The organism is Caldimonas brevitalea, from assembly GCF_001017435.1.
Lineage (GTDB): Bacteria > Pseudomonadota > Gammaproteobacteria > Burkholderiales > Burkholderiaceae_C > Caldimonas > Caldimonas brevitalea.
Genome location: NZ_CP011371.1, coordinates 5667806 through 5780625 on the forward strand (window position 1 = coordinate 5667806; position 112820 = coordinate 5780625).

Sequence of the window (112820 nt, forward strand, 5' to 3'; positions counted from 1 at the left end):
GCCCGGCACGACGATATGTAGTTGTATTACGTGCAAGAGAGCGAGAAGCTGTCGAGACGCCGGGTGCACGCGATTCTGGTGAGAGGTATGAGCGGGGTCAAGCTGGCGCAGAAGCCCCTGGATGTAGTCGATGTAGTACGACTACTTCACGACCTCGTAAAACTCGATCGGCAGCCCGTCCGGGTCGGCGCAGAAGAAGAAGCGCCGCCCGGTGTACTCGTCGACCCGCACTTCCTCGCAGGCCACACGATGCGCCTCCAGCCGCACCCGGCAGGCTTCGACATTGGGCGTCGCAAAGGCGAGATGCCGCAGGCCCTGGGCTTCGGGCCGGCTGGGCCGCGGCGGTGCGCCGGGAAAGGTGAACAGCTCCAGCTGCATCCCGCCCGGCCCCTGCAGGTCGACCTTCCAGGAGTCGCGCGCCGGCCGGTGGTGCTCGGCCACCACCCGGAAGCCGAGCACCTCGACATAGAAGTGCTTGGACCTCTCGAGGTCGGCGCCGATCAGCGCCACATGGTGGATGCCGAGCAGCTGCATCACGTCACACCACCAGTTCGCCGCTCCAGCGCAAACACTGTTGGCGCACCACCTCGGCCAGCAGGTGTTCCTGGGCCTGGGTCTGGCGCGCCCAGGTGGCGTCGTTGCCGAAACGCTGCAGCTCGCTGCGCAGGTAGCGCATCGCCGTATCGGCGTTCAGGTCGATAGCGTGCTGTTCGATCTCGCCCATGGTGAACAGGATGTCCTCGCGCAAGGTGCGGTGCTCGCCGGTCTTGGGGTCGACGAAGGTGCCGTCGGGCCCGAAGCGGCAGGCCTGGAACCGATTGAAGGTATAGACCAGGTAATCGTCCTCGGCCAGCTCGAACGGCTTCTGCTTGCTCAGCCAGCTCGCCACACACTGAATGTAGGCCGCCAGCGCTGCCGCCTTCTCGATCGTCAGCGGCGTGTCGAGCACCCGCACTTCGATGGTCCCGAACTCGGGCTTGGGGCGGATGTCCCAATAGAAGTCCTTCATGCTCTTGACCACGCCGGTGCGCGTCATCTTGGCGAAGAAGGTGCCGAAGTCGTCCCAGGTGGTCACGAAGGGCGCACGCCCCGACAGCGGAAAGGCGAACACCGAGTTCAAACGGGCCGAATGAAAGCCCGTGTCGGTGCCCTGCACATAGGGCGACGACGCCGACATCGCGATGAAGTGCGGAATGAAGCGCGACATGCCATGCAGCAGCACCAGCGCGTCGTCGGCGCTGGGGCAGCCGACGTGCACGTGCTGGCCGAAGATGGTGAACTGCTTCGACAGATAGCCGTACAGCTCCGACAGCATGTGAAAGCGCGGCGTGTTGAAGATGCGCCGCTCGCTCCAGTCCTGGAACGGATGGGTGCCGCCGCCGCACAGGCCGACGTTGAGCTTGCGGGCGCAATCGACCAGCGCGCCGCGGATCTCGGTCAGCTGGCTGAGGGCGTCGGCGTGGCTGTGGCACACGCCGGTCGACAGCTCGATCATGCTGTCCGTCATCTCGGGCTTCACGTCGCCCGGGATCTTGCGCTTGTTCATCAGCCGCAGCAGGTCGACCGCGCTGGGCGACAGGTCGTAGTCGTGCGTGTTCACGATGCCCAGCTCGAGTTCCACCCCGAGCGTCAGCGGCTTCGAAGCGGCAAAGGCTTCCAAGGTCATGTGTGTCGTCTCCGTCTCAAACCCGGCGGGCGGCGATTTCGTGCGCACTGCGCAGCGCGGCGAGCACCGCCAGCGCGCCCAGCAGTTCCATCACGGCGATCGAGCTCAGCGCGATGGGCGACAGCTGCGCCGCGAAGCCTGCGTGCGAGCCCTGCAAATCGGAATACATCACCAAGGCGGTGGCCGACAGCGGTGTCAAGGCCAGGCTGACGCCGATGCTCTGGCGCAGCGACTGCCCGCTGAACCAGCCGAGCGTCAGCACCGCGGCCGACTTGGCGGCGGCGCGGGCGGCCATCGCGGCCAGCGCGATCATGCCGCCGGTGGCCAGCGCCGAGAACGACCACGAGGTGCCGACGATCACGAACAGCATCAGCACCAGCACGCCCCCGGCCGTGCCGAAGTGGCGCGGCCAGACCCACGGACGTTCGGTCGAGTTGCGCAGCCACAGCCCGGCCATCAGCGGCATCATCAGCGTCGACAGGCCGAACGCCTTGGTCAGCGCCAGTGCCAGCGTCACCAGCCCCAGCAGCAGCAGCACCGAGTTTTCGTTGCGCAGGTCGAGCCGGCGGGCGACACGGGCGACCGCGATGCCGAGCAGGCCGGCGATGAAGAAGGAGCCGACGAACACATACAGCGGGTGGACGATCGCCTGCACCGGGTTCTGCCCCGTGTCCAGGTCGAGCCAGGCCTGCAACAGCCGGCTGGCGAAGACGCCGTACAGCGTGTTGAGCGCCGCCATCATCGTGACGCGCTCGGTCACCTGACCTTCAGCGCCGAATTCGGACGCCACGCGGGCGATCACCGCCGGGGAGGCCGGCACCGCCAGCACCGCGACGGCGGCCGAAGACGACATGTCGAGCCCCAGGTAGCGCATCACCAGGTAGACCACCACGAAGGTCAGGATGGCCTCGGCGAGGCTGGTGACGAGCAGAAAAGGATTGGTCCGCAGCCAGCGCAGCTGCACGCGTGCGCCCAACTCGAACAGCAGCAGCGCCAGCGCCAGGTCGACCACCAGCCGCACGGTGCCGGAGATGTCGCCGCTCGCGACACCATAGCCGGCCGCACCGACGAACATGCCGACCAGCGAGTAGCCGACGATCCGCGGCAGGCCCAGCCGGCGGAACACGACTTCACCGATCAGCGCGCCGGCAATCAGCACCAGCGACGTGCCGACCAGCGCGTCAGGACCAGCCCAGGAAAAGGCAGCACCGAGAAAGGACAGGGCTTGGTTCAGCTCGTCCACCATGTCGTTCACCTCCGTGTATAGGCTCAGCTCGGCCCCGCGGGCGCGGCGCCTTGTTGTGTGTATCGGAGACCACGGGCCGTTGGTCTTTCTGCAGGGCCGCCGGGGCGTTCCCGCACGGCTCGCCGGCGCCGGGCACCAGGCCCGGATCGGACAGCGATCCCTCCCTTGGCAATCCGGATGCCTTGCGCTGCAGCGGCGCCGCACCCTCGGGTCCACCTGCCAGCGGCGACGACCGGCCCATCCATCCGATGGCCCGCCAGCAGGCGCTCGCCTCTCCGAGGACCGGCGGCCTGCTGCCCGGTCGCCGCGGCATTCTGCCCTATCCGGGGGCCCTCCCCGCAGGCATGCAAACGTCGGCGCCGCCACCGCGGAGGCAAAAAAAAGCCCCCGCAACGCGGGGGCAATGCTTCTTGGCCGCTGCGCAACGCTCGATCGCCCCGAGCGCTACGTGGCGAGGCCATCCTAGCCTGAAACATTTGTATTGATCTATTAACCGCACCGCCGGGTCGGGATGCAAAAGCCCCTGCTGTCCAGTGCCCTAAGCCCCAAGGCGCGCTGGTGCTAGGTAGACGTACCGCCCCTGTGGTTTTCACCCCCGCAACTCGGTGGCGCGCGTCTCAGGCGGCAGGGGAGCGGGCACAATCGCTTCCTCACATCAGGGAAGGAATGCGCCTATGAGCGACAGAATGAGCCGCAACGAGTGGATCGAGCGCTGTGCCGCACGAATGCTCGCCCAGCAGGTGGCAATGCAGAGCCACGAAGCCTTGGACCTGGCCTTGCAGGTGTGGTCCGAGGTGCAAGGCGGGGTAGATCCCGAGCAAGCCGCCGACCGACAGTTGGCTCCGCGTGCCGCCGAGGCCTTCGCACCGGCCTGACGGCACGGACCAGCGCCTTACAACCGACACAAAGCAACACCCCTGCTGTCACGCGATTGACTTGCACCATCCGGCACGGCCGGAGGTCTCGTCTGCAAGCCCTCTTGCCGTACCGGCGAGCGCCTGCGCCGTGTGACGGCCCCCTGGCCACGTGACGACGCCGTGCGTCACGCCGGTGCCAGGGCCTCTCACCTCTGCCACCACCGTCTGAGCCCGCCCCGACCCGGGCAGCCACGCGACGCCGCTGTGCGACGCGCCCGTTTCACAGCCCTGCCATGCGGGGTGGCATCCTCGAACTTCGCAACTGCCAAGCCGCCCCGCCCAGCACCAGCGCTGCGACCGCGGCGGCGAGCCAGGCCTGTGCCAGTCGCTGCACCACCGCGTTGGCGCGCGGAGCAGGCATCACGGGCCGCAGCCGGATGCCGCGTGGCTCGGGAGCTGCCACCACAGGCGCGGGCGGCGAGACGTCCCTCCGAACACGGGGCACCGCCTCGGCCTCTCGTGCCGCGGCGGCCGCCGGCCTCGCAGGCGTTTGCAGCGCGGTCGCGGTCCATCGCTGCACCTCGACCGAGGCGTCCGGCCGCGGCGCCTGTCCCGACAGCGTCTGCAACAGTGCGGCCAACGTACGCCGTACCGTCGGATCGGGACGCCAGTACCCCTGGCGTTCGGCCTGCGCCAGCCGCTCCAGCGCCTGCGCATAGGCTTGCGGGTGGGCCCGCAGCCACTCGGGCACGCCGAGCCCGTGGCGGTCACGCACCAGGACGTCGTAAAACCCCTGCCAGTGGTCGTCGCGCACGCTGCCCGCATCGACCTGCTGCCAGCCCCAGGCGAACTGCACCGCCTTCACCACCTGCAAGCTGCCGGCATAACCTTCGGCGCGCTGGGCCGCCAGCCAGCCGGGGTGCAGGTAGCGGCTCTGCATCTCTAGCGCGATGCCGCGCGCTGCGCTCTGCGTGTGCGGCTCGCCGCTGTCCTCGATCTGGTTCACGTACAGCGCCAGGCCCTCGCGACGGCCGGCGCTGCGCGCGGCGGCGGCCAGGCCCCCGAGGTACTGGAACGGGTCGTCCGAGGTCAGCATGCCGTAGAGGTGGGAACTGCGCGACAGCAGCGCCGCATCAGTGCGACGCAGGTGGGCCGCCAACACGTCCGGACGGGCCACCGGGTCCGCCCCCGCCTCGCCCACCGGGTTGCCGTCGAGAAACGGCTGGCTCATCCGCTGTAGGAACAACCCGCCCAGGCGCGCGTCCTGGCGGGCCACACCGTCGGACTGCACCGCCTCGGCGATGCCGGTGCCGTAGTCGCCCGGCGTGTTGCCGAACACGCGCACCCGGCCCAGCCGTTCGGCCGCGTCAGCGGCGACGCCGTTGCGGGCCAGCTCGCGCGCCACCGCCCGGCTGGCCTCGGCCACCACACCCTCGGGCTCGGCCGTGCTGACCGCCGCCACCGCCTTGTCGACCAAGGCCATCAAGGCCGGGAACTGGTCGCGGTAGGAGCCGCTGATCGACAGCAGCACGTCCACCCGCGGGCGCTTCAACTCGGCCTGCGGAATCACCCGCAGCCCCGTGGGTCGGCCGCTGTGGTCCCACACGGGTTCGACGCCGAGGGCGGCGAGGGCCTGGGCCTCCTGCACGCCTTGGTGGCGCAAGGTCTCGCCGGCCCACAGCGACAGTGCGATGCGTTGCGGCACCACATCGCCGTGCTCGCGTCGCCAGGCCGCCAACCAGTCGTCGAACAAGCGCTGCGCCGTCTGCCAGGCATGGCGGGTGGGCAAGCGGCTCGGGTCCAGCCCGGTCAGGTTGCGGCCGGTGGGCAGGCTGTCGGGGTTGCGGATCGGGTCGCCGCCGTAGGCGGCCGGCAGAAAGCGCCCTTCCAGCGCGCGCAGCAGCCCCGGCAGCTCGTTTTCGGTCGCGAGCAGCCGTTCGAGGGCCTGGGCGCGCAGCGCGAGGTCGCGCAAGGCTGCTGTGTCGATCGGCCGGCGCGCGGCGCGGTTGGGCACCGGGCCCTGCGGTTCGGGCGGGCGCAGGTCGAGCTGAGCGGCGGCCTCCGCGTCTTGCAGGGCGACGTCGAGCCAGCGCGCGGGCCGTGAGTCGGCGACACCGCGGTGGTCGATCAGAAACGCCTCGTCGATGTCCTCGCCCAGCGCCTCGATCAACGGCTGGCGCAGCGCCTGCAAGATCGTCGTGCGGCGCGCAGACGGCTCGGGCACCCGGCCGAACACCGCCAGCCCCTGCGGCTGCGACGACTGCGCCAGCCGGTCCAGCCAGGGATGCAGCTGCTCGATGAAGCCGGCGAAGTCGTGGCCGATGCGCTCGGCGCTCCAGCCCAGGTCGCGGTGCAGCTGCTGCTCGACGAACTGGGCCAGCAGCGCGGCTTCGAGGGCGGCCTTGGTGGGGCCGTCGCCGGCCGTCTCCCACTCGTGCATCAGCTCGTGCAGGTGCGCCATGCGGGCGTTGAAGCCGGCCGGGGCGAACGAGGGCGTGCGGTGGCTGACCAGCGTGGCCCGGCCGCGACGCTTGGCGGTCAGCGCTTCGCCGAGGTTGTCGACGATGTAGGGGTAGACGACCGGCACATCGGCCAGCGGCAACAACGCATCGTCGTGCACGTCCAGGCCGCGCAGCTTGCCATCGGCCCACTCCTGCGTGCCGTGGGTGCCGAAGTGCACCAGGGCATGCGATTGGCGCGCCCACAGGTAGACGGCCAGGTAGTGGTGCGACAGGGCCACCCGGTTGCGGTGCGAGAACGGCTGCTGGCGGTACTTCAGCGTCTCCTCGCGCGGCGGCTGCGGCATCACGGTCAGGTGCCCGATCTGCAGGCGCGGGATCACGAACACTGGCTGCCCGCCCTGCTGCACCACATAGCGGCTGCGCTCGGGCGGGCCCCATTGCGCTTCGATGCGCTCGCGCACGCGCGGCGGCAGCCGGTCGAACCAGGCGCGGTAGTCGGCCAGCGGCAGCGCGGCGGCGGCATCCTGCGCCAGCAAGGCATGCAGGTCTGCACCCTCGTAGTAGGCCGCCAGCAAAGGTTTGAGTCGCTCGATCCAGACGGCCTCCGGCACCGCCTGCGTGCGATACCCGGCCTGCGCCAAGGCGCCGCTCACCACTTCCAGGCTGCGCGGCACGTTGAGGAAGGAGGCGCCGAAGTTGGTGGCGCCGGCCGGGTAGTTGTAGACCATCGCAACCAGCCGCTTGTCGGCATTGGGCGTGTCGCGCAGCGCCAGCCAGCGGGCCGCCTTGGCCACCACCGCGCGCGCCTGGGGCTCGATCAGCGACAGCCCCTCGCGCGGGTGGCCTTGCGCCGCGACCAGCAGCGGGTCAACGGCGCCGGCGGCCTCGGGCTGTGCCAGGTAGAACGGCACGTCGGTGGTGGCGAGCCCGCCGCTGTCGGCCTGCCAGGCGGCGATCGACCCGCTGCGGTAAGGCAGCGTCGCGAGCACCGGCACGTCCCAGCGCTGGAACAGCGGTTGCAGCGCGGCGCCGGGGGTCAGCAACTGGTGCGTCACCACCACACGCGCATGCAGCCGCCCGTCGACCTCCAGCAAAGCGCTCAAAGCCGGCGCGTCGAGCGACTGGCTGTAGGCCGCATAGGGCGCGAAGCCGGCTGCTTCGAACCACTGCAGCCAGCGGTCCAGCCAGCCGGTGCTGCCGTCGACGAAATGGTGCCGGTGCACCAGCAGCACGACCGGCGCGCCGCGTGCCCTGCCCTCGCCGGCCTGCCAGCGGGCCAGTGCGCCGGCATCCGAAAACAGCCCCGGCGCACGCGGGTGGTACAGCGCCCGTGCTGGCAAGGGTTGCGGCGGCGGCAACACCGGCAACGCCCCGCCCTGCAAGGCGGCCTTTGCCAGCGTGAAGGCGTGTGCCGACTGGCGGGCGCCACCGGCTCGCAAATAGGCCGCGATACGCCCGGCCGGCGTGTCGCCGTCGGCCGTGTCGGTGTACAGCAGGCGGTCGGGGCGCCGCGCCTCGAAGCGTGCCACCTGCTCGGGCCCCAGCAGCGCCTCGAGGCGCGCCCGCACCGTCGCATGCGGCACGTCGACCCACACCCACTCGGCCTCGTCGAGGCCCGCCTGCAGCGCCTGCCGGGCGGCCCGGTCGTCACCCGGGCGCAGGCCGAACTCGACATGCCGCCACTCGAAGCCCGCGTCGGCCGCGGCGCTGGCCAGCAAGGCGCTGCGGGTGGTCGGCGTCACGTCGCTCGTCACCCACAGCAGCAGCGGTCGCGCCAACAGGGCCGGGGCGACGCACAGCAGCAGCGCCGTCAGCAGCAGCAGCGCGCAAGCGCGCCGCCAGGCGCTCAAGGGGTGGACCCGGCAGGCGACGACGAGGCCGCCGGCTCGGGTACGTAGATGACACTGCCATCGTCGAGCTTGTAGGCCACGCCCGCGCGCACGCCATTGCCCGCGCCGGCCGTGCCATCACCGCGCAAGCGCACCTCGCGGCCGTTCTCGCGCGTGACGATCTCCATGTCGGGCCGGCCGGCGTTGCGGATCACCGTGACGGTCGAGCCGGCCTCACGCTCGGCGCGCAAGGTCAGGGCCACCAGCAGGGCCGCGACGACGATCAGGAACACGTCGACCAGGTTGACGGCCGACAGCATCGGGTCGTCGTCCTCGTCGGCGAGCGGATGCAGGCTGTGGCGTCGCATCGTCGCCCCCTCACTGCGCCAGGCCGCGGGCCAGCCGCACCGCGTGCAACTCGCTCAACAGCCAGCGGCGGCGCAGCGAATGCACCGCCAACGCGATGGCGGCGGCGGCCAGCGCCAGCACCACGCCCGAGAAGGCATTGCCGAAGCCGAGCAAGGTGCTGCCGCCGTCGCCCGAGGCCACGCCGGCGAGCGCCGGCCCGAGTGGGATCATCGTGGCGATCAGCCCCAGCAAGGGGGCCATGCGGGCCAGCAGCCGCATCGGCTCCAACTGCCGCATCGCGGCCAGCTCGAGCGCATCGAGCGAGACTTCGTCGCCTTGCGGCAAACAGCGCCAGCGCGGGTCGCGCCAGCGTTGCCACGCTTCGGCCAGCGTGCGGCCGAGTGCCCACAACGCCGCCGCGAAGCACGCCAGCACCCCCAGCGAGACCGGCCACAACAGCCATTGCGCCACTTGCGCCATGCCGGCTTCGAGCATCATCGCCACGCTCCGGTGAGATGGGACGGCAACCGGCAGGCAAGGCAGGCCCAGGCGGTCGGCAGCAGGCCGGCCTGGCAGCAGGAAGGTCGTTCGGACATGGCGGAACTCGTGATGGCAACCCGCCCGGCCGCTTCCCCGCAGCCCAGGCGCATGCAGCCACGCAGCAGCATCAGTCGCAGCGCGTGGCCCCCTGTTGGCCGGTCTCCGGGCTGGCGGACATGTGCCCGAGTCCTTCCCGGGCCACGCTCGGCCCAGTGGACGTCGTACAGGCACCGAGCGCGAGACCCTGAGGGTCGACCCGCTCGTCCGCATACCGTTGCGGGGGCAGCTCGGCTTGGAGGCTGCGCAGCATCGCGCGGCGCCCTGCCGATTCCCGTTTCACGGTGCCGGCAGAGCCGCCGGCACGCGCACCAACGACCGCGAATGTACCGCAGCCGCCCGGTCCGGCCGAGTGCCGACGGCCATGACAACCTGGCCCTCACCCCGTTACAGTGCGTGCGAGGCACCGGTGCCCCCAGGGCCAGGCGGCTCGCAGGGGCTCGCACCGGGGTGCCGAGCACGAAGGTTATCCAATGAGCGATCCCAAGATCGAGTTCTATCCCTACCCGGCCGGCGGCTGGGGCGCGCTGCGCAGTGCCGCGCGCCAGCTGGTGCAGCACCGCATCGCCGCCAAGGGCACGCGCACGCTGTTGTCGGCCAACCAGCCCGACGGCTTCGACTGCCCCGGCTGCGCCTGGCCCGACCGCCAGCACACCTCGACCTTCGAGTTTTGCGAAAACGGCGTCAAAGCCGTCGCCGCAGAGGCCACGTCGCGCCGCGCGACGCCCGAACTGATCGGGCAGCACCGCGTCGCCGAACTGGCCGCCTGGTCCGACCACGACCTCGAAGCGCTGGGCCGCCTGACCGAGCCGATGGCCTATGACGCCGCCACCGACCGCTACCACGCGGTCAGCTGGGACAGCGCCTTCGAGCGTATCGCCGCGCACCTGCGGGCGCTGCCGCACCCCGACCAGGCGATCTTCTACACCTCGGGGCGCACCAGCAACGAGGCGGCCTTCCTGTACCAGCTGTTGGTGCGCGAGTACGGCACCAACAACTTCCCCGACTGCTCCAACATGTGTCACGAGCCGAGCGGCACCGGCTTGAAGCAAAGCATCGGCGTCGGCAAGGGCAGCGTCACGCTGGCCGACTTCGAACAGGCCGATGCGATCCTGATCTTTGGCCAGAACCCCGGCACCAACCACCCCCGCATGCTCGGCGAGCTGCGCGCCGCGTCGCGCCGGGGCGCCCGCATCTTGAGCTTCAACCCGCTGCGTGAACGCGGGCTGGAGCGCTTCGCCGACCCGCAGAACGCCCTCGAGATGGCCACGCTCGGCTCAACGCCGATCAGCAGCGACTACTTCCAGCTGCGCATCGGCGGTGACCTCGCGGCCGTCAAGGGCCTGTGCAAGGCGCTGTTCGAACTCGACGACGCCGCGCGCGCCGCAGGGCGGCCCCGGTTGCTCGACGTCGACTTCATCGCCGAGCACACCCACGGCCTCGATGCCTTCGAAGCCGACGTGCGGGCCGAGTCGTGGGACGCACTGACCGAAGCCTCGGGCCTGAGCCTCGACCAACTGCGCGCCGCCGCGCTCACGTACGCACGGGCCGCGCGGGTCATCGCCTGCTGGGGCATGGGCATCACGCAGCACCGCCATGCGGTGGCGACGGTGCAGATGATCACCAATCTGTTGCTGCTGCGCGGCAACCTGGGCCGACCCGGCGCCGGCGTCTGCCCGGTGCGCGGCCACAGCAACGTGCAGGGCGACCGCACCATGGGCATCCACGAGAAGCCGTCGGCGCAGTTCCTCGACCGGTTGGGCGCCGTGTTCGGCTTCGAGCCGCCCCGCGCGCCCGGCCACGACACGATTGCGGCCATCGAGGCCATGCAGCGAGGCGACGCGCGCGTGTTTTTCGCGCTGGGCGGCAATTTCGCTGTGGCGACACCCGACACCACCCTCACCCAGGCCGCGCTGCGCCGCTGCGACCTGACGGTGCATGTGTCGACCAAGCTCAACCGCAGCCACCTGGTGCACGGCCGGGAAGCGCTGGTGCTGCCCTGCCTCGGCCGCACCGAACTCGACCTGCAGAACGGCACGCCGCAAGCCATCACGGTCGAAGACTCGATGAGCATGGTGCACCTGTCGAGCGGGCGCAATCCGCCGGCGTCGCCGCACCTGCTGTCCGAGCCGATGATCGTGGCCCGCCTGGCCAGCGCCGTGCTGCCACACAGCAAGACGCCGTGGCGCTGGCTGGTGGAAGACTACGACCGCATCCGCGACAAGATCGCCGAGGTCTTCGACGACTTCGCCGACTTCAACCGCCGGGTGCGCACGCCCGGCGGCTTCCGGCTGCGCAACACCGCGTCGGAGCGGGTCTGGCTGACCGGCTCGGGCAAGGCGCACTTCATGGCCCATGCCCTGCCGCGGCAGACCACGCCGGCTGAGGCCGCTGGCCAGCGCGTCTTCACGCTCGCCACCGTGCGGGCGCACGACCAGTACAACACCACGGTCTATGGCCTGGACGACCGCTACCGCGGCGTCTTCGGCCACCGGCGTGTCGTGTTCATCCACCGCGACGACCTGCAGGCACTGGGCCTGGCGCCCGGCGAATGGGTCGACCTGACCAGCGTGTTCGGCGATGGTGTCGAGCGGCGCGCCGAGCGTTTCCTGCTGGTCGAGTACGACATCCCGCGCGGCTGTTTGGCCAGCTACTACCCCGAAACCAACACGCTGGTGCCGCTGGCGAGCCACGCCGAAGGCGCGCGCACGCCGGCGTCCAAGTCGATCCCGGTGGTGCTGACCCGGCATGTCGGCCAGGCCGAACCGGGAGCGCCGGCGTCTTGAAGCCCGACGACATGCCCGAGACGCCCGACGCCTTGTGCACGGTGCCGGTGGTCCGCAGCCAGCGCGGCGACCGCTGCGCGGCCAGCGATACGGTGCTGGCGGAAGTGCCGGTCGCGCTGTCGTTCAACGGCGTCGCCCATGCGGTGATGATGGCGACCCCGACCGACCTCGAGGCCTTCGCGCTCGGCTTCGCGCTGTCCGAAGGTGTGATCGAAACGCCGGCGCAGTGTTATGGCATCGACGTCCAGGCGCACCCGCGCGGTGTCGACGTGCAGCTGCAGGTCGCCACCCGCGCCTTCGAGCGCCTGAAGCACCAGCGCCGCACGATGGAAGGCCGCAGCGGTTGTGGTGTGTGTGGTGTGGAAAGCCTGGCCGCACTCGACCTCGATCCCACCCCGGTGCCCGCCGAGCGCCGGCTCGATGGGCTGCAGGCCGAGCAGGTGCTGCAGGCCTTTGCGCAACTCGCCGAACGCCAACCGCTGAACGCCGCCACCGGCGCCTGCCATGCTGCCGGCTGGTCGCTTCCCGACGGCAGCCTGGTCGACGTGCTCGAAGACGTGGGCCGCCACAACGCCCTCGACAAATTGATCGGCCGGCTGGCGCACGGCCCGGCGCTGCAGAGGCCCGGCTTCGTCATCGTCAGCAGCCGCGCCAGCTACGAGCTGGTGCGCAAATGCGCGCGGTTGGGTCTGCCGGCGCTGGCGGCGATCTCGGCGCCGACCTCGCTGGCGGTCGACCTGGCAACGCGCTGCGGTCTGCGCCTGTTCGGTTTCTGTCGGGACGAGGGCGCGGTGGAGTACACCGGCACCGCCGCTGCCCTGCGTTAACCGGCCGGCGGCCCCGGCGTCGACGTGGGTGCCATGGCAACATACGCGCCTCGCGCGGCCACCGGGTGCGCATCCCGTCGCGGCGCCGCATGCCTCACCAGTCGATCCGCCCCCCACATCCGTTCCATGTCCCTCCCCGCTCCCAAAACAGACGCCCCTCCCGCAGCCGGGCTGTCGACGCTCTCGCTGTCGGTTCCCGTCGCGATGGGCTACGTTCCGCTCGGCGCCGTGTTCGGCTACCTGCTGGTGCAGGCCGGCGCCGTCTGGTGGATGGCGCCCCTGACCAGCCTGCTGGTGTTTGCCGGTGCAGCACAGTTCATGGCCATCCCGATGCTGGCCGCCGGCGCCCCGCTCGGCTCCATCGTGCTGGCCACGCTGATCGTGAACCTGCGGCATGTGTTCTACGGCCTGTCGCTGCTTGACAAGCTGCCGCAGCGCAAGCTGGCGCGCTGGTACCTGATCTGGGCGCTCACTGACGAGAACTACTCGGTCATCACCACGCTGCCGGCCGGCACCTCGTCGACCCGCATGGTCGCGGTGGCGATGCTCAACCACGGCTGGTGGGTGCTGGGCACCTTGCTGGGCGCAGCCATCGGCCTGCAAGCACCGACCGCGCTGACCGGCATCGATTTCAGCCTGGCCGCGCTGTTTGCCGTGCTCACGGCCGAACAGTGGCGCGCGACCCGCAGGCCCGCGCCCATCCTGCTGGCACTCGCGTCCTATGGTGTCGCACGGTGGGTCGCCCCGTCGCAGGCACTGGCCGTGGCGATCGGCCTTTGTGTCGTGCTCTCGGCCATCCTGTCCCGCAGCAGCAGCAGCAACAACAACAAGTCCATGGAGGCCAGCACATGATCGACAGCGAATACGCCGCCCTGGCGGTGTGCGGGATGGCCGGCGTGACCGTGCTGTTGCGCGCGGTGCCGTTCATCGGCGCGAACTTGCTCAAGCGGTTTCCGCTGGTCGAGCGCCTGGGCCGCTTCCTTCCGCCCGCCATCATGTCGCTGCTCCTGGTGCACACGCTCCATGGCAGCGCCAGTGCCAATCCGGCCGGCCCCTGGCCCGAACTGATCGCCGCGTCCGCCGTGATCGTGCTGCAGCTGTGGCTGCGCCAGGCACTCGCCAGCATCCTCTTCGGCACCGCCTTGTACGTGGTGCTCAGAAACGTTCCGGTGTTCGGCTGAAGGCTCGGCGCAAGCCACTAAACGTCGGCGGCCGGCCGCAAGCGCTCCGCAGGCGCCCGGCGCTCGGGGACCCATCGTTCCAACCAGCGCGCGGCCGTGCCGGTAAAGCCGATGAACAACAGCGCGCCGATCACGTTGAACGCGACGTGCGCGTTGGCGATCTGGTGCGCCACGTCGCTGGACGACCAGCGCGCCAGCTGCGTCAAGGGTGCCAGCAAGGCCACCCCGAGCGCCGCGGTGACGATGTTGAAGCCGACGTGGAACGCCGCCGCGCGCAAGGCCGCGGCCGAGCGCCCGATGGCCGCGACCAGGGTGTCGGCGCAGGTCCCGATTTCGGCGCCCAACATCAAGGCCAGCCCGGCGTCCAGGCCGATCAGCTGTTGGCTGGCCAACGCAATCACGATGGCCATCATGGCCGACGACGATTGGATCGCCACGGTGCCGGCGGCACCGGCCAGGATGCCGGTGGCCGGATGGGCGAAGCTGAGCAGCCAGGCCTTCACGCCGTCATGGTCGGCGAGCGGTGCCATCGCGTCGCCCAGGGTGCCGAGCGCGAACAGGATCAGGCCGATCAAAAACACCACTTCGCCCCAGCGTTTGGCCTTGTCGGCGCGGGCCAGCACCAGCGTCAGCAGGCCGGCGAGCAGCAGCGCGGGCGCGTAGAGGTCGTTGTTGACGGCGAACACCTGACTCGAGAACGTGGTGCCGATGTTGCTGCCGAGGATCACCGGCAGGCTGGCGCCAAAACCGATCAAGCGCGCATCGACCAAAGCGATCAACAAGATGATGGTGGCGGACGACGAATCGAGCACGACGGTCACCGCAGTGCCCGACAGCAAGCCTTTCAGCCGGTTGCCGGCGCTCTTGTGCAACACCGCCTTGACGCGCTCGCTCGCGACGTCCCGCAAGCACATCGCCAGGGCACGCACGCTCCACAGAAACACCGCGAGGCCGGCGGCGAAGGTGGCGCCCATGCCCAGCCAGTCGACCTCGGTGTCGCCGTTGCCCCCCGGCGCGGCCAGGGCCACGGGGCTCGAGAGCAAGACGAGGGCCTGCACGAACAGCGTGCGGGGGCTGGAAACAACGGCCCGTGTGGGTGTCGAGCTCATCCTCATGGTCCGGCCTCCTTGCCAAGCTTCGGGCCACCGTAGTGGCGCCAGATGACAGCTGGAAGACACCCGCGCATGCGGTGCGGTCGGCGCGACGGCGCATGACTGAGCAAGGTGTGGGGTCGTTCCCCCCGGGCGTCCAGCCTGTCATTACAACGTCATACCCCGTGCCGACAGTTCGATCTGGCGATAGCTTGACCGGCCTCTGGCCGCTGGGTGAGCCCGCCGAGGCCCGACGACAACTCGACAGGACCGCCAATGAACGCGATACCCCGATTGGACTGGGTGGAACGCGCGGCACGCCGCTACCAAACCCGATGCCCCGACGTCGACCGCCTCGATGCCGTGGAACTGGCCAACGAGTTGTGGCGCGACCGCCAGAACCGTGACGAACCCGAGGACGCGGTCGACGACGAGATCCAGAATTCCGGCCAGTTGTACGACTCTTCGCTCGACTGAGGTTGGGCCTCCTCCCGGATCGGAGGCCGTCGCCGGCCCATGACGGGCCCGGTTCCCGCCCCGTCATCTTCTTGACGCACGCCTGCGGCACGCTCCCCGCGGCACCGCGTGACCCCCGCCTCGACGACACGACTCGTGACGTCTGTGCAGCCTCGATGCACCGGGTGCCGGCCGCGCACCCCGCATCGCCAGGCATAGTGCGGCGGCAAGCAGCGCAACCAGATCCACAACCATCCCCTCGACGGGGAACACAGGGAGATGCAGATGCTCGAAGTCCGGCCGATGGCGGCCGCCCTCGCCCTCGCCTGCCTGGCCTTGCCAGCGGCACGCGCCGACGTGGTGATCAGCCAGGTCTACGGTGGTGGCGGCAATGCCGGCGCCACCCTCACCCACGATTTCGTCGAACTCTTCAACAGCGGCACCGCGCCGGCCTCGCTGCGCGGATGGTCGCTGCAGTACGCCTCGAGCACGGGCACCCAGTGGGGCAACAGCGTGGCCTTGCCGGACGTCAGCCTGCAGCCCGGGCAGTATTTCCTGGTGCAGCTGGCCCAGGGCAGCGGCGGCACACAGGCCTTGCCGGCGCCCGACCTCGAAGCCGGCCTCGCGCTGTCGGCCAGCGCCGGCAAGCTGGCGCTGGTGCGCAACACCACCGCGTTGAGTGGCGCCTGCCCGAACGGCGGCGCGAGCGTCGCCGACTTCGTCGGCTTCGGTAGCGCCGATTGCGCCGAAGGCCGCGCGACCGCCGCCTTGAGCAGCACCACCGCGGCGTTGCGCGGTGCCGACGGGTGCACCGACGCCGGCGACAACAGCGCGGACTTCAGCGTCGCGGTGCCCACGCCGCGCAACACCCGCGCTCCGGTCAAGACCTGCGGCAGCGCGGTCAACCAGCCCATCGCCGTGAACTGCCCCGCCCTCAGCGTGCGCACCGGCGCGGGCGGCTCGGTGTCGGTGTCGGCCTCCGACCCCGACAGCATCGTCAACGCCATCCGCCTCGAATCGGGCGCCCGTGCCGGCATCGCGCTGGTCGACGTGAGCCCGGCAACCGGCGACGGCGGCACCGCCGGCGCCGTGCTGGAGGTCGCGCGCAGCGTGCCGGCCGGCGCCTACGCGGTGCAGCTGCGGTTCGGCAACAACGAAGCCCAGACGGCCTCCTGCACCGTCAACGTGCAGATCGGCCGCTCGGCCGTGACGCCCATTCCGCAGATCCAGGGCACCGGCGACGCCAGCCCGCTGCTCGGGCAGCGCGTCACGACCGCGGGTGTCGTGACCGCCGTGTTCCCCGGCCTGAAGGGGTTTTACCTGCAGGACGAACGGGGTGACGGCGACGGACGCAGCTCCGACGGCGTGTTCGTCTACGTGCCCGCCGGCGCCAGCGTCTCGCCCGGTCAGCGGGTGCAGCTGAGTGCCGAGGTCGACGAGTTCCACACCGTCACCCAGCTCAAGAACGTGACCGACCTGACCGTGCTGGGCCGCGGCCGCACGCCAGTGCCGACCCCGGTGCAACTGCCGGAAAAGGTCGACGGCGAGCTGGAACAACATGAAGGCATGTTGGTCAGTCTGGCGGTGCCGATGACCGTGTCGCAGAACTACTTTCTCGGCCGCTATGGTCAGCTGACCCTGTCGGCCCAGGGCCGCCTCGAGAAGGCCACCAACCGCTTCCGGCCCGGCTCCGCGGCCGCGCGCCGCGTCGACGAGGCGAACGCACGGCGGCGCTTGCTGCTCGACGACGGCAGCGCGGCCCAGAACCCGACGCCGATGCCCTATCTGGGACGCGACCAGACCGTGCGCGCCGGCGACCGGCTGCACCGTCTGACCGGTGTGATCGACCACGGCCCGGCGACCGCCGATGCAGCCGGTCCGCGCGACTACAAGCTGCACCCGACGCAGCCGCCGGTGATCGAACGTGTCAACGACCGCACTGCCGCGCCGCCCGCGGTGGGCGGCAAGCTGAGGGTGGCCAGCTTCAACGTGCTCAACTACTTCGTGACCGTCGATCAGCCCGGCGCCGCCTGTTTGCCGAGCGGCACCCGCAGCGATTGCCGCGGCGCCGACAGCGCGCTGGAGTTCACCCGCCAGCGCGACAAAATCCTCGCCGCGCTGACCGCCCTCGACGCCGACGTGGTGGGCTTGATCGAGATGCAGCGCGACCAGGGCGCCGCGCTGCAAGACCTGGTCGACGGGCTGAACGCGCGCCTGGGCGCCGGCACCTATGCCGTGGTCCCCGACCCGGCCGAAGGTGTCGGCACCGATGCGATCCGCGTCGCGATGATCTACAAGCCGGTCAAGGTCTCGCGCGTGGGTGCAGCGCTGTCGGACCCGCACCCGGTGCACAACCGCCCGCCGCTGGCGCAGGCGTTCGTCACGCCGCAGGGCCAGACCTTCTCGGTGGTCGTCAACCATTTCAAGTCCAAGGGTTGCGGGGGCGCCAGCGGGCCCGACGCCGATGCCGGCGACGGCCAGGGCTGCTTCAACGCACGGCGTGTCGGGCAGGCGCAGCAACTGCTGCGCTTCATCGACAGCGTGAAGGCACAGGCACGCGACGAGGACGTGCTGGTGCTGGGCGACCTGAACGCCTACGGCCGCGAAGACCCGATCGAAACGCTGCGCCAGGGCGGCCTGGTCGACCAGATTGCCCGCTTCAACAGCCTGGGCTATTCCTATGTCTTCGACGGTGAGGCCGGCTATCTCGACCATGCCCTCGCGACGGCCTCGCTGTCGGCGCAGGTGAGCCGTGCGGTGGAGTGGCACATCAATGCCGACGAGCCGGTGGTGATCGACTACAACACCGAGTTCAAGCCGCAAGACCTGTACGCGCCGACGCCGTACCGCTCGTCGGACCACGACCCGGTGCTGTTGGGCCTGGAACTGGGCGGTCGCTGACCGCGCAGCGGTGCGGTCAGCGACCGCACCGCCTGTGGCCGGGCCGCCGCCTGCCTGCCGGCCGACCGGCAAGCCAAGCCCAGCTGGCAACAGCCGCCGCAGCGGCGCAACCGTCCGACTGCACCCGCCTCCGCCCAAGGGGGCGGCACAATCTCGGCCGCCGCCGCTTTCGCCATCCCCCCACGACCGCTGGACCGCCACTTGCTTGCCCGTGTCCGCAGCAGCCCGCGTCTGATGACCGGTGCCCATCCGAACGGGTCGGACGAAGACGGCTGTACAACGGGAGTGGACACCATGGATGAACTCGAACTGAAATTCGAGGTGCCGGCCGAGCGCCGGGACCGGGTGATCGCGGCGGTGCGCCGGGGCGAAGCCCCCCGCGTGCGCCTGCAGGCCACCTACTACGACACGCCGGACGCCCGGCTCGCCCGCCAGGGCCTGGCCCTGCGCCTGCGCAAGGAAGGCCGGGTCTGGAAACAAACCTTGAAAGGCACGGGCGACCACGCGCTGCACCGCCTGGAACACGAGGTGGACCTGCCGACACCGCCGCGCGCCGGCATCCCCGACATCGATATCGCACGCCATGACGGCACCCCGGCCGGAGAGCGGCTGCGGCTGGCGCTGCAAACGGCGCCCGACGAACCGCCGGTGGCCCTGCAACCGCTCTACACCACTGACGTGTGGCGCGAGACGCGGTTGTTGCGGGTGCCCGGCGGCACGCTGGTCGAGCTGGCCTTCGACGAAGGCCGCATCGTCGCCTCCGACCGCGAAGTGCCGATCCGCGAGCTGGAACTGGAGCTGAAGAAGGGCAGCCCGGCGGCGCTGATCAAGCTGGCGCGGCGCTGGGCGCTGCAGCACGGCCTGTGGCTCAGCACCATCAGCAAGGCGCAGCGCGGCGAGCAGCTGGCGCGGGGGGAGGCGCACGGCCCGGCGGTGAAAGCCCATCCGCCGCGCGAGCGGGCGCCGCGTTCACGTGTCGCCGAACTGCGCGCCGTGATCGGCGCCTGCCTCGAGCAGATCCTGCCGAATGCGAGCGAGGTGGCAGCGGGTGGCGCGTCCGACGAGCATGTGCACCAGTTGCGCGTCGGCATCCGTCGGCTGCGCACCGCGCTGCGCGAACTCGGCGGCTTGTCGCCGCAGGTCAACCCCGCCTGGGAAGGCCCGTTGGTGCAGGCCTTCCGCAACCTCGGCGCGGTGCGCGACCGCGAGACGGTGCTGCAGGCGGTGCGGCCGCAACTGCAGGCTGCCGGCGCCCCGGCGATCGAGCTGCCGCCCCCGACCGAGGCCCTGCCCGAGCCGACGCAGGTGGTGCGGGCCAGCGAATTCCAGCAGGTGCTGCTCGAACTGATCGAATTCAGCCTGGGTGAAGACGCGCCGGACGCGCAGGTCGAGCCGCCCAAGGCAACCCGGCAGGACGCGGCCGATCGCATCAAAAAGCTGCACCGCGACGTGGTACGCGACGGCCGGCGCTTCGAGCGCCTGGACGTGCCGAGCCAGCACCGGGTGCGCAAGCGTTTGAAGCGCTTGCGCTACCTGGCCGAATTCGTGGCGCCGTTGTTCGGCGAGAAGGCGGTCGAAAACTATCTGTCGCAGCTGCGCCCGGCGCAGGACGCGCTGGGCCTGCACAACGACGACGCGGTGGCGCTCGAGAAATACCACGAGGCGGCGCCGCAGGACCCGCGCTTGTGGTTTGCGGTGGGCTGGCTCACCGCACGCCGGGAGGTGACGGCCCGGCAATGCCGCAAGGCGCTCGCCAAACTGGACGACGCGCCGCGCTTCTGGAAGAAGTGACGGGCGCCCGAACCCGAGGCACCGCATCGCGCCGGGCGATGTGGTGCCTGACGGTCGGACACCACGGCGCCGGTTTATCCCCACGGAGGCCACACAACCGCATCGCTGTCGCGCTGGCGTAACTTTCAGTTTCTATCGTCGCGGTTTTGTCGAGAGCCTGCGGCAGCGCCGCACGTCACCTGAGATGAGCGATCCCCTCCACTGGTCCCTGGTGTATGCCAAAACCGAAGCCGGCCGCCGCGCCTTCGAGCAACGCAGTTTTGCCGGCAACCGCGCCCAGCGCTCGCTGTTCATCCTGCTCGACGGCCGGCAGCCCTTGAAGCGCTTGCTCGCTGCACTGCGCTCGTTGGGCCTGACCGGGGCGGATGTCGAGGCCCTGCAACGGTGGGGCTACATCGAGCCGGTGTCCGGGGCAGAGCCTCCGGCCGCGGGGCCCGAGGCGCCGAAGTCGGCCTCGGTCCGCACGCCCCAGCGCTCGCTGGCGGCGGCGAAGTTTTATGCGCTGGAACAGATCGGCCTGCTGCTGGGCCATGCTGACGCCCCGCTGCGCGATGCCGCGCGCCAGGTCGCCGATCGGGAGGCCTTGCTGGCCTGGCTGCAGGACTGCCGGGCCCGCATTGCCGCCGCCGGCGGAGACGAACGGGCGCGGCTGTTCTTCGAGCGATGCGTCGAGCTGCTGCCCGAGGCACGGGCCATGGCGGCCGCTTGAGCGGCGCCGATGCCCCTCAAGTGGCCACGACCGCAAGACCGGTAAGTCGGGCGTCAAGGCGGGTTTGGTAAGCTCCCCGTCTTCGTGACGCTTTGATGAATGTTCCGTTCCGTATGCAAGCAGATCTTGCCGTGATGTACGCTGACGAGGCCGTGTTTCGCCGCACCGCCGCCGGGCAGCGCGAGATGTTGATCCAGTCCGCCCCCCTGAGCCCGCACGCACGCCGCTTCCTGGCGGTCGTCAACGGTCATACCGCGCTGCGCCCCTTGCTCGACCTGGGTTTCGGCAGCGAGCCGATGCGCCAGCACATCGAGCAGTTGGTCGAGCGCGGCTTGATCGCGCTGTGCACCGAAGACGACCTGGTCAGCGTGTTCCCGTCCTCTCGCTTTTGAAAGCAGCCGTCGGCGGTGCCACACCGCCGGCGGCCCCTCCCTCGATCACACCGCTGTCAGGCCGCCGTCCACCGCGAGCTGGTGGCCGGTCACGAAGCTGGCCGCATCCGAGGCCAGCCACAGCACCGCCGCGGCGATTTCACCCGGTTCACCGACACGGCCCATGGGTTGCGCGCGTTCGATCGCCGGCGCGCGCTGGGGCGCGCGTTCGAGCGCCCGCTCCAGCATCGCGGTGCGGGTGATGCCGGGGCACACGCTGTTGATGCGGATGCCGCGCCGCGCATATTCGGCCGCAGCGCTCTTGGTCATGCCCACCACCGCATGCTTGCTGCCGGCATAGACGCTTTGCAGCGGCGCACCGACCAGCCCGGCGACCGAGGCGATGTTGACGATCGAGCCACCGCCTTGCTTCAACATCGCTTGGATCTGGTGTTTCATGCAGAGCCAAACGCCTTTGACGTTGACGCGCAGGATGCGGTCGAACAGCACCTCGTCGACGTCGGCCAGTTTGGTGTGCTCTTCTTCGATGCCGGCGTTGTTCACCGCGATGTCGAGGCGGCCGTGTTCGGCCACGATGCGGGCCACCGCCGCCGCCACCGAGGCGGTGTCGCCGACGTCGGCCTGCAGGGTCGACAGCGCCAGGCCCTGCTCGCGCAGCGACGCGGCGCTGGCTTGCAAAGCGGCTTCGGAAAGGTCGAGCCCCACGACGGTGGCGCCAGCGGCCGCCAAGGCGCGGGCGATTTCGCGTCCGATACCGCCGCCGGCCCCGGTGACCATGGCGACCCGACCGGTGAGGACAACGGGCGTCTGCATTGAAATTCTCCTGTGTTGGCAGTGCGGCCCGCCCGGCGCCGGATCGGCGCGCGAAACGACTGGGCCCAGGCGGCGCATCGTGCCGGGGCCCTTCGGGCTGCGCAGTCACTCTCGCGACGCGGCCGCGCGGCGCCGTCTGGCGTCATGGGCCCGGCACCGGCGCAGGTTAAGCTGCCACTCCCGCTCGCGCAGCGTCACCGGACGGATCTCTCGATGGACGTGCTCACCGCCCGAGACTGGCCCCAGTTCATCGCCTTGGCCGATGAACTCGACGGCTGGGCGTTCCGCGGCCAACAGGTCGCGTCCTGGCCCTTGCTCAGCTCGCTGTCGCGCCGGCTGGCGCAGTTCTGCCCCGACGCGGCCGGCTGGCCGGAGCGGGAACGGCGGGCGATGCGCATCTTCCGTCGCAAGGCGCACATCTACCTGGAAGACCGCGCCGCACTCGACGAAGACCTGCGCTGCCTGGCGATGATGCAGCACCATGGCGCGCCGACCCGCTTGCTCGACTTCACCAAGTCGCCCTTCGTCGCGGCCTTCTTCGCGCTCGAACGTGCGGTGGGCGATGCAGCCGTCTACGCGTTGAACACGCCGGCCTTGTGGCAGGCCACGCCGCGCTTCGACGCCACGTTGACGCGCGACCGCATCGACCCGCGCCACCCGGGCCACTTCGAACGCTATTTCATCGACAACCAGCACCCGCTGCTGTGGTTCGGCGAGCCCTCGCGGATGGACCGGCGGCTGGTGGCCCAATCGGGCTTGTTCGTGGTGCCGGGGCAGTTGCAGCAGCCGCTGGCCGAGATCCTGGACCACTATGCGTCGGACGCGCCGCTGCTGAAGAAGATCGTCTTGCCGGCCGCCTTGCGCGACCAGGCCATGCATGCGCTGTACCGCATGAACGTCACCCACGCCACGCTGTTCCCCGACCTCGACGGGCTGGCCCGCTCGATCGCCTACGAGCTGGAGGTGGTGTGGCCGGGCCCGCCGGCACACCGCGCCGAGGCGGGGGCCGGCGAGGACGGGCTCAGCGCGGCTTGAACGCGTCGCGTGCCTTCACGCCCTCGTGGGGATGGTCGGTGAAGAAGCCGTCCAGCCCGAGTTGCAGAAAGGCCTTGACCTGCCCGGCCATGTTGCCGAGCGCGGCGGGGTCGATGCCGGCGTCGAACTCGTCGGGCAGAAAGGCGTTTTCGGCCCGGAACGTCCAGCCATGCACGATCAGCCCGGCGGCATGTGCGTCGGACACCAGCGTGGTGGGGCTGCCGAGGCGGCCGGCGACCAGCGGGATCATCAGCTGGGTGTTGGCGCCGATGCCGTCGGCATAGGTGGCGATCTCGGCCAGCCCGGCGGGGCGCGCGAGGTCGGCATAGCTACGCGGGTCGCCGCTCTGCACGAAGTCCCAAGGACGGCCGGAGCCGTTGAGCAGTTGCACCAGCGGCAACCGGGTCAGGCGGCGCAGCTTGCGCAGGTTCTGCGTCTCGAACGACTGGATGAACACCGGCGCGTGGCGCCCGACATAACCATGGCGGTGCAGCGTGCGCACCAACCGTTCTTCGAGCGGCAGCCGGATGCCCTGGAAATAGCTCGGGTGTTTGGTCTCGGGGTACACACCGATCGGCCGCCAGCTCGAGGGCCGGCCGTGGTGCCGTGCCTCGTCGCGGCGGCGCTCGTTGGCCTGCCGCACCAGGTCCAGCACCTCGTCGAGCGTGGGCACCTCGAACATCCGGTCGAAACGGCTGTTGGCCGGCCGCAGCTGCGGCAGCCGTTCCCGGGCACGCAGCGTCTTCAGCTCGGCCAGCGTGAAGTCTTCGGTGAACCAACCGGTGACGGCATTGCCGTCGATGGTCTTGGTGGTCTTGCGCGACGCGAACTCGGGCCGCTCGGCGACATCGGTGGTGGCCTCCTTGAGGCTGCCGTCGGCATCGAGGATGGCGATGGCATTCTCGTGGCGGGCGACCAGCACGCCGTCCTTGGTGCTGACCAGGTCGGGCTCGATGTAGTCGGCGCCCTGCTCGATCGCGAGCCAATAGGCGGCCAGCGTGTGCTCGGGCAGATAACCGCTGGCGCCGCGGTGAGCGATCACCAACGGCGCCCGTTCGCCACGCAGCGCGGCGGGCGGGTTGGGCTCGGCCAGCACGCCGGAAGTGGTCAACAGGCCAGCCAGGGCGGCGGCGGCACAAGCGGTGAGCAAACGGATACGGGACGACATCGGATCGGGCTCCTGAGGTGTAGTGCTGGCGGCACGCGGCGCGCCGCGCTGCACGGTAAGGCCGGCGGGTGACACCGGCGTGACGCCGACGTCACCCATCTTGCGGCCCCTCGCAGCCGCACCCTGCTGCCCGATGTAACGAGGCGCTAGCGGCGCACCGCTGCGGGCCGGACCCGAGGGCCCGGAGCGGTCGAAGCTGCTATCGTCGCGCACAAACTTCACAACAAAGACAACGATGTGGACTGTAGTCGTGAGCGTGGGTGTCACCCTGCTGGTGGTGCTGCTCGTTGCGAACCTGGGCGCCAGTGAAAAGAAGATCGAACGGCAGATCGATCGCCAGTACGACACGCAGGACCCGCAGTTCCGGCGTGCGCTCGACGTGCTGCTCGGGCCGCCGGTGCTCGAAGGCAACCACGTCGAGGCCCTGATCAACGGCGAACGGATCTACCCCGCGATGCTGCAGGCGATCCGCGAGGCGCGCCACACCATCACCTTCGAGACCTTCATCTACTGGGCCGGCTGCGTCGGGCGCGAGTTCAGCGACGCGCTGATCGAGCGGGCCCGCGCCGGCGTGAAGGTGCACCTGCTGCTCGACTGGGGCGGCAGCCTCAAGATGGACGGCCACTACCTGCGCGAGATGCAGGCCGGCGGCGTCGAGGTCGAGCGTTACCACAAGCCGCATTGGAGCCATTTGCCACGGCTGAACAATCGCACCCACCGCAAGGTGCTGGTGGTCGACGGGCGGCTCGGCTTCACCGGTGGCGTCGGCATTGCCGACCAATGGCAGGGCCATGCGCAAGACGCCGACCACTGGCGCGACACGCACTTCCGCGTCGCGGGCCCGGTGGTGGCCCAGATGCAGGCGGTGTTCATCGACAACTGGATGAAAGCCACCGGCCGGGTGCTGCATGGCGACGCCTACTTCCCGGCGCTGGAGGGTGCCGGCGACATGCCGGCGCAGATGTTCAGCAGCTCGCCCACCGGCGGCAGCGAGAGCATGCATTTGATGTATCTGATGGCGATCACCTCGGCGCGCCACTCGCTGCACCTGTCCAGCTCCTACTTCGTGCCCGACACGCTGGCGGTGCAGGCGCTCGTCGATGCGGCGCGGCGCGGCGTCAAGGTGCGCATCATCGTGCCCGGCTGCCACATCGACTCCCCGCTGGTGCGGCGTGCGTCGCGGTCGCTGTGGGGCGAGCTGCTGGCAGCGGGCGTCGAGATCGCCGAATACCAGCCCACCATGTTCCATTGCAAGGTGCTGGTGGTCGATGCGCTGCTGGTCTCGGTCGGCTCGACCAACTTCGACAACCGCTCGTTCCGCCTGAACGACGAAGCCAACCTGAACGTGCTGGACCGCCGCGTCGCTCAGGAACAGCTGCAGGTGTTCGAGCAGGACTGGCAGCGCGCCCGGCCGGTCGAACTGGCGGCGTGGCAGCGACGGCCGCTGCACGAAAAGGCGGTCGAGCGCCTGGCGGCCTTGCTGCGCACCCAGCTGTGAGCTTCTTGTAGGCCGGCGCCGACAGCGGCGCTGCCGCCCGGCCTGCGCCTGCAACATGTGGCGGCCGCTAAGCTGGTGTCCCACGTGCCCGATGGGGAGCACGCATTGCCACAGGAGAATCCGCCATGTTCATACGCAAGCTGCTCGTGTTCGCCGTGACCTCAGGCCTCGCCGGCAAGCTGTGGAAGGTCTACCGCCAGAAGCACGCCACCGCCGGCATGGCCAGGGCCGGACGCGCGCGGTAAACCCTCCGCCCGGTCCTGACGACGCCCGCCCCGCACGGCCGGGGCCGGTGCACGCTGAGCAGGAAGTTCATCCTGCGCCGCCCTTCCCGCCGCCCTCGATGTGTTGCACGAACCGCTGGCTGACGCACCGTCAGCGGCCGTCTCCCACCGCAACGGCGCGACCACCGCCGCCACGGCCCCCTTGACGGCAGCCGTCCTGAGACGCATCGTCACCGCAAATTCATGCGGGTCCACTAGCCTCCTGATCTTTGGATGCGGAGACTAGGCGATGCACCTGACACCCCGGCGGCAACAACTCATGATGTGGACCCCTCTGGCGCTGGCGGTCGCGGCGCTGATTGCCTGCGGCGGCGGCGATGACGATGACGACACACCGTCGCCACCGGCGGCGGTCGAAGTGCGCCTGCTCGCCTTCAACGACTTCCACGGCGCGCTCGAGCACCACAACCTGGCGCTGACACTGCCCGACCCGGCCGACGCGACCAAGACCGTGCGTGTCAACACCGGCGGTGCCGCCTACCTCGCCACCCAGCTCGACACGCTGCGCGCGGGCAAGCCGCACAGCGTGACGATCTCCAGCGGCGATCTGGTCGGTGCCTCGCCGCTGGTGTCCGCCTTCTTCCGGGACGAACCCACCGTCGAGGTGATGAACCTGATGAAGGTCGATCTCAACGCGGTCGGCAATCACGAGTTCGACAAAGGCGTGACCGAACTGAAGCGCATCGCGGCCGGCGGCTGCAACACCGACACCAGCAACCCCGACCTGTCGTCTTGCGCCGGCCCGACCCGGCCCTATGCCGGCGCGAAGTTCGACTTTCTCGCGGCCAACGTGATCGACTCCGCCAACAAGGCGCCGCTGTTCAAGCCCTACGTGGTCAAGGAATTCGACGGCGTGAAGGTCGGCTTCGTCGGCGCGGTCACGCGCACCACGCCCACCATCGTGTCGCCGGCCGGCGTGGCGGGCGTGCAGTTCCTCGACGAGGCCGAAACGCTCAACCGCTATGCCGACGAACTCGACGCCCAGGGCGTCAAGGCGATCGTCGCGGTGATCCACGAAGGCGGCCAGACCGACTCGACCTGGAACGACCGCAGCTGCGCCAATGCCAGAGGGGAAGCGTTCGCGATTGCGGCCAAGCTGAGCCCGAAGATCGACGTGCTGTTCAACGGCCACACCCATACGGGCTACAACTGCCTGGTCAACGGCGTGCCGGTGATCCAGGCCTATTCGTCGGGCCGCGGCATCAGCCAGGTCGACGTGGTGCTCGATCGCGCGAGCCGTGACGTCGAACGCAGCAAAACAGTGGCGCTCAACGTGCCGGTGGTGAACGACACCAACACCGCCGAGGTGGCGGCGAAGTTCCCGCCGGTGGCGGCCCACGCGGGCGTGCAGGGTCTGGTACAGACCTATGCGAGCCTCGCCGAGCCGCGAGCCAACCGGGTGGTCGGCCGCATCACCGCCACCATCGACCGCACCGCCAGCCCTGGCGGCGATTCGGCGGCGGGGCGTTTGATCGCCGATGCCCAATTGGCCGCCACAGCGGCCGCCGACCAGGGCAGCGCGCAGATCGCCTTCATGAACCCCGGCGGCGTGCGTGCGGACTTCGTCTGCGCCGCCGGCCCCTGCGACCTGAGCTTCGGCCAGGCCTTCACGGTGCAGCCCTTCGGCAACAGCCTGGTGGTGATGACGCTCACCGGCCAGCAGCTCAAGGACCTGCTCGAGCAGCAGGCCACTGGCGTCAACGCGACCTTCCCGCGCATGCTGCAGCCGAGCCGCGGCTTCAGCTACACCTGGACGCCGACGCAGCCCAACCAGCAACGTGTCAGCGACATGCGGCTCGGCGGCGCGCCGATCGTTGCGACGCAGCGCTACCGCGTCACCGTCAACTCCTTCCTGGCCGATGGCGGCGACGGCTTCACGGTGCTCAAGTCGGGCACCGACCGGCTGGGCGGCGCGCAGGACATCGACACCTTGCTCGACTTCTTCTCGAAGCACAGCCCGGTCGCGCCCACCACCGAAGCGCGCATCACGAAGGGGTGAGCCGCACCACCACGGGGTGATGCCGCAGGGCCACGGCGACTTTTGCACGTCGCGGTGGCCCGCTCCGCGCACCGAAGCCTCAAGACATGGCAGCATGCAGTCTGGGCAGCACCTGTTGCTGTCCTTCTGCATGGATTGCCGTCGAGATGATCGAAAAACTGTTGGCCTGGGGCGTGCTCGCCGTCTGCGTCGTCTTGCTCGTGCGCCTGATGCTGGGCGCGGCGCGCCGGGCGCGTTTCGATGCCGCCGTGCGCTCGGGCGCCGACGCCGGCCGTCGCTGGCTGCGCTCGCTGCGCCGGCCGGGCGAGCGCCGGCGCTCGCGGGCCGAGGCGGAGCGGATCGCCGAGGAAGCCATCCGTCGCGCCCGCGGCGAATGGGACGGCAACGTCTACCGGCCCAAGTCCTTCAAGCGTCCTCGCAAGCCGCACTGACGCGGCCACCGACCCCGCGCAGTGGCCGGCACACCGCGCCGGGACAGGCTGGGCGCGGCTGGGTACGCAGCGTGCTTGGGCTGCGTCAGACCTGGAGGGCAATGCCATGCTTGAAAAGCTTCCCGACGCCGTGGGCCACGCCTTGCGCCATCAGCGCGCCGGACTGGAAAAGCTCGCTTACAGCAAGGTCGACCTGCGCGCCGGCATGGCCGCGATCGAAGTGACCAGTCTGGCCTTCGCCGACCATGCCCCCATCCCGCCCCCGTACACCGCCGACGGCCGTGGCCTCTCGCCTCCGCTGCAGTGGGCCGGCGTGCCTGCCACAGCCGGCTCGCTCGTGCTGATCGTCGAAGACGCCGATGCGCCGACGCCCCAGCCGCTGGTGCATGCGATCGCGGTCGAACTGCCGCCGGAAGACGGCTCCTTGCCCGAAGGCGCACTGCAGAGTTCGGACGACGACGCCGCCGACCTGAAGATCGGCCGCAACTCCTACCTGCAGTCGCGCTGGCTGCCGCCCGACCCGCCACCCGGGCACGGTGTGCACCGTTATGCCTTCCAGATCTTTGCGCTGGCGCCCGGCGCCCGCTTTTCGGGCACACCCGGCCGCGACGAAGTGTTGGAAGTGCTGGCCGAACATGCCGTGGCCAGCGGTTGCCTGATCGGCACCTACGAGCGGCCCGACGGCTCGGAGAAAGCGGGCACGGGGCAGCCGGATACAGGGCTGCAGGGACAGGTGCTCTGAACGTCGATCGCGGTCAACGCCATGTCGACCCGCAAGATCTTGCTGATCCGCCATGCCGAGAAGCCCGATGCCAGCCTGGGCCTGCAGGGTGTGGACGAGCGCGGCAACGCAAACCCGCACGGCCTGAGCGTGCGGGGCTGGCAGCGCGCCGGTGCCCTGGTGCGCTTTTTCGCACCGCTCGACGGCCACGTTCGTGACCGGCGCATCGACACGCCGGCCACCATCTTCGCGGCCGCCACCTCGGCGGCACACCCCAGCCCGCGACCGCTGTGGACCGTCGAGCCGCTGGCGCGCGCGCTGCGGGTCGAGGTGCGCCAGGACCTGACGGCGGAAGCCCGGCCGGACCAGCTGGTGGCCGCCGTCGAGGCGGCTGACGGCCCGGTCTTGCTGAGCTGGCGACATGCGTCGATGGCCGCCTTCGCAGCGGCCCTCACAGAAGGCGGTGATGTACCGGCCGCCTGGCCGGAAGACCGCTACGACATGGTGTGGGTGTTCCAACGCGACCAGGACCGCTGGTCGTTTGCGCAGGTGCCCCAGTTGCTGCTGCCGAGGGACAGCCCCGAGCCGATCCGGTGACGCCCCGGCGGTCGTACCGGGCCGACACGCTCCACCCCGTCATGCCGCGCCCGCAACGTCCGCTACAAGCCAGCCAAGCCGCCACGGTGATCGGCCTGCTGTTGGTGCTGGCCATCCTCGTCACCGCCGGCTACGGCGCTTGGCGGATGCAGGTCAGCGCGGCGGCGCAGTGGCGCGTCAACACCGAGCACCACGCACTGGCCTTGGCCGAACACGCACGCCAAGCCATCAGGACCGCGGAGTTCGTGCTGGAAGGCGTGGCCCAGGCGGTCGACGAGGCCGGCATCCGCACCGCCAGCCAGTTGAACGAGCAGGTACGCACTCCCCAGTGGCACCAGGCCTTGCGGGCTCGCTCGCGTGGATCGCAGGTGATCGACGTGGTGGGCGTGTTTTCGAACACCGGCGAACTGGTCAGCTTCTCGCGCACGTTTCCCGTGCCCAAGATCAGCATCGCCGACCGCGACTACTTCATCGCCCAGAGGCAAGGAGACGAAGGCCAGGCGTACCTCAGCGAGAGTTACCCCAACCGGGCCAACGGCGAATGGGATTTCTATCTCAGCCGGCGCCTGAACGGCGCCGACGGCGAGTTCATCGGCCTGGTGGTGATCGGGCTGGCGACCCAGTTTTTCGTCGACGCCTACCAGTCGCTGTCGCTGGTGCCGAAAGAGCAGGCCGCCGGGCGGGTGTCGACCAAGTTGCTGCGCGACGACCTGAGCGTGCTGGTGCACGCGCCACCCGTCGAAGACGGCCTCGGCAGGCGCGTCACGAGGACCGGCCCCTATGCCAAGCTGCCCACGCGCTCGCTCCCGGGGCGCGCGCCGCTGTACACGCCGTGGGACGCCGACCCGCAGGTCTGCCGGCGTTGTTTGTTCGCGTCGCATGCGGTCGAAGGTGTCCCGGCGCTGGTGTCGATCACGGTCCACCCCGACGTCTACCTGGCCGACTGGTACGAGGAAGCCACCGCGATCGCGCTCAGTGCGCTGGCCGGCACGCTGGTGGTGGCGGCCACCTTCGTCTCGCTGGTGCGGCTGCTGCGCAATCGTGAGCGCGAGCTCGACGAAAACCGGCGCCTGCGTGCCGAGGCCGAGGCCGCCAACCAGGCGAAATCGGAGTTCCTGGCGACGATGAGCCACGAGATCCGCACGCCCCTCAACGGCATCCTCGGCACCGCCGAACTGTTGTTGCGCGCGCCGCTGGCACCGCACGACCGCAAGCTCGCCGACACCCTGCTGCGCTCGGCGCAGAGCCTGCTCGGGCTGATCAGCGACATCCTGGACTTCTCGAAGATCGAAGCCGACCGGCTGCAGCTCGAATACCGCCCTTTCGACCCGGCGGCGGTGCTGCGCGAAACCGCCACCCTGTTCGAAAGCAGCGCCCACGCGAAGGGCCTGGCACTGCACTGCGAGGTCGACCCGCAGCTGCCGCCCGGGCTGCTGGGCGACCGAACACGGCTGCAACAGGTGTTGATCAACCTGACCAGCAACGCCGTGAAGTTCACCGACCGGGGCCAGATCGTGTTGCGCGTGCGTGTCGCGGCACGGCGCGAGGCGCAGGAGGCGGTCAAGCTGCGCTTCGAGGTGGAGGACACCGGCGTGGGGGTCAGCCCGGAAGCGGCACAGCGCATCTTTGCGCCCTTCGCGCAGGCCGACAACTCCGTGGCGCGCCGCTTCGGCGGCACCGGCCTCGGCTTGTCGATCTCGCAGAAGCTGGTGCAACTGATGGGCGGCACCATCTCCTTCGACAGCACGCCCGGGGCCGGCACGACGTTTTGGTTCGAGGTGCAGTTCCAGCTGACCCGGCCGGCGGTGCCGGACCCGGAGCATCGCGAGCAGGACCCGCGTGTGCGCTTCGCCCACAGCGGCGCGATGCCGCTCGGCGACGAGGTCGACAGCGAACCACAGGCGGTGCGCGCGACGGCCGGCCGGCACGTGCTGGTGGTCGAGGACAACCCGGTGAACAGCATGGTGGTCGAATCGCAGCTGACGGCCCTGGGCTGCACCTGCGACGTTGCGATCGATGGCGACGAGGCGTTGGGCGCGCTGGAACGCGGCCACTATCAACTGGTCCTGATGGATTGCATGCTGCCGGGCATGTCGGGCTACGACGCGACACGCGAATGGCGCGTGCGTGAGCGCGCCCAAGGCCGGCACCGGGTGCCCATCGTCGCGTTGACCGCCAACGTGCTCGAAAGCAACCTCGAACAGTGCCAGGCGGCCGGCATGGATGACTTTCTCGCCAAACCCTGCACGGTCGAGACGCTGCGCGCGGCCTTGGAGCGCTGGACTGCAGAGTCCGTCCCGGCCCCTTGACGCTTGCAGCCCACACGGCCGTCGCCGCTGTACGCGAGGGGTGCGGGCCGCGTGATCGGCTCTGCGCGCGAGCGGAACCGCGCCCACGGCGGCCACCCTTGCCGGCAAGGCGTGCAAAACCTGCGCAATGCCCGGCTGCCGGCAGCCGGCAGCGCGCCACCCGAGGACTTGGAACCCTGCTGCTTTTATGGGAATATCGCGATGTGAGTCTCCACCTGCCCGCCCTCCTCCACCTCGCCGCCGGGCCTGCCCACGGCGCGGGGGCCTTGGCGTTGGGGCGGTGCATGACGGGCGGCGCTGGTGCCGCCCGCTTGGGCCTTCAAACCCTTCAGTCGCTTCAGTCTCTTCGAATTAGCCGGGGTCGCTGAGCTGCAGCCTGGGGCTGGTGCTCGGCGATCCCGATTGGGGCGCGCATCGTTGCGATGCGCATGAACATCGCCTTACCTTCGAAGAGACCTCATGTCATTCCCGACTTCAGACGACGCAGCGGCGTCGCATTACCCGTCCCTGCCCGACATCCGACGAACCGCTGAACGCCTCGCAGGTCGCGTCTTGCGCACGCCAGTGTGGCGCTGGCAAACCGGCATTGTCGAGACCCTGCACCCCGACACCGAGGTGTGGCTGAAGCTGGAGCTGTTCCAGAAGACCGGCAGCTTCAAGGTGCGCGGGGCGCTCAACTGCGTGCTCGCGCTCGACGAGGCGGCCCGCCGCCGCGGCATCGTCGCTGCCAGTGCCGGCAATCACGCCATCGCCGTCGCCTACGCGGCCCGCGTGGCCGGCCTGCACGCGAAAGTTGTGATGCCGCGACATGCCAGCCCCGCCCGTGTTGCCGCCTGCCGCGGCTTCGGCGCCGAGGTATTGCTGACCGACGACGTGCACAGCGCGTTCGCACTGGCCCAGCAACTCGTCGACGACGAGAGACGCACGATGGTGCATCCTTTCGACGGCCCATTGACGGCGCTGGGCACCGCCACCATCGGCCTCGAATTGCTGGAACAGCTGCCCCAGCTCGAGGCCGTGGTGGTGCCGGTGGGCGGTGGCGGGTTGTGCGCGGGGATCGCGGCCGCGGTGAAACAGCTCAATCCGGCATGCCGTGTTTATGGCGTCGAGCCCACCGGCGCGGATGCCACCTGGCGCAGCTTCCAATCGGGCCGCCCCGAGACCCTGGAGCGTGTGCAGACCGTGGCCGACAGCCTCGGCGCCCCGTACGCCCTGCCTTACAGCTTCAGTGTCAACCAGCGCTTCCTGGACGACATCGTGCGGCTGCCGGACGACGCACTCTGCGAGGCGATGTACTACCTGTTCCGGGACGTCAAACTGGTGGCCGAACCGGCCGCCGCGACAGCGGCGGCCGCACTGCTCGGGCCGCTGCGGCAGCGGCTGGAGGGACGCAAGGTGGGGGTGATCGTGTGCGGGTCCAACCTCGACCCGGCGCGTTTTGCGGAATTGCTCGCGCTCGGCGAGGCGGCCGCACGCCAGCGGGAAACGGCGCAGGCCCGCTAACCGTCCTTCTGCAGAGACCCGGCACACCGGGACCGGCGGTGGTCCTCACTGGCGCACGGCCGGTGGGGGACCGCGCCGCGCCGGGCATTTGCACATCCGGCTGGTTTCGCCAGGCCCTTCGTGTCCGCGACGTGAATGGACACTGACGCCGCGCGCCAGTTCTGATAAATATAGTTACAATCTGGTTTGCAGGGCGAAACAAATTTATCACGCTCACACCGGTACCGTGTCGTACCCCTGCCCGTCAGGACATGTCACGCCGCGCAGAATGGCACCAGCGACGGGACCACACGTGCTTGGGAACACGCCCGTCGCCGGCGCACCGCAAATTTGGGAAAACCTCCCGATTCGAACTCCAGGCAAGCGTTCGGCCTCCGGCTCGAGCGTGTAAATCGTCGGGGTTCCAGGCGCGCCCGCGAATAAAAGGCTCATCGCCGATAACGATATGGAGAGTACCGCCGTGAACAAGATCCGCCACGCCTTCTACGCCGGCCTCGGCGCCGGCCTTTTTGCCGTTTCCAGTACCGCGCAGGCCGAGTTGTCGGCGATGGTCGCGGTGGAACCGACCTCCCGCCAGGACGCTTTCATGCTGTCGCGGGCGACGATGGAATCGGGTCTCGGCAAAGCGCTGGGACAGCAGATCACCGTCAGCAAAAGCGAGGAACTGGCCGATGTGATGCGGGCCACCCGCAGCGCCGAATACGATGTGTTCATCGCGCCCGCCCAGGTCGCAGCGTCCGCGCTGATGCGGGGCTACGAGCTGATCGGTTCGACCGACCCGGCCGAGCAATACGTGCTGGTGGGCCGTCAGCAGGTGCCCACCACACGGGACATGAAGGGCGGGCGGCTCTACCTGCCTCAGCAGGACTCGATCTACACCTACATGGCGCGCGGCATGCTGAACGCCAGCGGTTTGTCTTTCAAGGACCTGCGCGCCGTGCAGCACGAACGCTATCCGCAAGCCGGCCTGACGGCGCTGATGCTGGGCGCGACCGACGCCACGGTGGTACGGCGCAGCGACTGGGAAGCCTGGGACAAGGCCTACCCCGGCGTCGGCAAGGTGCTGGCGACTTCGGGCCAAGTGCCCGGCGGATTCTCGGTGGTGATGAAAAAGGATTTGGCAGCGGACCTGCGCGCCAAGGTCGCCAATTGGTTCGCCAACTCGGCGATCACCTGCGGCCTGAAACCGATCGCGGCACGCGCGGAGGTGGCGGAATACAAGGCGGTGGCCGAATTGGGTCTGTTCACGCCGACGCATTTGCCGGGTGCGAAGGTGGTGAAAGCTGCCGACGTGCAACAGTTGATCGCGAATGGCACGGTATTCGTCGATACCCGCAGCGAAAAGGAATACAAAGCCAAACGCGTGCCGCAAGCGATTTTCATTCCCTATCACGAAAAGAGTTTGAAAGACGTGGCATTCGACAGCACGCAGGACGATTTCAAAGGCCTGGCCCAGCTCGACAAAAACAAGCCGGTCATATTCTCCTGTAACGGCGCCGAATGCTGGAAGTCGTACAAGGCCAGCCGTACGGCCCTCGGCCAGGGTTTCAAGCAGGTGTATTGGTTCCGCGGCGGTTTGCCCGAATGGGAGGCCGCGGGCCTGAGCCTGGCCAAAAACTAGGTCGCTGGCGGTACCGCGATGCGGTAAAAACCGGGAGATGACCTGGGTCGATTGGATGTCCCTGGCGGTGCTGGCGCTGTGCGCCGCCACGCTCTTCGAAGTGCATCTCGGCGCCAGGCGATTGCGCTACCTGCGTGATCTGGAAGCACCTGGCGCCGATACGACCCCGCTCCGGGTGTCGGTGGTGGTGCCGGCACTGAACGAGGCCGACACGCTGGAACCGGCGCTGCGGTCGCTGCTCGCCTCCGAGGCCCGGCCCGAGGTGGTGGTGGTCGACGATCGATCGACCGACGCCACACCCCAGGTGCTGGCCCGGCTGCAGGCCGAGCAGCCGCGGCTGCGGGTGCTGCGCGTCGACCGCCTGCCGGAGGGCTGGCTCGGCAAGAACCACGCGCTGCAGCAAGGCGCGGCGCACGCCAGCGGCGAGTGGCTGCTGTTCACCGACGCCGACGTGGTGTTCGAGCCCAGCGCCATCGCCCGCGCCGCCCACCATTGCCGCCACGCGGGTCTCGACCATTTGGCGGTGCTGCCCGACGTGCCGGTGCGCGACCCGCTGCTGGCGTCGCTGATGCTTGGCTTCCAGACGCTGTTCCTGGCCCGTTTCCGGCCTTGGCGGGTGGGCGGGTCGGCGCGCCAGGCGCCGGTGGGCGTCGGCGCCTTCAACATGGTGCGCGCCAGCACGTATCGCGCGGCGGGCGGGCACGCGGCGCTGCCGCTGGCAGTGATCGACGACATGGCCCTGGCCTGCGTGCTGCACGATCACGGCGCCCGCTCGGGGGTGATGGCCGGTGCCGAGATGGTCCGGGTGGCGTGGTATGCCGATGCCGGGGCGATGTTTCGAGGGCTGGAGAAGAACCTGTTCGCCGCCTTCGACTACCAGTGGTGGCGGGCACTGTCGGCGGGGGCGCTGGTGCTGATGTTGCAGGCCTGGCCCTACCTCGGCGTGCTGGTCACGAACGGTCCGGCGCGCGTGTTCAACCTCGTGTCGGTGCTGCTGTGGGTCGCCGCCTCGGCCGAAATGGTGCGTGAAACGGGTTATCCGCGGCGCTGCCTGCTGTATTTGCCGCTGAGCGGCCTGATGACGGTGGCGATGTGGTGGCGCGCCTGCTGGCTGACCTGGCGGCGCGGCGGCGTGGTGTGGCGGGGCACCCACTATCCGTTGGACACCTTGCGGCGCGGCCACCGTCCGTTGTGAAGCGCGCGGTCGCCGCCGCTAGGCCGCTGTAGGCGCACGCCGACGCCGCGATGCGCCTCTGCCTGAACGACGCCGCGCCGTGCTGATCGCACGATGTCCTGGAACGCCACGCCCCGCGTGGCGCCGTCAGTCAGTTCAGGAGATCGTGATGGAGAAGAGCAATCCGCCGGAGGCACTCGGCGCCTTCAAGCCCGTCGGACACGTGGTGGTGTCCTTCCCTTCGGAGCGAGACCTGGAAGACGCCGTGCAGGCGCTGGGTCAGGCGGGCTTCAGCCCGGCCGCCCGCTACACGCCGGAACAGATGCGGGCCCAGGTCGACAGCGAGGTGGCCAACGCCAGCGTGCTGGCCAATTTCGGGCAGGAGCTGAACCTGGCCAAAGCCCATGGGGAACTGGCCGACCAGGGCTACAGCTTTTTGGTGGTGGAGGCGCGCCGCGACGAGCAGGCGCGCGAGGTGGCCGCGATCGTGCAGCGTTTCCATGCGGCACGGGCTCAGAAATACGGTCGTTTCCTGATCGAGGAGCTGATCGACGTGGGCTCCAACGACCACCAGGTGTTCGAATCGCCAGACCGGGGGCTGGACGCACAAACGCGCTCGGGTCGCGAGGGCGCTGCGCCGCCGCGGTGAGGACCTGCCGGTCGCGTCCCGGCGCCCGTGCTCAGTATGCGCGCCGCGGGGCGGGGCCGCGCTGCTCGAGGTGCCGGAAGGTGATGCGGCCCTTGCTGAGGTCGTAGGGCGAGAGTTCGAGCGACACCTTGTCGCCGGCCAGGATGCGGATGTGGTGCTTGCGCATCTTGCCGGAGGTGTAGGCCACCAGCTGGTGACCGTTGTCCAGCGTGACGCGGTAACGAGAATCGGGCAGCACTTCGTCCACCATGCCGTGCATCTCGATCAATTCTTCTTTGGCCATAACCTGATCTCCTAAAAACTCGATGGCGCAAAACGGCTCGAGCCCACTGCCGCTTCACCGAGCGAAGCGATAGGAGCGAGCAGGCGCAGGCGCGGCCGGCAAAGCGTTCAGACGCTGCCAGACCGCTATGGGCCGCTCGGCTTACAGGGGTCGAACCGCGTCGGCCTCGCCGCAAGGCGCAACCGACGAACTCGAAGTCAAGACCGGCGCCGCTGGGACGACAACCTGCCAAGACAGACCGGTGGACGGACATCGCGGCACCGCGGACACCTCGTGCGAGATGCCCCGCGCGGCGCAACTGCCAAGGTGCAGAGCCACCGGATCGGAAGACAAGGTGCGGGACATTGCCAGCACCTCAAGCGAAGGTCGAATGTACCACGGCAGGCGTGGCCCTGCAGGCCCACCAGCCCTTGGCCCAGGCGGCTGCGGCGGTGATGCCGGGGTGTTTTGCGCAGGGCGGCGGACGGCGTTGCAGGACCCTCGGAACCGAAGAGGTGGTGTGCCACGCGCGGTGCGGCAGTGCAGATGAAAAAAGGAGAGCCGGACCGGCTCTCCTTACCCGTCTGCGCGCGACGGGGCGCCCGCGGCAGCGACCGTGTCACGGCCGCGCGGCAGCGCGAACGTCAGGGCTTGGTGCCACCGGTCGTGCCGCCGGTGCCGCTGCCACCGGTCCCTCCGGTGGTGCCGCCCGTGGCGCCGCCGGTGCCGCCGCTGCCGGACGACGCGTCGTCCATCTTGTGTTGATCCTTGTGCTGTTGCTTCTTTTTCTTCTGGTCCTGCTTGCTGTCGCTGGTGGCGCCCGACGTCGTGCCGGTGCCCCCGCCGGAGGCCGTGGTGCCCGTCTGGGAGCCGCCACCTTGCTGACCCGCCGAGCCCGACGGCGTCGCGCCGGTGCCGGCCCCGGCGCCCGTGCCGGTGCCGGTACCGGTCTGGGCGCCGACAGCGGCGCCGACCAAGGCGGCAAACACGGCAATGCACAGTTGCCTGATCGTTGGCTTGTTCATGAGATCCATCTCCTAAAAGCGCAAACAGTTTTGGTGAAGTCGACGCCCAGCGGCCGGTGCCGCTCGGTCTCACCGCGAGGTGCCACGCCGCCCGCGCCGGAGGTGCCGGACGCCGGGTCGTTCGAGGACCGAGTCAGTGCGGGCAAGCAGCGTGCGACGTGCGCCGCGCGACTTCGGGTACGATGCCGCCGGGCCGCCCCATGGCGGCTCACGTCGCTCGGACGGTTCCGGGCGCTCACGTGAAAGCACACATGTCCGCTCCTGCAGGCAAGCGCCGTTTTGCGCGCATCGATCGCCTTCCTCCCTACGTCTTCAACATCACCGCCGAGCTCCGGGCCGCGGCGCGCCGGCGCGGCGAAGACATCATCGACATGAGCATGGGCAACCCCGACGGGGCCACGCCGGCGCACATCGTCGCCAAGCTGACCGAGGCCGCACAGCGCCCCGACACGCACGGTTACTCGACGTCCAAAGGCATTCCGCGCTTGCGCCGTGCCATCTCGCACTGGTACCGGGACCGCTACGCAGTCGACATCGACCCCGACAGCGAAGCCATCGTCACGATCGGCTCCAAGGAGGGCCTTGCCCACCTGATGCTCGCGACGCTCGACCGCGGCGACACGGTGCTGGTGCCCGACCCGAGCTATCCCATCCACCTGTATGGCGCGGTGATCGCCGGTGCCGACATCCGTTCGGTGCCCTTGACCCCCGACGTGGACTTTTTCGCCGAGTTGGAGAAGGCCATCCGCGGCAGCTATCCCAAGCCCAAGATGATGGTGCTGGGCTTCCCGTCCAACCCGACCGCGCAATGTGTCGAGCTCGATTTCTTCGAGCGGGTGGTGGCGCTGGCGCGCAAGCACGAGATCCTGGTGGTGCACGACCTGGCCTATGCCGACATCGTGTTCGATGGCTGGAAGGCACCGTCCATCCTGCAGGTGCCGGGGGCCAAGGACGTCGCGGTGGAGTTCTTCACGCTGTCCAAGAGTTACAACATGGCCGGCTGGCGCATCGGCTTCATGGTCGGCAACCCCGACCTGGTGGCGGCGCTGGCGCGCATCAAGAGCTACCACGATTACGGCACCTTCACGCCGCTGCAGGTCGCGGCGATTGCGGCACTCGAAGGCGACCAGGGCTGTGTGCGTGAGATCACGGCGCAGTACCAGCGCCGTCGCGATGTGCTGGTCAAGGGCCTGCACGAGGCCGGCTGGAAGGTCGAGTGCCCGAAGGCGTCGATGTACATCTGGGCCCGCATCCCGGAGCCGTACCGGGCGCTCGGCTCGCTCGAGTTCGCCAAACAGCTGCTGCAGAAGGCCAAGGTGTCGGTCTCGCCGGGTATCGGTTTTGGCGACCACGGTGACGACCACGTGCGCTTCGCGCTGATCGAGAACGAGTCCCGCATCCGCCAGGCGGTGCGCGGTATCAAGGCCATGTTCAAGGCCGACGGTCTGTTGCTGCCGTCGAAGCCGGCCGGCGCTGCCGCGGCCGCTTGAGGAGGCCCTGACCGGGTGCACCGGGGCGCGCTGGCGGCAAGCACACCGGCGCCGCCCTCGCCACCCCTCTTCAGTGCGACAAAGGTCGCACCCGCGGCCCAGGCCCCCCCGGCATAATCGCCGGCCATGCAAGGACTGCACCTCACTGCCGACCTGCAGGGCTGTCCCGCAGGCCTTGCGCCGATGACCGACCGCCTCGCGCTGCGGGCCTTGTGCGTCGAACTGGTGGTGCAAGCCGGGCTGCAGCCGGTCGGCGAGCTGTTCCATCGCTTCACGCCCGCGCATCCCGACGAGGCGGCCGGCGTGACCGGCGTGGTGCTGCTGGCCGAATCGCACCTGGCCATCCACACCTGGCCCGAGCTGGGCGGCGTCACGCTCGACGTCTACGTTTGCAACTTCAGCGACGACAACCGCGGCCGTGCCCAGGCGCTGATGGACAGCCTGGTGCGCGCCTTCAAGCCGCAGCGGGTGCAGCGCCAGCAGCTGGAGCGGGGTGGCCTGGCGGCGCTGCTACGTTAGCGTCGCAGCTCGTCGGCCAGCCGGCCCCCGACCTGTACCCCCCAGGTGTAGGCCTCTTCGAATACCGAGTACGCGGACAGGTCGGCATGTGCATATCGGACCCGCCCGCTGGCCTCCCCCAAGGCCGCCAGCGCCGGGCTGCCGCGCAGCCCGGGCACCGGGATGCTCATCGCATGTCCATACCGCATCAGGTCGATGCGCCCCAGCTTGCTTCGCAGATCGGGATGCAGCGGCGCCAGGTCGGCCAGCATCGATTCGGCCCAGGCGGACCAGGGCCGCTCGAGCAGTTCGCGGCGCTGCGCCGCGGGCAAAGTCCAATAGACCGTCAGCACCGTCGGGCCGGGATGGGGCCGGGTGCTCTGGTGCATCGCATCGACATAGCCGAGCGCCCGCGGATCGCCGCCAAGGCGCACGTTGTCCCATGACGCCGGCGCGCCGTGCGGCCGCTCCACCAGCGCCTCGTCGAGCTGCAGATTGCCCACCAGCCAGGGCGCGCGGCGCTGCAGGTCGAGCGCGGCGGCCAACGCGTCGGGCGGCCGGGGGCCGAGCAGCCGGGCGGCGACGAACAACGGTGTCGCGAGCACCACGTGGCCGGCCTGCCAGGCTTCCAGCTGTTGCCGCGTCTCGTCCCAGGCCAGCACGCTCACGTCGTGACGGCCGGCCTCGACGTGCAACACCGTGCGCCCGGGGTGCAGCCGCGATGCCAAGGGCGCGGCAAGCCGCTCGACGATCCAGGCGTTGCCCTCGGGCCAGGTGAAGACCGGCTCGCGCTCGGATGCTTCGTCGCCCGGGGCGTGGAAACCATGGCGGCTCGCGAAGTAATGCAAGCCCGCCCAGGCCGACACGACGTCTGCGCCGGCGCCGTAGTCGTCTCGGCAGCAGTAATCGAGGTACCAGCGCAGCCGCACATCGTCGAGGCCGTGGGGGCGCAACCACTGGTCGAAGGTCAGCGCGTCGAGGCGGGCATGCGCAGGGGTCCATCCCGCGCGGGAGGTCGGCATCGCAAATCCGGCCTCGCGGCTCGTTTGCGCCACCAGCCGCGAGAAGCTGCGGTACTGCGCCAGCGTCGTCGACCCCGGTGCCGCGGGCGGCAGCAGGCCGTCGACCCACCCGCCCTCGAAGAACAGCCGCTCCTGCGGGCTGTGGCACAGGTGGCGCTCGTCGTATTGGGTGCGGCCGTGCACCTGCCGCGACAGCCCCAGCGCTTCGAGCAACTCGGCCACCTCGTGGGCCTGCGCCCCCGGCACCGGCAGGTAATGGGCGCCGAGCGGGCAGCGCATGCCGGCGAGGGTGTGCCCGCGGCTGTTGCCGCCGGGCGTGTCCTCCAGCTCCAGCAGCTGCACGTCGTCCACGCCGCGCGCGCTCAAGGCGCGTGCCACCGCGAGCCCGGCAACACCGGCACCGACGACAACCACCGCGGCACGCCGGCGAACTGCCGGGGCCGGCAATCCGCCCGACTTGTTGGCTTCGCGCAAGCGGTGGCCGCGTTGCCAGGCGCTGCCCACCCAACCGCCCTGCAGGGTGGCCGGTGGCGTGGTGGGGCGACAAGCCGGCAGGCCGGCGCCGAGCGCCGCGGCCGCCCCGGCCACCAGGCAGGCGCGGCGCGACAGCCCCCGCCCGGAAGCCGGCCCGCTCACTGCACTTGCCCCCACTCGCGTTCGAAGGTGTGCACCAGCACCTGGTTGGAGAGCCGGTTCACCTCGGTCGGCACCCGTGCCATGTCGGGCGGGAAGTGCAGCAGCGCGGGCAGCCCATCCAGGGTCAGGAAGCGCAATCCCGGCGGCAAGGCCGTCGGCAAACGCCAGGGCCGGCGCCCCGCCAGCGTGAAGCCCCATTCGCCGAAGCTGGGCACATGGGCGTGGTACGCGGTGACGTTGAAGCCGACCGCCTCCAACGTCGTGGTCACGGTCCAGAAGCTGTGCCGCGCGATCAGCGGCGAGGTGGTCTGCACCACCAGGTAGCCCGCGGCCGCGAGGCGCTGGTCGACGCGCTCGTAGAAACTCGTCGTGTAGAGCTTGCCCAGCGAAAAATTGCTGGGGTCGGGGAAGTCGACCACGATCACGTCGAACGGCTCGCCCGGCTGTTCCAGCCACTGGAAGGCGTCGGCATTGACCACCTGCACCTTGGGCGAGCGCAGCGCCTCGCCATTGAGGCGGCGCAACAGCGGCTGTTCGGTGAACAAGCGCGTGACGTGGGCATCGAGGTCGACCAGCACCACCTGCTCGACGCTCGGGTACTTGAGGATCTCGCGCACTGCCAGCCCGTCGCCGCCGCCCAGCACCAGCACCCGCCGGGGGGCGCCATGCGCGGCCATGGCCGGGTGCACCAGGGCTTCGTGATAGCGGTACTCGTCGCGCGAGTGGAACTGCAGGTTGCCGTTGAGGAACAGCCGCACGCCGGCGGGCCCCGACGTCAGCACCACCCGCTGGTAGGCGCTGCTCTCGCGCAGGATGACACGCTCGCCATAGAAGTGGTCCTCGGCCCAGCTGGTGAAGCGGTCGGCGCCGAGCATCGCGACGCACAAGACCGCGACCACCGCCGCACACGAGAGTGCATAACCGCCGGGTCGGCGCAGCTCACCGCGGAACAGCCACAGGGCCCACACCGCCACGGCAGCATTGAGCAGCCCGAAAAACACGCCGGTGCGCACCAGGCCCAGGTGCGGCACCAGCAGCAACGGAAACGCCAGCGCGACCACCAGGGCGCCCAGGTAGTCGAAGGTCAGCACCTGCGAGACCAGCTCTTTCAGGGCATACCGTTCGCTGAAGTGCCGCTTGAGGATGCGCATCACCAGCGGGATCTCGAGCCCCACCAGGGCGCCGACCAGCAGCACCAGGGCATACAGGAGCACGCGGAAGGCGCCGGCCGCGCCTGGCGGCAGCATGCTGTGGGCCGCGAACAAGGCGGCCGGCATCAGCCCGCCGACCAGGCCCACCAGCAGCTCGATGCGCAGGAATTGCGCGACCAGCTGGCGTTCGACAAACCGCGACAGCCACGAGCCCAGCCCCATCGCGAACAGATAGGTGCCGATGATGGTGGAGAACTGCAACACCGAGTCGCCCAGCAAATAGCTGGCGAGTGCGCCGGCGGCGAGTTCGTAGACCAGCCCGCAGGCCGCGATCACGAACACCGAGGCCAGCAGGGCCAGCTCGCCCGGGGCGATACGGCGGGCGGGGCGCGTGTCGGGGGTGGCCGTCACATCAGGCCTCGGGGAAGGTCAGCGCGGCGCGCTCAATGAATGGCCGCAGCGACGATGATCGCGATGCCCAGACACATCGCCCCCACCACGATGGCCAGCGCGTTGTTGCGCTTCTCGACGATTTCGGCCCACAGGTCATAGGGCGTGAGCTTGTCGATCACGACGAAGCTGATCCAGAACACCAGCACGCCGATCAGCGCGTAGAGCATGGAGCCGAAGAAAACGGACGGCTTGAGCCATTCGATGCCCATCATGTTGAGTGTCTCCGAGTAGATGAGTGGTCAAAGATCAACAGGTGTTGCGTCACTTGTGGCCGCCGCCGCTCGACCAGCCGCCGAAGGAGCCGCCGCTGTAGCCGCCGCCGCTTCTCGCCGACGCCTGGCATTGGCGGTATTCGTTGCTCGCCTCGCCGAAGGTCTGGCGCACGCTGTCGCAGTTGCTGCGGTCACCGCAGCGCGACAGCATGATCACGATGAACACGACCAGCACCAGCAGCAGCAACATCATCACCGCACTGCCCAGGCAACCGCGGCCGCCTCCGGTGGGTTGCACATCGCGTTCCAGGCTGGCCGCTGCACTGTCGGGCAGTCCGAAGGCCTTGTGGATGACGTTGGACGCGACGGTTTCGCCCCCTGACCAGACCACCTCCTGGCCGGTGCGCTCGCAGTTCAGACGCTTGCGCGCGTGGGCCGTGCCGACACCTTCGTAGTCGGTGTTGACGCTACGCTGGTCACGCTCCACACGCCAGTAGAACTCGCCGAGCACATAGGTGGTCGTGGCGGTGTAGGTGTAGCGCTTGCGGTAGGTGGCACCCTGGTAGCTGGCCCGCTGGCCCTCGATGCGCGGTGCACCCGTCAAGGGCGCGACCCAGCTCCAGCCGTCTTCGGCGTCGACCAGGAACACGAAACCTTCGCGGCGGTGGTAGAGCAGGTATTCACGCCAGAAGGTCTGTTCGTCCTCGGCGTCCTCGGGCACCTCGCAGCGCTCCAGGTAGCCCACCACCTGCCACGGCAAGGCGCCGGCCTTGCCGAGCGCGAGGGTGCCGACGCTGCCCAGCGGCAGCAGCGGTTCGAGTCCGCTCTCGCCGCCGTTCTGCTGCCGATAGTGGTCGAGCGCGCTGCCGACCGTGGGGTCGACCTGCACCACGGCGGCACACATCCCACAGGCGACCGAGCGTGTGGTGGCCAGTGTGATCTGCAGCGACGCGCCGCAGTTCGGGCATTCGATGCTCTTGGCCGCCAGCGACTTGTCGGCGGCGTCGGCCAGGCCGCTCATCTTCAGCTCGGACAGCGCCACCGAGCGGCCCACGGACCATTGCGGTGCGGCGGGCTCGGCATAGTCGAGCGTGCCGACCTCGCCCTGCTCGTTGCGCAGGTCGGCCACCCAGTATTCGCTTTGCACGACGGGCGGCTTGGGCAGTTCGCCCTCGGCGGCCAGCAAGCGCGCTTGCACCACCGAGGCGACGTCCCAGCGGCGCCCGGCCACCAGTTGCGGGCGCCCGGCGCTCAACACCTCGGCCGGCGGCGCCGGGCCGTCCAGCGGCGCGTCGACCGCCAGCACATAGCGGCCGTTGTCTTCGCTCAGCCAGGCCGAACGGCCGTTGTCGAACAGCGCATGCCATTCGTTCCAGCTGCCGCCCTCGTAGGCGTACTGCAACCGGCCCACCAGCGTGAAGCCGGCCCCCTGGTAGCTGCCACCGGCGCCGAGCCGCAGCGGGCTGTGGTCGTCGAACAGGTCGCCGCTGACACCGATGCGGCGCAGCGCATCACCTTCGCGCAGCAGCGTGCTGCGGCAGAAGCTGCACACCGCGCTGGCGGACGCGGGCGAGCGGAACTCGACCGGTGCGCCGCAGTTCGGGCACATCGCGCGGTAGACGCGTTGCGGAGTCGGGGTGGTGGCCAAGGCGGACGGGCTTCGGGTGGGAGGCGACCCGCCGCCGCGCCGCCGGCCTTTCGGGGCAGCGGCTTCAGCCACAGGCGCAGCACGCTGGCTACGCCTGGGTCACGGCAGCATGGGGTCGCTTGGAAAAACCTGGGAAAGCGTGATGTCGGCCGCCGTCAGACGAGCTTCTTCAGCAGTTCGGCCTTCTTGGCCGCGAACTCGTCGTCGGTCAGGATGCCCTTGGCCTTGAGCTCGCCAAGCTTTTCGAGCGTGGCCATCACCTCTTCCGGCCGTACACCGGCGGGAGCGGCCGCGGGCGTGGCGGCGGGTGCAGCGACGGGCGGCTGCGCTTGCAGGCCCTGCCCGAGTTGTTGCGCCATCACCTGGCCCAGCGCGACGCCGGCCCCCAGGCCCATCGCGTCGCCGGCGATACCGCCACCGGCCCCGCCGCTGCTCGCCAGGGTCGGAATGGCCTGCGCCGTCTGGTACTGCATGAACTTGCCCATGTCGCCGCCGACCATGCCCATGCCGATCTTCTGGTCGAGGATCTTCTGCAGTTCGTCGGGCAGCGAGACGTTTTGCACCGTCACACCTTCGAGCTTCAGGCCCAGCGCCTCGAAGGCGGGGGCGGTCGCGTCGCGCAGGCGTCCGGCGAACATCACCTGGTTGGCCGCCAGGTCGAGGAAGGGCACGCCGCTGCCGGCCACCGCGTCGGAGATGTGCTGCAGCATCAGGCCGCGCAACTGGCCGTCGAGATCTTCGACGGTGTAGACGTCACGCGTGCCGGAGATCTCGGTGTGGAAGCGCTTCGGGTCGGCGATGCGGAAGGCGTAGTTGCCGAAGGCGCGCAGCCGCACGGCGCCGAAGTCGCTGTCGCGGATGGTGACGGGCTGCGTGGTGCCCCAGCGGCGGTCGACCTGCTGGCGCGTGCTGAAGAAATAGACGTCGCTCTTGAACGGCGACTGGAACAGCTTGTCCCAGTTGCGCAAATAAGTGAGCACCGGCAGCGTCTGGGTGGTCAGCTTGTGCATGCCGGGGCCGAACACGTCGGCCACCTGGCCTTCGTTGACGAACACCGCCACTTGCGACTCGCGCACCGTCAGCGATGCGCCGTACTGGATTTCACGGTCGGCGATCGGGAACCGCCAGGCGAGCACGCCGTCGCCCTGCTCGGTCCATTCGATGATGTCGATGAACTGCTTGCGGATGAAATCCATCAAGGCCATGGCGTGTAACCCCTCGTTCTCTGGCTGTTGCTATGTGTGTGCCCCGGATGATACGCCGCCCGTTCCAGCCGGCCGGGCCCCCCGGACGGGTGGTTCGTGAGCTTGTGAACGATCTTGTGCGCCGGTGCATCAGGCAGGCGAGCCCGGTCGAGGGAAATCGAATGCGGCCCGCGCGCGACACGGCCCGACGCAGTAATCTTGCCGCCCCGCCGCTCCTGGCCGCCCCGCCGGCCACCCGCCCTCCGATGTCCACGCGTCCCTGGCCCCGCTTCGTCGCCGAAAGCCGCTCGCTGGTCCGACTGGCCTCGCCCATCATCCTGTCGCAGGTGGCCCATGTGCTGATGGGCCTGGTCGACACCGTGATGGCCGGGCAGGCCGGCGCCGTGGAGCAGGCGGTGGTGGGGCTGGGGGTAGCACTGTGGATGCCGGTGTTCATCGGCCTGATGAGCGTGGTGCAGGCGGTGAGCCCGGTGGTGGCGCATCACTTCGGCGCCGGCGACGCCCAAGGGGTCGTGGCCGACACGCGCGAAGGTGTGTGGTTGGCCGGCTGGGTCAGCGCGATCCCGTTCGCGCTGATGCCGTTCGTGGGCCCCCTGCTCACCGCCGCCGGCATCGAGGCCACGCTCGCACAAAAGACCAGCGTGTTCCTCTGGGGCATCGCCTTTGGGCTGCCGGCGGCGCTGGTGTTTCGGGCGTTGGCCTTCTACTCGGCCAGCATCAACCACCCGAAGCCGATGATGTTCCTCGCCTTTCTCGGCCTGGGCATCAACACCTTCTTCAACTGGGTGCTGATCCACGGCCACTTCGGCTTTCCGGCGATGGGCGGGGCCGGCTGCGGGTGGGCCACCGGCATCGGCATGTGGTGCGGGCTCATCGGCCTGGTGTGGTGGACCGCGGTGTCGCGAGACTACCGGCCCTATTACCTGTGGCGGGGTTGGACGCGGCCAACCTGGGCCGGGCAGAAGCGCTTGCTGCGCATCGGCTTGCCGATGGGGGGCGCGGGCCTGGCGGAAGTGGCCGCGTTTTCGAGTGTCGCGGTGCTGGTGGGGCGCTTCGGCGCGGTGCAGATTGCGGCACACCAGGTCGCGCTCAACTTCGCAGCCTTGATCTTCATGTTGCCGATGGGCCTGTCGTCAGCCCTGTCGATCCGCGTCGGGCAGGCGCTCGGCGCCGGTGAGGTGCGGCGCGCGCGCTTCGTCGCCTGGACCGGCATCGGTGTCGGCCTGCTGATCGCCACGGTGGCGATCGTCCCGATGATCCTCGGACGCCACGAGATCGCAGCGGTCTACAGCAACGACGCCTCGGTGCGCCAGCTGGCCGCCACCTTGTTGCTGTTCGCGGCCTTCTGGCAATGGTTCGATGCCACGCAGGTGTGTGCGGTGGGCGCGCTGCGCGGCTACAAGGTGACCTTCATGCCGATGCTGCTGATGCTGGTGGCGTTCTGGGGCGTGGGCATTCCACTCGGCACCTGGCTGGGCTATCGGGGCTGGCCGGGAGGTGAGCCGATGCAGGTGTACGGCTTCTGGGTGGGCCTGGTGGCCGGGCTGGTGCTGGTGTCGATCGGCCTGGTGGCGGCGCTGCAATCGGTGTCGCGGACCTGGCTCGAGGAGCACCGCCTTGCCAGCGCCGCGCAAGGCGAGCACGCGTGACACCGGCGGCGGAGCTCAGGGGCTGATCTGGTAGCGCTCGGCTTCGCGTCGCAACGCTTCGTAGCGCTGGCGTCGTTGCGCGCGGGTGAGGTCGCGGTCCTCGCCGAAGAAGGCACCGACGCGCTGCAGCGTCTCGCCTTCGGCCTGCAGGGCCGCCAGCAACCAGTCGCAGCGCGCCAAGGTGCTGGGCGTACAGGTGCGGCCTCTCAGGTCGTCGTCGAGGTCGAGCACATGTGAGCGCCAGCCTTCGCGCAAGTACAAGACGCCGAGGTCGCCGCGCAGGGCTTGTTGCCACTCGGCCACGATGCCGCTGAGCCAGTCGAGCACGTGCGGCTTGGCCCCGCGAGCCGCCAGTGTGGCGCGCAAGTGTTGATAGGTCTCCACGGCGATCTCCTTCGTGAGCCTGAAGCGTGCCAGGGCGAGCGGCATCTGCCCGGCGCCCTCCAGCTTCAGCAGCCAGGCGAACAGGTTGCGCGTCTCCAGTCGCTCTGCCAGGTGGAACATCGGCTGGTCGTCGCCGTGCCCTGCGGAGTTGAACTGCGTCAGCGGGTCGAAGCGGTACTGGTAGCCGAAGTCGAACAGCCACACCTGCTGCCCGTCGTCGAGCACATTGCCGGGGCTGTAGTCCCACTCGAAGAATCCGTGCTCCAGCAGCGCCCGGCCGGTCTCGAAGACCTGCAGCAAACGCCGCTCGGTCCAGTCGTCCACCCGCTCGCCGTCGATCCACGGCGAGACGATCAGCCCCTCGCGCAGTGATCCGTACAGCGGCGCCACCACTCCCGGGAATCGATCGGGTTCGAGGCGGCGCTGCTCGCGTATCTCGCGGTGGCGGCACAGTTCGTTGATGAACGACGTCTGTCCGTCGGGGTTTTGCACCAGACAGGACTCGCGCGCCTGCTTCACCGCGTAGCGGCCGCGTGCGCCTTCCACACAGTAGACGCGGGCGGTGAGACCCTCTTCACAAGACCTGAGGACTTCGGGGGACGTGGGCGTCAACTGCGCGAGGCGGACTGGCGGCAGCGGGCAATCGGCGGCATCGCCGAACACGAGGTCATGGCCCTCGGCGAGAAAACGCTGGTGAGCGGTCTGGCGTTGCAGGTCGAGCGAGACGGACATGGTGCGGTGCGCGCGCAAGCTGTGAAGGTGGCGGCATTGTGTGAACCGCGACGAGGCGGCGCATCCACCTCAGAGGGTGGAGGTGGCGGGGTGGAAGACCCCGCCTCGGCCCGCTGCCACACGCCGCGCGCCTGCTCCCCGACACGACAGCGGCAGGTATGCCGTGCTGCACCGTGGAAGGCACCGCAAGTCCTGGCGGCGTGCGCCCGTACAACCCCTGTGGTCCGCCGGCCCCGCCTCCCCTACGCTGGACACATGCAACAAGTGCCCAACATCCCCCACATCCGGATTTACCAGGAATGGCTGCGCGAATCGCGCGGCCTGAGCTTCGACAGCTACGACGCGCTGTGGCGCTGGTCGGTGACCGACCTCGACGCCTTCTGGCAAAGCATCTGGGACTACGAAGGTATGCAGTCGCCGACGCCGCACACCGCGGTGCTGGCCGACGACCGCATGCCCGGCGCCCGCTGGTTTCCGGGTGCCCAGGTCAACTACGCGCGTCAGGTGCTGCGCCATGTCGACGCGGCGCATGCCGCGGGCATGCCGGCCATCGTCAGCGAGGACGAACTGGGCCATGTGCGCGAGCTGTCGTGGCCGGCGCTGCGCCGCCAGGTGGCGTCGCTGGCCCTGACGCTGCGCGCACTCGGCGTCGAGCGCGGCGACCGCGTCGCGGCCTACCTGCCCAACGTGCCGGAGACCATCGTCGCCTTCCTCGCCTGCGCCAGCATCGGGGCGATTTGGAGCGTGTGTGCGCCCGACATGGGTGCCCAGGCCGTGACCGACCGGTTTCGGCAGATCGAGCCCAAGGTGTTGATCGCCGCCGACGGCGTGCACTACAACGGCCGGCCGATGGACCGCAGCGAGGTGGTGGCGGGACTGCGCCAGGCCCTGCCCAGCGTCGAGCGGCTGGTGCTGCTCGACACACCCTACGCGAGCCGGCGGCTGGACGCCGACACGCGCTTTGCCGACGCGGTGGCGCGCGACGATGCCGAAACAGCCGCCTTCGAGCCCGACTGGCTGCCCTTCGAGCATCCGTTGTGGGTGGTGTACTCGAGCGGCACCACCGGCCTGCCCAAGCCCATCGTGCACGGACACGGCGGCATCCTGTTGACGCTGATGGGGCTGAAGGGCCTGCACAACGACCTGGGCGCCAGCTACCGCGCCAACAATTTCGGCGAGCGCTTCCACTGGTACAGCTCGACCGGCTGGGTGATGTGGAACGCGCAGGTCGGCGGGCTGGTGGCGGGCACGACGATCTGCTTGTTCGACGGCAGCCCGAGCGGCCCGAAGGACCGACCGGATTGGACCACCTTGTGGCGTTTCGCGGCGCGCCACCGGGTGACCTTCTTCGGCGCCGGCGCCGCCTTCTATGCCAATTGCATGAAGGCCGGCGTGACCTTGGCGCAGTGCGGCGACCTGTCGCGCATCCGCGCGCTGGGCGCCACCGGGTCGCCGTTGCCGGAAGAGGTGCAGCGATGGGGCAGCGCACAGTTCGCAGCGCTCGGCACGCCCGACATCTGGTGGTGCAACATCTCGGGCGGCACCGATTTCTGCGGCGCCTTCATCGGCGGCAACCGCGAGCTGCCCCAGGTGCCAGGCCAGATGCAGTGCCGCCAGCTGGGCTGTGCGGTGGAGGCATGGAACGAGGCGGGCGAGCCGGTGGTCGGTGAGGTGGGCGAGCTGGTGTGCACCCGGCCGATCCCGTCGATGCCGCTCTATTTCTGGGGCGACACGGGCAACGCCCGCTACCTGTCGAGCTACTTCGACGTCTACCCCGGCGTCTGGCGCCACGGCGACTGGCTCAAGATCGGCATGGACGGTGGCTGCGTGATCTACGGACGCAGCGACGCCACGCTCAACCGGCACGGCGTGCGTCTGGGGACCAGCGAGATCTACGCGGCCGTCGAAGCGCTGCCGGAGGTGCTCGACTCGATGGTGGTCGACCTGGAATACCTGGGCCGCGAGAGCTACATGGCGCTGTTCGTCGTGTTGCGAGACGGGCTGGTGCTGGACGACACGCTGCGCGAGCGTCTGGCGCAGGCCATCCGCGGGGCGGTGTCGCCACGTTTTCTGCCCGACGAGATCCTGCAGGCCCCGGCCATCCCACGCACGCTGTCCGGCAAGAAGCAGGAAGTGCCGATCAAGAAGCTGATGCTGGGGCAAGCGGTGGACAAGGTCGTCAACCGCGACGCGATGGCCAACCCGGAATGCATCGACTGGTATGTGAGCGTGGTCGCGAACCGGCGGCTGCGCACACCGGAGCCGCAGACGACGTGAGGAGGGCCGGAGGGGTTAGCCGTGGCCAGCGTGGCTAGCCTGACGAGGGGTGGGGGGTGGTCGGACGGGCGAGATGAGGTCAGCCCTGCCCTCTGGCTGCACGCCGGACCTGGCCAGCAGACACGGTGATCGTTTTGCCACCGCTTGCACGCCTGGCGGCAAGGTTTATCATAAAAGGGAAATTTTTCCTTTTTCTGTCGATATGGTTCTGCACCGTCGTGCCCCGCGCGCCTTGCCCCGCGCCACTACGCTCCGTCAAGGCGGGGCGGCCGCGACGTGCAAGGCTGGGAGCGACGTTTGCCTGGTTCCTACACCTGTTCTTTACTTTTCCGATCGACGGACATGACACGTGCGTCTACCAAAGCTCTTAGCATCCTGGTGGCCGAGGACGACGCCACCAACGCCGCCCTAGCCGAGGCGGTGCTGAGCGCCTTTGGTTGCTCCGTGCGCGTGGTGCGAGACGGCGACGCGGCGGCACGCGCGGCGCAGGCGGGCCGCTACGACCTGATCCTGATGGACTTCCATATGCCGGTGATGAGCGGGCTCGAGGCGACTCGAGCCATCCGGCAGTGGGAAGCCGATCAGGCGACAGCGCCGGTGCCCATCGTGGCCCTGACCGGCAGTGCGATGGAGCACGAGACCCAGGCCTGCCTCGACGCCGGCATGGACGACGTGCTGGTCAAACCCTTCATGTTCCCGGCGCTGCAGGCCGTGCTGTCACGCTGGACCGGATGGCAGCCGCCGACGCCCTGAGGCAGGCTCGGGCAGGCCGGAGGTCAGCCTCGCATCGCTTTCGCGTCGGTCACCGCTTGCGGGCCGGTCGGTCATAGCCGCTTCACGCCCCGGGCGCGAGCGGCGTGGTCGAAGCGGCGCCGCCCACCCCGCCCGTCACACGCTGCAGTTCGGACAGCAGCCGCGTCAGGTCGAGTGGTTTGGTGAGGTAGGCGTCCATGCCGGCCGCCAGGCAAGCCTGCTCGTCAGCGCCGCTGGAGTAGGCGGTGGCGGCCAGGATGGGAAAGCGAGGCAGCTCACCTTCCGCCTGCAGGGCTCGCAGCCGACGGGTCGCGGCCAGGCCGTCCATCGCCGGCATCTGCACGTCCATCAGCACGGCACTCGGTGCGCTCTCTTCACAACGCCGCACGGCCTCCGCGCCGTTCACCACCGCGTCGGGTTGGTAGCCCAGGGTGCGCAGCATTTCCGAGGCGAGCAGCCGGTTGACGGGGTTGTCGTCCACCACCAGCACGCGCGGGCCCGACGTACCGCAGGGCAGCGACTCGGCCGCGGCGCCGCCCATGGCCCGGCTACTCGCGTGTTGCAGCGCGCGCCGTGTGAGGGCGAACAGGTCGAGCGGGCTCAAGGGCAAGGGCATGGCCTGCAGCCGGTGACCGCTGGGCACCGGGTCGTGCAGGCCGGTCAGTTCGTAGCCCAGCACGACGTCGGCATCGGGCAGGTGCTGCGCCAACTGCTGCAGGTCGTCCCGCCGCACACCATAGGACTGCATGCCGACCACCAGCGCCGGCCGACGTGTGACGGGGATCTCGTCGAGGGCGGCCGCGGCCGCTGCGACCGACGGGAAGCGGCGGGTGCGCCAGCCGAGGCGGTGCAGTTGCTGCGTCAGCGTGCCGAAGGCCAACGGGTGGTCGGCCACCAGCCAGGCCATGGCGCCTTGGGCGTCCCGCACCCGCTGAGCATCGTCGGGCGCAGGCTCGACCGGGTAGTGCACCAGCACCAGGGTGCCTTCGACCGGCTTGGTGGCGACGAAGATAAAGGCGCCGCTCTCAGGGCACAGCGCGCGGGTCGTGACCATTTGCTCGGGATCGTCCGGCGCCGGCCCCTCGGTCTCGATCGGCGCGCCCTCCGGCAGTGCCGCGGCCAGGTGCGCCGCCGTCAGCTGCAAACCTGTGGCGGCGATCTGCGTTTCGGCCACCCAACGCCCGGCCGGACCCTCACGAACCTCGGTCGTGAACAAAAGGCAACCGCTGGGCGTGTGTTGCACTGCAATACGCAACAGGCGATCGAGCCGGTGGCGCAAGGCAACGGCGTCGCTCTCGAAGCGAGCGGTCGGGCCGAGGTAGTCATTCAGCAGGGCCAGACCCTTGGCCAGCGCGGCCGGCAGCGCGACCCGAGCGCCGGCGGTGACGGCTTCGCAGACTGTCAGCAGCTTGGAAGGCATGGGCAAACCCGGGTCAGCAGTGAACCATGAGGTGGTGCTGAGCAAGGGTTGTTCCCACGGGTTTACCCGTGGCTCAGCCCATCGCGGCGCGTCGACCGGTAGGTCGGGCGACGCGGTTTCACCGGGTCGGGCAGGAAGGAGTGCTCGGACCATCGCCGAGGAACAGCGCGGCGACGGGGGGCGACGCCTATAGCGGCCCTCGCGGCAGGCGACGCCCAAAGCAAAACGCCAACCGAAGGGTTGGCGTTTGACTCATTGTATTTGGTTGCGGGGGCAGGATTTGAACCTACGACCTTTGGGTTATGAGCCCAACGAGCTACCAGACTGCTCCACCCCGCGGCAGAGAAGTGAGACTATAGCATATGTTCTTCTTTGTGCGCCAGCCCCTAGTGAAAATGAAACGCAGGCCGGCTGGGATCAAAGCCCTGCCGCGGTGAGCGACTGCAGGAAGCGATCGGCGGACTGGAAGCCGATCACACGTGCCGCCCTCACCTCCTGTCCTTGTGCATCGAAGAACAGAGTGCCCGGCGGGCCGAACAGGCCGAACCGCTTCAGCAGGGCGCGGTCTTCGGCGCTGTTGCGGGTCACGTCGGCCTTGAGCAGCAAGGCCGACGCGAGCTTGTCGCGTACGCGCGGGTCGGCGAAGGTGTAGCGCTCCATCTCTTTGCAGGAGACACACCAGTCGGCGTAGAAGTCGAGCATCACGGGACGTTGGGCCGTGGCGAGCACCTGGTCGAGCTCGGCCACGCTGGCCACCTTGCGGAAGGCGGGCAGCGCTGTCGCCGGGTTGGGCCCGTTGTCGTCACCACCTGCCGCCAGGTGCTGGAGCGGTTGCGCCGGGTCGTTCCCGCCCGAGGCGGCGCCGATCAGCTGCAGCACGCCCAGCACGGCCAGCACCACGCCCAGGCCCTTGAGCAATTTGGCGCTGCCCCTGGCGCCGCCATGCAGCGGGTCAAAAACCCGCAGATAGACGGCGCTCACCAGCAGCAGCACACCCCACAACCCCATCGCCGCCCAGCCGGGCAGCACGGGCTGCAGCATCCAGAGCGCGACCGCCAGCAGCAGCGCCCCGAAGAAGTGTTTGACGTGCTCCATCCAGGCCCCGCTGCGCGGCAGCCACCGGCCGGCGGAAGCACCGATCAACAGCAGCGGCACGCTCATGCCGGCGGCGAGCATGAACAAGGCCAGGCCGCCTAGCACGACGTCACGGGTCTGGCTGATGTAGACCAGCGCGCCGGCCAGCGGTGCCGCGACGCAGGGGCTGACGATGAGGGCCGACAGGCCGCCCATCAGGAACACTCCGAGCAGTTGGCCACCGCGCAGCCGGCCCGAGGCTCGTGCGAGGCCCTGGCGCAAGCCGCTCGGCAGCTGCAGGTCGTAGAAGCCGAACATCGACAGCGACAGCAGCACCAGCAGGGTTGCGAAAGCGCCGAGCACGGCGGGCGTCTGAAGCGAGGCGGCGAGGCCTTCGCCGGCCAGGCCGGCGGCGATGCCGAAGGCGGTGTAGACGAGTGCCATGCCGAGCGAGTAGCTGGCGGCCAACACCGCACCGCGGCTGCGGCTGACGCGTTCACCGCCCTCGGCCTGGCCGACGATGATGGACGACAGAATGGGCAACATCGGCAACACGCACGGCGTCAGCGACAACAGCACGCCGGCCACGAAAAACACCAGCGCCACGGCCGGCAGCCAGCCCGATTGCAACGCGCTTTCGATGCCCTCGGTGGCGGTGGGCGACGGGGTGTTGACGAGTTGTTCGGCGGTCGGTGCCGCCAGCACCTTGCCGGGCGCGCCGGCCCCGGGAGGGCTACCGGTGTTGTCGGTGGTGCCGTTGCTGCTGCTGCTGTTTTCGACAGCGGCCTGCCCGGCGCTGCTGCCCGTCGAGCTGCCGCCACTGCCGGTGCTCCGCCCCAGCACACCCGCCAGCAGTGAGCGCACACCGCCTCCAGGGCGGGCCGACGGCTCGTTCACCACGGTCACGCTGTTGCTGCCGCCGCCAAAGCCCGCCAGGCGTACTTCGGCGTGCTGCTCCATCGGCGGGTAACACAAGCCCTTGTCGGCGCAGCCCTGGCTGGTCACGCTCAGCAGGAACGGGCCTTGTGCCAGTGTCACCGGGATGCGGATCGCGACGCGCCCGCGGTGTGTCTCGACGTCTTTCTTGAAGGTGTCGTCGTACTTGACCTTGCCGGGAGGGATCTCGGGCGTGCCGAGCGTGACGGCGGGCGCTCCCGCGAACTTGAACTGCTCGCGGTACATGTAGTAGCCGGGCGCCACCTCGAAGCTGACCTCGACGCTGCGATCGTCGAGCGCACGGGCCGAGAAGCGGAACGCCTGCTCGGGTTCGAGAAAATCGTCTTCTTCTGCCGCTACCGCCAGCGTCGCCGACAGCAGCACGCCCACCCCGGCCGCGAGTGCGGCCCTCCAACCCCTTGCGCGCATCATTGTTTGCTCACTCCTTCCCTGCTGAGACCAGCCAGCGCAAATAGGGTTCCAGCCCGTCGACGATCTCGGTCGCGATGAGTTCGGGCACGTCGTAGGGATGCAGCGCGGGCAGGCGTTGCTTGAGCGCCGGCCAGCGTGACGACGAGGTCTTGAGCAGCAGCAGCCATTCGCGGCTTTCTTCGATGCGGCCCTGCCACCGGTACATCGAGGTGACGCCCGGCACGAGGTTGACGCAGGTGACGAGTTCGGCGTCGAGCAGTTCGCGAGCGAGCGAGCGGGCGACGGCTTCGTCGTCGACCGTGCTCAATGCGAGCAAGGGCGTGTCGTCCGAGACGCGGCGGTTCAACATGAGCGTGCTCCTTCGGTCGGTATCGATGACTTTAGGACTTGAAGAACCGCCGGCGCGTCAGCACCAAGGCAACGTAGTAGCCGACCACAGCGTACGCGAGCAGCACGGCCAAGGGGCGCAGCACGTCGGGCGGCCAGTGGCCGATCACGAGCGGGCGCACCAGTTCGACCGCGGCGCTCAGCGGCAGCGCGCGCGACAGCAGTTGGAGCCAGCCGGGCAGTTGGTCGAGCGGGAAATAGATGCCGGACATGAAGGTCATCGGCGTCAGCACCAACGTGAAGTAGTAGGTGAAGAAGTCGTAGCCCTTGGCCAGCGCATTGAACACCAGCGCGATCGACGAGAAGGTGATGCCGACCAGGAACAACACCGGCAGTGCCAACAGCAGCGTCGGCTCCCGGCTGATGCCGAGCACCGCCAGCACCAGCGCGATCGCGATGGCCGAGAACAAGGCCTTCAGCGCCGCCCACAGCATCTCGGCCAGCACGATGTCGTCGAGCGCGACCGGCGCGTTCATGATGCCGTCCCAGGTCTTTTGCACGTGCATGCGCGAGAAGGCGGAATACAGCGCTTCGAACGAGGCGGCGTTCATCGCGCTCATGCAGATGCTGCCCGACGCGAGGAACAGGATGTAGGGCAGGCCCTGCACCTCGCCGACCAGCGAGCCGAGGCCGTAGCCGAAGGCCACCAGGATGATCAGCGGCTCGGCGATGTTGCCGATCAGGCTCGGCACCGCGAGCTTCTGCCAGACCAGCAGGTTGCGCTTGACCACGGGCCAGATGCGCGGCGACAGGCGCGGCGCGGCATAGAGCGAAATCAGCATGGCGGAGGTCCTTCGAGGTAGAGGCCGGAGGCGGGCGAGGCGCTCACGCGTCGTCGCGGATCTGCCGGCCGGTGAGCTTGAGGAACAGGTCTTCCAGATTGGCAGGGCGGTGCAGGTAACGCACGCTGTGCTCGGACGACAGCGCGTCGAGCAAGGGTTTGGGCTGGCTCAGGTAGAAAAACACGGTCTCGCCGCTGGTCTCGACACGCTGCGCGAACGACCGGTAGCGCTCGGCCACCTGCTTGGCGCCGTCGCCGTAGACCTCGATCACGTCGCTTTCGAGGTGTTCGGCGATCAGGCCGCGCGGCGTGCCTTCGGCGATCTTGCGGCCGTGGTCGAGCACCAGCAGCCGGTCGCACAGGCGCTCGGCCTCGTCCATGAAGTGCGTGGTGAGCAGGATGGACTTGCCCTGCTGCAGCAGCACCTTGAGTCGGTCCCACATCAGGTGGCGGGCTTGGGGGTCGAGGCCGGTGGTCGGCTCGTCGAGCAACAGCAGATCGGGGTTGTTGACCAGCGCGCGGCCCAGGCTGAGGCGCCGCCGCATGCCGCCCGACAGTTCGCCGGGCTTGGCATTCGCCTTGGCCTGCAGCGCGGCGAATTCGAGCAGCTGCGGCACGCGTTCCTCGACGGCGCGCCCGGTCAGCCCGAAGTAGCTGCTGTAGACCTTCAGGTTCTCGGCGCAGGTGAAATCGGGGTCGAGGCTGTCGAACTGCGTCACGACGCCGATGCGCGCCTTGGCTTCGCGCGCCTGGGCTGGCAGCGACAGCCCAAAGGCGTCGATGCTGCCGCTGTCGGGCGCGGTGAGGCCGAGGCACATGCGGATGGTGGTGGTCTTGCCGGCGCCGTTGGGGCCGATGACCCCGAGGCATTCGCCGGCACGGATTTCGAACGACAGGTCGTCGACGACGGTGTTGGCGCCGAAGCGCTTGGTCAGGCGGTCGACTTTGAACAGCACAACGGCAGCAGAGGAGGACATGGCTTGCGAGTGTGCCAAAGTGCCGCTCCCTTTGGCGTGTCGGGGCTTGCCTTTCGTCCGGTGGGCGAGAGCCGGCCATGAAAAAGGCCAGCACGAGGCTGGCCTTGATCGGTTGCGGCAGCGGATGCTGCTGCTACTGCCTTATTCGGCGGCGGCTTCAGCGCCTTCGGCTTCGGTCGCCTCGGGACGGTCGACCAGCTCGACGTAGGCCATCGGGGCGTTGTCGCCGACGCGGAAACCCATCTTCAGGATGCGCGTGTAGCCGCCCGGGCGAGCGTTGAAACGCGGGCCCAGGACTTCGAACAGCTTCACGACGTTGTCGCGGTTGCGCAGGCGCGAGAACGCCAGGCGCTTGTTGGCGACGGTCGGCTCCTTGCCGAGGGTGATCAGCGGCTCGACGACGCGACGCAGTTCCTTGGCCTTGGGCACCGTGGTCTTGATGGCCTCGTGCTCGATCAGCGAGTTGGCCATGTTGCGGAGCATCGCCAGGCGGTGCTCGGAGGTGCGGTTGAGTTTGCGAAGGCCGTGACGGTGACGCATGGTGCTTTCCTTTCTTTATTGAACCCCGGCCGGATCAGGTACCGGGGGTTGCACATCACCCCGGCTCGGTGGCCGGGGCGACGGGGTGCCGGCCTGCAGCCGACACCCCGATTTTTTAACGCTTGTCGAGGCCGGACGGCGGCCAGTTCTCGAGCCGCACGCCCAGCGTGAGGCCGCGCGAAGCCAGCACTTCCTTGATTTCATTGAGCGACTTGCGACCCAGGTTCGGGGTCTTGAGCAGCTCGGTCTCGGTGCGCTGGATCAAATCGCCGATGTAATAGATGTTCTCGGCCTTCAGGCAGTTGGCCGAGCGCACCGTCAGTTCGAGCTCGTCGACCGGGCGCAGCAGGATCGGGTCGAACTGCTGGCTGCGTTGCGCCGGCTGGTCGAACGCGGCAATCTCGCTGCCTTCCAGCTGTGCGAACACGGCCAACTGCTCGACCAGGATCTTGGCCGATGCGCGGATCGCTTCCTCGGGCGAAATGGCGCCGTTGGTTTCGATCTCCATCACCAGCTTGTCGAGGTCGGTGCGCTGCTCGACGCGGGCGCTTTCGACGGTGTAGCTGACACGCCTGACCGGCGAGAACGAAGCGTCCAGCACGATGCGGCCGATCGATTTGGTCGGCTCGTCACCGAAACGGCGCAGGTTGCCGGGGACATAACCACGGCCCTTCTCGACCTTGATCTGCATGTCCAGCTTGCCGCCTTGCGACAGGTGGGCGATCACGTGGTCCGGGTTGATGATCTCGACGTCGTGCGGCGTCTGGATATCACCGGCGGTGACGGCGCCCTCGCCTTCCTTGCGCAGCACCAGCGTGACTTCCTCGCGGTTGTGCAGGCGGAACACCACCCCCTTGAGGTTCAGCATGATGTGCACGACGTCTTCCTGCACGCCGTCGATCGTCGAGTACTCGTGGAGCACACCCGCGATCGTCACTTCGGTCGGCGCGTAACCCACCATCGACGACAGCAGCACACGACGCAGCGCATTGCCCAGCGTGTGGCCGTAGCCGCGCTCGAACGGCTCGAGCGTGACCTTCGCGCGGTGGCCGCCCAGCGGCTCCACGTTGATGGCTTTGGGTTTCAGCAGATTGGTTTGCATGAGGTCTTCCTGTCAATACCCTCGGCTCGTTACACCGATAAGGCTGATGGACCACCTGGGGGGCGTACAGCACCCCTCCAGGACCGGAACACGGCAAAACCCGCCCACGCCCGGCCACTGCCAGGCGTTTGCGGGTTCCGCGAAGGGGAAACGATCAACGCGAGTACAACTCGACGATCAGCGATTCGTTGATCTCGGCGCCGAATTCGTCGCGGTCCGGAGCCTTCTTGAACACGCCTTCGAGCTTGGTGCCGTCGACCTGCACCCAGGCCGGCAGACCGATCTGCTCGGCCAGTTTGTAGGCGTCCTGGATGCGCAGCTGCTTCTTGGCTTTTTCACGCACGGCGACCACGTCACCAGCCTTGACCAGGTACGACGGGATGTTCACCACTTCGCCATTGACCGTGATGCCCTTGTGCGACACCAGCTGGCGGGCTTCCGCACGGGTCGAGCCGAAGCCCATGCGGTAGACCACGTTGTCCAGGCGCGACTCGAGGATCAGCAGCAGGTTGGCGCCAGTGTTGCCGCGGCGACGCTCGGCCTCGGCGAAATAGCGGCGGAACTGACGCTCCAGCACGCCATACATGCGCTTGACCTTCTGCTTCTCGCGCAGCTGCAGACCGAAGTCCGAGGTGCGGGAACCCGAGGTGCGGCCGTGCTGGCCGGGCTTGGAATCGAACTTGGCCTTGTCGCCGATCGCGCGCCGGGCGCTCTTCAGGTAAAGGTCCGTGCCTTCGCGGCGGGAAAGTTTGGCCTTCGGGCCGAGGTAACGTGCCACTTGAGTGCTTCCTCTGATGTCTGACGTGTCCGCGGCCTTGGCCGCTGGTCACGCGAGTCTGGCGCTGCAGGTCAAAGAATTCTTCGAAACGCGCAGACGGTGGGCTTCAACGAAACCGCCGGCCCGGCGTTTTCACACCGGCCGGCGAACGGAAAGCTCGAAATTATATTAGATACGGCGACGCTTCTGGGGGCGGCAGCCGTTGTGCGGGATCGGCGTGACGTCCGAGATCATGTTGATCCGGATGCCCAGCGCGGCCAGCGCACGCACCGACGACTCACGACCCGGGCCGGGGCCCTTGATCTCGACGTCGAGATTCTTGATGCCTTGTTCTTGAGCCGCACGACCCGCCACTTCGGCCGCCACCTGGGCAGCGTACGGCGTGGACTTGCGCGAGCCCTTGAAACCCTGGCCACCGCTGGAAGCCCAGGACAGCGCGTTGCCCTGGCGGTCGGTGATCGTGATGATGGTGTTGTTGAACGACGCGTGCACGTGAGCAATACCGTCCGCAATGTTCTTGCGGATCTTCTTGCTCACACGCCGAGCGGCGGTATTCGCAGGTGCTTTAGCCATGGTGACCTTCTTTCAATCAGCTCGTTCGGCGGCTTATTTCTTCAGCTGCACGCCGGACTTGCGCGGGCCCTTGCGGGTCCGGGCGTTCGTGCGGGTGCGCTGGCCGCGCATCGGCAGCCCGCGGCGATGACGGAAACCGCGGTAGCAGCCGAGGTCCATCAATCGCTTGATGTTCATCGTCGTTTCGCGGCGCAGGTCGCCTTCGATCGTCAGACGACCCACCTCTTCACGGATCTTTTCCAGATCAGCGTCGGTCAGGTCCTTGATCTTCTTGCTGTAGGCGATGCCGACGGCGTCGCAGATCTTCTGCGCCGTGGTGCGACCGATCCCGTAGATCGAGGTCAAACCGATTTCCGCATGCTTTTGGGGCGGAATATTGATACCAGCAATACGTGCCATGTGGGTCCTCTAATTCGCGTTCATCAGGATGATCGTGTCCCGATCAGCCCTGGCGTTGCTTGTGACGCGGGTCGGTGCAAATCACGCGAACCACGCCGTTGCGACGGATGATCTTGCAATTGCGGCAGATCTTTTTGACGGATGCCGAAACTTTCATGGTCTTCTCCTTGACCTTTGTTGCTCGCTACGCCGACCAGCGGCCCGATGAACGATCGCGATATTCCGAGTATGAACAGTGCCGCTCACTTCGCTCGGAACACGATGCGAGCTCGACTCAAATCGTAGGGCGTCAGCTCCACGGTCACCTTGTCGCCGGGGAGGATGCGGATGTAGTGCATCCGCATCTTTCCGGAGATATGACCGAGCACGACATGCCCGTTCTCCAACTTCACGCGAAACGTTGCATTGGGCAAGTTCTCGAGGATCTCGCCCTGCATCTGAATGACGTCGTCTTTCGCCATTGCGTCTTCGTCTGTTCGCGTTCGTTGAACCGGCTCAGCCGGCCTTGAAATTTGCCTTCTTCAGCAGCGACTCGTACTGCTGCGACATCACATACGACTGCACCTGCGCCCAGAAGTCCATCGTCACGACCACGATGATCAGCAGCGACGTGCCGCCGAAGTAGAACGGGACGTTGTACTTGAGGATCAGGAACTCCGGCAGCAAGCAGACCAGCGTGATGTAGATCGCACCGGCCAGCGTCAGCCGAGACAGGATGCGGTCAATGTATCGCGCAGTCTGGTCGCCAGGACGGATCCCAGGGATGAACGCGCCGCTCTTCTTCAGGTTGTCTGCCGTCTCACGGCTGTTGAACACCAGCGCCGTGTAGAAGAAGCAGAAGAAGATGATCGCAGCCGCATACAACATCACATACACGGGCTGGCCCGGATGCAGCGCGTCGGCAATGTTCTTCAACCAGCGCAGGCTGTCACCGCTGCTGAACCAGCTCACGACGGTGGCCGGCAACAGGATGATCGACGACGCGAAGATCGGCGGGATCACGCCAGCCATGTTCAGCTTCAGCGGCAGGTGCGAGGACTGACCCCCGTAAACCTTGTTGCCGACCTGCCGCTTCGCATAGTTGACGAGGATCTTGCGCTGACCACGCTCGACGAACACCACACCGTAGGTCACCGCGCCGATCACGACGATGATCAACAGCGCGACGACTTCGTGCATCGCCCCGGTACGCACCAACTCGAACAGTCCGCCGATCGCGCTGGGCAGGCCCGCCGCGATACCGCCGAAGATCAGGATCGAGATGCCGTTGCCCAGGCCGCGCTCGGTGATCTGCTCACCCAGCCACATCAAGAACATCGTGCCAGCCGTCAGGCTGATCATCGCGCTGATGCGGAAGCCGAAACCCGGCGCCAGCACCAACCCCGGCGAGCTTTCGAGCGCGATCGCGATCGACAGCGACTGGAACAACGCCAGGCCCAGCGTCCCGTAGCGGGTGTACTGGGTGATCTTGCGTCGACCGCCTTCGCCTTCCTTCTTGAGCTGCTCCAGCGAGGGCACCACGTAGCTCATCAGCTGCATGATGATCGATGCAGAGATGTACGGCATGATGCCCAACGCGAACACCGTGAAACGCGACAGCGCTCCGCCGGAGAACATGTTGAACAGACTCAGGATGCCGCCTTGCTGGCTCTTGAAGAGCTGCTGCAGCTGCGTCGGATCAATGCCCGGCACGGGAATGTGCGCGCCGATCCGGTAGACCACGAGCGCCATCACCAGGAAGATCAGCCGGCGACGCAAGTCGCCGAACTTCCCGGTTTTGGCCAGCTGAGGTGCGTTGGTTGCCACTGGGTGTGTGTCCTAGAGCCGGTTGCGACGCTGAACCGTCACTCGGCCAGGGAGCCGCCGGCTGCCTCGATGGCGGCCTTGGCACCTGCCGTCGCGCCGATCCCCTTGAGAGCGACCTTCTTCGTCAATTGACCGGCAGCGATCACCTTGACGTTCTTGGCCAACTCAGGAACCAGGCCCGCTTGCTTCAGCGCGATCAGATCGACTTCGGCCGCATCCAGGCGCTCGAGGTCCGACAAACGGATCTCGGCGTTGAACTTCAGCAGTTGCGACTTGAAGCCACGCTTGGGCAGGCGACGCTGCAGCGGCATCTGGCCGCCTTCGAAGCCCACCTTGTGGTAGCCACCGGCGCGCGACTTCTGACCCTTGTGGCCACGACCCGCCGTCTTGCCCAGACCGGAACCGATACCCCGGCCCACGCGGCGCTTGGCGTGCTTGGCGCCAGCTGCCGGCTTGATGGTATTGAGTTGCATCTTGTCCTCAGCCGCTTCAGAGCACCTTGACCAGGTAGCTCACCTTGTTGATCATGCCGCGCACCGCCGGGGTGTCTTCCAGCACGGACTCGCTGTTCATGCCGCGCAGACCGAGGCCGCGCACCGTGGCGCGGTGATCGGCACGGGTGCCGATCGGGCTGCGAACCAGCTTGACCTTCAGAGTTTTCTTGTCATCCGCCATGATGTTGCTCCTGGCTTTCAGCTGAAGATTTCTTCAACGGTCTTGCCGCGCTTGGCAGCGATCTCGGACGGCGTGGTCGAGTTGGTCAGCGCATTCAGCGTCGCGCGCACCATGTTGTAGGGGTTGGTCGAACCATGGCTCTTGGCCACGATGTCGGTCACGCCCATCACCTCGAACACTGCACGCATCGGACCACCGGCGATGATGCCGGCACCGGCGGGAGCCGGCGCCATCAGCACCTTGGCCGCACCGTGCTCGCCGTTCACCTTGTGGTGCAGCGTGCCGTTCTTCAGGCTCACCTTGATCATGTTGCGGCGGGCCTGCTCCATCGCCTTCTGGACAGCGACCGGCACTTCACGCGCCTTGCCCTTGCCCATGCCGATGCGGCCATCGCCGTCGCCGACCACGGTCAGTGCAGCGAAACCGAGGATACGGCCGCCCTTCACCACCTTGGTGACGCGGTTCACGGCGATCATCTTCTCGCGCAGACCGTCGTCGCGGCCTTCGTCGGCCACCTTCGGTTGAAACTTTGCCATTTCAGATTCCTTGAGGTCTTGCGCTTAGAACTGCAGGCCGCCTTCGCGGGCCGCCTCGGCCAGGGCCTTGACCCGGCCATGGAAGGCGAAACCAGCGCGGTCGAACGCCACTTTCTCGACGCCAGCAGCCTTCGCCTTCTCGGCGATGCGCTTGCCAACGATCGAGGCTGCGTTCACGTTGCCGCCCTTGCCGGCACCACCCAGCTGCTCGCGAACTTCCTTCTCGGCGGTCGAGGCGGTCGCGAGGACCTTCTGGCCGTCTTCGGAAATCACGCTGGCATAGATGTGCGTGTTCGAGCGAAACACCGTCAGGCGCGCGACACGCAGTTCCGCAATGCGGACACGGGTCTGGCGGGAGCGGCGCAGGCGCTGTTCTTTCTTGGTCAACATCTCGCGGCTCCTTACTTCTTCTTGGTCTCTTTGATAGAGACCTTCTCGTCGGAATAGCGGATCCCCTTGCCCTTGTAGGGCTCGGGCGGACGGAAGGCACGCACTTCAGCGGCGATCTGGCCCACCACCTGACGGTCGGAACCCTTGATCAGGATTTCGGTTTGCGTCGGGGTTTCCACCTTGATACCTGCCGGCATTTCCTTCACCACCGGGTGAGAGTAGCCAACTTGCAGGTTCAGCTTCTGGCCTTGGGCTTGGGCGCGATAACCCACGCCCACCAAGTTCAGCTTCTTCTCGAAGCCCTTGGTGACACCGTTGACCATGTTCGCGACGAGCGCACGCATCGTGCCGGACATCGCATTGGCTGCCGCCGAGTCGTTCACCGGGGTGAACGTCAGCTTGCCGCCTTCATTCTTGACCGTGACCAGCTGGTTCGTTTGGCGCACCAGGGTGCCCAGCGAACCTTTGACGCTGATCTGTTCGGCCGTGATCGCCACATCCACGCCTTGCGGGACGGCGACCGGCATTTTTCCAACGCGGGACATTTCTTAGCCTCCCTCGATCAGGCGACGTAGCACAGCACTTCGCCGCCGATACCGGCTTGACGTGCTTTGCGGTCGGTCATCACACCCTTGGGCGTCGTCACGATCGCCACGCCGAGGCCATTCATGACCTGCGGAATGTCGTGGCGGCCCTTGTAGATACGCAAGCCGGGGCGGCTCACGCGCTCCAGGCGCTCGATCACCGGACGACCGGCGTAGTACTTCAGCGAAATCTCGAGTTGCGGCTTGGCTTCTTCACCACGCACCGCGAAACCGTCGATATAACCTTCGTCCTTCAGGACTTGGGCGATCGCCACTTTCAGCTTCGAAGCAGGCATCGAGACGCTGGCCTTCTCAACGGTCTGAGCGTTGCGAATGCGGGTCAGCATATCGGCGATAGGATCACTCATGCTCATAGGATTCTCCTGTCGGGCCGATTACCAGCTGGCCTTGACGACACCGGGGATGTCGCCTTCGAAAGCCAATTCGCGGATCTTGTTACGGGCGAGGCCGAACTTGCGGAACGTGCCGCGCGGACGACCGGTCAGGCCGCAACGGTTGCGCTGACGCGTCGGGTTGGCGTTGCGCGGGAGCTTCTGCAGCTCCAGACGGGCGAGATAACGCTCTTCGTCCGACTTCTTGGCGTCGTTGGCGATCGCCTTCAGTTCGGCATACTTCTTGGCGAACTTCGCGACCAGGTCGGCGCGCTTTTGCTCGCGCTGCTTCATCGAAACTTTAGCCACGAACCACCTCAGTTCTTGAACGGGAAACGGAATTCCGCGAGGAGCGCCTTGCACTCGTCATCGGTCTTCGCCGTCGTGGTGATGCTGATATTCAGGCCGCGCAGGGCGTCGACCTTGTCGTACTCGATCTCGGGGAAGATGATCTGTTCTTTGACGCCGACGTTGTAGTTGCCGCGACCATCGAACGAACGACCCGAAATACCGCGGAAGTCACGCACGCGGGGCAGCGCCACGGTCACGAAGCGGTCCAGGAATTCATACATCTGGACGCCACGCAGCGTGACCATGCAGCCGATGGGCACCCCGTCGCGGATCTTGAAGCCGGCGATTGCCTTGCGGGACTTGGTGACCACAGGCTTCTGGCCGGCGATCTTGGTGAGGTCGCCGACGGCGTTGTCCATCACCTTCTTGTCCGCCACCGCCTCGCTCACACCCATGTTGAGCGTGATCTTGGTGATACGCGGCACTTCCATCACCGACTTGTAGCCGAACTTCTGCACCAGGTTCGGCACCACTTTTTCGCGGTAAAACTCTTGCAAACGAGCCATCTCGAACCCCTTTAAGCCTTGATCTCTTCGCCGCTCGACTTGAAGACGCGAACCTTCTTGCCGTCTTCGAGGAGCTTGATGCCAACGCGATCGGCCTTGCCGGAAGCGGGGTTGAAGATGGCGATGTTCGACTGGTGGATGGGCATGGTCTTGTCGACGATGCCACCGGTCGTGCCCTTCATCGGGTTGGGGCGCACGTGCTTCTTGACGACGTTGACGCCTTCGACCACCAGATGGTCTTCATCGATGCGCGCGGACACGGTGCCGCGCTTGCCCTTGTCGCGACCGGTCAGAACGATGACCTGGTCGCCTTTACGAATTTTGTTCATGGCCTGTCCTCGCTCGCAGCTCAGAGAACTTCCGGAGCCAGCGACACGATCTTCATGAAGCGCTCGGTACGCAGTTCACGCGTCACCGGGCCGAAGATGCGGGTGCCGATCGGCTCCAGCTTGTTGTTCAGCAGCACCGCAGCGTTGCCGTCGAACTTGATCAGCGAACCATCTTGGCGGCGCACGCCCTTGGCCGTACGCACGACCACGGCACTGTAGACCTCGCCCTTCTTGACGCGGCCACGCGGCGCTGCTTCCTTGATGCTCACCTTGATGATGTCGCCGATACCGGCGTAACGACGCTTGGAACCACCGAGCACCTTGATACACATGACGGACTTCGCGCCAGTGTTGTCGGCGACGTCCAGTCGCGATTGCATTTGAATCATGTATGTCCCCAACTTTTCCCGCTGAGCCCCCTGTGCCCATCACAGGAAACAACGCGGTCAGTCTTGGGCCCGTTCAGACCGAGCGAGCCCGGCCACTGGGCGAAGCCGGCTCGTGTTGGAGGCTGTGCCACCCTGCACCACGAGTCAGCAGCGACTAGTTGCTGCTGGACCCATCAATGAGGAAATGGCCGCATCCACCCGGATTCCGGCGAAGCTGCGAATTATGAGGGATGGAAAACCCGATGTCAACACGCTGACATCGGGCAGCAGGAGTGCGCGGCCCAGGGTCGGCCGATCACCGCCTCAGGCGCGCAGTTGCCGGGCCTGCTCCAACAACTTGTCGGCACCGCTGACTTCGAACTTGCCCGGCGCCTCGACATTGAGCGACTTCACGACGCCGTCCACGACCAGCATCGAGTACCGCTGCGAGCGCACCCCCATGCCGCGGGCGGTGAGGTCGAGCGTCAGGCCGGTCGCCTTGGCGAATTCGCCGCTACCGTCGGCCATCATGCGCACCTTGCCGGAGGTCTTCTGGTCACGGCCCCAGGCGCCCATCACGAAGGCATCGTTGACCGACACGCACCAGATCTCGTCCACACCGGCCGCCTTGAAGGCGTCCGCCTGTTCGACATACCCCGGCACGTGCTGCGCCGAGCAGGTCGGCGTGAAGGCGCCGGGCAACGCGAAGATCGCGATGGTCTTGCCGGCGGTGGCCTGCTGGATGTCGAAGCTGTTGGGGCCGAGCGAGCAGCCGTCGCCTTCGACTTCGATGAACTCCTGCAGCGTGCCGGCGGGCAGCTTGTCTCCGACTTTCAACATGATGAACCTCTCCTCCTGGGTAGCAAAAAAAACCGACCGGAAATGAAAAACGGCCGGGCGCCAGTATGGCGCACGACCGCTTTCGGGGTGCGGCGTCCAGGGCTTGCCCCGGAGCGCCGACGGGTGTCAATCAGACGACGCGAGCTTTCTCGATCAGGCGCGTGACGACCCAAGACTTGGTCTTGGAGATCGGACGACCTTCGGCGATCTCGACCATGTCACCCATCTTGTACTCGCCCTTTTCGTCATGGGCATGGTACTTGCGGGAACGGGCCACGATCTTGCCGTACAGCTCGTGCTTCACGCGGTTTTCGACCAGGACCGTGACAGTCTTGGCGCGCTTGTCGCTCACCACGCGACCCACGAAGGTGCGGGTGTTCTTCTCGCCGGCTTGAGCGTCCGTCATTTGGCGGCTCCTTGTTTCTTCTTCTCGGCCAGGATGGTCTTGGCACGAGCGATGTCGCGGCGGGTCTTGCTCAGCTGGGAGTGGTTGCCCAGCTGCTGGGTCGCCTTTTGCATGCGCAGGCCGAAGTGGGCCTTGAGCAGGTCTTTGACTTCCTTCTCGAGACCTTCGACGTCCTTGTTGCGCAGTTCAGATGCTTTCATCACGTTCTCCGAATGCGTCGATCAGGTACCGATCTGGCGTGCGACGAAGATCGTGCGCAGCGGCAGCTTGGCGGACGCCAGTTGGAAGGCTTCACGAGCCAGCGCCTCGGGGACGCCGTTGATCTCGTAGAGCACCTTGCCCGGCTGGATCTCCGCTACGTAGTACTCGGGGTTGCCCTTGCCGTTACCCATACGGACTTCAGCCGGCTTCTGCGAAATCGGCTTGTCCGGGAAGATGCGGATCCAGATGCGGCCGCCACGCTTCACGTGACGGGAGATCGCACGACGGGCCGCTTCGATCTGGCGAGCGGTGAGACGACCACGTTCGGTGGCCTTCAGGCCGAAATCGCCAAACGACACACTGGCGCCGCGGGTGGCGATGCCGGTGTTACGGCCCTTCTGTTCCTTGCGGAACTTGCGACGAGCGGGTTGCAACATGTTTTATTCTCCTTACGCCTCGCCCGTGCCGGAGCCCGGGGTGGCGGCTTTGCGCACGCGCTTGACGGCGGGAGCGCCCTTCGCGGCGTCAGCGGTCGCCTCGGCAGGCTTGTCGCTGCCATCGGCCGGGGCTTCGTTGCGGCCTGCGCCAGCACGAGCACCAGGGCCACCACGCGGGGGACGACGATCGCCGGACGGGCGGTCGCCGCGGTCACCACGCGGGCCACGACGGTTGCGACGGTCGTCTTCGGGACGCTCGTCGGTCTTGGCAGCCGGCGCTTCGCCGCGGCCCAGACGGTCGCCCTTGTAGACCCACACCTTGACGCCGATGACGCCGTAGGTGGTCTTCGCTTCCGAGAAGCCGTAGTCGATGTCGGCACGCAGGGTGTGCAGGGGCACACGGCCTTCGCGATACCACTCGGTACGTGCGATTTCGATACCGTTCAGACGGCCGGCGGACATGATCTTGATGCCCTGGGCGCCGAGACGCATCGCGTTCTGCATCGCGCGCTTCATCGCGCGGCGGAACATGATGCGCTTTTCGAGCTGCTGGGTGATCGAGTCGGCGATCAGCTGGGCATCGATTTCGGGCTTGCGCACTTCTTCGATGTTCACTGCCACCGGCACGCCCAAGCGGCGCGTCAGTTCGGCCTTCAGGTTCTCGATGTCCTCGCCCTTCTTGCCGATCACCACACCCGGACGCGCCGAGTAGATGGTGATGCGGGCGTTCTTGGCCGGACGCTCGATCAGGATGCGCGACACCGCGGCATTCTTGAGGCGAGCCTTCAGGAACTCACGCACCTGCAGGTCTTCAGCCAGCATGGTGCTGAAGTTGCGGTTCGACGCGTACCAGCGCGACGCCCAGGCACGGGTGACGGGCAGCCGGAAGCCGGTCGGATGGATTTTCTGTCCCATAGTCTTCCTGTCTGCCTATCAGTTGCCGACGGTCACGAAGATGTGGCAGGTGGGCTTGCTGATGCGGTTGCCGCGGCCCTTGGCGCGTGCGGTGAAACGCTTCAGCGTGGCGCCTTGCTCCACATAGATCGTCTTGACCTTCAATTCGTCGATGTCGGCACCGTCGTTGTGCTCGGCATTGGCGATCGCGGACTCGAGCGCCTTCTTGATGATCACGGCAGCTTTTTTCTGCGTGAACTCCAGGATGTTGAGTGCCTGGTCCACCTTTTTGCCGCGGATCAGGTCTGCCACCAGTCGACCTTTGTCGACCGACAGACGCACGCCGCGAACGCTTGCACGGGTTTCCATGGCCACTCCTTAACGCTTTGCTTTCTTGTCCGCCGGGTGACCCTTGAACGTACGGGTCAGGGCGAACTCGCCGAGCTTGTGGCCGACCATCTGGTCGGTCACGTACACCGGCACGTGCTGCTTGCCGTTGTGCACGGCAATCGTCAGGCCGATGAACTCGGGCAGGATGGTGGAACGGCGCGACCAGGTCTTGATCGGCTTCTTGTCCTTGGTCTCGACCGCCTTCTCAACCTTGCCTTGCAGGTGATGGTCGACGAACGGACCCTTTTTGAGTGAACGAGCCATAACCTACCTCTTACTTCTTGCGACGCGACACGATCATGCTCTGCGTGCGCTTGTTGTTGCGGGTGCGGTAGCCCTTGGTGAGCGTGTTCCACGGAGACACCGGAGCACGCGCCTCGCCGGTGCGGCCTTCGCCACCACCGTGCGGGTGATCCACCGGGTTCATCGCGACACCGCGAACGGTCGGACGGATGCCCTTCCAGCGGATCGCGCCGGCCTTGCCGTACTGGCGCAGGCTGTGCTCTTCGTTCGACACTTCACCGATGGTCGCGCGGCAGTCGATGTGGATACGACGCACTTCACCCGAGCGCAAACGGACCTGAGCGTAGGTGCCTTCGCGGGCCATCAGCACCGCCGAGGCGCCAGCCGAACGCGCGATCTGCGCGCCCTTGCCGGGCAGCATCTCGATGCAATGGATAGTTGAGCCCACCGGAATGTTGCGGATCGGCAGCGTGTTACCCGCCTTGATCGGCGCTTCGGCGCCGCTCAGCACGGTTGCACCAGCTTCCAAGCCACGCGGCGCGATGATGTAGCGACGCTCGCCGTCGGCATAGCACACCAGCGCGATGTGGGCCGTGCGGTTCGGATCGTATTCAATACGCTCCACTTTCGCGGGGATGCCGTCCTTGTTGCGACGGAAGTCGACCACGCGGTAGTGATGCTTGTGGCCACCGCCCTTGTGACGGGTGGTGATGTGGCCGTTGTTGTTGCGGCCCGCATTCTGCTTCTGCGGCTCGAGCAGCGACTTCTCGGGCGCGCCCTTGTGCAGGTGCGAATGCACCACTTTCACCACGGCGCGACGGCCGGGCGAGGTGGGCTTGAGTTTGACGACGGCCATTACGCAGCCTCCCCGGAGAAGTTGAGCTCTTGGCCTTCCTTCAGCGACACGTAGGCTTTCTTGACATTGTCACGACGCCCGATCGTGCGGCCAAAACGCTTGACCTTGCCCTTCTGGTTCACCACCTGAACGGCATCCACCTCGACCTTGAACATCAGTTCAACGGCAGCCTTGATCTCGGGCTTGGTGGCGTCGCGCAGGACCTTGAACAGCACCTGGTTGTGCTTTTCGGCAACCGCCGTGGCCTTTTCGGACACGATCGGCTGGACCAGCACCTGCATCAGGCGGCCTTCATCGAATTTCAGAGTGCTCATGCGAACATCTCCTTGAGCTGCTCCATCGCGGCCTTCGTCACCAGGACCTTCTTGTAGAAGACCAGCGACAGCGGATCGGCGTAGCGCGGCTCGACGACGAGCACGTTGGCCAGATTGCGCGAAGCGAGGTAGAGGTTTTCGTCGACCTGGTCGGCGATCACCATGACAGAGTCGAGGCCCATGGCCTTGAACTTCTGTGCCAGAGCCTTGGTCTTGGGCGACTCGACCGTGAGGGAGTCGACCACGGCCAGGCGGCCGTCACGGGCCAGCTGCGAGAAGATGGCGGCCATGCCGGCGCGGTACATCTTCTTGTTGACCTTCTGGCTGAAGTTCTCGTCGGGGCTGTTCGGGAAAATCCGACCGCCTCCACGCCACAGCGGCGACGACGTCATACCGGCACGGGCGCGGCCGGTGCCCTTTTGGCGCCACGGCTTCTTCGTCGAGTGCTTGACGGTCGCACGGTCCTTCTGGGCACGGGTGCCGAGACGGGCGTTCGCCTGGTAAGCCACCACCACCTGGTGCACGAGCGCTTCGTTGTAGTCGCGGCCGAACACGGTGTCAGGAGCGTCCACCTTCGAGGCGGCCTGACCTTGTTCGTTCAGGAGCTCGAGCTGCATTACTGGGCCCCTTTCTTGACCTTGACCTTCACGGCCGGGCGAACGACCACATGGCCGCCCTTCGAGCCGGGCACCGCGCCCTTGACCAGCAGCAGCTGGCGGGCTTCGTCGATGCGGATGATGTCGAGGTTCTGGGTGGTGACGGTTTCGTCGCCAAGGTGGCCCGACATCTTCTTGCCGGGGAACACGCGGCCCGGGTCCTGCGCCATCGAGATCGAGCCGGGCACGTTGTGCGAGCGGCTGTTACCGTGGGAGGCGCGCTGCGAACCGAAGTTGTGGCGCTTGATGGTGCCCGTGAAGCCCTTGCCGATAGACGTGCCCTGCACGTCGACCATCTGGCCGACCGCGAACAGCGTCGTCACCGGCACCTGGGCGCCGGCCTTGTATTCGGCGGCGATTTCAGGGGTCACGCGGAATTCTTTGAGCAGTTCACCGGCTTCGACGCCCGCTTTCGCGAGGTGGCCAGCTTCCGGCTTGGTGACGCGCGAAGCTTTGCGCGTTCCGTACGCCACCTGGATGGCGCTGTAGCCGTCGGTCTCAACGGTTTTCACCTGGGTCACGCGGTTGTTCGACACGTCGAGCACCGTCACGGGCACGGCGTCGCCGTCGTCCGTGAAGATGCGCATCATGCCCACCTTGCGGCCCAGCAATCCGAGGCGATTGCTAAGACTCATTGTTTTCTCCAATGCCCGACATCGATTGGCCGGGCTGACTGATGTGCGATGGGCCGGGGCCCACCACGAGTGCGACACCCTCTGGGAGTGCCTGCTTACAAACCACAAAGGCCCACCGAAGTGGGCACTTGTGGAAAAGCCGAGGATTATAGCAACTGCGGCGGCAACCGCAATGTCAATAGCCCCAAGCTGTCAAGTCCTGCGTGTTACTGCAGCTTGATCTCGACGTCGACGCCAGCGGGCAGGTCCAGCTTCATCAGCGCGTCGACGGTCTTGTCGGTCGGGTCGACGATGTCCATCAGGCGCTGGTGGGTGCGGATCTCGAACTCGTCGCGCGAGGTCTTGTTGACGTGCGGCGAACGCAGGATGTCGAAACGCTGCTGGCGGGTGGGCAGGGGCACGGGGCCCTTGACGATCGCGCCGGTGCGCTTGGCGGTGTCGACGATTTCCAGAGCCGACTGGTCGATCAGCTTGTAGTCGAACGCTTTGAGGCGGATGCGGATCTTTTGCTTTTGCATGACGGTGTCCTAAAGAGCGGTGCCGCTGGATGTGCGGCTGGTGTTTGAGACTGCGCGCAGGGAGCCGAAGCTCCCTGCGCTGAAGTCACGCAGTGGCTTACTCGATGATCTTCGCAACCACGCCGGCGCCGACGGTACGGCCGCCTTCACGGATGGCGAAGCGCAGGCCTTCTTCCATGGCGATCGGGGCGATCAGCTTGACGGTGATCGTCACGTTGTCGCCGGGCATGACCATTTCCTTGTCCTTCGGCAGTTCCACCGCGCCGGTCACGTCCGTGGTACGGAAGTAGAACTGGGGACGGTAGTTGTTGAAGAATGGGGTGTGGCGGCCGCCCTCTTCCTTGCTCAGCACATACACCTCGGCGGTGAAGTGCGTGTGCGGCTTGATGGAGCCCGGCTTGCACAGCACTTGGCCGCGCTCGACGTCTTCACGCTTGGTGCCGCGCAGCAGGATACCGACGTTGTCGCCAGCCTGGCCCTGGTCCAGCAGCTTGCGGAACATTTCCACGCCCGTGCAGGTGGTCTTCTGGGTGGCCTTGATGCCGACGATTTCGATTTCTTCGCCGACCTTGACCACCCCGCGCTCGACGCGACCGGTCACCACGGTGCCGCGGCCAGAGATCGAGAACACGTCTTCCACCGGCATCAGGAAGGTGCCGTCGATGGCACGCTCGGGCGTCGGGATGTAGGTGTCCAGCGCTTCGGCCAACTTCATGATGGCCTGCTCGCCCAGCTCACCCTTGTCGCCTTCCAGCGCCAGCTTGGCCGAACCCTTGATGATCGGGGTGTCGTCGCCGGGGAACTCGTACTTGCTGAGCAGTTCGCGCACTTCCATTTCGACCAGCTCGAGCAGCTCGGCGTCGTCGACCATGTCGCACTTGTTCAGGAACACGATGATGTAAGGCACACCGACCTGACGCGCCAGCAGGATGTGCTCGCGGGTCTGGGGCATCGGGCCGTCAGCGGCCGAGCACACCAGGATCGCGCCGTCCATCTGGGCGGCACCGGTGATCATGTTCTTGACGTAGTCGGCGTGGCCCGGGCAGTCCACGTGGGCGTAGTGGCGGTTGGCCGTCTCGTACTCGACGTGGGCGGTGTTGATCGTGATGCCGCGCGCTTTCTCTTCGGGCGCCGCGTCGATCTGGTCGTAGGCCTTGGCTTCGCCGCCGAACTTGGTCGACAACACCGTCGTGATCGCCGCCGTCAGCGTCGTCTTGCCGTGGTCAACGTGACCGATCGTGCCGACGTTCACGTGCGGCTTGGTACGTTCAAACTTGCCTTTTGCCATTGCTATCTCTCCTGAATAAAGAGCAAAACCAGTGCACTTGTTTTAGGTCTCCGCTGACTCGCGAACTCGCACGCCACTGGCAGCGTGCGGCGGATCAGCGAAGACCGATGCTGTGTTGCTTACTTGCCGCGAGCGGTGATGATCGCGTCGGCCACGTTCTTCGGAGCTTCAGCGTAGTGCTTGAACTCCATCGTGTACGTGGCACGGCCTTGCGACATCGAACGCAGCGTGGTCGAGTAGCCGAACATTTCCGACAGCGGGACTTCGGCCTTGATGACCTTGCCGCCGCCAGGCATGTCGTCCATGCCCTGCACCATGCCGCGACGGGACGACAAATCGCCCATCACGTTGCCGGCGTAGTCTTCCGGGGTCTCGACTTCGACGGCCATCATCGGCTCGAGGATCACGGGGCTGGCCTTGCGGCAACCGTCCTTGAAACCGATCGACGCGGCCATCTTGAACGCGTTTTCGTTCGAGTCCACCTCGTGGTAGGAACCGAAGGTCAGCGTGACCTTGACGTCCACCACCGGGAAGCCGGCCAGCACGCCGTTCGGCAGCGTGTCGATCAGGCCCTTTTCCACTGCGGGGATGAACTCGCGCGGCACCACGCCGCCCTTGATGGCGTCGACGAACTCGAAGCCCTTGCCCGGTTCCTGCGGCTCGACCTTCAGCACGACGTGGCCGTACTGACCCTTACCACCGGACTGACGCACGAACTTGCCTTCGACATCGGAAACCGCCTTGCGGATGGTTTCGCGATAGGCCACCTGCGGCTTGCCGACGTTGGCCTCGACACCGAACTCGCGCTTCATGCGGTCGACGATGATTTCGAGGTGCAACTCGCCCATGCCGGAGATGATGGTCTGGCCAGACTCTTCGTCCGTACGCACGCGGAACGACGGATCTTCCTGAGCCAGACGACCCAGCGCGATACCCATCTTCTCCTGGTCGGCCTTGGTCTTCGGCTCGACCGCCTGGGAGATCACGGGCTCGGGGAACACCATCTTCTCGAGGGTGATCACGGCATCCGGATCGCACAGCGTTTCGCCGGTCGTCACTTCCTTCAGGCCCACGCAAGCGGCGATGTCGCCCGCCAGAATCTCCTTGATTTCTTCACGCTGGTTGGCGTGCATCTGGAGAATCCGGCCGATACGCTCTTTCTTGCCCTTGATGGGGTTGTAGACGGAGTCGCCCGACTTCAGCACGCCGGAGTAGACGCGCACGAAGGTCAACTGGCCGACATACGGGTCGGTCATCAGCTTGAACGCCAGCGCCGAGAACTTCTCGCTGTCGTCGGCACGGCGGGTGGCTTCCTTGTCGTCCTCGTCGGTGCCGGCCACCGGGGGGATGTCCACCGGCGACGGCAGGAAGTCGATCACCGCGTCGAGCATGCGCTGCACGCCCTTGTTCTTGAAGGCGGTGCCGCACAGCATCGGCTGGATCTCGGTCGCGATGGTGCGCGAACGCAGGCCCTTCTTGATCTCTTCCTCGGTCAGCTCGCCGGTCTCGAGATACTTGTTCATCAGCTCTTCGCTGGACTCAGCGGCGGCTTCGATCATGTTCTCGCGCCACTTCTGGCACTCGGCTTCCAGATCGGAGGGGATGGGACCGTAGTCGAACTTCATGCCCTGGCTGGCCTCGTCCCAGATGATCGCTTTCATCTTGAACAGGTCGACCACGCCCTTGAAGTTGTCTTCGGCACCAATGGGCACGACGATGGGCACCGGGTTGGCCTTCAGGCGCGTCTTCATCTGGTCGTAGACCTTGAAGAAGTTCGCGCCGGTGCGGTCCATCTTGTTGACGAACGCCAGACGCGGCACCTTGTACTTGTTGGCCTGGCGCCAGACGGTTTCCGACTGGGGCTGCACGCCACCCACGGCGCAGTACACCATGCAGGCGCCGTCGAGCACGCGCATCGAGCGCTCCACCTCGATGGTGAAGTCGACGTGCCCCGGGGTGTCGATGATGTTGAAGCGGTGCTCCGGATAGGACAGGTCCATGCCCTTCCAGAAGCAGGTGGTCGCCGCGGAGGTGATCGTGATGCCCCGCTCCTGCTCCTGCTCCATCCAGTCCATCGTGGCAGCGCCGTCGTGCACTTCACCGATCTTGTGGTTCACACCGGTGTAGAACAGGATGCGCTCGGTGGTGGTCGTCTTACCAGCGTCGATGTGAGCCGAGATACCAATGTTGCGGTAACGCTCAATCGGGGTCTTGCGGGACATGATGTCACTCCAAATACAAAGGCCGCCCCGCGTGTCTCGTGGACCGAACGGGGCAGCCGAGGGGCTTGCTGAGGGTGCTTAGAAGCGGAAGTGCGAGAAGGCCTTGTTGGCTTCGGCCATGCGGTGCACTTCGTCGCGCTTTTTCATCGCGCCGCCGCGGCCCTCGGAGGCCTCCAGCAGCTCGTTGGCCAGACGCTGGGTCATCGACTTCTCACCGCGCTTGCGAGCGGAGTCCTTGAGCCAGCGCATCGCCAGCGCCATCCGGCGAACGGGGCGAACTTCCACGGGAACTTGGTAGTTCGCACCGCCCACGCGGCGGGACTTCACTTCGACCATCGGCTTCACGTTGTTCAGCGCGGTCAGGAACACGTCGAGGGGATCCTTGCCCGACTTCTTTTCGACCTGCTCCAGTGCACCGTAGATGATGCGCTCAGCCACGGCCTTCTTGCCGGACTCCATCACCACGTTCATGAACTTGGACAGATCGACGTTGCCGAACTTCGGGTCCGGCAGGATCTCGCGCTTAGGTACTTCGCGACGACGAGGCATGATTCACCTTCCTTTTGCTTCAGTTGGCGCGGGCTGTTCTGTTTGCCCACACCTTGGGCGCCACCGACATCTGGGGCCACCCACTTACTCGGCAAGCCTGAGGCCCACCGCAACACGCCCGACCGCGCCCAGCATAGGAGCCGATCGTGACAACTCGACCGATCAGGCCTTCTTCGGACGCTTCGCGCCGTACTTGGAACGCGACTGCTTGCGGTCTTTCACGCCCTGCAGATCCAGCGAACCGCGCACGATGTGATAACGCACACCCGGCAGATCCTTCACCCGGCCACCGCGCACCAGCACCACGCTGTGCTCTTGCAGGTTGTGGCCTTCACCGCCGATGTAGGAGATGATCTCGAAGCCGTTGGTCAGGCGCACCTTGGCGACCTTCCGCAGCGCCGAGTTCGGCTTCTTCGGGGTGGTGGTGTACACGCGGGTGCACACACCGCGGCGCTGGGGAGACCCCTCCATCGCCGGCGACTTGGACTTCGTGACCTCGGTCTGACGACCGTGGCGCACGAGTTGATTGATGGTTGGCATGGGTAACTTGTTCCCGTTTGAAGTTACGTTACAGAACTTTTTTCGGCGGCAGCCGAACACCCCAGACGCAGCACCAGCCCGAGGCCGGGAGTCTGTTCGCCAAGAGCCCCGAGGGCGAGAGCGTTCCGTGAACCCCTCGCAACGAGCATCCTGCGATCCCGGTGAGCCGCCCAGCAAAGAGCGCAGCAAAATCTGCCGAAAAGCCCGCGATTATATTCAGCGCTCCTCCCCGTCGCAAGCATGGGTTTTGCTGCGCTGGTTCCGAGCTCCTTTTTCGGCCTGTTCATGACACGCTCCTCAACGCCCAAGGTGGTGATCGACACCAATGTTCTGCTCGATTGGCTTGTGTTCGATGACCCCGATGCACGGCTGGTGGCCAAGGCCGTCCTCACGAGCCAGGTGGAATGGGTGGCCACCGCAGCAATGCGAGAAGAGATGGAGCGGGTGCTCACTTATCAATGGATTGCACTGAGGCAGCCGGACCACCCCGGAATCGCCGCTGCCTGGGCCGACTGGGCGCAGCTACACCCGGCCCCGCCCCCACGCGCGCCGATGCGCTGCGGCGACTCCGACGACCAGAAATTCATTGACCTGGCCGTTGCGGTGCAGGCGCAATGGCTGCTGACGAAGGATCGTGAACTGTTGAAGCTGGCCAAGCGGGCGTCGCGCCAAGGCGTCCAGGTTCTCCGTCCGGCGGAGTGGACGGCCTCGTTCGCCGAGGCGACCGCGCCTCAACCGAGCAACTGACCGAGCAGCAACCGCGCGCTCGCGACGTTGGTGGCGCACGGAATGTCGTGAACATCGCAGGCGCGCACCAGGGCGTTGATGTCGGGCTCATGAGGCTGCGGGGTCATGGGATCGCGCAGGAAGATCACCGCATCGACACCGCCGACGGCCAGGCGCGCGCCGATCTGAAGGTCGCCGCCCAACGGTCCGCTGAGCATGCACTCGACGGACAGCCCGACCTCATCCTGTAAGCGGCGTCCCGTGGTGCCGGTGGCGCACAGTTCACAGCCGGCCAGCTGATCGCGAAACTCCCGCGCCAACGCCACCATGGCGTCCTTTTTCTTGTCATGTGAAATCAAGGCGATGCGGCGGCGGGGCATGGGACGACTCCTGAGCAGACACCGATGATAGGCGTCAGCAGTTACCGAGGCGGCTCAACCGGGCTGGGGCGGGCGCTCGCCAGAGCCGCGCAGCGACGACTGCCAGAGCGGCGCCGCGGTACGGCTACGGCTGGAGGGCGGATCGGGGTTGGGTTGTCATGTTCCCTGGCAGCGGCACGGACCGAATCTCCGACTGCGTAAGCACCCGGTGCAGCAGCTCTCCTCGCACCCAACGGTGGGCCGGATCAACTTCGTCGCGTGGATGCCCGGCGACGACCAGCGAGTCCTGCGGCCCATCCGGTAAAGCCTCGTCTTCCCACCACAAGATCTACCGGGGCCCGGACGGACAGTGGTGGTGGGCGTGATGAGACCAAAAGAAAAGGCGGCCGAGGCCGCCTTTTTGCTTCAGACGTGAGCTCGCGCTCACAGCCTCAGACTCACTCGCCGCTCGGCGCCCCACCCTCGTCGCCGGCATCCACCTGCGCCATCTGCAGCGCCGCCATTTCTTCGGCTTCCTGCATCGCGATGGCGCGGCGTTCCTGCTCGTCCATTTCCTCCTTGGCCTTGCGGGCCTGGTGGAAGGCGAGACCGGTACCGGCCGGGATCAAGCGACCCACGATGACGTTTTCCTTCAGGCCACGCAGCTCGTCGCGCTTGCCCATGATGGCAGCCTCGGTGAGCACGCGGGTGGTCTCCTGGAAGGAGGCCGCCGAGATGAAGGAGTCGGTCGACAGCGAGGCCTTGGTGATGCCCAGCAGCACATCGCTGTGTGTCGCATCGACCTTGCCTTCGGCGCGCATGCGGTCGTTGGTGTCCAGCAGCTCCGAACGCTCGACCTGCTCGCCGGCGATGTAGTTCGTGTCGCCCGGGTTGACGATCTGCACGCGGCGCAGCATCTGGCGAACGATCACCTCGATGTGCTTGTCGTTGATCTTCACACCCTGCAGACGGTACACGTCCTGCACTTCGTCGACGATGTAGCGGGCCAGCTCTTCGATGCCCAGCAGACGCAGGATGTCCTGCGGATCGGCCGGGCCGTCGACGATCAGTTCGCCCTTGTTCACCACCTGGCCTTCGTGCACGAGGATGTTCTTCTCCTTCGGCACCAGCTCTTCCCAGACCTTGCCGTCCGGGTCGGTGATCTGCAGACGCACCTTGCCCTTGGTCTCCTTGCCGAACGACACCGTGCCGGTGACTTCCGCGAGGATGCCCTTGTCCTTCGGCGAACGCGCCTCGAACAGCTCGGCCACGCGGGGCAGACCCCCGGTGATGTCACGGGTCTTCTGGCCTTCGACCGGGATACGCGCCAGCACTTCACCAGGCGCCAGGTCCTGACCGTCGCGGATCTGGATCAGCGAGCCGACCTGGAAGCCGATCGTCACCGAGTGGTCGGTGCCGGGGATCTTCACCTCGTTGCCGGACGGGTCGAGCAGCTTGACCTGCGGACGCACCACCTTGGCAGCACCACGGCGCTTCGGGTCGATCACGACCAACGTCGACAGACCCGTCACCTCGTCGACCTGCTTGGCAACCGTGACGCCTTCCTCGACGTTCTCGAACTTCGCACGACCGGCGAATTCCGTGATGATCGGGCGGGTCAGCGGGTCCCAGTTGGCGAGGATGGTGCCGGCCTTGATCTGCTGGTCGGCCTTGACGTTGAGCGTCGCACCGTACGGCACCTTGTGACGCTCGCGCTCGCGACCGTGCTGGTCGGAGATGATGATCTCGCCGGAACGGGAGATCACCACCAGCTCGCCCTTGCCGTTGGTCACGTAGCGCATCGTCGGGTTGAAGCCGATGATGCCGTCGCTCTTGGCCTCGACGCTCGACGCCACCGCTGCACGCGTCGCCGCGCCACCGATGTGGAACGTGCGCATCGTCAGCTGCGTACCGGGTTCGCCGATCGACTGCGCCGCGATCACGCCCACCGCTTCGCCGGTGTTCACCAGGCCGCCGCGGCCGAGGTCACGGCCGTAGCACTTGGCGCACAGGCCGAAACGGGTCGCGCAGGTCAGCGGCGTGCGCACCTTGACCTCGTCGACGCCAGCAGCCTCGATCTGGTCGAGCGCGTCTTCGTCGAGCATGTCGCCGGCACCCAGCAGGCCTTCCTGCGTCTCCGGGTGCACCACCTCGGTCGCGGTGACGCGACCCAAAATGCGGTCGCGCAGCGATTCGATCACCTCACCGCCTTCGACCAACGCGCGCATCGAGATGCCGTTGCTGGTCGTGCAATCGTCTTCGGTGACCACCAGGTCTTGCGTCACGTCGACCAGACGACGCGTCAAATAGCCGGAGTTCGCCGTCTTCAACGCCGTGTCGGCCAGACCCTTACGGGCGCCGTGCGTGGAGTTGAAGTACTGCAGCACGTTCAGGCCTTCACGGAAGTTCGCCGTGATGGGCGTCTCGATGATCGAGCCGTCCGGCTTAGCCATCAGGCCGCGCATGCCCGCCAGCTGGCGGATCTGGGCGGCGGAACCGCGGGCGCCGGAGTCGGCCATCATGTAGATGGAGTTGAACGACTCCTGGTCGACTTCCTTGCCGTGGCGGTCGATGACCTTCTGCTTGGCGAGCTGGGTCATCATGACCTTGCCCACTTCGTCACCGGCCTTGCCCCAGATGTCGACGACCTTGTTGTAGCGCTCGCCGGCCGTGACCAGACCGGAGACGTACTGCTGCTCGATCTCCTTCACTTCCTTCTCGGCGCGCTCGATGATCAGGTGCTTCTCGGGCGGCACCAGCATGTCGTCGATCGCGATCGAGATGCCGGCACGCGTGGCCAGGCGGAAGCCCGACTGCAGCAGCTTGTCGGCGAACACCACCGTGTCCTTCAGACCGCACTTGCGGAAGGACACGTTGATGAGCTTGGAGATCTCTTTCTTCTTCAGCGCCTTGTTGATGTTCGAGAACGGCAGGCCCTTGGGCAGGATCTCGGACAGCAAGGCACGGCCGACAGTGGTCTCGACCAGCTTGGTCTCGGGGATGAACTCGCCCGTGTTCTTGTCCTTGCTGTACTCAACCAGGCGCACGCTGATGCGCGCGGTGATCTCGACCACGGCGTTGTCGAGCGCACGGTGCACTTCCCCGATGTCGGAGAACACCATGCCCTCGCCCTTGCCGTTGGTGCGCTCACGGGTGGCGTAGTAGAGGCCCAGCACCACGTCTTGCGACGGGACGATGGACGGCTCGCCGTTGGCCGGGAACAGCACGTTGTTGGAGGCGAGCATCAGCGCGCGCGCTTCCATCTGCGCTTCGATCGACAACGGCACGTGGACGGCCATCTGGTCGCCGTCGAAGTCGGCGTTGAAGGCCGCGCAGACCAGCGGGTGCAGCTGGATCGCCTTGCCTTCGATCAGCACCGGCTCGAACGCCTGGATGCCCAGGCGGTGCAGCGTCGGGGCGCGGTTCAGCAGGACGGGGTGCTCTTTGATCACCTCTTCCAGGATGTCCCACACCACCGGCGTGCCGGCTTCCACTTCCTTCTTCGCCGCCTTGATGGTGGTGGCGATGCCCATCGCCTCCAGGCGCGAGAAGATGAAGGGCTTGAACAGCTCCAGCGCCATCAGCTTGGGCAGACCGCACTGGTGCAGCTTGAGCGTCGGGCCCACGGTGATGACGGAACGGCCGGAGTAGTCGACCCGCTTGCCCAGCAGGTTCTGACGGAAACGACCGCTCTTGCCCTTGATCATGTCGGCCAGCGACTTGAGGGCACGCTTGTTCGCACCCGTCATCGCCTTGCCGCGACGGCCGTTGTCGAGCAGCGAATCCACCGCTTCCTGCAACATGCGCTTTTCGTTGCGCACGATGATCTCGGGCGCCTTCAGTTCGAGCAGGCGCGCCAGGCGGTTGTTGCGGTTGATGACACGACGGTAGAGGTCGTTCAGGTCGGAGGTCGCGAAGCGGCCGCCGTCCAGCGGCACCAGCGGACGCAGGTCCGGCGGCAGCACGGGCAGCACTTCGAGAATCATCCAGTTCGGCTTGATGCCGGACTTCTTGAACGCCTCCATGACCTTCAGGCGCTTCGAGTTCTTCTTGATCTTGAGCTCGGAGCCGGTCATGTCGTTGCGGAGCTTGTCGATCTCCACATCGAGGTCCATCTCGGCGAGCAGCTTCTGGATGCCTTCGGCCCCCATCAGCGCGATGAACTCGTCACCGTACTCGGTACGCTTCGCGTCGTAGTCGTCCTCGCTCATGATCGAGAACTTCTTCAGCGGCGTCATGCCGGGGTCGACCACGACGTACGCTTCGAAGTACAGCACGCGCTCGATGTCGCGCAGCGTCATGTCGAGCACCAGGCCCAGACGCGACGGCAGCGACTTCAGGAACCAGATGTGCGCGCAGGGCGCGGCCAGGTCGATGTGACCCATACGCTCGCGGCGCACCTTGGTCTGGGTGACTTCGACACCGCACTTCTCGCAGATCACGCCGCGGTGCTTCAGGCGCTTGTACTTGCCGCACAAGCACTCGTAGTCCTTGATCGGGCCGAAGATCTTGGCGCAGAACAGGCCGTCACGCTCGGGCTTGAACGTGCGGTAGTTGATGGTCTCGGGCTTCTTCACCTCGCCGAACGACCACGAGCGGATCTTCTCGGGCGACGCCAGCCCGATCTTGATCGCGTCGAAGTGTTCGTCGGGGGTGAACTGCTTGAAAAGGTCCAACAAGCCTTTCATGCATTGACTCCTTTAGTTGCGCTCGAGCTCGATGTCGATGCCGAGCGAACGAATTTCCTTGACCAGCACGTTGAACGACTCCGGCATGCCGGCGTCGATCGCGTGTTCGCCCTTGACGATGTTTTCGTACACCTTGGTACGGCCGTTCACGTCGTCGGACTTCACGGTCAGCATTTCCTGCAGCACGTAGGAGGCACCGTAGGCTTCCAACGCCCACACCTCCATCTCACCGAAGCGCTGGCCACCGAACTGCGCCTTACCACCCAGCGGCTGCTGCGTGACGAGCGAGTACGGGCCGGTCGAACGGGCGTGCATCTTGTCGTCGACCAGGTGGTGCAGTTTCAGCACGTGCATGTAGCCCACCGTGACCGGGCGCTCGAAGGCGTCGCCGGTGCGGCCGTCGTGCAGGGTGGCCTGCGTCCGGGTGTCGGTTAGCCCCTTGACCTTGGCGATCTCGTCCGGATAAGCCAGCTTCAGCATGCCGCGGATTTCCTCTTCGGCCGCGCCGTCGAACACTGGGGTCGCGAACGGCACACCCTTGGCAAGGTTCTCCGCCATCTCGACGATCTCGTCATCGGTCAGCTCTTCGATGCTCTCGGTCTTGCCGCCCGACTTGTTGTAGAGCTCGTCGAAGAACTTGCGCAGTTCCTGTACGCGGGTGTGCTGCTGCAGCATGTCGCCGATGCGCTGGCCGATGCCCTTGCCGGCCCAGCCCAGGTGCACTTCGAGCACCTGGCCGACGTTCATCCGCGAGGGCACGCCCAGCGGGTTGAGCACGATGTCGGCAGGGGTGCCGTCAGCCATGTAGGGCATGTCTTCGACCGGGACGATCTTGGACACCACACCCTTGTTGCCGTGGCGGCCGGCCATCTTGTCGCCAGGCTGCAGGCGGCGCTTCACGGCCAGGTAGACCTTGACCATCTTCAGCACGCCAGCCGGCAGCTCGTCGCCCTGCGTGAGCTTCTTGCGCTTTTCTTCGAACGCGAGGTCGAAGCTGTGGCGCGTCTGCTCCAGCGAGTTCTTGATGCTCTCGAGCTGGTTGGCCACGTCTTCGTCGGCCGGGCGGATGTCGAACCAGTGGTACTTCTCGACGTCGGCCAGATAGGCCTTGTCGATGGTCGCACCCTTGGCCAACTTCTTCGGGCCGCCATTGGCGAGCTTGTTGGTCAGCAGCTTTTCGATACGGTCGAAGGCGTCGGCCTCGACGATGCGCAGCTGGTCGTTCAGGTCGAGGCGGAAGCGCTTCAGCTCGTCGTCGATGATCTGCTGGGCGCGCTTGTCGCGCTGGATGCCTTCGCGGGTGAAGACCTGCACGTCGATGACGGTGCCGGCCGTGCCCTGCTCGACACGCAGCGAGGTGTCCTTCACGTCGGACGCCTTCTCGCCGAAGATCGCACGCAGCAGCTTCTCTTCCGGCGTCAGCGTGGTCTCGCCCTTGGGCGTGACCTTGCCGACCAGCACGTCACCGGCCTGCACTTCGGCCCCGATGTAGACGATGCCCGACTCGTCGAGGCGGGACAGCTGATGCTCCGACAGGTTGGGAATGTCGCGCGTGATTTCCTCGGGCCCGAGCTTGGTGTCGCGCGCCATCACCACCAGTTCCTCGATGTGGATCGAGGTGTAGCGGTCTTCGGCGACGACACGTTCGCTGATCAGGATCGAGTCTTCGAAGTTGTAGCCGTTCCAGGGCATGAAGGCGACCAACATGTTCTGGCCGAGCGCGAGCTCGCCCAGGTCGGTGGAAGCGCCGTCGGCGATCACGTCGCCGGACGCCACCGAGTCACCGCGCTTGACGATCGGGCGCTGGTGGATGTTGGTGTTCTGGTTGGACCGCTGATACTTGATCAGGTTGTAGATGTCCACGCCGACTTCGCCCGCTGCCGTTTCGTCGTCGTTGACGCGGATCACGATGCGGTTGGTGTCGACGTAGTCGACCACACCGCCGCGCTTGGCGGCCACGACCGTGCCCGAGTCGACCGCGGCAACGCGCTCGACGCCGGTGCCGACAAAGGCCTTTTCGGGGCGCAGCGTCGGCACGGCCTGGCGCTGCATGTTGGCGCCCATCAGTGCGCGGTTCGCGTCATCGTGCTCGAGGAACGGCACCAGCGAAGCGGCCACCGACACGATCTGCGTCGGCGCCACGTCCATGTACTGGATGCGCTCCGGCGAGGTCAGCACCGACTCGCCCTTCTCACGGGCCGACACCAGTTCGTCGACCAGCTTGCCTTCGGCGTCGAGCGACGCGTTGGCCTGGGCGATCACGTACTTGCCTTCCTCGATGGCCGACAGGTAGTCGATCTGGTCGGTCACCTTGCCGTCGTTCACGCGGCGATACGGCGTCTCGAGGAAGCCGTATTCGTTCAGCTGCGCGTAGAGGGCCAGCGAGTTGATCAGACCGATGTTCGGGCCTTCCGGCGTTTCGATCGGGCACACGCGGCCATAGTGGGTCGGGTGCACGTCGCGCACCTCGAAGCCGGCACGCTCGCGGGTCAGACCGCCCGGGCCCAGGGCCGAGACACGACGCTTGTGCGTGATCTCGGACAGCGGGTTGGTCTGGTCCATGAACTGCGACAGCTGCGACGCACCGAAGAACTCCTTCAGCGCCGCGGAAATCGGCTTGGAGTTGATCAGGTCGTGCGGCATCAGGGCTTCGGTCTCGGCCTGGCCCAAACGCTCCTTGACGGCCTTCTCGATACGCGCCAAGCCCGAGCGGTACTGGTTTTCGGCCAGCTCGCCAACACAACGCACACGGCGGTTGCCGAGGTGGTCGATGTCGTCCACTTCGCCGCGGCCGTTGCGCAAGTCGACCAGGATCTTGACGACGTCGAGGATGTCCTCGTTCGACAGCGTCATCGGCCCGGTCGGGTCGTCGCGACCGACACGCGCGTTGAACTTCATCCGGCCCACGCGCGACAGGTCATAGGTGTCGGCGCTGTAGAACAAGCGGTTGAAGAGCGCTTCGACAGCGTCTTCCGTCGGCGGCTCGCCGGGGCGCATCATGCGGTAGATGGCCACGCGCGCCGCCAGCTGGTCAGCGGTTTCGTCGCTGGCCAGCGTTTGCGAGATGTAGGCGCCCTGATCCAGCTCGTTGGTGTAGAGGCACTGGATCTCTTTGATGCCGGCGTTGCGCAGCTTCTTCAGCAGCGTTTCGGTCAGCTCATCGTTGGCCTTGGCGATGATCTCGCCGGTCTCCGGGTCGACCATGTTCTTGGCCAGCACACGGCCGACCAGAAAGTCTTCGGGGACGGTGATGAACTGGGTGCCCGACTGCTCCAGCGCACGCGTGTGACGTGCGGTGATGCGCTTGTCCTTCTCGACGATCACGTTGCCCGACTTGTCGGTGATGTCGAAACGTGCCACTTCACCGCGCAGACGCTCGGAGACGAACTCCATCTGCGCGCCCGAATCCATCAGGCGGAAGTTGTCGAACACGAAGAAGTTCGCCAGGATCTGCTCGGGATTCAGGCCGATCGCCTTCAGCAGGATCGTGACGGGCATCTTGCGGCGCCGGTCGACACGGAAGAACAGGATGTCCTTCGGGTCGAACTCGAAGTCGAGCCACGAGCCGCGGTAGGGGATGATGCGCGCGCTGAACAGCAGCTTGCCCGAGCTGTGCGTCTTGCCCTTGTCGTGCTCGAAGAACACGCCGGGCGAACGGTGCAGCTGCGACACGATGACGCGTTCGGTACCGTTGACGATAAACGAGCCGTAGTCGGTCATCAGGGGCACTTCGCCCATGTAGACCTCTTGCTCCTTGATCTCCTTGACCGTTTTCGCCTGCGGCGACTCGCGGTCATAGATGATCATCTGGAGTTTCGCCCGCACCGCGGCGGCGTACGTCAGCCCGCGCTGCTGGCACTCGCGGGTGTCGAACGGAGGCTTGGCGATGTTGAATTCGATGAACTTCATCTCCACGAACCCGTTGTGCGACACGATCGGGAACGCGGACAGGAACGCAGCCTGTAGGCCTTCGTTCTTGCGTTTTTGTGGAGGGACATCCTGCTGCAAGAAGGCGACATACGAGTCCTTCTGCATGGTCAGGAGGTAAGGGACGTTGAGGACGCTTTCGCGCTTGCCGAAGCTTTTGCGAATGCGCTTGCGTTCGGTGTAGGTATACGCCATAAACACTCCGTACGTTGAAGCGACCTGCTTGGCCTGAACAGGTGCTCAATCGGGCGACTGGCGATCAGATCGAGGCGCGCCCTGCACGGCGAGGGCGGATCTGAAGCTTGGTGGCTGGCCACTACCAGCCGCTGGCGGACGACCGCGGCATTGCACCGCGACCCGACCAAACCGGTTCTCTGCAGTCGGATCAGAGAACACTCGGAAAGGGTCTCAAGGCGTGAAGATTGCCTTGAAATTCCTTTTCGGGTGTGCTCCAGCACTCAAACCCATGAAGCACAAAAGGCTGGGGGCCTCGAAGAGCCCCCAGCCCCATGTGGGAAACCCAATTACTTGAGTTCCACCTTGGCGCCGGCTTCTTCCAGCTTCTTCTTGGCAGCTTCGGCGTCGGCCTTGGCAATGGCTTCCTTGACGGGCTTCGGAGCGCCGTCGACCAGGTCCTTGGCTTCCTTGAGGCCCAGGCCGGTGATTTCGCGCACGGCCTTGATGACACCGACCTTGTTCGCGCCGGCTTCGAGCAGCACGACGTTGAACTCGGTCTTCTCTTCGGCGGCGGGGGCGGCAGCGCCACCGCCAGCGCCGGCGGGAGCGGCCATCGCAGCGGCGGACACGCCGAACTTCTCTTCAATGGCCTTCACCAGGTCATTGAGTTCCATCACGGACATGCTGTCCAGGGCGGTCAGGAATGCGTCTTTATCGAATGCCATTTTGGGTTCCTAAACGTATGGGTTCGTATTGAATGAAATCAAGCAGCGGGGGCGGCTTCGGCAGCCGGAGCGGCCTCGGCGGGCGCGCCTTCACCACGCTTTTCGGACAGGGCGGCGAGCACGCGAGCCATGCGAGACACGGGCGACTGCATCAGGCCCAGCAACTGGGACAGCAGCACTTCCTTGCTCGGGATCGCGGCCAGGGCCTTCACGCCAGCGGCGTCGAGGGCTTTGCCGCTGTACGCGCCGGCCTTGATGACCAGCTTGTCGTTGCCTTTGGCGAAGTCGGCGAGGACTTTCGCGGCGGCAACGGCGTCTTCCGAAAAGCCGTAGATCAGCGGACCGGCCATGGACTCGGACGCCACTTCAAACGAAGTACCGGCCACGGCACGGCGAGCGAGCGTGTTCTTCAGGACGTGCAGATACACACCCTGAGCACGCGCCTGCCGGCGCAGCTGGTCCAGTTGAGCGACGGTGAGGCCACGGTACTCCGCCAACGCGAGCGTCTGTGCGCGGGCCGCTTGGGCCGCCACTTCCGTCACGACAGCTTGTTTCTCGTTGCGATTCAGACTCAAGGTCTACTCCTCACATTCACACCCGGGTCACCCCGGGTGCACCAGTTAACAGCGACCTCTGTTCAGGAAACCAGGCCGGTCTTGCGACCGACCTCACTCCATTCCAGCGGGTGCGCCATCTGCGTTGGCTGCGATCGAGGGCTTGCGCCACCGACCTGGATTAAGCGACCTGCAGCCGCACCAACGGTCTTTGATAGCCCACGGCTCTCTTGCGACAGCCGCGGCCCACCAATTCATGCGCGCCGCACCCACAGGGAGCGGCGCTTCAACACTTCTATCAGGCGCCCGGGGCCGCGTTGATCGACGCAGCGTCGACGCGCACGCCGATGCCCATCGTCGACGACACGGCGACCTTGCGCAGGTACACGCCCTTGCTCGAAGCCGGCTTGGCCTTGTTCAGTGCGTCGAGCAGCGCTGCCAGGTTGCCACGCAGCTTCTCGGCGTCGAACGAGCGACGGCCGATGGTGCCGTGGATGATGCCGGCCTTGTCGACACGGAACTGCACCTGACCGGCCTTGGCGTTCTTGACGGCGGTGGCCACGTCCGGGGTCACGGTGCCGACCTTCGGGTTCGGCATCAGGCCGCGCGGGCCGAGGATCTGACCGAGCGTACCGACCACGCGCATCGTGTCCGGCGACGCGATCACGACGTCGAAGTTGATGTTGCCGGCCTTGACCTGTTCGGCCAGGTCTTCCATGCCGACCACGTCGGCACCGGCGGCGCGGGCTTCTTCAGCCTTGGCGCCTTGCGCGAACACGGCGACACGCTTGGTCTTGCCAGTGCCGTTGGGCAGCACGACGGCGCCACGCACGACCTGGTCGGACTTCTTGGCGTCGATGCCCAGCTGGACGGCGACGTCGATCGACTCGTCGAACTTGGCGACGGCCGCTTCCTTGACGAGAGCCAGGGCCTGGTCGATCGGGTACAGCTTGGTGCTTTCGACCTTGCCTTGGTTAGCCTTTTGGCGCTTGGTGAGCTTGGCCATGATCAAACACCTTCCACGATGACGCCCATCGAACGGGCAGAACCAGCGATGGTCTTGACGGCGGCGTCGAGGTCGGCGGCCGTCAGGTCCTTCATCTTGGTCTTGGCGATCTCTTCGAGCTGGGCGCGCGTGATCTTGCCGACCTTGTCGAGGTGTGCACGGCTGGAGCCCTTGTCCAGCTTGATGGCCTTCTTGATCAGGACCGTCGCGGGCGGGGTCTTGATCTGGAAAGTGAAGGACTTGTCTGCAAACGCGGTGATCACCACCGGCAACATCAGACCGGGCTCGACGCCTTGGGTCTGGGCGTTGAACGCCTTGCAGAATTCCATGATGTTCAGGCCGCGCTGACCCAGCGCAGGACCCACCGGGGGCGAAGGATTGGCCTTGCCTGCCGGGATTTGCAGCTTGATGAAGCCGACAATCTTCTTGGCCATATTGGCTCCTAACCGAGTTCAAACGCCGGCGTGTTGGCCGGCTCCTCGTCGACACAGCCCTTTGCTAGCACTGCAACGAACCCCGGGCTGGGCGGGCTCGCCACTGAATTTCTGGTCTCGACCGGAAGATCGATCAGATCTTCTCGACCTGGTGGAAGTCCAGTTCGACCGGCGTCGCACGACCGAAGATCGTGACCGAGACACGCAGCTTGGACTTGTCGTAGTTGACTTCCTCGATCGCGCCATTGAAGTCGGTGAACGGGCCTTCCTTGACGCGAACCACCTCGCCGACTTCCCATTCGACCTTGGGACGCGGCTTCTCGATGCCCTCTTGCATCTGGTTGACGATCTTCATGACCTCGTCTTCCGAGATGGGCACCGGACGGTTCTTGGCGCCGCCGACGAAGCCGGTCACCTTGGAGGTGTGCTTCACCAGGTGCCAGGTGTCGTCGTCCATCACCATTTCGACCAGCACGTAACCGGGGAAGAAGCGACGCTCGGTGACGGCCTTCTTGCCGTTCTTGACCTCGATCACTTCCTCGGTCGGCACCAGGATGCGGCCGAACTTGTCTTGCATGCCGGCGCGGTCGATACGCTCACGCAGGTTGCGCTCGACGGCCTTTTCCATGCCGGAATAGGCATGCACCACATACCAGCGCTTTGCGGAGACTCCGCTTTCGTTTTCGCTCACGTCGTCGGCTCCTTCAGCGCCAGTTGAGGATCAGGTCGTACAGCACCCATTCCAGCGTCTTGTCGGTGAGCCAAAGGAACAAGGCCATCACGACGACGAAGGCGAACACATAGCCCGTCATCTGGCCGGCTTCCTTCGGGGTGGGCCACACGACCTTTTTGACTTCGCGCCACGACTCGTTCGCAAAACCGATCAGTTGCTTGCCCTGCTCGGCGGTGAAGAACACCGCCACTGCGGCGATCAGCGCGGCGATCAACGCCGCCACACGGATCCAGGTGTCTTGCTGACCGAGCAGATAGAACGCCGCCACAGCCCCGACGACCAGCAGGCCAGCGACGGCCAGCTTGGCTTTGTCCGCGCCGGTGGAAACGGTTTCGACTTGTGGTTGGCTCATTTAGTTCACTCAGGACGTGGCAGACATGCCGCCACCATCAGCAGCAAAGCCCGCCGGGCTTGTCGGACCCTAACGGGCCCTGCCTGCGGGCTGCTGGACGGGTCAGACCCGGAACCAGGGAGGTGATCGACAACCCTGGTCAACGGTATCTGGCAGGGGCAGAGGGAATCGAACCCCCAACCTTCGGTTTTGGAGACCGACGCTCTGCCAATTGAGCTATACCCCTAAACCTCTCTCTTACTTACTCGATGATCTTCGCAACCACGCCGGCGCCGACGGTACGGCCGCCTTCACGGATGGCGAAGCGCAGGCCTTCTTCCATGGCGATCGGGGCGATCAGCTTGACGGTGATCGTCACGTTGTCGCCGGGCATGACCATTTCCTTGTCCTTCGGCAGTTCCACCGCGCCGGTCACGTCCGTGGTACGGAAGTAGAACTGGGGACGGTAGTTGTTGAAGAATGGGGTGTGGCGGCCGCCCTCTTCCTTGCTCAGCACATACACCTCGGCGGTGAAGTGCGTGTGCGGCTTGATGGAGCCCGGCTTGCACAGCACTTGGCCGCGCTCGACGTCTTCACGCTTGGTGCCGCGCAGCAGGATACCGACGTTGTCGCCAGCCTGGCCCTGGTCCAGCAGCTTGCGGAACATTTCCACGCCCGTGCAGGTGGTCTTCTGGGTGGCCTTGATGCCGACGATTTCGATTTCTTCGCCGACCTTGACCACCCCGCGCTCGACGCGACCGGTCACCACGGTGCCGCGGCCAGAGATCGAGAACACGTCTTCCACCGGCATCAGGAAGGTGCCGTCGATGGCACGCTCGGGCGTCGGGATGTAGGTGTCCAGCGCTTCGGCCAACTTCATGATGGCCTGCTCGCCCAGCTCACCCTTGTCGCCTTCCAGCGCCAGCTTGGCCGAACCCTTGATGATCGGGGTGTCGTCGCCGGGGAACTCGTACTTGCTGAGCAGTTCGCGCACTTCCATTTCGACCAGCTCGAGCAGCTCGGCGTCGTCGACCATGTCGCACTTGTTCAGGAACACGATGATGTAAGGCACACCGACCTGACGCGCCAGCAGGATGTGCTCGCGGGTCTGGGGCATCGGGCCGTCAGCGGCCGAGCACACCAGGATCGCGCCGTCCATCTGGGCGGCACCGGTGATCATGTTCTTGACGTAGTCGGCGTGGCCCGGGCAGTCCACGTGGGCGTAGTGGCGGTTGGCCGTCTCGTACTCGACGTGGGCGGTGTTGATCGTGATGCCGCGCGCTTTCTCTTCGGGCGCCGCGTCGATCTGGTCGTAGGCCTTGGCTTCGCCGCCGAACTTGGTCGACAACACCGTCGTGATCGCCGCCGTCAGCGTCGTCTTGCCGTGGTCAACGTGACCGATCGTGCCGACGTTCACGTGCGGCTTGGTGCGCTCAAACTTGCCTTTTGCCATTTTTCCGATCTCCTGACGGCCGAATGTCGGTGTTGGACGGTAAGTAAGTACCTGAGAGGGTGGTGCCCATGACGCGGATCGAACGCGTGACCTCTCCCTTACCAAGGGAGTGCTCTACCACTGAGCCACATGGGCATCGACACGGGTTTGTGCGCTCATTGAACACCCAAACCGCTGTCGACCCTGACAAAAACCACTCAAATGCCCATGCCCAGATCAGGGCGCGCGCATTGGAGCGGGAGACGGGAATCGAACCCGCGTCATTAGCTTGGAAGGCTAAGGTTCTACCATTGAACTACTCCCGCCCGGGAGCCCTTCGGAACACCCCACACGGCACGCCGTGCGAGGCACCCTTCTGGTCAGGCATCACTTCAACCGCAGCCCAAGCCAAACAAATATGTTTCGCCTTGGTGGAGGAGGCTGGATTCGAACCAGCGTAGGCGTAAGCCAACAGATTTACAGTCTGCCCCCTTTAGCCACTCGGGCACCCCTCCGCGGCGAACCATGGATTCTAGCAGCGTCTTTTTGGGATTGCCAAGTCTTTCCAGAAAATCGCGTCAAGACTGGCGCACCGCTGCCGGCAGGGCAAAAAAAAGAGCGCCGGCGGCGCTCTCAAGCTAACGGCTCCCCGCTCTTGATAGGGGCCGTAGAGGAGGTACTCGGACAGGCAGCGGCTCAGAAGGCGTATTCCAGGCCCAGCAGGATGCGCGACTTGTTCCACCAGCCGGCCGTGGTGGCCGGGTTGGACGCCTTGACATAGCGCGCATAGACCACCAGGGCCGGATCGACGATGTACAGGGCCTGCGCCGCGCTGATGTGGCCGCCGTTGTCGGTCACCGGGCCGTCGAGGTCGTCGTTGCGCGCGTGGCTGACCTTGATCACCCAGTCGTCATTCGCGTATTGCAGGGCCAGCTGGTAGGTCGCCCGGTCGTAGTCGCCCACCGGGTAGACGGTCGACCCGGCGGTGATTGGCGCCTTGACGTCGGACGCGCCATGCAAATACGCACCATAGGCCGAGAAGCCGCCGAAGCTCGGGCTCTGGAACGCCACCAGCCAGTTGTCGTTGTCGCTGTTCTGGCTGCGGTGGCTGTTGCGCTCGTAGCCGGCGTGCAGCGTCCCGCCGGCGATCGTGTAGTGGCCGACGATGGACGTGGAATTCGAGTTCCTGGCAATGAAACCGTTGTCGACCGAGGCGTCACGGTCGCCGCGCCCATATGACGCCGACACGGTGAAACCGCCGAACTTCGGAGAGTCCCAGCGAATCTGGTCGGACACCCGGACATAAGAGCCGCCGCCCGGCACGTTGGTGGCCTCCACCAGCGGGTTGACGCCGCCGTTGGCGAACGGCCAGTCCAGCGTCTCGCCGTACGGCGTCAGCAGCCGGCCGATGCGCAGCTTGCCGTAGCCGCCCGTCACCCCCGCCCAGGTGTCCCGGGTGCCGAGCGTGCCCGACTCATAAGGCTGCGAGGTCAGGCCGTTGGGGCCGAGGAAACCCGACTCGATCTGCCAGATGAAGGTGTTGCCGGGGAACTTGGCCAACTCCTTGGTGCCGCGGAAACCGATGCGCGTTTCGTTCAGCACTTCGTTGTTGTGGTGGCCGTCGGCACCCTCGGTGGACATCAGGCCGAAGGCGACGACACCGTAGATGTCGACGTTCTTGATGTCGGCCAGCGCCGAGGTGGAGCAGACGACGGCCGCGGCGGCGGCCAGGAGTCGGATGCGGGACATGGTGAACTCTCCGTCGAAAGGTTGGTTGGTTTGGAATGGAGTCGTGGGAACAACACGCGGTGGCGTGGCCTCACCCGGCGGCGAAGTCGGGTGAGCGGGGGAATGCCCGTCCGTCAGAGGCGAACAAGCAGACTCGGGAGAGATCGGGCTGCAGCACGCAGGCGGAGCCGACCTGGAACGGGGTCTCGGTGCCCGCAACGCGGGCGATCAAGGGGGTGTCGAGGCCCTGGCATTGCACGTGCACCAGCACGGCGTCGCCGAGGTGTTCGAGCAGGTCGACACGGGCCGGCAGGCCGGGCTGGCCGGGCGCTGCCAGCAGCAGGTGGTCGGGGCGCACGCCCAGCGTGGCGGCACGTTCGCTGCGCGCCATCGAGGTGTCGAACGGCACCCGCATCGCGGCGCCGCCCGGCCCCACCACCTCGGACCCCGCCTCGGCGGAATTCGTCAACTCCACCGGCACGAAGTTCATCTTGGGCGAGCCGAGGAAACCGGCGACGAAGAGATTGGCCGGTCGTTCGTACAGTTCCAGCGGCGTGCCCACCTGCTCGATACGCCCGCCGTTGAAGACCACGATGCGTTGCCCCAGCGTCATCGCCTCGACCTGGTCGTGCGTGACGTAGACCATCGTGGTGCCCAGCTCCCGGTGCAGCCGCGACAGCTCCACCCGCATCTGCACGCGCAAGGCCGCGTCGAGGTTGGACAGCGGCTCGTCGAACAGAAACACCTGCGGCTTGCGCACGATCGCGCGGCCGATCGCCACCCGCTGGCGCTGCCCGCCCGACAAAGCCTTGGGCTTGCGGTCGAGCAGATGGGTGATCTGCAGGATCTCGGCGGCGCGCTGCACCGACGCCTTCAACTCCGTTTTGGGCGTGCCGGCCAGCTTGAGCGCGAAGCCCATGTTCTCGGCCACCGTCATGTGCGGGTACAGCGCGTAGCTCTGGAACACCATCGCGATGCCACGCTGCGACGGCGGCACGTCGTTGACCACCCGGTCGCCAATGCGCAACTCGCCGTCGGTGATGTCTTCCAGCCCGGCGATCATCCGCAGCAAGGTCGATTTGCCGCAGCCCGAAGGCCCGACGAACACCATGAATTCGCCCGAGCGCACCTCGAGGTCGATGCCGTGGATCACCGCGACGTCACCGTCGTAGCTCTTCTTGATCTTGTGCAGTTGCAGCCGTGCCATCGCGGGCTCCGTTGTGGTCAGTGCGGGAAAGTGGGGGGAACGAGGTCGACGGGCAGGCGACCGGGTGCATCGACACGCCCGGCCAGCCACTGGCTCAGCGCGTCCAGCGCGCCGTCCGCATAACCCCAGGTGACGACGGCGGGCGCCGCGACGTCGAGCACCTGAAACGGGTTCCACAGCACCAGGTGCAGGTCGGGACGCCAGCTGCCGCGCACGGCTTCGGGATAACGTGCCCGGTGGTTGGAGGCGAGCACGGTGTAGCGGCCGTCGTAGGGCAGCTCGGACCAGCGCAGCTGGCCCAGGTCCTTGACCAGCAAGGCCTCGACGTCGTAGTGCTGCGCCAGCAGCTCGACCACACGCTCACCGTCCAGTCCGGCCTCCGAGACACCGTCGCACGGCACGCGCCGCTGCGCCACCACCCGCACGCGACTGCCGAGTGCCGGCGGACGAGCGCCACCGCACAACGTCAGGCCGCGGGCCCAGGCGCCGCGCATCAAGGCGTCGTCGTCGAGGCGGCGGGCGCCCGGATAGTCGGTAGCGCCGGCCGGGTAACGCTCGGCCAGCTGGTCGAGCCGTTGCACGGCGCGGGCACACAGCCCCCGGTCGAGCCGGCCGTCGGCCAGCGCATCCTCGATGGCCAGCACGGCCGCTTCCTGCTCTTCGAAGCTGCCGAGCGCCATCACCATGTCGGCCCCGGCGTCGAGCGCCATCACGGCGGCGCGGTGGTGCCCATAACGCTCGTGGATGGCCTTCATCACCAGCGAGTCGGTGATGACCACGCCGTCGTAGCCCCAGCGGCGGCGCAACAGGTCGCCGAGGATCACGCGCGACAGCGTGGCCGGATGTTCGCGGTCGAGTTGCGGGTAGACGATGTGGGCCGTCATCATGGCCGGCGCCTCGTCCTTCAGGATGCGGAACGGCAGCAGCTCGAGCGCCTCGAGCGCGGCATAGGGCTTGTCGACCACCGGCAGGTCCAGATGGGAATCGACATGCGTGTCGCCATGCCCGGGAAAGTGCTTGACGCAGCACGCCACACCTTCGCGCAAGGCGCCTCGCATCCACGCGCCGGCCAGCCGCGCGGCCTGCTGCGCGTCGGCCGAAAAGCTGCGCTCGGCGATCACCGGGTTGGCCGGGTTGTTGTTGACGTCGAGCACCGGCGCGAAGTCCCAGTTGATGCCGAGCGATCGCACACCGCGCGCCACGGCCGCACCCACGTCCTCGCACAGCCGCTCGTCGTCGGCGGCGCCGAGCGCCATCGCTGCGGGCGCTTGCGGCAAGAAGGTGGCGCGCACCACCGAGCCGCCCTCCTGGTCGAGGCCGATCAGCGCATGCGGCCCCATCACCTCGCGCAAATCGGCCGTGAGCCGGCGCACCTCGGCTTCGGTGCCCAGGTTGGCGCGGAACAAACACACCGCGCGGATGTGGTGGCGGCGCAGAAACTCCGCCTGGCGGACGCTGAGCGAGGTGCCGTCGATGTTGACCATCACGAGCGAGCCCGCCCACGGGTCGCCGTGCGGTGAGAAGGAGGAGGATGTCATCGTGGTGTCCGGAAAGGTTTGAGCCCCGCGGTCACTTGACCGCGCCGTCGAAGCCGCGCATGAAGAAGCGCTGCGTGAAGAAGAAGACGATCAGGGCCGGCGCGATGGTCATCACGGCACCGGCCGCGATGACGCGGGTGGCGCTGCCGAAAGTGCCGGAGAGTTCGAGGATGCCCACCGCCAGCGGCATCAGCTCCGACTTGGTCAGCACGACCCCGGGCCACAGGAAGTTGTTCCAGCTGGTCACCGTCGTGAAGATCACCAGGGTGGCGATCTGCGGCAGCGCGAGCGGCAGCATGATCTGCCAGAACACGCGCAGCTCGGAGGCGCCGTCCACACGCGCCGCGTCGATCAAATCCTGCGGCACTTCCTCGAAGGCGCTCTTCATCATGAAGATGCCGATCGCGCCGGCGATGGTCGGCAAGATCACGCCCAGGTGGGTGTTGACCAGCCCCAGCTTGGTCATCGTGATGAAGTTGACCAGGAAGTTCACCTCGGTCGGCAGCATCAGCGTGACCAGGATCACCGAGAACACCAGCTGGCGGCCCTTGAACTTCAAACGCGCCAGCGGGTAGGCGGCGAGCGAGCACACCACCACGGTCCACAGCACGGTCCAGAAGGTGATCCAGATCGAGTTCCAGTAGTACTTGCCGATCTCGATCACGCGGAACACCTCGGCGAAGTTCTCGAGCGACGGCTTCTCGGGAATCAGCGTGGGCGGAAAGGCGAACACATTGCCCTCGGTGCCGATTGCGGTGGCCAGGGTCCACAGCATCGGGAAGGCGCAGAACAGCGCGATCGCGACCAGCGCCGCGTAGTGCAGCAGCGTGGTCAGGCGGCGGGCGTTGCGCTGCGAGGAACGAAGCTTGAACGGCATGGCGTGGCTCCTTCTTCTTCAGCGATGGCGCGGCTGGATGAACTTGAAGTTCAGCCACGCGACGAAGATGCAGAACACCGAAACGACCAGGCTGGCCGCCAGGGCACGCGGGAAGTTGAACGAGCGGATGCCCATGTCGTAGGCGTAGTAGAGGCCCGTGAAGGTCGAGCTCATCGGCCCGCCGCGCGTGAGGATCAGCACCTCTTCGAGCACCTTCATCGCGGCCAGCGTCGACAACACGCTGCACAGCAGAATGGTCGGCGCGAGCATCGGCACGGTGATGCGCCAGAAGCGCTGCCAGCGGTTGGCACCGTCGAGCACCGCCGCTTCCTCGATGTCTTTGGGGATCGCCTGCAGGCCGGCCAGGTAGAGCACCATGTACCAGCCCAGGCCGCGCCACATCGTCACGAACATCACCGCGAACAGCGCGATGCGGTCGTCGGTGAGCCAGCCGATCGGCTCGTTGATCACCCGCAGCCATTGCAGCGCGGCGTTGATCAGCCCCTGCTCGTTGTACATCCAGCCCCACATGATCCCGACCACCGAGACCGACGTGACCACCGGCACATAAAACGCCGCACGGAAGAACTTGATGCCCGGCAGGCTGTTGTTGACCAGCACCGCCAGCAGCAGCGCGCCGAGCTGGATGAAGGGCACGATCAGCAGATACAGCAGCGAGTTCTTCAAGCTGGTGATGAAGACCTCGTCCTCGAACAACTCCTCGAAGTTCTTCAAGCCCACCCACTCGGGCGGCGTGATCACCTTGTATTCGGTGAAGGCCAGATAGCTGCCCCACAACACCGGCCAGAAGGTGAAACCGAGCAGGAGCAACAGCGCCGGCGCGAGGAACAACCAGGCCTGGGCGGTGGTGGTGAGGGGCGCTCGCGTCGCCCGGCGGCGGTGCTTGTTCACGGCGGGCGGATGCAGTGGGTCGGCGGTGGTGTCCATGGCAGAAGACTTCCTTCTCGTCTTGTCCGGGCAAGGCTTCGCCCAACCCGCGCACCTCGCGCTTTTTTGCGAGGGCGGGCTCGGAGAAAACTTCACGGAGCGCCGCGGACAGGCCGTCCGCGGCGCAGGGTCAGTGGCTTATTTCTTCGCCACCAGCTTGCTGTTCCAGTACGCGGCCGCATCGTTCAGCGAGGCCTGGATGTCCTTGCGGCCGATCACGCCGGCCTCGACGGCATCCTGCAGACGCTTGTTGAGCGTCTCGAAGTCGGGCACGCCCGCCACATACAAGGTGCGGATCGAGTCCATCGTCTTGGCGCCGGTGGCCACGGCCTTCTCGAAGGCCCCGGCATTGCCCGCCTGCTGGAAGTGCGCGTCGTTGGCGGCCTTGCGCGTGGTCGGGAAGGTGCCGGACAGCTTCGAGAACTCGAGCTGGTTGGCGTCGTTGGTCAAAAACTTCGCAAACTTGCCGGCCTCGGTGAAGGTCGCACCGGTGACACCCTTGGGGACCGCGAAGTGGAACAACCAGCCGCCAGCGGCCACCTTGGTCGGGCCCAGCGGTGCGGCGGCGATCTCCGTCACCGCGTAGACGTCCTTGGCGTCGTCGCGGATGCGCACCAGCGCTTGCGGCGGCGCCACCATCATGCCCAGGCGGCCGGACTTGTAGGCGTCGATCGAGGTCTGGAAGTTGTCCTCGGCGAACAGCTTGTCCTTCAGCAAGGCACCCGACTTGTAGGCGTCCTGGAACTTCGCGATCAGCGCCACGTGCTGCGGCGAGTTGAACACCGCCTTGCCGTTCTCGACCAACGGCAAGCCTTCCTGCAGGAAGATGCCGGCGATCTTGCCCAGCGCCGGCGAGAAGCCGGCCTGCCCCGTCTTGGCCTTGATGGCCTTGGCGGCGGCCAGCTGCTCTTCCAGCGTCGCCGGCGGCTTGCTCAGGCCGGCCTGCTGGAACAACTTGGTGTTGTAGGCGGTGACGTTGGCACCGTTGTAATGCGGGAAGCCGTAGACCTTGCCGTTGAAGGTCACGTCCTTGATCGGGCCTTCGGCGTATGCCGCACGCTCGGCACCGAGCAGGCTGTCGACCGGCTGGATCACACCGTCCTGCGAATAGTCATAGGCCCAGGGCACGTTGAGATGCACCAGGGCCGGCGGGCTGCCGGCGGCAATGGCCGCGGTCAACTTCGACTGCAGCACGTCCCACGGCACGTCGACCCACTCGAGGTCGACGCCCGGGTTGGCCGCTTCATACTGCTTCACCAGGGTTTCGAAGTAAGGCGTGAACTTGGGCTTCAGGCTCATCGTCCAGAACTCGACCTTCACCTTGTCGGCGGCGCCGGCGGCGCCGCCCAGCATCAGGCCGCAGGCGGCCATGCTGATCATCGCGAGCTGCTTGAGTCTCATGGTGTCTTCCTTTCTGTGGTCTCTTCTGTCTGTCTGTCGCGTCGGAATGACGACAAAGCTCCGCCCGGGCCCTGGCAGGACCATGTCGCATGGCTCTCTCTCGAACGGCCGCCGCCTGCTGCGGCGGCCCACTCACCGCGTTCGGGTCACCTTGGCAAGGTGTCGCGGGCGGTCGGGGTCCAGGCCGCGAGCGCGGGCAAGCGCCTCGACCATGGGATAGAAACTCTGGATCGCGGGGATCGGGTCGAGGTCGGGCGTGGTCGTCTCGACCAGCGGCAGCTCCGCGCCCGCCGTGCCGGGAGGCGCCGCGAGCAGCACCTTGGCGCCACGGCCGCGCATCTCGTCGGCCAGCGCCAGCAGCCCTTCTTGCGCAGGACCGCGCGGCGCGAACACCAACAGCGGATAGCCCTGGTCGATCAGCGCCATCGGGCCGTGCTTGACCTCGGCACCCGAATAGGCTTCGGCCTGGATGCCGCAGGTCTCCTTGAACTTGAGCGCCGCTTCCTGCGCGATCGCGAGGCCCGTGCCGCGGCCGATCACGAACAGCCGGTTGACGTCGAGCAGCCGCTCGACACCCGCCGACCAGTCGCTCAGCGCCGCGCGTTGCAAGGCCGCCGGCAGGGCCGCCAGCGCATCGTCGAGGCTGCCGCCTTCCCAGGCGCTGACCAGGCGTGCGCCGGCCACCAGCTGGGCGATGAAGCTTTTGGTCGCCGCCACGCTGGTCTCGGCGCCGGCGTGCAGCGGGAACAGCCACTCGGCCGCCTCGCCCAGCGGCGAGCTGTCGGCGTTGACGAAGGCCACCGTGCGGGCGCCTTCACGGCGCAGGTATTGGGTGGGCGTCACCAGGTCGGGGCTTTGCCCTGACTGCGAGAACGCCACCGACAGCAGCCCGGCGGCCTGCAGGCGCGACTGGTACAGCGTCACCACCGACATCGGCAGCGAGGTCACCAATCGACCCAGGCGCGCCATCGTCAGGTAGGCCATGAAACTGGACGCGTGGTCGGAGCTGCCCCGGGCGATGGTCAGCACGCCGGTCGGCGGGTCGGCGCGCAGCTGCTCGCCGAAGCTCCGATAGGCGTCGACATCGGCGGCCAACTGGCGCGCGACGGCCGCGGGCGCTTCACGCGCCTCGTCAAGCATGCGGGAATTCACAGGCCTCTCCTTCCACGATCACTTGGTTCAGTTGTAGCTGGCGGTCCAGCACCACCACGTCGGCCCAGGCGCCGACGCTGAGCCGGCCGCGCTCCTGCAAGCCGAGGTAATCGGCGGCGTAGGTCGAGACACGCTTGGACGCGTCGTCGAGTTCCAGGCCCAGGCCCACCATGTTGCGCAAGGCCTGGTCCATCGTCAGCGTGGAGCCGGCCAGCGTGCCGTCGGGCAGGCGCACGCCGCCCAGGCACTTGGTGACCTTGTGGCGGCCCAGCATGTAGTCGCCGTCGGGCATGCCGGCGGCCGCGGTCGAATCGGTGACGCAATACAGGCACGGGATCGCCCGCAGCGCGGTGCGGATCGCGCCGGGGTGGGCGTGCAGCAGGTCGGGGATGATCTCGGAGTAGCGCGCATGCGCCAGCGCCGCGCCGACCATGCCAGGCTCGCGGTGGTGCAAGCCGGTCATCGCGTTGAACAAATGCGTGAAGCCGCCGGCGCCCAGCCGCATCGCCTCGACGCCCTCTTCATAGGTGCCCAGCGTGTGGCCGATCTGCACCTGGAAGCCGGCTGCCCGGAGCGCCGGGATCAGTTCGAGGTTGCCGGGCAACTCCGGCGCCAGCGTGATCAAACGGATCGGCGCCAGCGCGTTGAGCTTTTGCAGCTCGTCCATCGAGGCCGGCCGGGCGTAGTTCGGCTGTGCGCCCAGCTTGCCCGAGTTGATGTACGGGCCTTCCAGATGCACACCCAGGACGCGGGCGCTGCCGGGTCGCCGCTCGCGGCACGCCGGGCCGAGCGCGCCCAGTGCGGTTTCCAGATCGGCCAGCGGCGCGGTCATCGTGGTCGCCAGCAGCGAAGTGGTGCCGTGGCGCAGGTGCAGCGATCCGACCCGGTGCGGCGCATCGCCGCCTTGCATGATGTCGCGGCCACCGCCGCCGTGCACATGCAGGTCGATGAAGCCGGGCAGCACCACCGGCATGTCGGCCTGGCGCACCTCGGCTTCCGCGACCGGGTCGCCGTCAATGCGGCGGATACGGCCGTCCTCGTGCTCCAGGACGCCCCGCACGAAGCCGTCGGGCGTCAGGATGTGCCCCTCGATGACCGCGACCCCGCTCATCCTTCCCGCCTCATTTCCGCGACGAAGTCGTAGTAGTCGCTGCGGCAATACGAGTGCGTCAGCTCGACCGCCTGGCCGCTTTCCAGGTAGCCGATACGCGTGATGAACAGCACCGCCTGGCCGGTCGGCACCTCCAGCAGGTCGGCCAGCTTGGCGTGGGCGTTCAGGGCGCGGATGTGCTGCAGCGCGCGCACCGGCGCATGGCCGCTGCGCGCCAGATATTCATACAGCGAACCTTCGACCGCCTCAGGGTCGGGCAGTGCCGACTGCGGGATCACGCTGACTTCATAGGCCATCACCACGTCGTCGGCCAGGCGCAGGCGTTCGAGACGGGCCACGCGCGTGCCCGGGGACAGGCCGAGGCTGAGTTGCTCCTCCGGCACCGAGGCGGTGATGCCGCGCTCCAGCCAGCGCGAGCTGGGCGTATAGCCGCGTTGATGCAATTCCTCGGAAAAGCTCGTGAGGCGCGACAAAGGCTGCTCCAGTCGAGGTGCGATGTAGTTGCCCGAGCCACGCCGCCGCACGATCAGGCCCTGTTCGACGAGCTGGTCGATGGCCTTGCGGGCGGTGACGCGCGAGACGTTGAGCGACTCGGACAAGGTGCGCTCAGACGGCAGCGCCTCGTCGACCTGGTAGCGGCCGTCGCGTATCGCCTGGCTGAGCAGCTGCGCGAGTTGCAAATACAACGGCGAGCTGTCGGCAGGGTCGGGTTTGAATTCGAGCGTTTTCATCAGCAGGTCAGGTGTTGTTTTTCGTCAGCGCGTGGCGCACCAGGTGCAAGGCGCCGTCGGCAGCATCGCCGGCGGGCTCGACGCGACGCATCTGCGTGGCTTCGGATAAACGCGAAGCGAGCCGGCGGCCGATGCTGCCGCACACCGCCAGCGGCGCGCCCAGGGGGCCATCGAGCGCGTGCGCGACAGCATCAAGTGCCTGGACGGCACGCTGCAATAGATGAGCGGCCGACAAATCGGAGGCTTCAGTATCGAACACCAACGGCGCGAGCTGCGCATATTCGAATTGACCCGCCTCGTCGCACCATGCCAACAGACGCTCGCGGGTGGACCCGCAGACGTCCCACACCGCGTGCACGAGGGCACTTTGGTGGATACGGCCGTCCATCGCCCATTGCGCCAGGCGCACCGCACGCTGCCCCAGCCAGGCGCCGCTGCCTTCGTCGCCGACCGGGAAACCCCACCCGCCGACACTGACCCGGGCACCGTCCGGCCGCCACAGCTCGCCGACGCTGCCAGTGCCCGACGACACGATGGCGCCCGGCTGGCCGCCATGCGCGCCGAGCAGCATCGTGAAGGCATCGGTCTCGAGGGCGACGACGGCGAACCCGGCGCCGGGCGAGGCCGGGCGGGTCGCCAGGAAGGTGTCGCGCCAGCCGATGTTGTGGACCCCGGACAGACCCAGGCCCACGGCACATTGCGCGAGCGGTGCCGGATCGATCGCGGCGGCGGCGAAGGCGGCGTCGACCGCGTCCCTCACATGGCGCCAGGCCTGCTCGATGCCCTGGCCCAGCGCGGACGGGCCGGCCTGCCCCACGCCGACCAGCTGGCCGTCGCTGCGCGTCACGCGGGCTCGCGTGCCGGTACCGCCGCCGTCCACACCCACCAGGTAGTCGATCATTGTTGTGCCTGCTCTCCGCTAGACGCTGCTGTCAACTGCAAGTTATCACATTGTCGGATACCAGTTTAATACCAGTAATACCGCAATTTCAACTGGTATTGCCGACTGCAACCAAGAGCCCGAAATCGGTGCAAGTCCTTGTGGCACTTGGGTTTTGTGGGATATGTCACACCCATTTCGGTGCGACATTAGGGAAAACGAGAGGGACGGCGTTTCAGCCCGAGCGCCTCCGTTCCACCCGGAACAGACCAAAAGTAGACCAATTGCAGGCCGGTATGCCTGGAGATCACCAGGCGATGGGGGCTTCCCCTGGACGATGTTCGGCCAGCCAGCCATTGCTGCGCGAGAAATGCCGGCAGCCGATGAAGGGCTGCGGCGGGCGCAGCGCGGCCAGCGGCGATGGATGGTTGGCGGTGAACACGGCGTGGCGCCGCGTGTCGACCAGCGCCTGCTTGCGCTGCGCCGGAGCGCCCCACAGCAGGAACACGCTGGGCCGGGCATGCCGCGACACCTGCGTGATCAAGGCGTCCGTCAGCTGCTCCCAGCCCCGCTGGGCATGGCTCTGGGGCTGCCCGTCCTCGACGGTCAGCACGGTGTTCAGCAGCAGCACGCCCTGCCGGGCCCAGTGGCTCAAATCCCCCTGGCGGGAGACCGGCGTGCCAAGGTCGGCCGCCACTTCCTTGTGGATGTTGCGCAGGCTGGGTGGCAGCTTGGGCGAGTCGGGGGCCACCGAAAAGCAAAGGCCCTGAGCCTGCCCCGGGCCGTGATACGGGTCTTGCCCGAGGATCACCACCTTGACCGAGGCGAGCGGCGTCAGCTGCAGCGCCTTGAACACGTCGGCCGGGTAGACGACGGCGCCGGCCGCGACACGGGCATCGACGTATTCGATCAGCGCACGACCGGTGCCCGAGGCTCGAAACGTGTCGGTGACCTCGCGCCAATCGGGTGGCACGCTGTCGAAGCAGGCCGACAGTGGCTCGCGCAGCCGGTTGGTGGCGTCGCAGGCATCGGCCCCGGCCGCGGCCACCCTGGGGGCCGGCGGCGGCGCGAAGAGGTCGCCTTGTGCGGCCACGGCCCAGCCTCAGCCGCCGAACAAGGCGGCCAGTGCAGGGCCGGGCTGTTCGGCACGCATGAACGCTTCGCCGACCAGGAAGGCGTAGACCTCGGCGTCGAGCATGCGCTGCACGTGGGTGCGCTGCAGGATGCCGGACTCGGTCACCAGCACCCGGTCGCCCGGCACCTCGCGCAACATCCCGAGCGTGGTGTCGAGCGTCACTTCGAAGCTGCGCAGGTTGCGGTTGTTGATGCCCACCAGCGGCGTCTTCAGCCGCAGCGCCCGCTGCAGTTCGTCGCGGTCGTGCACCTCGACCAGCACCGCCATGCCAAGCGCCATCGCGGCGGCTTCGAGGTCGGCCATTTGGGCGTCGTCGAGGCAGGCGGCGATCAGCAGGATGCAATCAGCGCCCATCGCCCGGGCCTCGAACACCTGGTACTCGTCGATCAGGAAGTCCTTGCGCAGCACCGGCAGCGAGCACGCAGCGCGGGCCTGCTCCAGGTACTCCGGCGCGCCCTGGAAGAACTGCCGATCGGTCAGCACCGACAAACACGCCGCGCCGTGCTCGGCATAGGACGCCGCAATCTCGGCCGGAACGAACTGCTCGCGCAGCACGCCCTTGCTGGGGCTTGCCTTTTTGATCTCGGCAATCACCGCCGGCTGACGCGCGGCCACCCGGGTGCGCACGGCGCCCAGAAAGTCGCGCAGCCCGCCACGGCTCTCGGCTTCGTCCCGCAAAGAGGCGCCGGTGCGACGCGCCTTGGCGGCGGCCACCTCGTCGCGCTTGACCGCGACGATCTTCTGCAGGATGTCACTGCTCATCTCGTCAGGCTCCCGACTTGAGCGACTGCGTCACCCGCACGAACTGGCTCAGCTTCGCAAGGGCTTGGCCCGACGCCACGGCTTCGCGCGCCATCTTGACGCCCTCGCCGATCGAGGTCGCGACGTCGGCGCAATAGAGCGCCCCGCCGGCGTTGAGCAGCACGATGTCGCGCACCGGCCCGTCCTCGTTGGCGAGCGCCCGCTGGATACACGCCACCGACTCTTCCTTGTTGGCCACCCGCAGCACCCGGCTGTCATAGACGGGCAGGCCGAAGTCGCTGGGGTGCACGGTGTACTCGCGCACCTCGCCGTCTTTCAGCTCGCCCACCATGGTCTCGCCCGACAGCGAAATCTCGTCCATGCCGTTCATGCCATAGACCACCATCACGTGGCGTGAGCCGAGCCGCTGCAGCACCCGCACCTGGATGCCGACCAGGTCGGGGTGGAACACGCCCATCAGCTGTTGCGGCGCCTGGGCCGGGTTGGTCAGCGGACCCAGGATGTTGAACAGCGTGCGCACGCCCAGCTCCTTGCGCACCGGGGCCGCGTGTTTCATCGACGCATGGTGGTGCGGCGCGAACATGAAACCGATGCCGGTCTCTTCCAGGCAGGCCGCCACCTGCGGCGGCGCCAGGTCGATCTGGGCGCCCAGCGCCTCGAGCACGTCGGCACTGCCGCAGGTGGACGACACGCTGCGCCCGCCATGCTTGGCCACCCGCGCACCGGCCGCGGCGGCGACGATCATCGCCGCCGTGGAGATGTTGAAGGTGTGGGCAGAGTCGCCCCCGGTGCCGCACAGGTCGACCAGATGGGTCTTGTCGGGCACCTCCACCGGCGTCGCGAACTCGCGCATCACCTGCGCGGCCGCGGCGATCTCGCCGATGGTCTCTTTCTTCACCCGCAGGCCGACGGCCAGCGCCGCAATCATCACCGGCGACATCTCCCCGGTCATGATGCGGCGCATCAGCGCCAGCATTTCGTCGTGGAAGATCTCGCGGTGTTCGATGACCCGCACCAGGGCTTCGGTATTGCTGATCGGCATGGTCGTCACTGGCTCAGGAAGTTCTGCAGCATGGCATGGCCATGCTCGGTCAGGATGGACTCGGGGTGGAACTGCACGCCCTCGATGGCCAGTTCCTTGTGGCGCACGCCCATGATCTCGCCGTCTTCGGCCGTGGAGGTGATCTCCAGACAGTCGGGCAAGGTTTGCCGCTCGATGGTCAGCGAGTGGTAGCGGATCACGGTGAATTGTTTCGGCAAGCCCTTGTAGACGCCGGCCTGGTCGGTCGTGATCACGCTGGTCTTGCCGTGCATTTGGCGCTGCGCGCGGATCACCTTGCCGCCCAGCGCCGCACCGATGGACTGGTGGCCGAGGCAGACGCCGAGGATGGGCAGCTTGCCGGCGAAGTGCTGGATGGCGCTCACGCAGATGCCCGCTTCGGCTGGCGAGCAAGGCCCGGGCGACAGCACCAGGCGCTCGGGCTTGAGCTCGGCGATGCCTTCGAGCGTGATCTCATCGTTGCGGAACACCCGCACATCCTGGCCCAGCTCGGCGAAGTACTGCACCAGGTTGAAGGTGAAGGAGTCGTAGTTGTCGATCATCAGCAGCATGGTCGTCTCCTTCCCTCAGAAGCCTTCTTCCACCAATTCGGCGGCGCGCAGCAGCGCCCTCGCCTTGGCTTCGGTCTCTTTCCATTCCAGCTCGGGCACCGAATCGGCCACCACGCCGGCCGCCGCCTGCACGTACAGGCTGTTGTCCTTGACGATGCCGGTGCGGATCGCGATGGCGACGTCCATGTCGCCCGCGTAGCTGAGATAGCCGCAGGCGCCGCCGTAGATGCCGCGCTTGACCGGCTCCAGCTCGTCGATGATTTCCATCGCGCGGATCTTGGGCGCGCCGGTCAACGTGCCGGCCGGGAAGCTCGCGCGCAGCACGTCGAGGTTGGTCATGCCGTCTTTCAGGATGCCTTCGACGTTGCTGACGATGTGCATCACGTGCGAATAGCGCTCGACCACGAAGGCCTCGGTCACCTTGACGCTGCCGGTCTTGGCGATGCGGCCGATGTCGTTACGCGCCAGGTCGATCAGCATCACGTGCTCGGCGCGCTCCTTGGGGTCGGCCAGCAGCTCGGCTTCGAGCGCCTTGTCCTGCTCGACGGTGGCGCCGCGCGGACGCGTGCCGGCGATCGGGCGGATGACGATCTTCTCGCCGTCGGGCGTGTGTTCGTGCCGCACCAGGATCTCGGGCGACGCGCCGACGATCTGGAAGTCGCCCATCTCATAGAAATACATGTAGGGCGACGGGTTCAGCGAGCGCAGTGCCCGGTACAGGCTCAGCGGTGACTCGGTGTAGCGCTTCTTCAGCCGCTGGCCGATCTGCACCTGCATCATGTCGCCGGCCGCGATGTACTCCTTGCTCTTGAGCACCGCCTGGAGATAGTCGTCCTTGGCGAATTCGCGCTCCACCGCATGCGAGGCCGCGCGCTTGACCGGGGGCGCTGTGACGCTGAACTTGAGCTTGTCGGCCAGTTCGGCCAGGCGGCGCTTGCCTTTGAAGTAGGCCTCCGGCTGGCCCGGGTCGGCGTAGACGATCAGGTAGAGCCGGCCCGACAGGTTGTCGATGACCGCCAGTTCCTCGCACTGCAGCAGCAGGATGTCGGGCGTGCCCAGTCCGCCGTCCTTCTGCACCTTGGCCAGCTTCGGCTCGATGTAGCGCACCGTGTCGTAGCCGAAATAGCCAGCCAGGCCGCCGCAAAAACGCGGCATGCCGGGGCGCAGCGCCACCTTGAACCGCTTTTGATATTCGGCGATGAAGTCGAGCGGGTTGCCCTGGTGGGTCTCGACGACCTGTTCGTCGGTCACCACCTCGGTGGTCCAGCCGTTGGTGCGCAGCAGCGTGCGTGCCGGCAGGCCGATGTAGGAATAGCGGCCGAAACGCTCGCCGCCGACGACCGATTCGAGCAAAAAGCTGTACTTGCCACGGCCGGTGGCATAGGCCAGCTTGAGATACAGCGACAGCGGGGTTTCGAGGTCGGCGAATGCTTCCGCAATCAGCGGGATGCGGTTGTAGCCCTGTTGGGAAAGGCTGTTGAATTCGAGTTCAGTGATCACGCGATGGGCCCTCCGAGCCCTGTGCAAGCCGGCTCCAGGAGGGCCGGCCTGCAGGCCTGAGACAGATGGTCAAGGGGAATCGGGACGCGGCGGCCACGGCGCGGGGCGCACGAAGGCCGTCAGGGTGCAGATTCCGGGCGTGCCGGCGAGGCGCATGGCCGTTGTGCTCATCATCGAGGACAAGTCACGGCCATGGCAGCGGCAAATCAAACCAGTGCGTGCGGGCGACGCCAGGGCCAAGCTCCCCGGTCGTGCGGACCTTTGGTCTGTTTGCGCGAGATGAACATGGGCTGCAGTGTAGCAGCGCCTCGCGGCAGCGCCAGCCCCGCTGTTGCAACCGGGGCGGCACGAGGAACTGCCGAGATCCGCCCCCGCGTGACATCTGCCCCCCCGCGAATGCGGGCGTGCTTGCGTTTTCCCGATGGACAAGCAGAGCCTCGTTGTCAACACTTCACGGATTTGTAACTCAAAGTTAACACTTCACATGTTCAACAGACGCTTCACTTGGATTCTTGGCTTGCTGCTGGGCCTCTACGTCGTGGGCGCCGGCGCTACAGAGGTAGCGGGCGTTCGCTTCGAACCGGACATCCAGCTGCGCGGGACCAAGCTCGTGCTCAATGGCGCCGGCGTCCGCTACAAGGCGATCTTCAAGGTGTATGCGGCCGGGCTCTATCTGCCGGTGCGCGTCAGCAGCGGCGAAGCGGCCGTCGCGGCGACCGGGCCGCGCCGCCTCAACATCGTGATGCTGCGCGAGATCGACGCCAACGAGCTGGGCAAGCTGTTCACCCGCGGCATGGAGCAGAACGCAGGGCGCGACGAGTTCGCCAAGTCCATCCCGGGCACCATCAAGATGGGTGAGATCTTCGCCGCCAAGAAGCGTTTGATGCCGGGCGAATCCTTCCAGATCGACTGGCTGCCGGGCGAAGGGACGGTGATCTCGGTGAACGGCAAGGCGGCGGCCGAGCCGATCCGCGAACCCGAGTTCTACACGGCGTTGATGAAGATCTGGCTGGGTGAGCACCCGGCCGACGTGAGGCTGAAGGACGCTCTGCTCGGCAAGGAGGCGGTGCGTCCGCGCGGCGACACCAACTGAGCCGCGCCACCGTCGGGCTCCCGCTCAGCCTCGCGCCCCCACCCCCCCGGCCCGCTGCAGCACCAGCACGAACGCCACCCCGTCGGTGTCGTTGCGCGCGGTGATCGTGCCCCCCATCTTGGCCATGTAGGTTCTGGCGACGAACAGCCCCTGGCCTCGGTGGCCCAGCGCCGCCGAGTCGTCCTGGTCCGACACGCCGTACTCGAAGATCTTCTCCAGCATGTCCTCGGGCACCGGCGGGCCGGGGTTGTGGATGACCACCCGCGCCTGCGTCGCGTCGCTCGCGTCCAGGGTGATGCGGATCGGCGAGCCCGGCGGCCGGTAGCGGTCGGCGTTGCGCAGCACGTGCGTCACCACGTCTTCCAACGAGTATTCGTCGGCCCGCACCGGCACCGCCTGCGACAAGGGTTCGAACACGACCTCGTCGATGCCGGTGTACGGCGCGTTGCCCGCCACGTGGGCCAGGAACTCGTTGATGTCGACCGACTGCAGTTGCAGCGTCGTCGCGTCGAAGGCCTCGCTCGGCGAGGCATGGCCATACAGCACCCGCACCGCGTGCTGCATGCGGTTGATGTAGCGGTGGCTCGGATCGTCCGCTGAGCCGTGCAACGCCATCAGCGACTGCAACGGCGACATGATCTCGTGGCCCACCGCCTGCCACATGTCCTTCTCCTGCTCCGCGCGGATCTGCTCACGTCGGACGTCCTCGTTGACCCGTTGCAGCAGATCCTGCAGGCCTTGCGCGAGCACGCCCAGCTCGTCGCCCCCGCGCAGGTCGGACAGGTCGATGCGGGCCAGGCCCTCGGCGGCCCGCATGCCGGTGGACACGGTGGCGGCGCGCCGGGTCAGCAGCGTGATGCGGCGGATGATGCGCACCTCGATCGCCAGCCACGTCAGCACCACCGCCAGCAACATCGCCCCGACGAACCACGAGACGCGCGTGGCCACCGCGGCCAGGTTGCGGTTCACGGTGCGAACGTCGCCGGTCAGGGTGAGTTCGTACCGACCGAGCGGCGTCGCGATGACTTCGCGCGACTCGATCGGCGTGTCGTAGCCCTGCACCGGCAGCCGCCGGACCAAACGGTCCATCCAGGGCGAACCCCGCTCATCGTCGTCGATGACGCCCTTCAACGTGAACAGGTCGGGCGAGGGAGTGCGGCCGTCGGCGGCCAGGCGCCGCACGCGCAGCGTTTCGCCGGGCAGCAGCAGCGGGCGCAGGTCGGCCAGCGAGAAGGGCCGTACGGCGTCGGGCGCATTGCTGTCGAACAGCGGCGGACCCTCGCCGGGGGCCAGCACCTGCAGCCGGGTCAGGATCTGGTCCAGGTCCGGTGGTGGCCAGACCGGCCGCTTCTGGAACAAGGCATCGCGAAACACCTCCACCGGCAGCCGCA

Annotated in this window: 110 protein-coding genes, 5 tRNA genes and 1 riboswitch (1 of these 116 cut by a window edge); of the genes, 28 read left to right on the forward strand and 87 right to left on the reverse strand. The window is 67.1% G+C overall.

Annotation, left to right across the window (positions count from 1 at the left end):
- Positions 1-141 precede the first annotated feature (141 nt).
- The 3 genes from gloA2 to AAW51_RS24075 are packed head-to-tail and all read right to left on the reverse strand — an operon-like array spanning position 142 to position 2912.
- Positions 142-534 (reverse strand): SMU1112c/YaeR family gloxylase I-like metalloprotein, encoded by a 393-nt coding sequence (gloA2, locus tag AAW51_RS24065; RefSeq protein WP_047198239.1) that lies wholly within the window; start codon positions 532-534, stop codon positions 142-144.
- A gap of 4 nt (positions 535-538) precedes the next feature.
- Positions 539-1666 carry a YbdK family carboxylate-amine ligase gene (locus tag AAW51_RS24070; protein ID WP_047196652.1) on the reverse strand — a complete coding sequence of 376 codons (1128 nt, stop codon included), beginning with the start codon at positions 1664-1666 and terminating at the stop codon, positions 539-541.
- A 16-nt stretch (positions 1667-1682) separates the two neighbouring features.
- A complete protein-coding gene (locus tag AAW51_RS24075; protein WP_053014055.1) occupies positions 1683-2912 on the reverse strand; it encodes a cation:proton antiporter in 1230 nt (409 codons plus the stop codon).
- 674 nt (positions 2913-3586) lie between these two features.
- On the opposite strand from AAW51_RS24075, the gene AAW51_RS24080 reads away from it, so the two are divergent.
- On the forward strand, positions 3587-3787 hold the full coding sequence (locus AAW51_RS24080; protein ID WP_157360018.1) for a hypothetical protein: 201 nt from the start codon (positions 3587-3589) through the stop codon (positions 3785-3787).
- Positions 3788-4049: 262 nt separating this feature from the next.
- Here the strand turns inward: AAW51_RS24080 and cobN are convergent, their stop codons facing one another.
- From cobN to AAW51_RS24095, 3 genes are read right to left on the reverse strand one after another with little or no spacing between them, the layout of a single operon-like run.
- Positions 4050-8081, reverse strand: a complete 4032-nt coding sequence (cobN, locus tag AAW51_RS24085) for a cobaltochelatase subunit CobN (protein ID WP_053013876.1) — start codon at positions 8079-8081, stop codon at positions 4050-4052.
- Positions 8078-8428, reverse strand: a complete 351-nt coding sequence (locus AAW51_RS24090; protein ID WP_047196654.1) for a DUF2149 domain-containing protein — start codon at positions 8426-8428, stop codon at positions 8078-8080. Before AAW51_RS24090 ends, cobN begins: the two co-directional genes overlap by 4 nt.
- A gap of 10 nt (positions 8429-8438) precedes the next feature.
- The gene (locus AAW51_RS24095) at positions 8439-8906 is read right to left on the reverse strand and encodes a hypothetical protein (RefSeq protein WP_047196655.1); all 468 of its coding nucleotides are present in this window, start codon (positions 8904-8906) and stop codon (positions 8439-8441) included.
- Positions 8907-9084: 178 nt separating this feature from the next.
- Positions 9085-9336: riboswitch (cobalamin riboswitch) on the reverse strand.
- A gap of 142 nt (positions 9337-9478) precedes the next feature.
- On the opposite strand from AAW51_RS24095, the gene AAW51_RS24105 reads away from it, so the two are divergent.
- From AAW51_RS24105 to AAW51_RS24120, 4 genes are all read left to right on the forward strand, one after another.
- A complete protein-coding gene (locus tag AAW51_RS24105) occupies positions 9479-11791 on the forward strand; it encodes an FdhF/YdeP family oxidoreductase (protein ID WP_047196657.1) in 2313 nt (770 codons plus the stop codon).
- Positions 11788-12618, forward strand: a complete 831-nt coding sequence (gene fdhD / locus AAW51_RS24110; protein ID WP_047196658.1) for a formate dehydrogenase accessory sulfurtransferase FdhD — start codon at positions 11788-11790, stop codon at positions 12616-12618. The genes AAW51_RS24105 and fdhD overlap by 4 nt, the downstream gene beginning before the upstream one ends.
- A 126-nt stretch (positions 12619-12744) precedes the next feature.
- Entirely contained in the window at positions 12745-13470 is a 726-nt protein-coding gene (locus AAW51_RS24115; protein ID WP_047196659.1) for an AzlC family ABC transporter permease, read from the forward strand.
- Positions 13467-13799 carry a branched-chain amino acid transporter permease gene (locus tag AAW51_RS24120; protein ID WP_047196660.1) on the forward strand — a complete coding sequence of 111 codons (333 nt, stop codon included), beginning with the start codon at positions 13467-13469 and terminating at the stop codon, positions 13797-13799. The genes AAW51_RS24115 and AAW51_RS24120 overlap by 4 nt, the downstream gene beginning before the upstream one ends.
- A 17-nt stretch (positions 13800-13816) precedes the next feature.
- On the opposite strand, the gene AAW51_RS24125 is transcribed toward AAW51_RS24120, so the two are convergent.
- Entirely contained in the window at positions 13817-14914 is a 1098-nt protein-coding gene (locus AAW51_RS24125) for a Na/Pi cotransporter family protein (protein WP_083438547.1), read from the reverse strand.
- 252 nt (positions 14915-15166) lie between these two features.
- Here AAW51_RS24125 and AAW51_RS24130 point away from each other — a divergent pair, with 252 nt between their 5' ends.
- From AAW51_RS24130 to AAW51_RS24150, 5 genes are all read left to right on the forward strand, one after another.
- Positions 15167-15367 carry a hypothetical protein gene (locus tag AAW51_RS24130; RefSeq protein WP_157360019.1) on the forward strand — a complete coding sequence of 67 codons (201 nt, stop codon included), beginning with the start codon at positions 15167-15169 and terminating at the stop codon, positions 15365-15367.
- 264 nt (positions 15368-15631) lie between these two features.
- Entirely contained in the window at positions 15632-18247 is a 2616-nt protein-coding gene (locus AAW51_RS24135) for an ExeM/NucH family extracellular endonuclease (protein ID WP_238947683.1), read from the forward strand.
- Between the two features lie 294 nt (positions 18248-18541).
- The gene (locus tag AAW51_RS24140) at positions 18542-20038 is read left to right on the forward strand and encodes a CYTH and CHAD domain-containing protein (RefSeq protein WP_047196663.1); all 1497 of its coding nucleotides are present in this window, start codon (positions 18542-18544) and stop codon (positions 20036-20038) included.
- 184 nt (positions 20039-20222) lie between these two features.
- Positions 20223-20747, forward strand: a complete 525-nt coding sequence (locus AAW51_RS24145) for a hypothetical protein (protein ID WP_053013879.1) — start codon at positions 20223-20225, stop codon at positions 20745-20747.
- 131 nt (positions 20748-20878) lie between these two features.
- Positions 20879-21139, forward strand: coding sequence for a hypothetical protein (locus AAW51_RS24150; protein WP_157360020.1), 261 nt, complete (start codon positions 20879-20881; stop codon positions 21137-21139).
- Between the two features lie 45 nt (positions 21140-21184).
- Here AAW51_RS24150 and AAW51_RS24155 read toward each other — a convergent pair whose 3' ends face one another.
- Positions 21185-21952, reverse strand: a complete 768-nt coding sequence (locus AAW51_RS24155) for a glucose 1-dehydrogenase (RefSeq protein WP_047196665.1) — start codon at positions 21950-21952, stop codon at positions 21185-21187.
- Between the two features lie 213 nt (positions 21953-22165).
- On the opposite strand from AAW51_RS24155, the gene AAW51_RS24160 reads away from it, so the two are divergent.
- Positions 22166-22987: an FRG domain-containing protein gene (locus tag AAW51_RS24160; protein WP_047196666.1), complete on the forward strand. Its 822-nt coding sequence runs from the start codon at positions 22166-22168 to the stop codon at positions 22985-22987.
- Here AAW51_RS24160 and AAW51_RS24165 read toward each other — a convergent pair.
- On the reverse strand, positions 22974-24155 hold the full coding sequence (locus AAW51_RS24165; RefSeq protein WP_083438548.1) for a glycerophosphodiester phosphodiesterase: 1182 nt from the start codon (positions 24153-24155) through the stop codon (positions 22974-22976). The genes AAW51_RS24160 and AAW51_RS24165 overlap by 14 nt on opposite strands.
- Positions 24156-24390: 235 nt before the next feature.
- On the opposite strand from AAW51_RS24165, the gene cls reads away from it, so the two are divergent.
- The 10 genes from cls to AAW51_RS24215 all read left to right on the forward strand — a co-directional run bounded on the left by cls (position 24391) and on the right by AAW51_RS24215 (position 36941).
- A complete protein-coding gene (cls, locus tag AAW51_RS24170) occupies positions 24391-25653 on the forward strand; it encodes a cardiolipin synthase (RefSeq protein ID WP_047196667.1) in 1263 nt (420 codons plus the stop codon).
- A gap of 543 nt (positions 25654-26196) precedes the next feature.
- Positions 26197-27936 carry a bifunctional metallophosphatase/5'-nucleotidase gene (locus AAW51_RS24175; RefSeq protein WP_047198245.1) on the forward strand — a complete coding sequence of 580 codons (1740 nt, stop codon included), beginning with the start codon at positions 26197-26199 and terminating at the stop codon, positions 27934-27936.
- 146 nt (positions 27937-28082) lie between these two features.
- Entirely contained in the window at positions 28083-28367 is a 285-nt protein-coding gene (locus AAW51_RS24180; RefSeq protein ID WP_047196668.1) for a hypothetical protein, read from the forward strand.
- Positions 28368-28473: 106 nt separating this feature from the next.
- On the forward strand, positions 28474-29109 hold the full coding sequence (locus tag AAW51_RS24185) for a YbhB/YbcL family Raf kinase inhibitor-like protein (RefSeq protein ID WP_047196669.1): 636 nt from the start codon (positions 28474-28476) through the stop codon (positions 29107-29109).
- 21 nt (positions 29110-29130) lie between these two features.
- Entirely contained in the window at positions 29131-29685 is a 555-nt protein-coding gene (locus AAW51_RS24190; protein ID WP_047196670.1) for a hypothetical protein, read from the forward strand.
- A gap of 41 nt (positions 29686-29726) precedes the next feature.
- Positions 29727-31994, forward strand: coding sequence for an ATP-binding protein (locus tag AAW51_RS24195; protein ID WP_047196671.1), 2268 nt, complete (start codon positions 29727-29729; stop codon positions 31992-31994).
- A 459-nt stretch (positions 31995-32453) separates the two neighbouring features.
- Positions 32454-33497 carry a threonine ammonia-lyase gene (locus AAW51_RS24200; protein WP_047196672.1) on the forward strand — a complete coding sequence of 348 codons (1044 nt, stop codon included), beginning with the start codon at positions 32454-32456 and terminating at the stop codon, positions 33495-33497.
- Positions 33498-33957: 460 nt separating this feature from the next.
- Complete coding sequence (locus AAW51_RS24205) at positions 33958-35118, forward strand: rhodanese-like domain-containing protein (protein WP_047196673.1); 1161 nt, start codon at positions 33958-33960, stop codon at positions 35116-35118.
- A gap of 37 nt (positions 35119-35155) precedes the next feature.
- Complete coding sequence (locus AAW51_RS24210; RefSeq protein ID WP_053013881.1) at positions 35156-36313, forward strand: glycosyltransferase family 2 protein; 1158 nt, start codon at positions 35156-35158, stop codon at positions 36311-36313.
- A 148-nt stretch (positions 36314-36461) separates the two neighbouring features.
- Positions 36462-36941, forward strand: a complete 480-nt coding sequence (locus AAW51_RS24215; RefSeq protein WP_047196674.1) for a hypothetical protein — start codon at positions 36462-36464, stop codon at positions 36939-36941.
- Between the two features lie 31 nt (positions 36942-36972).
- Here AAW51_RS24215 and infA (AAW51_RS24220) read toward each other — a convergent pair whose 3' ends face one another.
- Both infA (AAW51_RS24220) and AAW51_RS24225 read right to left on the reverse strand, forming a co-directional pair.
- Complete coding sequence (gene infA / locus AAW51_RS24220) at positions 36973-37224, reverse strand: translation initiation factor IF-1 (protein WP_047196675.1); 252 nt, start codon at positions 37222-37224, stop codon at positions 36973-36975.
- 623 nt (positions 37225-37847) lie between these two features.
- Complete coding sequence (locus tag AAW51_RS24225) at positions 37848-38228, reverse strand: hypothetical protein (protein WP_053013882.1); 381 nt, start codon at positions 38226-38228, stop codon at positions 37848-37850.
- Between the two features lie 251 nt (positions 38229-38479).
- On the opposite strand from AAW51_RS24225, the gene alaC reads away from it, so the two are divergent.
- Together alaC and speD are read left to right on the forward strand one after the other, a co-directional pair.
- Positions 38480-39718, forward strand: coding sequence for an alanine transaminase (gene alaC, locus AAW51_RS24230; RefSeq protein ID WP_047196676.1), 1239 nt, complete (start codon positions 38480-38482; stop codon positions 39716-39718).
- 126 nt (positions 39719-39844) lie between these two features.
- Positions 39845-40237, forward strand: a complete 393-nt coding sequence (gene speD, locus AAW51_RS24235) for an adenosylmethionine decarboxylase (RefSeq protein WP_047196677.1) — start codon at positions 39845-39847, stop codon at positions 40235-40237.
- Here speD and AAW51_RS24240 read toward each other — a convergent pair.
- The 5 genes from AAW51_RS24240 to AAW51_RS24260 all read right to left on the reverse strand — a co-directional run bounded on the left by AAW51_RS24240 (position 40234) and on the right by AAW51_RS24260 (position 46543).
- Positions 40234-41874 (reverse strand): FAD-dependent oxidoreductase, encoded by a 1641-nt coding sequence (locus AAW51_RS24240; protein WP_238947684.1) that lies wholly within the window; start codon positions 41872-41874, stop codon positions 40234-40236. The two genes, speD and AAW51_RS24240, sit on opposite strands and share 4 nt — an antisense overlap.
- Complete coding sequence (locus AAW51_RS24245; RefSeq protein WP_047196678.1) at positions 41871-43436, reverse strand: polyamine aminopropyltransferase; 1566 nt, start codon at positions 43434-43436, stop codon at positions 41871-41873. Before AAW51_RS24245 ends, AAW51_RS24240 begins: the two co-directional genes overlap by 4 nt.
- Before the next feature lie 32 nt (positions 43437-43468).
- Complete coding sequence (locus AAW51_RS24250; protein WP_047196679.1) at positions 43469-43690, reverse strand: DUF350 domain-containing protein; 222 nt, start codon at positions 43688-43690, stop codon at positions 43469-43471.
- Positions 43691-43739: 49 nt separating this feature from the next.
- The gene (locus AAW51_RS24255) at positions 43740-45338 is read right to left on the reverse strand and encodes a DUF4178 domain-containing protein (protein WP_047196680.1); all 1599 of its coding nucleotides are present in this window, start codon (positions 45336-45338) and stop codon (positions 43740-43742) included.
- 155 nt (positions 45339-45493) lie between these two features.
- A complete protein-coding gene (locus tag AAW51_RS24260; RefSeq protein ID WP_047196681.1) occupies positions 45494-46543 on the reverse strand; it encodes an SPFH domain-containing protein in 1050 nt (349 codons plus the stop codon).
- A gap of 245 nt (positions 46544-46788) precedes the next feature.
- Here AAW51_RS24260 and AAW51_RS24265 point away from each other — a divergent pair, with 245 nt between their 5' ends.
- Entirely contained in the window at positions 46789-48192 is a 1404-nt protein-coding gene (locus AAW51_RS24265) for an MATE family efflux transporter (RefSeq protein ID WP_047196682.1), read from the forward strand.
- 15 nt (positions 48193-48207) lie between these two features.
- Here the strand turns inward: AAW51_RS24265 and AAW51_RS24270 are convergent, their stop codons facing one another.
- Positions 48208-49308, reverse strand: coding sequence for a protein kinase family protein (locus AAW51_RS24270; RefSeq protein ID WP_047196683.1), 1101 nt, complete (start codon positions 49306-49308; stop codon positions 48208-48210).
- 255 nt (positions 49309-49563) lie between these two features.
- Between AAW51_RS24270 and AAW51_RS24275 the strand changes: the two genes are divergently transcribed.
- On the forward strand, positions 49564-51585 hold the full coding sequence (locus tag AAW51_RS24275) for an acetoacetate--CoA ligase (protein WP_047196684.1): 2022 nt from the start codon (positions 49564-49566) through the stop codon (positions 51583-51585).
- A 342-nt stretch (positions 51586-51927) separates the two neighbouring features.
- Positions 51928-52338 (forward strand): response regulator, encoded by a 411-nt coding sequence (locus AAW51_RS24280; RefSeq protein ID WP_083438551.1) that lies wholly within the window; start codon positions 51928-51930, stop codon positions 52336-52338.
- An 82-nt stretch (positions 52339-52420) separates the two neighbouring features.
- On the opposite strand, the gene AAW51_RS24285 is transcribed toward AAW51_RS24280, so the two are convergent.
- From AAW51_RS24285 to rpsL, 40 genes are all read right to left on the reverse strand, one after another.
- Positions 52421-53758 (reverse strand): response regulator, encoded by a 1338-nt coding sequence (locus AAW51_RS24285; RefSeq protein ID WP_047196686.1) that lies wholly within the window; start codon positions 53756-53758, stop codon positions 52421-52423.
- Positions 53759-54020: 262 nt separating this feature from the next.
- Positions 54021-54097 (reverse strand) — tRNA-Met (locus AAW51_RS24290).
- A gap of 78 nt (positions 54098-54175) precedes the next feature.
- Positions 54176-56200 (reverse strand): protein-disulfide reductase DsbD, encoded by a 2025-nt coding sequence (gene dsbD, locus AAW51_RS24295; RefSeq protein WP_053013883.1) that lies wholly within the window; start codon positions 56198-56200, stop codon positions 54176-54178.
- A 7-nt stretch (positions 56201-56207) separates the two neighbouring features.
- Complete coding sequence (gene cutA, locus AAW51_RS24300) at positions 56208-56549, reverse strand: divalent-cation tolerance protein CutA (protein ID WP_047196687.1); 342 nt, start codon at positions 56547-56549, stop codon at positions 56208-56210.
- Positions 56550-56580: 31 nt separating this feature from the next.
- Positions 56581-57369, reverse strand: a complete 789-nt coding sequence (locus AAW51_RS24305) for an ABC transporter permease (RefSeq protein WP_047196688.1) — start codon at positions 57367-57369, stop codon at positions 56581-56583.
- Positions 57370-57412: 43 nt separating this feature from the next.
- Positions 57413-58345 (reverse strand): ATP-binding cassette domain-containing protein, encoded by a 933-nt coding sequence (locus AAW51_RS24310; RefSeq protein ID WP_047198250.1) that lies wholly within the window; start codon positions 58343-58345, stop codon positions 57413-57415.
- A 141-nt stretch (positions 58346-58486) separates the two neighbouring features.
- Positions 58487-58885, reverse strand: coding sequence for a 50S ribosomal protein L17 (gene rplQ / locus AAW51_RS24315; RefSeq protein ID WP_047196689.1), 399 nt, complete (start codon positions 58883-58885; stop codon positions 58487-58489).
- 115 nt (positions 58886-59000) lie between these two features.
- Positions 59001-59987 carry a DNA-directed RNA polymerase subunit alpha gene (locus AAW51_RS24320; protein ID WP_047196690.1) on the reverse strand — a complete coding sequence of 329 codons (987 nt, stop codon included), beginning with the start codon at positions 59985-59987 and terminating at the stop codon, positions 59001-59003.
- 154 nt (positions 59988-60141) lie between these two features.
- Positions 60142-60765: a 30S ribosomal protein S4 gene (gene rpsD, locus AAW51_RS24325; protein WP_047196691.1), complete on the reverse strand. Its 624-nt coding sequence runs from the start codon at positions 60763-60765 to the stop codon at positions 60142-60144.
- Positions 60766-60933: 168 nt separating this feature from the next.
- Positions 60934-61338: a 30S ribosomal protein S11 gene (rpsK, locus tag AAW51_RS24330; RefSeq protein WP_047196692.1), complete on the reverse strand. Its 405-nt coding sequence runs from the start codon at positions 61336-61338 to the stop codon at positions 60934-60936.
- Between the two features lie 33 nt (positions 61339-61371).
- The gene (gene rpsM, locus AAW51_RS24335; protein ID WP_047196693.1) at positions 61372-61737 is read right to left on the reverse strand and encodes a 30S ribosomal protein S13; all 366 of its coding nucleotides are present in this window, start codon (positions 61735-61737) and stop codon (positions 61372-61374) included.
- Positions 61738-61780: 43 nt separating this feature from the next.
- A complete protein-coding gene (gene rpmJ, locus AAW51_RS24340; protein WP_047196694.1) occupies positions 61781-61894 on the reverse strand; it encodes a 50S ribosomal protein L36 in 114 nt (37 codons plus the stop codon).
- Positions 61895-61979: 85 nt separating this feature from the next.
- A complete protein-coding gene (gene infA, locus AAW51_RS24345; RefSeq protein WP_009855680.1) occupies positions 61980-62198 on the reverse strand; it encodes a translation initiation factor IF-1 in 219 nt (72 codons plus the stop codon).
- Positions 62199-62232: 34 nt separating this feature from the next.
- Positions 62233-63543 carry a preprotein translocase subunit SecY gene (gene secY, locus AAW51_RS24350; protein ID WP_047196695.1) on the reverse strand — a complete coding sequence of 437 codons (1311 nt, stop codon included), beginning with the start codon at positions 63541-63543 and terminating at the stop codon, positions 62233-62235.
- A gap of 38 nt (positions 63544-63581) precedes the next feature.
- On the reverse strand, positions 63582-64016 hold the full coding sequence (gene rplO / locus AAW51_RS24355) for a 50S ribosomal protein L15 (protein WP_047196696.1): 435 nt from the start codon (positions 64014-64016) through the stop codon (positions 63582-63584).
- A gap of 16 nt (positions 64017-64032) precedes the next feature.
- Positions 64033-64218: a 50S ribosomal protein L30 gene (gene rpmD, locus AAW51_RS24360; protein ID WP_047196697.1), complete on the reverse strand. Its 186-nt coding sequence runs from the start codon at positions 64216-64218 to the stop codon at positions 64033-64035.
- Between the two features lie 17 nt (positions 64219-64235).
- On the reverse strand, positions 64236-64754 hold the full coding sequence (rpsE, locus tag AAW51_RS24365; RefSeq protein WP_047196698.1) for a 30S ribosomal protein S5: 519 nt from the start codon (positions 64752-64754) through the stop codon (positions 64236-64238).
- A 24-nt stretch (positions 64755-64778) separates the two neighbouring features.
- Positions 64779-65144: a 50S ribosomal protein L18 gene (gene rplR / locus AAW51_RS24370; protein ID WP_047196699.1), complete on the reverse strand. Its 366-nt coding sequence runs from the start codon at positions 65142-65144 to the stop codon at positions 64779-64781.
- Between the two features lie 11 nt (positions 65145-65155).
- Positions 65156-65689 (reverse strand): 50S ribosomal protein L6, encoded by a 534-nt coding sequence (rplF, locus tag AAW51_RS24375; RefSeq protein WP_047196700.1) that lies wholly within the window; start codon positions 65687-65689, stop codon positions 65156-65158.
- Positions 65690-65706: 17 nt separating this feature from the next.
- Entirely contained in the window at positions 65707-66102 is a 396-nt protein-coding gene (rpsH, locus tag AAW51_RS24380) for a 30S ribosomal protein S8 (RefSeq protein ID WP_047196701.1), read from the reverse strand.
- 21 nt (positions 66103-66123) lie between these two features.
- Positions 66124-66414, reverse strand: a complete 291-nt coding sequence (rpsN, locus tag AAW51_RS24385) for a 30S ribosomal protein S14 (RefSeq protein WP_417903627.1) — start codon at positions 66412-66414, stop codon at positions 66124-66126.
- A 23-nt stretch (positions 66415-66437) separates the two neighbouring features.
- The gene (gene rplE / locus AAW51_RS24390; RefSeq protein ID WP_047196703.1) at positions 66438-66977 is read right to left on the reverse strand and encodes a 50S ribosomal protein L5; all 540 of its coding nucleotides are present in this window, start codon (positions 66975-66977) and stop codon (positions 66438-66440) included.
- Between the two features lie 11 nt (positions 66978-66988).
- On the reverse strand, positions 66989-67306 hold the full coding sequence (rplX, locus tag AAW51_RS24395) for a 50S ribosomal protein L24 (protein WP_047196704.1): 318 nt from the start codon (positions 67304-67306) through the stop codon (positions 66989-66991).
- A 20-nt stretch (positions 67307-67326) separates the two neighbouring features.
- Positions 67327-67695, reverse strand: a complete 369-nt coding sequence (gene rplN / locus AAW51_RS24400; RefSeq protein ID WP_047196705.1) for a 50S ribosomal protein L14 — start codon at positions 67693-67695, stop codon at positions 67327-67329.
- A 303-nt stretch (positions 67696-67998) separates the two neighbouring features.
- Entirely contained in the window at positions 67999-68514 is a 516-nt protein-coding gene (locus AAW51_RS24405; RefSeq protein WP_047196706.1) for a peroxiredoxin, read from the reverse strand.
- Positions 68515-68644: 130 nt separating this feature from the next.
- A complete protein-coding gene (rpsQ, locus tag AAW51_RS24410; protein WP_047196707.1) occupies positions 68645-68920 on the reverse strand; it encodes a 30S ribosomal protein S17 in 276 nt (91 codons plus the stop codon).
- Positions 68917-69123, reverse strand: a complete 207-nt coding sequence (gene rpmC / locus AAW51_RS24415; RefSeq protein WP_047196708.1) for a 50S ribosomal protein L29 — start codon at positions 69121-69123, stop codon at positions 68917-68919. Before rpmC ends, rpsQ begins: the two co-directional genes overlap by 4 nt.
- Before the next feature lie 18 nt (positions 69124-69141).
- A complete protein-coding gene (gene rplP / locus AAW51_RS24420) occupies positions 69142-69558 on the reverse strand; it encodes a 50S ribosomal protein L16 (protein ID WP_047196709.1) in 417 nt (138 codons plus the stop codon).
- 12 nt (positions 69559-69570) lie between these two features.
- Positions 69571-70473: a 30S ribosomal protein S3 gene (rpsC, locus tag AAW51_RS24425; RefSeq protein WP_047196710.1), complete on the reverse strand. Its 903-nt coding sequence runs from the start codon at positions 70471-70473 to the stop codon at positions 69571-69573.
- Between the two features lie 18 nt (positions 70474-70491).
- Positions 70492-70821 (reverse strand): 50S ribosomal protein L22, encoded by a 330-nt coding sequence (gene rplV, locus AAW51_RS24430; RefSeq protein ID WP_047196711.1) that lies wholly within the window; start codon positions 70819-70821, stop codon positions 70492-70494.
- A 9-nt stretch (positions 70822-70830) separates the two neighbouring features.
- Complete coding sequence (gene rpsS / locus AAW51_RS24435) at positions 70831-71106, reverse strand: 30S ribosomal protein S19 (protein ID WP_047196712.1); 276 nt, start codon at positions 71104-71106, stop codon at positions 70831-70833.
- A gap of 10 nt (positions 71107-71116) precedes the next feature.
- A complete protein-coding gene (gene rplB / locus AAW51_RS24440; RefSeq protein WP_047196713.1) occupies positions 71117-71941 on the reverse strand; it encodes a 50S ribosomal protein L2 in 825 nt (274 codons plus the stop codon).
- Positions 71941-72255, reverse strand: a complete 315-nt coding sequence (rplW, locus tag AAW51_RS24445) for a 50S ribosomal protein L23 (protein WP_047196714.1) — start codon at positions 72253-72255, stop codon at positions 71941-71943. The genes rplB and rplW overlap by 1 nt, the downstream gene beginning before the upstream one ends.
- On the reverse strand, positions 72252-72872 hold the full coding sequence (gene rplD, locus AAW51_RS24450) for a 50S ribosomal protein L4 (protein WP_047196715.1): 621 nt from the start codon (positions 72870-72872) through the stop codon (positions 72252-72254). Before rplD ends, rplW begins: the two co-directional genes overlap by 4 nt.
- Entirely contained in the window at positions 72872-73546 is a 675-nt protein-coding gene (gene rplC / locus AAW51_RS24455) for a 50S ribosomal protein L3 (RefSeq protein WP_047196716.1), read from the reverse strand. Before rplC ends, rplD begins: the two co-directional genes overlap by 1 nt.
- A gap of 206 nt (positions 73547-73752) precedes the next feature.
- Entirely contained in the window at positions 73753-74064 is a 312-nt protein-coding gene (gene rpsJ, locus AAW51_RS24460) for a 30S ribosomal protein S10 (RefSeq protein WP_047196717.1), read from the reverse strand.
- A gap of 97 nt (positions 74065-74161) precedes the next feature.
- Positions 74162-75352, reverse strand: coding sequence for an elongation factor Tu (gene tuf, locus AAW51_RS24465; protein ID WP_047196718.1), 1191 nt, complete (start codon positions 75350-75352; stop codon positions 74162-74164).
- Positions 75353-75471: 119 nt separating this feature from the next.
- A complete protein-coding gene (fusA, locus tag AAW51_RS24470; RefSeq protein ID WP_047196719.1) occupies positions 75472-77574 on the reverse strand; it encodes an elongation factor G in 2103 nt (700 codons plus the stop codon).
- Positions 77575-77652: 78 nt separating this feature from the next.
- Positions 77653-78123 (reverse strand): 30S ribosomal protein S7, encoded by a 471-nt coding sequence (rpsG, locus tag AAW51_RS24475; RefSeq protein ID WP_047196720.1) that lies wholly within the window; start codon positions 78121-78123, stop codon positions 77653-77655.
- Positions 78124-78285: 162 nt separating this feature from the next.
- Positions 78286-78663, reverse strand: coding sequence for a 30S ribosomal protein S12 (gene rpsL / locus AAW51_RS24480; RefSeq protein ID WP_047196721.1), 378 nt, complete (start codon positions 78661-78663; stop codon positions 78286-78288).
- Between the two features lie 240 nt (positions 78664-78903).
- Here rpsL and AAW51_RS24485 point away from each other — a divergent pair, with 240 nt between their 5' ends.
- Entirely contained in the window at positions 78904-79410 is a 507-nt protein-coding gene (locus AAW51_RS24485; protein WP_053013884.1) for a putative toxin-antitoxin system toxin component, PIN family, read from the forward strand.
- On the opposite strand, the gene AAW51_RS24490 is transcribed toward AAW51_RS24485, so the two are convergent.
- The 29 genes from AAW51_RS24490 to trpE all read right to left on the reverse strand — a co-directional run bounded on the left by AAW51_RS24490 (position 79395) and on the right by trpE (position 110336).
- Complete coding sequence (locus tag AAW51_RS24490; protein ID WP_047196722.1) at positions 79395-79769, reverse strand: methylglyoxal synthase; 375 nt, start codon at positions 79767-79769, stop codon at positions 79395-79397. The two genes, AAW51_RS24485 and AAW51_RS24490, sit on opposite strands and share 16 nt — an antisense overlap.
- Before the next feature lie 437 nt (positions 79770-80206).
- Positions 80207-84436, reverse strand: coding sequence for a DNA-directed RNA polymerase subunit beta' (rpoC, locus tag AAW51_RS24495; RefSeq protein ID WP_047196723.1), 4230 nt, complete (start codon positions 84434-84436; stop codon positions 80207-80209).
- A gap of 12 nt (positions 84437-84448) precedes the next feature.
- Positions 84449-88558, reverse strand: coding sequence for a DNA-directed RNA polymerase subunit beta (gene rpoB / locus AAW51_RS24500; protein WP_047196724.1), 4110 nt, complete (start codon positions 88556-88558; stop codon positions 84449-84451).
- Positions 88559-88887: 329 nt separating this feature from the next.
- Positions 88888-89265: a 50S ribosomal protein L7/L12 gene (rplL, locus tag AAW51_RS24505; RefSeq protein ID WP_047196725.1), complete on the reverse strand. Its 378-nt coding sequence runs from the start codon at positions 89263-89265 to the stop codon at positions 88888-88890.
- Between the two features lie 38 nt (positions 89266-89303).
- A complete protein-coding gene (gene rplJ / locus AAW51_RS24510; RefSeq protein ID WP_047196726.1) occupies positions 89304-89840 on the reverse strand; it encodes a 50S ribosomal protein L10 in 537 nt (178 codons plus the stop codon).
- 277 nt (positions 89841-90117) lie between these two features.
- Positions 90118-90825 (reverse strand): 50S ribosomal protein L1, encoded by a 708-nt coding sequence (gene rplA, locus AAW51_RS24515; RefSeq protein ID WP_047196727.1) that lies wholly within the window; start codon positions 90823-90825, stop codon positions 90118-90120.
- 2 nt (positions 90826-90827) lie between these two features.
- Complete coding sequence (gene rplK / locus AAW51_RS24520; protein WP_047196728.1) at positions 90828-91259, reverse strand: 50S ribosomal protein L11; 432 nt, start codon at positions 91257-91259, stop codon at positions 90828-90830.
- A gap of 133 nt (positions 91260-91392) precedes the next feature.
- Positions 91393-91887, reverse strand: a complete 495-nt coding sequence (nusG, locus tag AAW51_RS24525) for a transcription termination/antitermination protein NusG (RefSeq protein ID WP_238947940.1) — start codon at positions 91885-91887, stop codon at positions 91393-91395.
- Positions 91888-91963: 76 nt separating this feature from the next.
- On the reverse strand, positions 91964-92344 hold the full coding sequence (gene secE / locus AAW51_RS24530; RefSeq protein WP_047196730.1) for a preprotein translocase subunit SecE: 381 nt from the start codon (positions 92342-92344) through the stop codon (positions 91964-91966).
- Between the two features lie 150 nt (positions 92345-92494).
- Positions 92495-92570: transfer RNA gene (locus AAW51_RS24535), tRNA-Trp, on the reverse strand.
- Positions 92571-92585: 15 nt separating this feature from the next.
- Positions 92586-93776, reverse strand: a complete 1191-nt coding sequence (tuf, locus tag AAW51_RS24540) for an elongation factor Tu (protein WP_047196718.1) — start codon at positions 93774-93776, stop codon at positions 92586-92588.
- Between the two features lie 60 nt (positions 93777-93836).
- Positions 93837-93911 (reverse strand) — tRNA-Thr (locus AAW51_RS24545).
- A gap of 96 nt (positions 93912-94007) precedes the next feature.
- Positions 94008-94081 (reverse strand) — tRNA-Gly (locus tag AAW51_RS24550).
- Between the two features lie 103 nt (positions 94082-94184).
- A tRNA-Tyr gene (locus AAW51_RS24555) sits at positions 94185-94270 on the reverse strand.
- Between the two features lie 181 nt (positions 94271-94451).
- Positions 94452-95504: a porin gene (locus AAW51_RS24560; RefSeq protein WP_047196731.1), complete on the reverse strand. Its 1053-nt coding sequence runs from the start codon at positions 95502-95504 to the stop codon at positions 94452-94454.
- A 70-nt stretch (positions 95505-95574) separates the two neighbouring features.
- Positions 95575-96690 (reverse strand): ABC transporter ATP-binding protein, encoded by a 1116-nt coding sequence (locus tag AAW51_RS24565; RefSeq protein ID WP_047196732.1) that lies wholly within the window; start codon positions 96688-96690, stop codon positions 95575-95577.
- Positions 96691-96707: 17 nt separating this feature from the next.
- Positions 96708-98228 (reverse strand): beta-N-acetylhexosaminidase, encoded by a 1521-nt coding sequence (nagZ, locus tag AAW51_RS24570; protein ID WP_047196733.1) that lies wholly within the window; start codon positions 98226-98228, stop codon positions 96708-96710.
- A 31-nt stretch (positions 98229-98259) separates the two neighbouring features.
- Entirely contained in the window at positions 98260-99105 is an 846-nt protein-coding gene (locus tag AAW51_RS24575; RefSeq protein WP_047196734.1) for a carbohydrate ABC transporter permease, read from the reverse strand.
- 18 nt (positions 99106-99123) lie between these two features.
- Positions 99124-100053: a carbohydrate ABC transporter permease gene (locus AAW51_RS24580; RefSeq protein WP_083438553.1), complete on the reverse strand. Its 930-nt coding sequence runs from the start codon at positions 100051-100053 to the stop codon at positions 99124-99126.
- Between the two features lie 138 nt (positions 100054-100191).
- Entirely contained in the window at positions 100192-101454 is a 1263-nt protein-coding gene (locus AAW51_RS24585; protein ID WP_047196735.1) for an ABC transporter substrate-binding protein, read from the reverse strand.
- A gap of 132 nt (positions 101455-101586) precedes the next feature.
- Entirely contained in the window at positions 101587-102594 is a 1008-nt protein-coding gene (locus tag AAW51_RS24590; protein ID WP_047196736.1) for an SIS domain-containing protein, read from the reverse strand.
- On the reverse strand, positions 102587-103717 hold the full coding sequence (gene nagA / locus AAW51_RS24595; RefSeq protein WP_047196737.1) for an N-acetylglucosamine-6-phosphate deacetylase: 1131 nt from the start codon (positions 103715-103717) through the stop codon (positions 102587-102589). Before nagA ends, AAW51_RS24590 begins: the two co-directional genes overlap by 8 nt.
- Complete coding sequence (locus tag AAW51_RS24600; RefSeq protein WP_047196738.1) at positions 103714-104448, reverse strand: GntR family transcriptional regulator; 735 nt, start codon at positions 104446-104448, stop codon at positions 103714-103716. Before AAW51_RS24600 ends, nagA begins: the two co-directional genes overlap by 4 nt.
- A gap of 7 nt (positions 104449-104455) precedes the next feature.
- Positions 104456-105349 (reverse strand): glucosamine kinase nucleotide-binding domain-containing protein, encoded by an 894-nt coding sequence (locus tag AAW51_RS24605; RefSeq protein WP_047196739.1) that lies wholly within the window; start codon positions 105347-105349, stop codon positions 104456-104458.
- A gap of 286 nt (positions 105350-105635) precedes the next feature.
- Entirely contained in the window at positions 105636-106376 is a 741-nt protein-coding gene (locus AAW51_RS24610) for a uracil-DNA glycosylase (RefSeq protein ID WP_053014058.1), read from the reverse strand.
- A 54-nt stretch (positions 106377-106430) separates the two neighbouring features.
- Entirely contained in the window at positions 106431-107225 is a 795-nt protein-coding gene (trpC, locus tag AAW51_RS24615; RefSeq protein ID WP_047196740.1) for an indole-3-glycerol phosphate synthase TrpC, read from the reverse strand.
- 4 nt (positions 107226-107229) lie between these two features.
- Positions 107230-108267: an anthranilate phosphoribosyltransferase gene (trpD, locus tag AAW51_RS24620; RefSeq protein WP_047198254.1), complete on the reverse strand. Its 1038-nt coding sequence runs from the start codon at positions 108265-108267 to the stop codon at positions 107230-107232.
- A gap of 5 nt (positions 108268-108272) precedes the next feature.
- On the reverse strand, positions 108273-108836 hold the full coding sequence (locus AAW51_RS24625; RefSeq protein ID WP_047196741.1) for an aminodeoxychorismate/anthranilate synthase component II: 564 nt from the start codon (positions 108834-108836) through the stop codon (positions 108273-108275).
- 15 nt (positions 108837-108851) lie between these two features.
- Positions 108852-110336: an anthranilate synthase component I gene (gene trpE, locus AAW51_RS24630; protein WP_047196742.1), complete on the reverse strand. Its 1485-nt coding sequence runs from the start codon at positions 110334-110336 to the stop codon at positions 108852-108854.
- Between the two features lie 484 nt (positions 110337-110820).
- Here trpE and AAW51_RS24635 point away from each other — a divergent pair, with 484 nt between their 5' ends.
- The gene (locus AAW51_RS24635; protein ID WP_047196743.1) at positions 110821-111429 is read left to right on the forward strand and encodes a chalcone isomerase family protein; all 609 of its coding nucleotides are present in this window, start codon (positions 110821-110823) and stop codon (positions 111427-111429) included.
- A 24-nt stretch (positions 111430-111453) separates the two neighbouring features.
- Here the strand turns inward: AAW51_RS24635 and AAW51_RS24640 are convergent, their stop codons facing one another.
- Positions 111454-112820: the 3' portion of a HAMP domain-containing sensor histidine kinase gene (locus AAW51_RS24640; RefSeq protein WP_047196744.1), read on the reverse strand. It continues 724 nt past the right edge of the window; 1367 of the gene's 2091 nt are visible here — the last part of the coding sequence; its start codon lies beyond the right edge, outside the window; it ends in the stop codon at positions 111454-111456.

Bases quoted from the DNA above. Each gene is read 5' to 3' on its own strand.
- gloA2 (WP_047198239.1), bottom strand. From the start codon at position 534: ATGCAGCTGCTCGGCATCCACCATGTGGCGCTGATCGGCGCCGACCTC.
- AAW51_RS24070 (WP_047196652.1), bottom strand. From the start codon at position 1,666: ATGACCTTGGAAGCCTTTGCCGCTTCGAAGCCGCTGACGCTCGGGGTG.
- AAW51_RS24075 (WP_053014055.1), bottom strand. From the start codon at position 2,912: ATGGTGGACGAGCTGAACCAAGCCCTGTCCTTTCTCGGTGCTGCCTTT.
- AAW51_RS24080 (WP_157360018.1), top strand. From the start codon at position 3,587: ATGAGCGACAGAATGAGCCGCAACGAGTGGATCGAGCGCTGTGCCGCA.
- AAW51_RS24090 (WP_047196654.1), bottom strand. From the start codon at position 8,428: ATGCGACGCCACAGCCTGCATCCGCTCGCCGACGAGGACGACGACCCG.
- AAW51_RS24095 (WP_047196655.1), bottom strand. From the start codon at position 8,906: ATGATGCTCGAAGCCGGCATGGCGCAAGTGGCGCAATGGCTGTTGTGG.
- AAW51_RS24105 (WP_047196657.1), top strand. From the start codon at position 9,479: ATGAGCGATCCCAAGATCGAGTTCTATCCCTACCCGGCCGGCGGCTGG.
- AAW51_RS24115 (WP_047196659.1), top strand. From the start codon at position 12,745: ATGTCCCTCCCCGCTCCCAAAACAGACGCCCCTCCCGCAGCCGGGCTG.
- AAW51_RS24120 (WP_047196660.1), top strand. From the start codon at position 13,467: ATGATCGACAGCGAATACGCCGCCCTGGCGGTGTGCGGGATGGCCGGC.
- AAW51_RS24125 (WP_083438547.1), bottom strand. From the start codon at position 14,914: ATGAGGATGAGCTCGACACCCACACGGGCCGTTGTTTCCAGCCCCCGC.
- AAW51_RS24130 (WP_157360019.1), top strand. From the start codon at position 15,167: ATGAACGCGATACCCCGATTGGACTGGGTGGAACGCGCGGCACGCCGC.
- AAW51_RS24135 (WP_238947683.1), top strand. From the start codon at position 15,632: ATGCTCGAAGTCCGGCCGATGGCGGCCGCCCTCGCCCTCGCCTGCCTG.
- AAW51_RS24140 (WP_047196663.1), top strand. From the start codon at position 18,542: ATGGATGAACTCGAACTGAAATTCGAGGTGCCGGCCGAGCGCCGGGAC.
- AAW51_RS24145 (WP_053013879.1), top strand. From the start codon at position 20,223: ATGAGCGATCCCCTCCACTGGTCCCTGGTGTATGCCAAAACCGAAGCC.
- AAW51_RS24155 (WP_047196665.1), bottom strand. From the start codon at position 21,952: ATGCAGACGCCCGTTGTCCTCACCGGTCGGGTCGCCATGGTCACCGGG.
- AAW51_RS24160 (WP_047196666.1), top strand. From the start codon at position 22,166: ATGGACGTGCTCACCGCCCGAGACTGGCCCCAGTTCATCGCCTTGGCC.
- AAW51_RS24165 (WP_083438548.1), bottom strand. From the start codon at position 24,155: ATGTCGTCCCGTATCCGTTTGCTCACCGCTTGTGCCGCCGCCGCCCTG.
- cls (WP_047196667.1), top strand. From the start codon at position 24,391: ATGTGGACTGTAGTCGTGAGCGTGGGTGTCACCCTGCTGGTGGTGCTG.
- AAW51_RS24175 (WP_047198245.1), top strand. From the start codon at position 26,197: ATGATGTGGACCCCTCTGGCGCTGGCGGTCGCGGCGCTGATTGCCTGC.
- AAW51_RS24180 (WP_047196668.1), top strand. From the start codon at position 28,083: ATGATCGAAAAACTGTTGGCCTGGGGCGTGCTCGCCGTCTGCGTCGTC.
- AAW51_RS24185 (WP_047196669.1), top strand. From the start codon at position 28,474: ATGCTTGAAAAGCTTCCCGACGCCGTGGGCCACGCCTTGCGCCATCAG.
- AAW51_RS24190 (WP_047196670.1), top strand. From the start codon at position 29,131: ATGTCGACCCGCAAGATCTTGCTGATCCGCCATGCCGAGAAGCCCGAT.
- AAW51_RS24195 (WP_047196671.1), top strand. From the start codon at position 29,727: ATGCCGCGCCCGCAACGTCCGCTACAAGCCAGCCAAGCCGCCACGGTG.
- AAW51_RS24200 (WP_047196672.1), top strand. From the start codon at position 32,454: ATGTCATTCCCGACTTCAGACGACGCAGCGGCGTCGCATTACCCGTCC.
- AAW51_RS24210 (WP_053013881.1), top strand. From the start codon at position 35,156: ATGACCTGGGTCGATTGGATGTCCCTGGCGGTGCTGGCGCTGTGCGCC.
- AAW51_RS24215 (WP_047196674.1), top strand. From the start codon at position 36,462: ATGGAGAAGAGCAATCCGCCGGAGGCACTCGGCGCCTTCAAGCCCGTC.
- infA (WP_047196675.1), bottom strand. From the start codon at position 37,224: ATGGCCAAAGAAGAATTGATCGAGATGCACGGCATGGTGGACGAAGTG.
- AAW51_RS24225 (WP_053013882.1), bottom strand. From the start codon at position 38,228: ATGAACAAGCCAACGATCAGGCAACTGTGCATTGCCGTGTTTGCCGCC.
- alaC (WP_047196676.1), top strand. From the start codon at position 38,480: ATGTCCGCTCCTGCAGGCAAGCGCCGTTTTGCGCGCATCGATCGCCTT.
- speD (WP_047196677.1), top strand. From the start codon at position 39,845: ATGCAAGGACTGCACCTCACTGCCGACCTGCAGGGCTGTCCCGCAGGC.
- AAW51_RS24250 (WP_047196679.1), bottom strand. From the start codon at position 43,690: ATGATGGGCATCGAATGGCTCAAGCCGTCCGTTTTCTTCGGCTCCATG.
- AAW51_RS24260 (WP_047196681.1), bottom strand. From the start codon at position 46,543: ATGGCCTTGATGGATTTCATCCGCAAGCAGTTCATCGACATCATCGAA.
- AAW51_RS24265 (WP_047196682.1), top strand. From the start codon at position 46,789: ATGTCCACGCGTCCCTGGCCCCGCTTCGTCGCCGAAAGCCGCTCGCTG.
- AAW51_RS24270 (WP_047196683.1), bottom strand. From the start codon at position 49,308: ATGTCCGTCTCGCTCGACCTGCAACGCCAGACCGCTCACCAGCGTTTT.
- AAW51_RS24275 (WP_047196684.1), top strand. From the start codon at position 49,564: ATGCAACAAGTGCCCAACATCCCCCACATCCGGATTTACCAGGAATGG.
- AAW51_RS24280 (WP_083438551.1), top strand. From the start codon at position 51,928: ATGACACGTGCGTCTACCAAAGCTCTTAGCATCCTGGTGGCCGAGGAC.
- AAW51_RS24285 (WP_047196686.1), bottom strand. From the start codon at position 53,758: ATGCCTTCCAAGCTGCTGACAGTCTGCGAAGCCGTCACCGCCGGCGCT.
- dsbD (WP_053013883.1), bottom strand. From the start codon at position 56,200: ATGATGCGCGCAAGGGGTTGGAGGGCCGCACTCGCGGCCGGGGTGGGC.
- cutA (WP_047196687.1), bottom strand. From the start codon at position 56,549: ATGTTGAACCGCCGCGTCTCGGACGACACGCCCTTGCTCGCATTGAGC.
- AAW51_RS24305 (WP_047196688.1), bottom strand. From the start codon at position 57,369: ATGCTGATTTCGCTCTATGCCGCGCCGCGCCTGTCGCCGCGCATCTGG.
- AAW51_RS24310 (WP_047198250.1), bottom strand. From the start codon at position 58,345: ATGTCCTCCTCTGCTGCCGTTGTGCTGTTCAAAGTCGACCGCCTGACC.
- rplQ (WP_047196689.1), bottom strand. From the start codon at position 58,885: ATGCGTCACCGTCACGGCCTTCGCAAACTCAACCGCACCTCCGAGCAC.
- AAW51_RS24320 (WP_047196690.1), bottom strand. From the start codon at position 59,987: ATGCAAACCAATCTGCTGAAACCCAAAGCCATCAACGTGGAGCCGCTG.
- rpsK (WP_047196692.1), bottom strand. From the start codon at position 61,338: ATGGCTAAAGCACCTGCGAATACCGCCGCTCGGCGTGTGAGCAAGAAG.
- rpsM (WP_047196693.1), bottom strand. From the start codon at position 61,737: ATGGCACGTATTGCTGGTATCAATATTCCGCCCCAAAAGCATGCGGAA.
- rpmJ (WP_047196694.1), bottom strand. From the start codon at position 61,894: ATGAAAGTTTCGGCATCCGTCAAAAAGATCTGCCGCAATTGCAAGATC.
- infA (WP_009855680.1), bottom strand. From the start codon at position 62,198: ATGGCGAAAGACGACGTCATTCAGATGCAGGGCGAGATCCTCGAGAAC.
- rplO (WP_047196696.1), bottom strand. From the start codon at position 64,016: ATGCAACTCAATACCATCAAGCCGGCAGCTGGCGCCAAGCACGCCAAG.
- rpmD (WP_047196697.1), bottom strand. From the start codon at position 64,218: ATGGCGGATGACAAGAAAACTCTGAAGGTCAAGCTGGTTCGCAGCCCG.
- rpsE (WP_047196698.1), bottom strand. From the start codon at position 64,754: ATGGCAAAGTTTCAACCGAAGGTGGCCGACGAAGGCCGCGACGACGGT.
- rplR (WP_047196699.1), bottom strand. From the start codon at position 65,144: ATGTTGACCAAGAAAGAACAGCGCCTGCGCCGCTCCCGCCAGACCCGT.
- rplF (WP_047196700.1), bottom strand. From the start codon at position 65,689: ATGTCCCGCGTTGGAAAAATGCCGGTCGCCGTCCCGCAAGGCGTGGAT.
- rpsH (WP_047196701.1), bottom strand. From the start codon at position 66,102: ATGAGCATGAGTGATCCTATCGCCGATATGCTGACCCGCATTCGCAAC.
- rpsN (WP_417903627.1), bottom strand. From the start codon at position 66,414: ATGAAGCAGCGCGAGCAAAAGCGCGCCGACCTGGTCGCGAAGTTCGCC.
- rplE (WP_047196703.1), bottom strand. From the start codon at position 66,977: ATGGCTCGTTTGCAAGAGTTTTACCGCGAAAAAGTGGTGCCGAACCTG.
- rplX (WP_047196704.1), bottom strand. From the start codon at position 67,306: ATGAACAAAATTCGTAAAGGCGACCAGGTCATCGTTCTGACCGGTCGC.
- rplN (WP_047196705.1), bottom strand. From the start codon at position 67,695: ATGATTCAAATGCAATCGCGACTGGACGTCGCCGACAACACTGGCGCG.
- AAW51_RS24405 (WP_047196706.1), bottom strand. From the start codon at position 68,514: ATGTTGAAAGTCGGAGACAAGCTGCCCGCCGGCACGCTGCAGGAGTTC.
- rpsQ (WP_047196707.1), bottom strand. From the start codon at position 68,920: ATGACGGACGCTCAAGCCGGCGAGAAGAACACCCGCACCTTCGTGGGT.
- rplP (WP_047196709.1), bottom strand. From the start codon at position 69,558: ATGTTGCAACCCGCTCGTCGCAAGTTCCGCAAGGAACAGAAGGGCCGT.
- rpsC (WP_047196710.1), bottom strand. From the start codon at position 70,473: ATGGGACAGAAAATCCATCCGACCGGCTTCCGGCTGCCCGTCACCCGT.
- rplV (WP_047196711.1), bottom strand. From the start codon at position 70,821: ATGGAAACCCGTGCAAGCGTTCGCGGCGTGCGTCTGTCGGTCGACAAA.
- rpsS (WP_047196712.1), bottom strand. From the start codon at position 71,106: ATGGCTCGTTCACTCAAAAAGGGTCCGTTCGTCGACCATCACCTGCAA.
- rplB (WP_047196713.1), bottom strand. From the start codon at position 71,941: ATGGCCGTCGTCAAACTCAAGCCCACCTCGCCCGGCCGTCGCGCCGTG.
- rplW (WP_047196714.1), bottom strand. From the start codon at position 72,255: ATGAGCACTCTGAAATTCGATGAAGGCCGCCTGATGCAGGTGCTGGTC.
- rplD (WP_047196715.1), bottom strand. From the start codon at position 72,872: ATGCAGCTCGAGCTCCTGAACGAACAAGGTCAGGCCGCCTCGAAGGTG.
- rplC (WP_047196716.1), bottom strand. From the start codon at position 73,546: ATGAGTCTTAGCAATCGCCTCGGATTGCTGGGCCGCAAGGTGGGCATG.
- rpsJ (WP_047196717.1), bottom strand. From the start codon at position 74,064: ATGCAAAAGCAAAAGATCCGCATCCGCCTCAAAGCGTTCGACTACAAG.
- tuf (WP_047196718.1), bottom strand. From the start codon at position 75,352: ATGGCAAAAGGCAAGTTTGAACGTACCAAGCCGCACGTGAACGTCGGC.
- fusA (WP_047196719.1), bottom strand. From the start codon at position 77,574: ATGTCCCGCAAGACCCCGATTGAGCGTTACCGCAACATTGGTATCTCG.
- rpsG (WP_047196720.1), bottom strand. From the start codon at position 78,123: ATGCCTCGTCGTCGCGAAGTACCTAAGCGCGAGATCCTGCCGGACCCG.
- rpsL (WP_047196721.1), bottom strand. From the start codon at position 78,663: ATGCCAACCATCAATCAACTCGTGCGCCACGGTCGTCAGACCGAGGTC.
- AAW51_RS24485 (WP_053013884.1), top strand. From the start codon at position 78,904: ATGGGTTTTGCTGCGCTGGTTCCGAGCTCCTTTTTCGGCCTGTTCATG.
- AAW51_RS24490 (WP_047196722.1), bottom strand. From the start codon at position 79,769: ATGCCCCGCCGCCGCATCGCCTTGATTTCACATGACAAGAAAAAGGAC.
- rpoC (WP_047196723.1), bottom strand. From the start codon at position 84,436: ATGAAAGGCTTGTTGGACCTTTTCAAGCAGTTCACCCCCGACGAACAC.
- rpoB (WP_047196724.1), bottom strand. From the start codon at position 88,558: ATGGCGTATACCTACACCGAACGCAAGCGCATTCGCAAAAGCTTCGGC.
- rplL (WP_047196725.1), bottom strand. From the start codon at position 89,265: ATGGCATTCGATAAAGACGCATTCCTGACCGCCCTGGACAGCATGTCC.
- rplA (WP_047196727.1), bottom strand. From the start codon at position 90,825: ATGGCCAAGCTCACCAAGCGCCAAAAGGCTAACCAAGGCAAGGTCGAA.
- rplK (WP_047196728.1), bottom strand. From the start codon at position 91,259: ATGGCCAAGAAGATTGTCGGCTTCATCAAGCTGCAAATCCCGGCAGGC.
- nusG (WP_238947940.1), bottom strand. From the start codon at position 91,887: ATGGAAAAGGCCGTCGAGCGCAACCTGCGTGAGCGTATCGACCGCGCC.
- secE (WP_047196730.1), bottom strand. From the start codon at position 92,344: ATGAGCCAACCACAAGTCGAAACCGTTTCCACCGGCGCGGACAAAGCC.
- tuf (WP_047196718.1), bottom strand. From the start codon at position 93,776: ATGGCAAAAGGCAAGTTTGAGCGCACCAAGCCGCACGTGAACGTCGGC.
- AAW51_RS24560 (WP_047196731.1), bottom strand. From the start codon at position 95,504: ATGTCCCGCATCCGACTCCTGGCCGCCGCCGCGGCCGTCGTCTGCTCC.
- AAW51_RS24565 (WP_047196732.1), bottom strand. From the start codon at position 96,690: ATGGCACGGCTGCAACTGCACAAGATCAAGAAGAGCTACGACGGTGAC.
- nagZ (WP_047196733.1), bottom strand. From the start codon at position 98,228: ATGACATCCTCCTCCTTCTCACCGCACGGCGACCCGTGGGCGGGCTCG.
- AAW51_RS24575 (WP_047196734.1), bottom strand. From the start codon at position 99,105: ATGCCGTTCAAGCTTCGTTCCTCGCAGCGCAACGCCCGCCGCCTGACC.
- AAW51_RS24580 (WP_083438553.1), bottom strand. From the start codon at position 100,053: ATGGACACCACCGCCGACCCACTGCATCCGCCCGCCGTGAACAAGCAC.
- AAW51_RS24585 (WP_047196735.1), bottom strand. From the start codon at position 101,454: ATGAGACTCAAGCAGCTCGCGATGATCAGCATGGCCGCCTGCGGCCTG.
- AAW51_RS24590 (WP_047196736.1), bottom strand. From the start codon at position 102,594: ATGCTTGACGAGGCGCGTGAAGCGCCCGCGGCCGTCGCGCGCCAGTTG.
- nagA (WP_047196737.1), bottom strand. From the start codon at position 103,717: ATGAGCGGGGTCGCGGTCATCGAGGGGCACATCCTGACGCCCGACGGC.
- AAW51_RS24600 (WP_047196738.1), bottom strand. From the start codon at position 104,448: ATGAAAACGCTCGAATTCAAACCCGACCCTGCCGACAGCTCGCCGTTG.
- AAW51_RS24605 (WP_047196739.1), bottom strand. From the start codon at position 105,349: ATGATCGACTACCTGGTGGGTGTGGACGGCGGCGGTACCGGCACGCGA.
- trpC (WP_047196740.1), bottom strand. From the start codon at position 107,225: ATGAGCAGTGACATCCTGCAGAAGATCGTCGCGGTCAAGCGCGACGAG.
- trpD (WP_047198254.1), bottom strand. From the start codon at position 108,267: ATGCCGATCAGCAATACCGAAGCCCTGGTGCGGGTCATCGAACACCGC.
- AAW51_RS24625 (WP_047196741.1), bottom strand. From the start codon at position 108,836: ATGCTGCTGATGATCGACAACTACGACTCCTTCACCTTCAACCTGGTG.
- AAW51_RS24635 (WP_047196743.1), top strand. From the start codon at position 110,821: ATGTTCAACAGACGCTTCACTTGGATTCTTGGCTTGCTGCTGGGCCTC.